This window comes from Massilia niabensis (genome assembly GCF_042655085.1).
In the GTDB taxonomy this organism is placed as follows: Bacteria; Pseudomonadota; Gammaproteobacteria; order Burkholderiales; family Burkholderiaceae_D; genus Telluria; species Telluria niabensis.
In genome coordinates this window covers 1-115,343 of sequence record NZ_JBHSMU010000019.1, presented here as the reverse complement: position 1 = coordinate 115,343, position 115,343 = coordinate 1, and the positions used below count along the sequence as shown (strand labels likewise).

Sequence of the window (115,343 nt, the reverse complement as noted above, 5' to 3'; positions counted from 1 at the left end):
CGGGACGGCGCGGGTAATCGCCTCGGCCAGTTCGCGCGGGTTGAACGACACGCCGGCGACGTTGTACGAGGAACGGATCAGTACCTGCTCGCTCGGCGCGTCCATCAGTTCGATGGTGGCGCGGATCGCGTCGGGCATGTAGATCATCGGCAGCGTGGTTTCCGGGCCCAGGAAGCACTCGTAGGTCTCGCCCTTCAGGGCCGCGTGGAAGATCGCGATCGCGTAATCGGTGGTGCCGCCGCCCGGTGGCGACTTGAAGCTGATGATGCCGGGATAGCGGATGCTGCGCACGTCCACGCCGTACTTGGTGTGGTAGTACTCGCACAGGCGCTCGCCGGCCAGTTTGCTGATGCCGTAGATCGTGGTCGGGTCCATCACCGTGTACTGCGGGGTGTTTTCGCTCGGCGTGTTCGGGCCGAAAGCGGCGATCGACGACGGCCAGAACACCTTCAATGGCTTGCCCGCATCCAGGCGCGCGCGGGCGACTTCCAGGATGTTGAGCAGGCCATCCATGTTCAGGCTCCATGCCTTCAATGGCGCCTTCTCGCCGGTGGCCGACAGCAGCGCGGCCAGCTGGTAGACCTGGGTGATGCCTTCGTCGGCAATGAGCGCGGCCAGGCGGTCCTTGTCGAGCACGTCAAGCTGGGCGTAGCGCGCCGCGCCGTAGACATTGGCCGTGCCGATGTCGGTGGCGAGCACCTTATCGGCGCCATGTTGTTCTGCGAGTGCGGAGACCAGCTCGCTGCCGATTTGGCCGTTGGCGCCGATGATGAGGATGCGTTCCATAAGTATTCCTGAAGCCGGTGATTAATTATTCTTGATGCGCATTTTTAATGATGTTCAGCTCGCGCCCGGCTTGTTCGAAGGCGGCCAGCACCGTGTCGAGCTGCTCGCGGGTATGCGCCGCGGAGAGCTGGACGCGCACGCGCGCCTGCCCCATCGGCACCACCGGGTAAAAGAAGCCCGACAGCAGCACGCCCAGTTCGAACATGCGCGCCGCGAATTGTTGCGCCACGGGGGCGTCGAACAGCATCACCGGCACTACCGGGTGCGTGCCCGGCTTGATGGTGAAGCCGATGCGCTCGATCTCCTTGCGGAAGTAGGCGGTGTTTTCCATCAGGCGGTCACGCAGCTCGGTCGACTTCGAGATCCGCTCGAGCACCGACAGCGAGGCGCCGGCGATCATTGGGGCCAGGGTGTTCGAGAACAGGTAAGGACGCGACTTCTGGCGCAGCGTCTCGATGACTTCGCGGCGGCCCGAGGTAAAACCGCCCATCGCACCGCCCAGGGCCTTGCCCAGGGTGCCGGTGATGATGTCGATCTTGCCGATCACGCCGCAGTGCTCGTGCGTGCCGCGCCCGGTCGCGCCCATGAAGCCGGACGCGTGCGACTCGTCGATCATGGTCAGGGCGCCGTATTGTTCGGCCAGCGCGACGATCTTGTCCAGTTGGGCGATGGTGCCGTCCATCGAGAACACGCCGTCGGTGACGATGACCTTGTGGCGCTTGCCGGCGTCGTTTGCCGCCTGCAGCTGCTTCTCCAGGTCCGCCATGTCGTTGTTGGCATAGCGGTAACGCGCCGCCTTGCACAGGCGCACGCCGTCGATGATCGAAGCATGGTTCAGGGCGTCCGAGATGATGGCGTCGTTCTCGTCGAACAGCGGCTCGAACACGCCGCCGTTGGCGTCAAAGGCCGCGGCGTACAGGATCGTGTCTTCGGTTCCGAGGAAGTTCGACAGCGCCGCTTCCAGTTCCTTGTGCACGGTCTGGGTGCCGCAGATGAAGCGCACCGAGGAAAGACCATACCCATACTTCTTGAGCGCTTCTTCCGCTGCTTTTTGAGTCTCCGGGTCGCCCGACAGGCCAAGGTAGTTGTTCGCGCACATGTTGATCAGGGTGCGGCCGTCCTCGGACTGGACCTGCGCGCCCTGGCGCGACGCGAGCACGCGCTCCGGCTTGAACAGGCCCTGCTCGCGCAGGGTGGAGAGGTTCTGCTGCAGCCCGGTGTAAAACGCGTTCTTCGCTTGTTCGCTCATGGTGGATTCCCTATTAATTAATGCTTGCCCGACCCGGCCGGCTTGACCCTGGGGCGGCCTATACTGTACCGTTGTCCGTCCGTTGCCAAGTTTCGGTGCTTCGCTGCTTTTTCGCTATCTCGAACCGAAATTCAATATAATGGATATTACGCCGCCCTGTTGAACTTGGCAAGGTCCGGCACTCCCCTCACACAATGATGGCCTTCAGATGAAAACCGTGGTTACGACCAACAACGCCCCGCCCGAAGTCGGCGCCACCCTGCAGCGCCTGCGCCTGGCCAGGGGCCTGACCCTGGAAGACCTGTCGCGCATCGCGGGCGTGTCGAAGTCGATGCTGTCGCAGATCGAGCGCGAAAAGGCCAATCCTACCATTGCCATTACCTGGCGTCTGGCCAATGCGCTCGGGGTACAGATCGGCGAATTGTTGTCGTCGGAAACGCGCGAGGTCGAAGCGATCCGCGTGCTCGACGCCCATGAGACGCCGACGCTGCCTGGCACGCACGCCGGCTACACGCTGCGCATCCTGGGCCCGATGGAGCTGGCCGGGCAGTACGAATGGTACGAGCTGACGCTGGCGCCGGGCGGCGCGCTGGCCTCGCAGGCGCACGATCCGGGGACCAGGGAGCACCTGACGGTATTGAACGGCTCGCTGGAGGTGGAAGTCGGGCTGGAAAAGCGCAAGGTCAAGGCCGGCGGCACGGCGAGGTATTCGGCGGACCAGGATCACGTGCTGAGGAATGCCGGGAAGACCGAGGCGAAAGCGCTGCTGGTGGTGGTGCACCGCTGATCGCACGCCCCCATCACATTTATTTTCACTTGGCTGCATCCAAAAGCAAGTTGTCGACGTAGTAAGGATATCAACAGCGCCGTGGCGCCTGGCAGCAGGCGCTGCGTCCTTGATCCACTACCGCACGGCAACGTGCCAACCATTTCAGGATGCCGACCATGAACAACAACCGTTTCCCAAAGCTCATCCTTGCGTCTTCGATCGCCCTGGCACTCGCCGCCTGCGGCGGCAGCGACGACGATGGCATGCCCGCCCCTACCCCCGCGCCGACGCCGGCTCCGCCCATGATGTCGGCGGGCGACGTTTTCGCCATTACGGTAAGCAATAAGCTGGTCTCGTTCAACCGTGATGCGCCGGCCACGGTGCGCACGAGCGTCGACGTCGTCGGCCTGCAGGCCGGCGAAAACCTGGCGGGCATCGATTTCCGTCCCGCCGACGGTGTGCTGTACGGGGTCGGCAGCAGCGGACGCATCTATACGATCAATACCGCCACCGGCCTGGCAACGCTGAAATCGACCCTCGCCGCCGATGCGACCGATACCACGGCACCCTTCACCGCGCTCAGCGGCAGCGACTACGGTGTGGACTTCAATCCCGCCGCGGACCGCCTGCGCGTGGTGAGCAATACCGGGCAGAGCCTGCGCATCAACGTCGACAGCGGCGCCACGACGACCGACGGCGCCATCAATGGCGGCGCCGCGAATGCCGCGGTCACAGCCTCTGCCTACACCAATTCCTTCGCCGGGACCGGCACGACGACCCTGTACGCGCTCGATACCGCGAACGATACGCTGTACGTGCAGAATCCGCCGAACAACGGCACGCTGAGCCTGCCGGTTGCGCTGGGGGTGGATGCCGGTGCAGTCAATGGCCTGGATATCGATGCGCGCACCAATCTTGGGTACGCCGTGCTGACGGTTGGCGGCGCGCGCACCCTGTACACGATCAACCTGGCAGCGACGAGTGCCGCCGCCACCGCCATCGGTGCGCTAGGCATCAACGAGGACATCCGCGGAATTGCCTTGCGCGCAGCGCAGGCGCCGCTTGCCTATGGCCTGACGGACGACGCACGCCTGGTGAGCTTCAAGCCGGGCACGCCGAATGTGATCGACACCTCGAGCGCGGTGACCGGCCTGAATACCGGCGAAACCCTGCTCGGGATCGATTTCCGCCCGCGCGACGCCCTGCTGTACGGGCTCACTTCGGCAGGGCGCATCGTCAGCATCGACCCGGCAACAGGCGCGGCGACCGTCAAGGCCAGCCTGGCAGCCGATCCGGCGGACACCAGCTCACCCTACGCGGGCATCGTCGGCGCCGCCTTCGCGGTCGACTTCAACCCCGTGGCCGACCGCCTGCGCGTGATCAGCGACACCGGGCAGAACCTGCGTATCAATGTCGACACGGGCGCGACGACGACCGACGGCGCCGTCAACCGCGCGGGGGCCACGCCGCTGGTCACCGCAGGGGCCTATACGAACAGCATCGCCGGCGCCACGACGACCACGCTGTACGATATCGACAACGCGAGCGCCAGCCTGGCAATGCAGAACCCGCCGAACGACGGCACGCTGACCCTGGTTGGTCCATTGGGTGTGGCCGTCGCTGGTGACGTGGCGATGGATATTGCGGGCGGCGCCAATGGCCTGGTGCTGGCGGCCCTGCGCACCGCTCCCACCGGCCCGTCGACGTTGTACCGCATTGACCTGGCCACCGGCGCCGCCACGCCGGTCAACGGCGCTGCCAATCCGGCCACCTCTGCGATCGGCAATGGCCAGGTCGGCCTGCGCGATATCGCCATTTCCATCCGGCAGTAAGGCGGACCGCGCTGGGCTGGCCAAAAGCTACAGCATCCGTACGGCGCGGCCGATGAAGAGGATCGGGCCGGTCGGGCGCCCGATCGGCGAGCCGTTCTTCGGCTCGAGCGTAATTTCGAAGAGCTGGTTCGGCTGCAGCGGCGGCAGGCTGGCGAGCGACACCTCGACCGGCTGCCCTGGCTGGACCAGCCCGAGCGACACCGGGCCTTTCCAGGTGTCGGCCTTGGTCCACAACTGCAGCGCCTTGTCCGGCGGTACCTCGGTCGTCCCGAGCGGAACCAGTTTCAGCGCGCCGCCTGCCTGGGCCTGCAGGATCCAGCCGGGCGCCATATTGTTCGGCGCCGCGAGCACGACCATGTAAGGTGGCGTTGCCTCGGGCGGCTGCAGGCGCGGGACGACCGCCAGCATCGCCGCGGCCGCAAAGCCGGCAGCGGCCAGGCCGCGCCACAGCTTCAGGTTTTCCCACCAGGGCGGACCGGGGACAACGCGTGCCGGCCTGCCAGCTGCTGCGAGCGATGCTTCGACCCGCGTCCACAAGCCCGGAGAAGGCTCCACCGGCTCGGCCAGCCGGGTCAAGGGCAGCAAGCGCTCCTCCCACTCCTGCACGGCGGCGCGCAAGGCCGGGTCGTGCGGCAAGGCGAGCTCGACCCGCCTGCGTTCGCCCGCGGACAAGGTGCCGAGCACGTATTCGCCGGCCAGCTCGCGGTCTTCCAGTTCGCGGTCTTCGTTTTCTCCGGGGCTGGTCATCCCATGCACTCCTTCAGGGCGCTCAGTCCGCGCTTGATCCACGCCTTGATGGTGCCCAGCGGCGACTGCATGCGCGCTGCGATCTCGGCGTGCGAGCAGCCGTCGACGTAGGCGTAGAGGATGCTGTCGCGCTTGGACGCGTCCAGCCTGATGAGGCAGTCGTGCAGCCTGCCGAGGTCCTGCTGGCGCTCGAAGGCGTCGACCAGTCCCGCACCGGTGGCGGCCGATTCGGCGTTGGATGCATCGAGCGCGTCGAGCGCATCCTCGCCGGCCTGGACTTCGCGCCCGCTGCTACGGGCCACGCTCAGTGCCTGGTGGCGCACGATGCTGTAGATCCAGCCGCGGCCTTCGCCCCTGGCCGGATCGAAGCTGCGTGCCTTGGTCCAGATATTCAGGAAAGCGTCGTGCAGCACGTCTTCGGCCAGCTGGCGCCGGCGCAGGATGCGCAGTGCGACACCGAGCAGCCCGCGGGCGTCCCTGTCGTAGATGCTGCGCAGGGCCTGCTGGTCGCCGCGTGCGCAGGCGGCCAGTGCCGCATCATAGTCGAAATCGTCCGCCGCATTCATCGGGCACTGCCTTCCTCGTCGACGTCGCGGGCCGCCTTGCGGCGGCCTCGATTTCCGGATACGCCCGCCTGTGCCACAGGGCGCAGGCGGGCGAAGATCACTCTACAAGTGACAATACAACATGACAACACCTGATTACATCTTGAGCGCCTTGCTGAGGAAGCCCCAGCGATCCGCCACTTCCTCGATCTGCTTCGTGGTCGGCTTGCCGGCGCCATGGCCGGCCTTGACGTCGATGCGGATCAGCACCGGGTTGCAGCCGGCCTGGGCCGCCTGGGCGGCGGCCGCGAACTTGAAGCTGTGCGCGGGCACCACGCGGTCGTCGTGGTCGGCGGTGGTGATCATCGTCGCCGGGTAGGACGTGCCGGCTTTCAGGTTATGCAGCGGCGAATACTTGACCAGGGCCTTGAACTCTTCCGGGTTGTCCGCCGAGCCGTAGTCCGAGGTCCAGGCCCAGCCGATGGTGAACTTGTGGAAGCGCAGCATGTCCAGCACGCCGACCATCGGGATCGCCGCGCCGAACAGGTCCGGGCGCTGGGTCATCGCCGCGCCGACCAGCAGGCCGCCGTTGCTGCCGCCGCCAATCGCCAGCTTGGCCGGCGAGGTCACCTTGTTCGCCACCAGCCACTCGGCCGCGCCGATGAAGTCGTCGAACACGTTCTGCTTTTGCAGCTTGGTGCCAGCCTGGTGCCAGGATTCGCCGTACTCGCCGCCGCCGCGCAGGTTGGCCACCACGTACACGCCGCCCATTTCCATCCAGGCCAGGTTGGCCGGCGAGAAGCCCGGGGTCATCGAGATGTTGAAGCCGCCGTAGCCGTACAGGTAGGTCGGGTTGCTGCCGTCGAGCTTGATGCCCTTCTTCGAGACGATGAACATCGGCACCTTGGTGCCGTCGCGGCTCGTGAAGAACTGCTGGCGCGTTTCGTAGTCCGCCGGGTTGAAATCAACCTTTGGCTGGCGGAACACGGTGCTCTGGCCGGTCTTCAGGTTCAGCCGGTAGATCGTGGTCGGCGTGGTGAAGCCCGTGAACGAGTAGAAGGTCTCAGCCTCGCCGCGCTTGCCCGACAGGCCGCCGACGGTACCGATACCCGGCAGCGCGATCTCGCGCACCGCTTTGCCCTTGAGGTCATGCACGCGCACGACGCTGCGCGCATCCTTCAGGTATTCGAGGACCAGCTGGTTGTTGATGATGTCGGCGCCGGCCAGCGTGTCGGCGTTCTCGGCGACGATTTCCTTCCAGTTCGCTTCGCCAGGCTGGCTGACGTCGATCGCGACGATGCGCTTCTTCGGCGCCTTGCGGTCGGTGCTGAAGTAGAACACGCTGCCGACGTTGTCGATGAAGTCGTAGCCGGCGTCGAAGTTGTCGATCAGGTCGACCACTTTCGAATCGGGCCTGGACAAGTCCTTGTAGGACACGCGGTATTTCGGCGCGGTGCCTTTTGTGGTCGTGATGACGAGGTAGCGGCCGTCGTCGGTGGTCTGGCCGCTGAAGCCCCATTCCTTCTGGTCGGCGCGGTCATAGACCAGGGTGTCGGCGCTCTGCGGGGTACCGATGCGGTGGTAGTACAGCTTCTGAAAGTAGTTGACGTCGGCCAGCTTGGTCGCTTCCTTCGGCTCGTCGTAGCGGCTGTAGAAGAAGCCCTTGCCGTCCTTCGTCCAGGCCGTGTTCGAGAACTTGACGAATTTGACGTGGTCGGCCAGGTCCTTGCCGGTCTCGATGTTGCGCACGCGGATCTCGTTCCAGTCCGAACCCGACGCGGCGGTGGCGTAGGCCAGCAGCTTGCCGTCCGGGGACACTTCGGCGCCGGCCAGGGCGACCGTGCCGTCGGCGGCCAGCTTGTTCGGGTCGAGCAGCATGCGCGGTTCGTCGCCCAGGTTCTTCATCGTGTACAGCACCGACTGGTTCTGCAGCCCGTCATTGCGGGTGTAGAAGTAGCGGCCGCCATCCTTCGAAGGCACCGAATAGCGCTCGTAGTTCCACAGCTTGGTCAGGCGCTGGCGGATCGCTTCGCGCTGCGGGATCTGCCCGAGGTAGCCTTGCGTCACCGCGTTCTGGGCGTCGACCCATCCCTTGGTCTGCGCACTGTTGGCGTCTTCCAGCCAGCGGTACGGGTCGGCAATGGTCGTGCCGTGGTAGTTGTCAGTCTGCGCGACTTTCTGGGTAACCGGGTAGGTCACTGCCGAGCCCGTTGCGCAGGCCGCTGGTGCGGCGGCCTGCACTGCGCTGAAAGCGGCCATCAGGGCGACGGCGAGCGTTGCATGTCTCATGTGCATATTGTTCTCTACAGAGTCGTGAAAGGCGAAATGTGCCGACGGGCATCATAGCGCGAAACTCGGCGGGAAGCGATATCGCCGAGAACTCGTCGCGCCGGTGGCGTAGCCCGTAGGGTGGTCGGCTCCACCCGAAAGGGGGCATTCACGCGGCTGACGCGCCGCCCACGCGTTCAACGCACGCCCGAGACGACGCGAGGTATCTGGAGCCGGTTGAACGCGTGGGCGGCGTTCAGGTCGCAGGTTGGTCAAACACCCGGGTGGAGCCGACCGGTGAACCCGTGATCGAGGCCATTGGCCTCGATCACCCCTACGGTTGCCGCTGCGGCAGGACGTCGCGGTGGCTCAGCCGCCACTTGTGCGACAGGTCGAGCGCCCAGCCGATTTCGGAGGGGCTCAGGCGGCGGGCGACGATGGTCTTGTTGACGTTGGCGGTGGCGTCACCGCCTTCGGCCGCGAGCAGCATCCACATGTAGGCGCGTACCGGGTCGCGCGCGACACCGAGGCCGCTGCCGTACATGCCGCCGAGGTTGTACTGGGCGAGCGCGTGGCCCTGCTCGGCGGCCTGCTCGTACCAGTACACGGCGAGGCGGTCGTCATGGGCCACGCCCTGGCCGCTGGCGTACATGACGCCGAGGTTGTTCTGGGCGCTGGCGTCGCCCTGCTCGGCGGCGAGGCGGTACCACTGGGCAGCGCGCACATCGTCTTTATCGACGCCCTGGCCGTTGGCGTAGATGACGCCGAGGCTGAACTGGGCATTCGCCGCGCCCTGCTCGGCCGCCCGCCGGTACCACTCGAAGGCCTGCTTCGGATCGGGCTCGACCCCGCGGCCGCAGGCGTACATGTTGGCCAGGTTGTACTGGGCGCCCATGTGGCCCTGCCCTGCGGCGCGCATGTACCAGTCGAGGGCGCGCGCATCGTCGCGTTCGACGCCACCGCCCTTGGCGAACATGGTCCCGAGGCGAAACTGCGCCTCGCGGTCGCCGTGGCCGGCGGCACGCTGCAGCCAGGCGCAGGCGCGGCGGGGGTCGGCACGCACGCCCTGCCCTTCGGCGTAGGCGATGCCGAGTTCGCGCTGGGCGCCGCGTTCGCCGGCGGCGGCGGCCTTGCGCAGCCAGTACAGGGCCTGGCTGTCGCTCGCCTCGACGCCCTGCCCGCGCTTGTACATCATGCCCAGGTTCAGCTGCGCCGGCGCGTCGTCCTGCAGCGCGGCCTTGCGGAACCAGGCCATCGCCAGGGGATAGTTGATGGCAGCGCCATTGCCGTACAGGTAGCATTCGCCGAGCTGGTTCTGGGCGCCGGCCATGCCCTGCTCGGCCGCCCGGTAGTACCAGGACAGGGCGCGCTCGGGATCGACGGCCACGCCGCGGCCCTGGCGGCACATGTGGCCCAGGTTCTGCTGGGCGGACGCGTCGCCCTGCTCGGCGGCGCGGCGGAACCAGCGCGCCGCCTCGGTGTCGCAGCGCTGCACGCCGCGGCCGTGGTAATACATGGCGCCGAGGTGGTTCTGGGCGAAAGCCAGGCCCTGCAGCGCCGCCATGCGCAGCCAGCGCACGGCCAGGGCGTCGTCGCGCGGTACGCCATTGCCCTTCTTGTACATCAGGCCGAGGTTGAACTGGGCATAGGCATTGCCACGCTCGGCCGCCTCACGGAACCACATATAGGTCTGCTGGCTCTCGTTCTGGAGCTTCTGGCGGTTCATGTCCTTCTCCCAGGTGGGACGTCGGCAATGCAAGCGGGCATAGCGCAGCTCATGACACTATATGGAGCGCCACAAGACTGCATCGGCTGTTGGCCGCGCGGTAAGCGGCCTCATAAGTATTAACAAAATTTTAATGACTAGGATGCGGCCCGGGTTTGACTGCGCGCAATCGTGCAGGCGTGCGCATACATGAAAAAAAACCGGCGGGCCCATCCGGGCCCCGTCGCCGTGGCCGTCCCTTCCGCCCGTCAGGCGGGGTGTGCGGCGTTTTTTTCGGCGGCGTACTTGCCCAGGTAGCCATGCACTTTGGCCGCGGCGAGCCTGTTGACCGACACCAGCAGGTCCGGCGTGACCTGCGCCAGGCCGTAGTTCGAGCCGAGATGGCGGCCGATGTGGATCAGCACTTCGGCCGCCACTTCGGCATCGGCTTCGGCGCGGTGGGCCGCGCTGCGAAAGGCGATGCCGAGCTGGCGCGACAGCTGGCCCAGCTTGTAGCTCGGCATGCCCGGAAAGACGCGGCGCGACAGCTTCAGCGAGCATACCAGTCCCACGTGGCCGCAGGCGCGGCCGAGCCGCTCGCTTTCCGCCACCAGGAATTTCTCGTCGAAGCTGGCATTGTGGGCCGACAGCGTGTCGGCGCCGATGAAGTCGAGCAGTTCCGGCACGACGGTGCGTGCAGGCGGCGCCGCATCGACCATCTCCTGCGTGATCCCGGTCAGGCCGGTGATGAAGGCCGGGATGCGCGCGCCGCAGTTGACCAGCGAGACATAGCGGTCGACCACGCGCCCGCCGACGATGCGCAGCGCCGCCACTTCGGTAATGCGGTCGCCCATCGCGGGAGACAGGCCCGTGGTCTCGAAGTCGAGCATCACGATGGGGCGTTCAAATATGGTCATGGCGATCCTTTTCCTTTGACACTCTTAACCGAATTTGCGCAGGGCGTCCAGTGCGAGTCCGGCCCCGATGCTGCCGAACAGGTCGCCCTCGACCTTGCGCGCGTCGGGCACCAGGGCGCCGATGCGTGCGCGCAGCAGGCCCACGCCGCTCGAGCCGCCGGTGAAGAACACGGTGTCGACCGCGCCCGCGGCCACGCCGGCGTCCGCCAGCAGGCGCAGCACGGTGGCGTCGATGCTGCCCAGCAGCTGGGCGATCGCGTCTTCGAAGGTAGCGCGTTCGACCAGCAGGTTTTCCGGCGGCGCCAGGCGGTCCAGCTCGAGCGTCACCACCTCGCTCGAGGACAGGCCGATCTTCGCGCCTTCGACCTGCATCGCCAGCCAGTGGCCGGCGCGCTCGTCGATCAGGTGCTTCAAGCGGGCAAGCTTGCCTGGCTCGCGCGCATCGCGCGCCAGTTCGTCGAGCTGGCCGATGCTCTTGCGTGTATAGGCCTGGTTGATCGTGTGCCAGGTGGCCAGGTTAAAGTAATAGCTCGACGGAATCTCGGCACCGGAACGCAGGGCGCTGCGAAAGCCCAGCAGCGGCATCACAGACGCCAGGCTCAGGTACTTGTCGAAGTCGGTGCCGCCGATGTGCACGCCGCCGGTGGCGAGGATGTCGTCGCGCCTGTCGAGCTTGCCGGCGCGGCCCGGGCCCAGGCGCACCAGCGAAAAGTCGGAGGTGCCACCGCCGATGTCGGCGATCAGGACCAGTTCCTCGCGGTCGATCTGCGATTCGTAGTCGAAGGCGGCGGCGATCGGCTCGTACTGGAAGGACACTTCGCGGAAACCGACACTCTTCGCCACCTCGGCCAGGGTGTCTTCGGCCAGCTGGTCGGCTTGCCCGTTGTCGTCGATGAAAAAGACCGGGCGGCCGAACACGGCGTGCTCGAAGCCGCGCCCGGCCTGCTCCTCGGCTCGGCGCTTGACCTCGCCGATGAACTGGGCCAGCAGCAGGCGGAACGGCAGCGAACGCCCCGCCACCTCGGTCTGGCCGTCCATCAGGCTGGTGCCGAGCAGGCTTTTAAGCGAGCGCATCAGGCGGCCTTCGTAGCCGGCCAGGTAGTCGGCCAGGGCCGCGCGCCCATAGCGCACCTCTTCGTCGTCCGCATTGAAGAAGACGACCGACGGCAGCGTCGGCTTACCGTCTTCGAGGGCGAGCAGCGAACTCGCGCCCGGCGAACCCGCGGGAGCAAGCTTCCTGCCTGAGCCAATCCAGCCAACCGTGGAATTCGACGTACCGAAGTCGACGCCGCAAGCGTTCGTCATGTGTGCCTTTGCCGGAGCGCGTTTTGAAAGGGCGCGCTTGAAGAATCGCGCTTTGAATGGACGCGCATTGAAGGAGTGCTCTTTTAAGGGGCGCGCTTTTAAGGGGCGATATCTTACCAGAATCTACTTGCCCTTGCGAATGGTCAGGAAGCGGCGTTGCGCGCCCGTCACGCGCGGCGACCACCGGGCGCCTTGGCTATACTGAAAGGCACCCGCCGTCCGGAGCCGTGACCATGGCCAACTACTGGGTCCTGAAACGCAATTGTTCGCTGACGCCGCGCCAGTCGGGCGCCGTCTATGCCCTGCTCTGCGCTGCCTCCTTCAGCATCGCGCTGGTCTTCCTGCTGCAGGGTATCTGGATCGTGCTGGCATTCGCGCTGGTCGAAATGCTGGCCGTCGGGCTCGCGCTGCTGCACTACGCGCGCCACGCGCTGGATGTGGAACGCATTGCGCTGTTCGACAGCTGCCTGGTCGTCGAGCGCATCGACGCCGGCCGCCGCCAGGAAATCCGGCTCGATCCGCTGCGCCTGCGGGTGCATGCGCCCGTGCCGCGCGCCCAGAAGCTGATCCGGCTCGAATCGCGCGACGTGAGCGTCGAGGTCGGCAGCTATGTCTCCGAGCCGATACGTGTCCAGGTAGCCCAGGAAATCCACCGCGCGCTGCGCTCCCATCCCGCCCGCTTGCACCCGTGAAAATGTTGTCTTCGTTGTAAGTTTCCTCTTACATTCACACGGCGACGCAACCGATAGGTGTTTTCTATCCCCGCTCGCATAATTCTCTATTAATTACATAGCGCTGCACTATAGCCCCTCGTCACAAGCGCAGGGGGAAACAGCAGGGCAATACGAGGGGACTACGCAATGAGTACCAAGCTGCATGGCTTTGCCATCGTCACGCACGGGGGCGCCGGCGAACCGCTGGAGTTCACCGACGGCTGTGAACTCGCCGCCCGCCGCGGCCGCGAAAAAATGCTCGAAACCGGGGACGCCCTCGACGCGGCCATTGCCGCGGTCGTCGTACTGGAAGAAGACGAACGCTTTAACGCCGGTACCGGCGCGGTGTTGTGCCTCGACGGGGCCACCATCGAAATGGACGCCTCCATCATGGACACCCGCGGGCATCTAGGCGCGGTCGCCGGCGTGCGCGATGTGCGCAACCCGGTCCGGCTCGCGCGCCTGGTAGCGGACACGCCGCACGTGCTGCTCGCCGGCGAAGGCGCCGACCGCTTCGCGCGCGCCATGGGACTGGAGCGTTCGCAGCCGATCCGCGACAGCCAGCGCGAGAAGCACAACCAGGTGCTGAAGGAACTGGCCGGCTCGGTTCCCATGATGCCCGGTATCGACAATCTCCTGTTCGAGCGCTTCTGGAACTACAAGACGCCGCTGCAGCTGCCGCCGAGCGCGGCGCACGATACCGTCGGCGCCGTCGTGCGCGGCCCCGACGGCCACTTCGCGGTGGCCGGCTCGACCGGCGGCTCGGCACCCTCGCTGCTCGGGCGGGTGGGCGACACCCCGATCATCGGCAGCGGCTTCTATGCCGGGCCGCTGGGCGCGATCGCGGCGACCGGCATCGGCGAGCACATCATGCGCCACCTGCTGGCGCGCACGGTCTACGGCTGGATCGAACAGGGCATGCCGCTGCAGCAGGCGCTGCAACGCGGCATCGACCTGATCGACAAGGACGCCGACACCGGGCTGATCGCCGTCACCAAGACCGAGGCAGCCTCGTGCAGCAACACCCATATGCCAACCGGAACGATCGTCGAATAACATGAAGACAACGCCCCACCAGACCTCATCGCATGGCCACCTGGTCATCATCGGCGGCGGCGAGGACCGCAAGCACGACAAGGCCATCCTGGCCCGCTTCGTGGAACTGGCCGGCGGCCCGGACGCGCGCATCGTCGTCATCACGGCCGCGAGCACGATCGCCGACGACATGTGGGAGATCTACGACCAGGCCTTCGGCGACCTCGGCGTGAAGCAGCGCTTCCACCTGCCGCTGGTGAGCCGCCAGGACGCCAACGACGAAGCCAAGGTGCGCATGGTGGCCGAGGCCGACGGGATCTTCATGACCGGCGGCGACCAGAAACGCCTGCTGGCGATCATCGGCGGCACCTCGCTCGACGCCGAAATGCACACCGCGCTGAAGGTGCGCGGCGCCTGCATCGGCGGCACCAGCGCCGGCGCCTCGGCCATGTCGGGCCACATGCTGGCCCAGGGCAAGACTGACCTGCTGCCGCAAAAAGGGGCGGTCAGCCTTGGCGCGGGCCTGGGCTTCCTGCACCGCGTCGTCATCGACCAGCATTTCTCGGAGCGCCAGCGCCTGGCGCGCCTGCTTTCGGTGGTGGCCCACAACCCTTACCTGCAGGGCATCGGCATCGATGAAGACACGGCCCTCATCATCGAGCGCGGACGCGGCATCGAAGTGGTGGGCGAAGGCTCGGTCACCGTCGTCGACGGCCGCACGATGGACACCAACATCGCCGACATCCGCGACCACGCCACGCCGGAACTGATCGACGTGCGCCTGCACCTGCTGCCGGCGGGCAGCCGCTGGTACCTGCCAACCGACGCCGAACCGGGCAACCGGCCGATGTCGCCGGCGCTGCGCGAATTTTTGGAAACTGTAACAAAACGGAACCCGATCTCATGAGAATCCTCGAAAAACGCTTCCTTCGCGGCCCAAATCTGTTCAGCGCCGCACCGTGCCTGATGGCCGTCATCAGCGGCGCTGCTACCGAACCGGCGCCTGGTTTCGGCGCGCGCCTGCTCGCCCTGTTGCCCGGCCTGCCGGCGCAAAGCTCGGCGCGTCTGGCCGACCTGGCCTGCCTGGCCGATGCCGTTGAACCAGTCGTGATGGAACTGCAGCGCATGGCCGGAGCGCCCGCCGAATTCAGCCAGACGCAGGCCCTGCCGCGCAAGGCCAGCGCCCGCCGCGCCGTGTGCGGATACCGCACCGAGCAGGTCGCGGGACAGGCGCTGGAAGTGGCCATCGCCATGATCGAGGCGCTGGCCAGGGGCGAAGACTACGACGTTGCGCCGGCGCTCGCGGCCCTGCAGGAGACGGCCCAGGACTACGCGATCGGCACCAGCACCGGCGCGGTCGTCAACGCCGCCCTGCGCCGCGGCATCCCGGCCCTGCGCATCACCGACGAGGCGAACCTGTTCCAGCTCGGCTGGGGCAGCCGCCAGAAGCGCCTGCAGGCCACGATCACGGGCGCGACCAACTCGATCGCGGTCGGCATCGCCAGCGACAAGCAGCTGACCAAGACCCTGCTCGAGCAGGCCGGCGTGCCGGTCCCAGGCGGCGCCACCGTCACCAGGCTGGAGGACGCCCAGCGTGTCGCGCGCAAGCTGCGCGGCCCGGCCACGATCAAGCCGCTCGACGCCAACCAGGGCAAGGGCGTGACCACGACCTGCACCACGCCCGAAGAAGTCGAGCGCGCCTTTGAACACGCGCGCAAGTACGGGCGCCATGTGATCGTCGAGGAATTCCTGGCCGGACGCGATTACCGCGTGCTGGTGACGGGGAACAAGATCGCGGCAGCGTCGTGGCGGCGTCCGCCCTGCGTGACGGGCGACGGCAGGTCCACCGTACGCGAGCTGGTCGAGCTGGAGAACCGCAATCCGGCACGCGGCGACGGTCACACCAACATCCTCACCAGGATCCCGATGGACGACCTGGCGGCGGCCACGCTGGCGAAACAGGGCTACGGCTTCGATTCCGTGCTGCCGGCAGGGGTCAGCGCCGACCTGCGCGGCAACGCCAACCTGTCCACCGGCGGCACCGCCGAAGACGTGACCGATTTGCTGCCGGAAGAAACCCGCGAGATCTGCATTCGTGCCGCCCGCACCATCGGGCTGGACGTGGCCGGCATCGACGTCATCTGCCAGGACATCGCACTGCCGCTGCGCGAGCAGGGCGGCGGCATCATCGAGGTCAATGCCGCGCCGGGGATCCGCATGCACCAGTACCCGAGCCGCGGCACGCCGCGCGACGCCGGCGCGGCGATTGTCGACGCGCTGTTCGGCCAGGACGACGGCCGCATTCCCGTGATCGCCATTACCGGCACCAACGGCAAGACCACGACCTCGCTCCTGATCGCGCACGCCGCCCGCCTGGCGGGCCTGCGCACGGGCGTCACCACCACCGAAGGCGTCTACATCGACGGCCAACTGACGATGAAGGGCGACTGCACCGGCTACCGCTCGGCGCGCAGCATCCTGGCCTCGCCGGAGGTCGACTTCGCGGTGCTGGAGACGGCGCGCGGCGGCATCCTGAAGCGCGGCCTGGCTTATGACCGCTGCGACGTGTCGGTGGTGCTGAACGTGTCGAGCGACCACCTCGGGCTGGACGGCATCGAGACCGTCGACGAGCTGGCGCGCGTGAAAGCCGTCGTCGCCCAGCGCGCCTCGCGCGCCGTGGTGCTGAACGCCGAGGACGATTACTGCGTCGCGATGGCCAAGGAGCTGGCGGAACATGTCGAGGTGCTCTACTTCGCGCTCGACGAAGACAACCCCGTGTTGCTGCGCCACCTGGAGCGCGGCGGGCGCGGCGTCTACCTCGAGGACAACACCGTCGTGCTGGCCACCGGCGCACGCCACGAGGCCCTCGTCGACGTGCGCCAGATGCCGGTCTCGCTCGGCGGCTGCGCGCGCTACAACATCGCCAACGCGCTGGCGGCGACCGCCGCCCTGGCCGCGAGCGGCTTCGGTAACGCCGAGATCGTCGACGGCATGCGCAGTTTTGTTTCCGACAGCAAGCACAATCCGCTGCGCTCGAACCTGTTCGACGTCGATGGCGTGACCGTCATCGTCGACTACGCGCACAACTGCGCCGCCTATGCCGCGCTGGCCGAAACGGCGCGCGCGATGACGCCGGGCCGGGTTGTAGGGGTCGTCGCCGCGCCGGGCGACCGCCGCGACGCCGACTTGGTGGACGTCGGCCGCACCTGCGCCGCCGGTTTCGACGACCTGGTCGTCTACGAAACCGAAAAGCGCGGCCGCGGCGAGGGCGAGGTCGCCACGCTGCTGGCGCAGGGCGCCCGTTCGGGCCGCATCGCCGCCGACAAGCTCACGGTCGAACTGAACGTGCACCGGGCGATACGCCGCGGCCTGGCTCTGTGTCAGACGGGCGACGTGCTGGTGTTCGGCTGCGGCTCGTCGATCTCGGAACTGACCGAGGCGCTGCGGCCGACCAGGCCGGAGATCGCGCAGCGGATCGAGGCGGAAGCGGTGTGAGCTTCGTGAAGTAGTGTGTGTGGATTGGCGGCCCGATGGGCCGCCTTTTTTTACCCTACGCCCCCTTGAAATGAAAAACCCCGCACGCGACGGGGTTCTGTCTTGCGATCGCCACCAATCAAATCGTCTGCGCCGCGATCTTGTCCGCACTCTCCGGATCATCCACGCGCAGCGCGTCGATGAAGGTCTGGATCGATGTCCCGCAGGCGAACACCAGCACGTCCCCAGGCCGGCACAGGGACAGTCCGAGCCGGATCGCCTTGTCCACCTCGATCTCACGGTGCAGCGTGTCCGATGGCCCGACGACGTTCTCGGCGCCCTGCATGATCAGGTCGACCGCGCCGCCCACCGGGCGGCCACGGCTCTGCGACTCATAGATCACCAGTTCGTCGAAACGCTCGCCGCAGACTTCGCCGATCTGGACCAGGTCGCTGTCGCGGCGGTCGCCCGGGGCGGTGACGATGCCCACCAGCTGGCCGGGCAGCAGCGCGCGCGCCATTTCGGACAGGGCCGCATAGGCCGCCGGGTTGTGCGCGTAGTCGACGATCACGGTCACGCCGCGCACGTCGAACACGTTGGTGCGCAGCGGATTGGTCTTGGTGTCCGACACAAAAGTAGACAGGCCCGCGGCGATCTGGATGTTCGAGAAGCCCGCGGCCATCAGCGCCGCCGCGGCCGCGAGGGCGTTGGCGATGTTGTAGCGCGCCAGGCCGCCAAAGGAGGCCGGCATCGCTTCGACCCGCATCAGCTCCTGCTGGCGCATGCCGTCGGCGATCACGATCGCGTTGTCCAGCACATAGGTGCCGCGCCCGCCGTCTTCGAGGTGCTTGAGCAGGACCGGGTTTTCCGGTTCCATCGAGAAGAAGATGATCTCGGCGCCCGGCCTGGCGCGGCGCACCATCTGCACGCACAGCGCGTCCTCGGCATTCAGGACCACCGCTTTCGCAGCCGACGAGGCCACCACCGCCTTCACTTGCGCCAGGTCTTCGATGGTGTCGATGCCGTCCAGGCCCAGGTGGTCAGGGGCTACGTTCAACACCACGCCGACATCCGACTGGTCGAAGGCCAGGCCGCGCTTCAGGATGCCGCCGCGCGCCGTTTCCAGCACGGCGAAGTCGACGTCCGGCGCCGACAGGATGGTGCGCGCCGACCAGTAGCCGGTGCAGTCGCCCTTCACCAGGCGCTTGCCGTTCACGAACACGCCTTCGGTAGTGGTCACGCCCGTGCCCAGGCCGGCGACACGCGCGGTGTGGCCGATCATCAGGGTGGTGGTGGTCTTGCCGTTGGTGCCGGTGACGGCCACCACCGGGATGCGGCCGTTCGAGGGGCCCATCAGGCCCTCGATGATCGCCGCGCCGGCGTCGCGCGGCGCACCGGCGCTTGGGTGCTGGTGCATGCGGATGCCCGGCGCGGCGTTGACTTCGATGACGGCGCCGCCCTGCTCGTCCAGCGGCACCGCGATGTCCTGGCAGACGATGTCGATGCCGGCCACGTCCAGGCCGATCTTGCTGGCGGCGCGCACGCACAGCGCGCGCGTGGATTCAGGCAGCCGGTCGGTGCAGTCTTCGGCAGTGCCGCCGGTCGACAGGTTGGCGTTGCTGCGCAATTCCACGCACACGCCGGGCGCCGGGACCGCATCGGGGGCATAGCCCTGGCGGCGCAGCATGTCCTCGGCATGGGCGTCGAGGGCCAGGCGCGTGAGGATGTTGCTGTGGCCAGCGCCGCGCGCCGGGTTCTGGTTCTCGATTTCCACCAGTTCGGTAATGGTGCTGACGCCGTCGCCCACCACATGGGCCGGGCGCCGGAACGAAGCTGCCGCGATGCGCCCGCCGGCGACGAGCACGCGGTAGTCGCGCCCCTCCACGAAGCGCTCGACGATGATCCGGCGACCGTATTCGCGCGCGAACTCGAAGGCGCGCGCCACTTCCTCGGGGGTGGTGCACCTGGTGGTCACGCCCTTGCCCTGATTGCCGTCGAGCGGCTTGAGCGTGACGGGCACGCGCAGGCGGCGCGCGATGCGCTGGGCTTCTTCGACGGTGGTGACGGTGCCGCCTTCGGGCACCGGCACGCCGGCCTCCTGCAGCAGGGCCTTGGTGAGCTGCTTGTCGCTGGCGATTTTCACCGCGACATAGCTGGTGTCGCCGGTGGTCGTGGCCTGCAGGCGCTTCTGCTTCGAGCCCCAGCCGAGCTGGAACAGGTTGGCTTCGTCGGTGATGCGCTGGCTCGGGATGCCACGCTCGTGGGCGGCGGCGAGCACCGCAGCGGTGCTGGTGCCGATCGAATAACGCGAGCCAAGCGCGCGCAGCTCCTGCATGCGCGGCTCGAACTCGAAGGCTTCGCCACGGGCGAGCGCGGTCACCAGGTCGCTCGCCATCTGGAAGGACGGCTCGGCCAGCTTTTCGATAGCGTACTGGACGACGATGCGGAACTGGCCCGGGCGCCCGAGGGCCGGACGGGTGCGGCCATAGCCGACGGCCGGGCCCGCCATCGACTGCAAGCTCAAAGTCACCTGTTCGATGACGCGCGCCAGGTAGGTGCCGGCGCGCAGGCGCTGGGCGAAGCCGCCCGGCTGGCCCGAGGGCACCAGCTGGCCATTCAGGGCGGGCAGCATCGCCAGCAGGGCGTCGTTAAAGCCGGGAATATCTTTGGAGGAAATGCCGTACAGGTCTTCCAGGTCCACCACGCTCAGCAGGCATGGGGTATCGGCGTGGATGTTCGGACCGCGCAGGAATCGTTGTTCGAGGATGTACACAGAAATGTCCCTATAGTTCGAATTATTGTTTTGATTATATTTAAGGCGTTGCCGGCAGCCCAGCCGCCCGCAGCGTGGCCGCAGGTCGCCTGCCCAGGGGGCAGCCGGCCTGCGGCCAGTTTTTTCAGAGTGCGGTCAGATGTCCAGCAGTTGCGCGTACATGCGCGTGGCCATCAGGCCCGCCGCACTGTGGTGATGCGCAGGCGACATCAGTTCGGCAAGGAGCGTCATCGCTTCAGCCTTGCCGGCGGCTGCGGCAACCCGCTGCTCGAGCAGGCCGAGCTCGTTGTCGCCCCCGCTGTCGCGATCCGTGTCGCGCGCCGGGCGGCGGCGGATCAGCCCGCGTTCCGGGAACTGGCTGCTGCGGTCGAGGTGTTCACCAAGGTTGTCGAGGGTGCGCTGGCGCGCGCGGTGGGTCAGCACGCGCGCTTCCTTGACGTTCCTGGCCCCGCCTGGCGGGGTGATGATCCAGTCGCGCAGCACCTGCTGCTCGTAGGCGGAAAAGACGCCGAACATCTCGGCGCGTTCGCCATGCACCAGCTTCCAGAAACGGCTGTGCTCGACATCTTCGCCACGCTTGATCCAGCCCGCGCTCTCCAGGGCGCCGAGGAAGCCAGGGATTTGCGCCGGGTCGCCCAGCCAGTCGTTAACCGAGCGGCCCGCGACGCGGCAATAGTCGGAGTGCATGTTCTTGCCGACGCTGCTCTTGTGCGCCAGGATGCGCACCAGTTCTTCCTGCAGGTCGAACGCGGCGATGACGGAATTCGTGCTGGCGCCCAGTTCGTTCAGGCGGTAGCCGTCGATCACGCGGCGGTAGAAGGCGGCACGGTCGCCGACGCGCGGCATCAGGTCGACCAGGGCCTGCACCGCCTTCTGCGCGTGGCCGCTGGCCGCATTGTCCACCGTGACGTGCAGCGTGAAATAGTACGGATCGATCCCGAATTCGTTCAGCTCGTAGGAGGTGATCATCAGGTGCAGCGGCAACTGCTCGTAACCGAGGTTGTAGCCGATAATTTCCGGCAGCATGCGGTCGGCATTGTGGCCCAGCGCCAGCTGGATCGCGCCCTGCACGAAGTGTTCTTCGTCGAGCTGTTCCCAGGCGTCCACGTCATGGGCGGCGAGCAGCTTGCGGTAGATCGTGACGTGATTCTTGCTTGGCGCGCCCTCGCCCAGCTCCTCGACATAGGTCTTGATCAGCGGGTGGTAGTCCGGATTGTCCCAGTGCTTGAGCAGGCCGTAGAGCCAGGCGCCATCGACCAGCTTGGTCGGCGCAACCGACTTGATGAAGTTCAGGGCGTGGCTGCGGTTGCTGAAATAACGGCGCGGCGCGCCCGCCTTGCGGGCCGCCAGGTAGTCGCGGTACTCCTTGCCGACGGCCTCGGTGCGGGCGGCGATCCAGCCGGGCAGCTGCGCCAGCGTCGGCGGCAGGTCGGCCGGGATGTTCTGCACAGCGGCGATCTGCTCGCGCAGGTAGGCCTCGCCGGCGCGGGCGTTGCCGAGCGGGTCGCCATACAGGGCAAAATACAGATCCTTCGCGCAATGCGCCGCGGATTGCGCGGTGCGTTGGACGTGGGAGACTTCCGGAGCATCAGTAACGAGTTGTGGCGTCATGGACTGGCAGTCATAGTCTTGTTGATTAATTACCGGAATTATCCAGTCTGGACTATGCATTGCGAATCGGCACGCGTGCCCTAAGGATGTAAGACAGAACTTACAAAAGTTACAAATAATATGGATGGGCTACATGAGACCCTTCAGTCGCCCAGGCTGATGCCCAGTTCGCGCGCCGTCGCCACCGTATCGCCATCGACCGGTACTTCCTTGGTGCGCCCGGCAACCTGGTCGAGCGGCACCAGCTCGATCGCCTGCCAGCCGAGCGCCACCATGACGCCGGCATGGCCCGCAGCCAGCGCGCGCACGGCGGCCGCACCGAAGCGCGAGGCGCACACGCGGTCGAAAGCCGACGGGCTGCCGCCGCGCAGCAGGTGGCCGAGCACGACGGTGCGGCACTCCTTGCCGGTCAAGGCCGCCAGCTCGCCCTCCAGGCGCGCGCCGATCCCGCCCAGGCGCTCAGCGCGGCCAGCCACGGCTCCTGCCCGCAGCTGCCGTTCGCCGCCGCGCGCGCAGGCGCCTTCGGCAACCACCACCACCGAGTGGCGGTGGCCGCTGGCGTCGCGCTGCGCGATGGCCTGCGCCACCTTGCCGACCTCGTACGGGATCTCGGGAATGAGGATCGCGTGGGCGCCGCCTGCGATGCCGGCGTGCAGCGCGATCCAGCCGGCATAGCGCCCCATCACCTCGACCACCATCACGCGGTGCTGGCTGTGGGCGGTGGTGTGCAGGCGGTCGATGCATTCGGTGGCGAAACCGACCGCGGTATCGAAGCCGAAGGTGGAAAAAGTGTGGGCAAGGTCGTTGTCGATGGTCTTCGGCACGCCGACGACGCGCAGGCCCCGCGCATGCAGGGCCTGGGCAATGCCCATGGAACCGTCGCCGCCGACGATGACGAGCGCATCGACCCCGCGCGCCCGGCAGCGTTCCACGACCTCGCCGCTGCGGTCAAGCTCGACCAGGGCGCCGTCGGGTCCGGGCGTCGGGTAACGCAGCGGATTGCCGCGGTTGGTGCTGCCGAGGATGGTGCCGCCGAGGTGGCCGATCGCGTGCACGTCGGCGGCGGATAAGCGCCAGACCGGCTCGCCGGCGCATTCGCCGGGCGCCAGCAGGCCGTTGAAACCGTCGCGGATGCCGTGGCACTCCCAGCCCAGCCGCTCGCTGGCAAGGACGACCGAGCGGATGACGGCGTTCAGCCCGGGCGCGTCGCCACCGCCGGTGAGCAGGCCGATGCGGCCGATGCCGCTGTTGCGCCCGTTATGCCGATCGACCATGTCTTTCCTCCATTTGCCCTTGCCGTTTGCATAACATTAGCACGGAGATGCGCGCGCCTGCGCCCGTGTGTTGAACGGACGGGCGTACCGTTTGTCCAACAGATTTGCATATTAGTTTGCACCGGATTGACGATGAACCGCGCGCGCTGGCGCGCCGCCGCCAGCGGCGTAGTATAGGGAGGTCGACAGTGCGGGATGACGTTTCGCTGCCAGGGGAATCGCAATGGCTCAGGGACAGGGGCAGGTATTGATCGTCGGGGCCGGCCCGAGCGGGCTGGTGCTTGCCCTGTGGCTGCAGGCCCTCGGCGTCGAGGTGCGCATCGTCGACGCCGCCAGCGGCCCCGGCACCACTTCGCGCGCGCTCGCGGTGCAGGCGCGCACGCTCGAGCTGTACCGCCAGCTCGACCTCACCGCGCCCGTGCTCGACGGCGGTTACGCGGTCGGCGCCTTCAACATCTGGGCCGAGGGCGAACACCGGGCGCGGATCGAACTGGGCGCCATCGGCGCCGGACTGACGCCCTACCCCTTCCTGACCATTTTTCCGCAGGACCGCCACGAGCGCCTGCTGGAAACGCGGCTGCTGGATGCCGGGGTACGGGTCGAGCGCAACTGCAGCCTGCTGGGTTTCGAAGAAACCAGGGGCGAGGTCCTGGCGCGCCTCGGCCATGCCGACGGCCGCGAGGAAGTCTGCGCGGCGCGCTACATCATCGGCTGCGACGGCGCTCGCTCGAGCGTGCGCAACATTATCGGCGCCGGCTTCCCCGGCGGCACCTACCGCCAGGTCTTCTATGTCGCCGACATCGAGGGCGAGAGCCCGGCGCTCAATGGCGAGCTGCACATCGACCTCGACGAGTCCGACATCCTGGCCGTGTTCGCGATGGCGCCGCGTGGCCGCGCGCGGCTGGTGGGCACCGTGCGCGACGAACGGGCCGAGCATCCCGAAAACCTGAGTTTCGCCGACGTCAGCGCGCGCGCCATCGACAACCTGATGATCAGTGTCAGCCGCGTGAACTGGTTTTCGACCTACCGCGTGCACCACCGCGTCGCCGACCGCTTCCGGCTCGGACGCGCCTTCCTCGTCGGCGACGCCTGCCACATCCACAGCCCGGCCGGCGGCCAGGGCATGAATACGGGCATCGGCGACGCCATCAACCTGGCCTGGAAGCTGGCCGCGGTCCTGCGCGACGGCGCGCCCGACAGCCTGCTCGACAGCTATGAAGCCGAGCGGCGGCCCTTCGCCCGGCGCCTGGTGCACACGACCGACCGCGCGTTCAACTTCATCACGGCCGATGGCGCGGTCGCCGAAGTCGTGCGCACCGGCGTGGTGCCGCGCATCATGCCGATGATGGCCCGCGTGCCTGTCGCGCGCGAGTACTTTTTCCGCACGATTTCGCAGACCGTGCTGCACTACCGGCATGCGCCGCTGAACGACGGCAGCGCCGGGAAAGTCCATGGCGGCGACCGCCTGCCCTGGGTCGCCATCAACGGCGGCGACAATTTCGAACCCCTGGCCAGGCCCGGCTGGCAGGCGCACGTGTATGGCGAAGTGCGGCCAGAGGCGGCAAACTGGTGCGCGGCGCATCGCGTGCACCTGCGCCAGTATCCGTGGCGCGACGGATTCCGCGCGGCCGGGCTGGCACGCGATGCCTTCTACCTGCTGCGCCCGGACACCTATGTCGCGCTCGCGGCCGGCACGCCCGACCCACTGCTCTTCGACGGCTACCTGCGCGCCAACGGGCTCGCGCTCTAGCTAGCGGATGCCAGTGGAGCGAAGAGCTAACTGAAGATTTGAAGCAAAGCAAACCTGCGCCACCTCAACGCATTTGCGGCGATGATTGAAGCACGCCGCGCTCGCTTGCCGCGTTTGCTTACGTACGGGGCGCACACCCGCTCAACCACCTTCGGAGAACCATGGAACTCACCGTCAACAACAGCACCACCTCCGCCTTCCTCGTCACTGTCTTCGCCGAACTCCAGGATGGCAGCTTCGTCGGCAAGGTCATGGCGGAAACCGACGTGCCCTACACGCCCTATTTCGACAACGAAGTCGACCAGGTGGTCGTGTACATCTCGCCGGACGAAGAGCAGTTGCAGGCCATTCTCACGGCGCTCAATGAGCGCCGGCTGGCGTTCGGGGATTTGCAGAACTATGGGTCCGCGGCTGGCGGGAAGTCGATTATTTCGGTCTGACCCGTAGGGTGGATAGGGTAATTTCGGCCAATGGTCGGAATTACGTCCAGGCGTTCAACCAGCGCAAGATCAGCCCAGCAGGCATTTCACACGTAATTTGAACGCGTGGACGGCAGAGCCGTCCACCCTACGTGCTGATCACGCCGGGCGCGTACGCCGGCCCGTGCTCCTGGCCTCGGGCGCGCCGCGAGCGGCCGGTACGGTCCGCGTCACCAGCACCGTCGCGATCCGCCGCTCCACCACTTCGGCCACTTCGAAACGCAGGTTATCGAGTTCCACCGCCTGTCCGTTCGATGGCAGCGCGCCGAAGTGTTCGAGCATGAACCCGGCCAGCGAGCTGTACTCGTCGTTCGGGCTGACCAGGGCGTCGGTGCCGAGCACCTGCTGCAGGTGGTGCAGGTCGGCCGCGCCGTCGACGCGCCAGCGGTCGGGGCCTTCCTGGATCACAGCCGGCTGCTCGTCTTCATCGGGAAAGTCGCCGGCGATCGCCTCGAGCAGGTCGATCGGCGTCACCAGGCCCTGCAGGGTACCGTATTCGTCCGCGATCAGCACCAGCTGGCCATGCGAGCGTTTCAGCGTCTCCATCACTTTCAGCACGTCCCCGGACTCGGGCAGGATGATCGGGGTGCGCAGGTGCGCCGGGTCGATCCTGCCGCCGAGCGCGAGGTCGGCCATCAGGTCGCGCGCACGCACCACGCCCAGGATGTCGTCGAGCTGCCCCTTGCACACCGGGAAAAAGCTGTGCGGCGTTTCCAGGATCTGGGCACGGATGACTTCGGCATCGGCTTCGATGTCGATCCAGCTGATGTCCGAGCGGTTGGTCATGATTGACCGGATCGAGCGTTGCGACAGGCTCAGCACACCGCTGACCATGTTGCGCTCGGCCGGCTCGAAAGCGTCGGGCGTGGGGTTCGCCATCACCGCCTGGCCGTCCTGGGCGGGCGTGCCCTTGCCCCCGAGCATGCGCAGGATGGCGTCAGCGGTGCGCTCGCGCAGCGGCATGCGCGCCTCTTCCTTGGCAACGTTACGGCGCGCCATCTGGTTGAGCGCCTCGATCAGCACCGAGAAGCCGATCGCGACGTACAGGTAGCCCTTCGGAATGCCGAAGCCGAAGCCTTCGGCAACCAGGGACAGGCCGATCATCAGGAGGAAGCTCAGGCACAGCACGACCACGGTCGGGTGGGCGTTCACGAACCGCGTCAGCGAGGTCGAGGCAAACAGCATGACGCCCATCGATACCACCACCGCCGCCATCATGACCCACAGTTCGTTGACCATGCCGACGGCCGTGATGACGGAATCGAGCGAGAACACGGCGTCGAGCGCAATGATTTGGGCCACCACCACGCCGAAGCTGGCGTACTCGGCCAGCCCGCTGCGCCTCAGGACCACGCCCTCGACCCGCTCATGCAGCTCCAGCGTCGCCTTGAACAGCAAAAACAGGCCGCCCAGCAGCAGGATCAGGTCGCGCCCCGAGAACGACAGGGAGCCGGCGGTAAACAGCGGCTCGCTCAGGGTGACGATCCAGGAAATCATGGTCAGCAGGCCGACCCGCATCAGCATGGCGAGCGACAGCCCCAGCAGGCGCGCCCGGTCGCGCTGTTCGGGCGGCAGCTTTTCCGCGAGGATCGCGATGAAGATGAGGTTATCGATGCCGAGAACGATCTCGAGTACAACCAGCGTGAAGAAACCTATCCAGATATTCGGATCGGATAACCATTCCATATGGCGTCCCGGGAAACGTCGAAGTCTTGGCCGTACCATAGCCGGGCGCGGCGATCCGGGGCGCACGCGTGCGCCCGGGCGCACCAGGGTCAGCGCACGGACCTGCCCCGCATCAGCCACACCCGGCTGTTCACCCCCGGCAGCATGCTGCTGTTGACGATGGCAAGGTTCCCCGACCCGTCCACCGCAAGCTTCTTGCCCAGCAAACCCTGGTGGCTGCCGTTGCCCGCGCCAGGCGGGGCAGCGCTGCCCGGCACCGGCGCCGGCCGGCTAAAACCCTGCGCGCCGTCGGGCGAGACGGCGATCTGGAGCGCGCGCGGCCTCGCGCCAGGGGCGTCCAGCACTTCCCAGATCACGACCATCCGGCTTTGCCCATCCGTGCCGATGCCGGGATAGGCGGCGCTGGCCGTCCCCGTGCCGGACACCGGGCTCGAGATCGTGCGCGGCGCGCTGAAGGGACCGCCGCCTGTCGAGCGCGCATGGCGGATTTCGGAGCGGCCGCCCGGGCCCGCCGGCGCCTCCGCATATACCAGGTGCAGGTCGCCCTTGCCGTCGACGGCCAGGCGCGGGGCGTCCGCATGGCCGGGGCCCGCCCCGACGCGCCTGGCAGGGCCGAAGCTGGCCCCGTCGTCGTCCGAGCGCGCCAGGTGGATGTCGGCTGCCGGATCTTCGCCCACGGTCCAGGCCAGGTGGACGGCGCCATCGGGACCGGTGGCCAGCGCGGGGGCGCGCGCCGGCCGGGCCGCGTCGCCCGCCACCTTGCGCGGCGCCGTGAAGCTGGCGCCGCCGTCGCGCGAACGGGCGAACCAGAGCGCACCGTGGTATTCGGTCCAGGTCGCCAGCACGTCGCCGTTGGCGGCGACCGCCAGGTCGTGGCTGCCGTTCGACCAGACCGTGCAACTCAGGCGTCCCTTGCCGTCGCCGCCGCGCGAGCGCGACAGGTTGACCGGCTCGGAGAACTGCAGGCCGCCATCGCTCGAGCGCGCGAACAGGATGTCGCCGCCATGCGAGCCGCCCGAGAAGATGATCTCCTGCCACAACATGTACAGCGTTCCCGGCCGCCCTCGCTCGCCGGGCGCCATGGCGATGCGCGGGTGCCAGGAAAAAGTGGCGGGGCTGCGCGAGACGTTTTGCGGCGTGCCGGCGAGCCTGCCGCCGGCTGGGTTCACCTTCTGGACGAAGACATCCTTGCGCTTCTGGTCGACCCAGGCCACGGCCAGGCCGCCGGCGGCGTCGAAGGCGACCGTCGCGTCGTCCACGTAGTCATAGCGCGAGTCATTCTGCTGCCAGGGTCCGCGCTCGCCGCGGCCGGCGGCAAGCGCGGTGGGCTCCTGCCACACCAGGCCGGGCGGCGGCGGTGCGTCGTCGCCTGCCGCTGCCGGAACCATCAGTGCCGCCAGGGTGATATGAACGGACCAGGCCAGATGCCGCATCGCTGCCTCCCATCGGGTGTGCCGTGTTTGACCTCGTTCGCCGGCGGTGGTGCCCTGCCGCTGCCACGGCATTGCAGCGCCCTTCGCCGGGTGCCGCCGCAGCAGTTCCAGCACCGCGTCCTGCTCGACTGGGCGGCTGAACAGGAAGCCCTGGTATTCGTCGCAGTCCATCCCGCGCAGGATTGCCAGTTGCGCCTCGGTCTCGACGCCCTCGGCCACTACCTTCAGCTTGAGGCCGTGCGCCAGGTTGATGATCGAGCGCGCGATCGCCGCGCTGTCCTCGTCCTTGCCGAGGTCGCGCACGAATGCGCGGTCGACCTTCAGGCTCGCCACCGGGAAGCGCTTCAGGTAGGCCAGGCTGGAGTAGCCGGTGCCGAAGTCGTCGATCGCCAGCTCGACCCCGAGCGCGCGGATGTCGTGCATCAGCCGGTCGACCTCGTCCTCGCGGCTCATCAGGGCGGTCTCGGTGATCTCGATCTCGAGGCAGCCTGGCGGCACCCCGTACTCGTTCAGGCAGCGCCTGATCGTCGCCAGCAGCGACTTCTGGTAGAACTGGCGCGGCGACAGGTTCACCGCCACCTTCACGCACTGCCCGGTCGCGCGCGACCAGTCGCCGACGCGGCGGCAGGCCTCTTCCAGCACCCAGTTCCCGATCGGGATGATCAGGCCGGTGCGCTCTGCGATCGGGATGCACTGCACCGGCGACACGTTGCCCAGCAAGGGGTTCGACCAGCGCAGCAGCGCCTCGAAGCCGACCACCCGGGCGCCCTGCACGGTCGCTTTCGGCTGGAAGACAAGCCGCAGCTTGCCCTGCGCGAGCGCGCGCCGCAACTGGGCTTCGACCGTCAGGCGCTGGTCGAGGTCGAGATGGACGCGCGCCGAGAAGAAGTGGACGGCTTCGCCGAGCTCGACCCCGTGGCCGCTGCGGGCGCCCTGCGCGCAGCGGTACAGCGCGTCGGCGCTGCTGCCATCCTGGGGAAACAGCGCAACGCCGAGCGCGGGCCCGAGGAAGAATTCGCGGCCGTCGAGCAGCAGGGGCGCCGAGCAGCGCTCGTGCAGCTCGAGGGCGAAGCGCTCGACCGCGCCCCGCCCGCTGCCGGCGTCCACCAGCACGCCGAATTCGGCGCCGCGGATGCGGGCAAGGACCACGTTGTCGGCGGCGCGGTCGCCGGCGAGCTGGCGCAGCAGGTCGCCGATCTGCCGCAGCGCGCGGTCGCCCGCGTCATGGCCGAGCAGGTCGACGATCTCGTGCAGGCGCTCGAGGCTCAGGGCCAGCACGGCCTGCGCCCGGCCGCTGACGGCGGCCGCAGCCAGGCGCGCCTCGAGCAGGCGCCAGAACTGCGCCTGGTTGGGCAGGCTGGTCACGCCGTCGAATTCGCCCAGCCAGGCCAGGCGCGCCTCGGCGCGCTCGCGCTCGGTGATGTCGGTCAGCACGCTCACCAGCTGCGTCTCGCCCGATTCGGCGACCAGCCTGGTCGTCAACTGGATCACGGTGCGGGTTTCAAGCTTCCCATCGCCGCCCCTGCCCAGCATCGGGCCGACCGTTTCGACGCTGGCGCCATCCTCGAGCAAGGCCTGGTAGTGGCTTGAGCGGTCCTGGTCCTGGGTCCGGAAGACCGCCTGCTCGTCGACCCCGGCCAACTCGCTGCCCGAGCGCCCGACCAGCCGCGCAAAGGCATGGTTCGCCATCACGATCCGCTGCTCTGCGTCGAGCACCCAGATGGGGGCGCCCACCGCATTGATGATCGAGGCCAGGTAATCGGAGCTTTTTGCCAGGCGCGCTTGGCTGCTCGACAGCAGGTCGATCAGCTGGAACTGGCGCCGGGCGCCGCGCGCAACGCGCCAGGCCACCAGCGACAGCACGGCGGCCAGCAGGACATTGAACGCGAGCGCCATCCACAGCCTGCCATACCAGGGGGCGAGCGCGTCGCTGCGGTCCATGCCGGTAATGATGAACAGCGGAAAGCCGGGCACGGTGTCGTAACCATACAGGCGCGGGGTGCCGTCGAGGGGACTGTCGGTCTCGAACGCTCCCCGCTCGGCGCGCGGCAGGTGTTCGCGAAACAGCGGCGTCTGGAGGTACTTGCGCCCGATCCCCGGGGGATAGCCGGGGCCGCGCACCAGCATCGTGCCGTCGCGCTGGAACAGGGTGACCGAGCCGCCGACGCCGAGCTCGACCAAGCCGTACAGGCGGGCGAAACGCTCGGCATCGACCTGGGCGACGATCCAGCCGCCGGCGACGTCGGTCCCGGCCCCGCCGCTGCCGGCCAGCGGCCGCGCGAAGTTGATGAGTTCCGCCCCGGTGCGCGGGTCAATGTGCGACACGAAGATCCGCGGGCCCTCGCCCCCGCCAGGCGCGCGGGGCAAGGCGTTGAGCATCGGAAGCGGCGGCAGCGGCGGCCCGCCGTCCGCCTCGAGGCTGACGCTGGAGACGACCCTGCCGGCGGCATCGACGATGGCCAGGCGGCGCAGGTATTCGAGGGCCCCGCCGGAGCTTTCGCCGAGCAGCACCTGGCCGACGTCGGCGGCGCCGCGGTCGCGGTAGATGCCGGCGGCGCGGGTCATGGTGCCGTCGACGGCTTTCGCCACGCTCATCGTCTGCGCCGCAAAGGCGATCGCGACGTTGCGCAGCGAGGTCTTCTCGGCATTGAGGGTGTCGTGGTAGCTGGCGAACAGCATGGAGGCGGTCACCAGCACCAGGGCCAGGATCAGGCCGGCCGTCGTGACGACCAGGTTCACCTTCGGATAACGCCAAAGCTCGCGCGACGCGGGAGGTTGCGGCGGTGTCATGGTGGCGGTCTCTTGAGAAAGGGGGCATGCGGCGCGATTGTACAACGGCGGAGCCAGCCGCGAAGTCCGCCTGGCGCCTGCCGGGCATGGCAGGCGAAACCAGGAAATTGGGAGCTTGTTTGATCTGCATCAGTTGTGCGTCTGACGCGGCGCGCTACTCGGCGTAAAGTCCTCAGGCCGGGAGCCGGCAGACGACTATTTCCGCGGAAAGGACCAGCCATGTTCAAGACGATCATCGTCCAGGTCGACGACAGCGCGTCGATGGACGGCCGGCTGCAGGCCGCCGCCGGGCTTGCCCGCGCGCACGACGCCCACCTGGTGGGCAGCGCGGCGACCGGACTGTCCTGGCCCGCCTATGCCATGCTGACCGGTTCGATGGCGGTCATGCCGATCGACGAATTCGAAACCCTGCGCGCCGCAAAACGGAGCGAACTCGAGCGCTTTGCCGAGCGCGCGCGCCAGCTCGGCGTGCAGTCGGTGGAGGAGCGCCTAGTCGAGGACGAGCACCGCGATGCGCTGCTGCTGCAGTCGCGCTATGCCGACCTGGTGGTCACCAGCCTGGACGGCGGCGGCACCTCCACCGTGCGCGGCGTGCCGCAATACCTCGCGCTGCACAGCGCGCGCCCGGTGCTGGCGGTGCCGGCGGCGTATGCCGGCGCGCCGCTCGCGGAGACGGTCGTCGCCGCCTGGGACGGCAGCGTGCCTGCCCTGCGCGCCATCGTCGGCGCCCTGCCGCTGCTCGAGCGCGCCCGCGCGGTGCACCTGGCGATTGTCAATCCGGAACGCGAGGGCGACCTGCACGGCGACGAACCGGGCGCCGACATGGCGCTGTACCTGGCGCGCCACGGCGTGCGGGTCGAGGTCGCGGCGGTCCAGACCGACGCGGCCGCAGGCACGGCCCTGCTCGAGCTCGTCGCCGCCCGCAGTGCCGGCCTGCTGGTGGCGGGCGCCTTCGGCCACAGCCGCTACCGCGAGATCGTGCTCGGCGGCGTTACCCGGGTCCTGCTCGAGCGCGCGCCGGTGCCGGTCCTGTTCGCGCACTGATAACCAGACAGTGGCCTCCTTCCCGGAGCGTGCATGCGCGCGAGTCTTTCGCTTGGGCGTATGCTGTCGCCGAAAAGGCGCGGGGCGGCCCTGTGCCTTGTGCGCGACATGGACGGGATCGGAGAATACGCTTATGTTTTCAAGTCACACCAACAACCGCGGGCGCGCCGTCGGTGCGGCGATGGCCCATGTGCGCAAGCGCCTCTGCCTGCGCCTGCACGAACTCATGACCGGCAGCGAGGAGCACTTCGTGGCCGGCTGGACGCCCTTCCTCGCCGAAGTCGAAGCCGGCTTCCGGCAGGAAGAATCGATCATGGAGACGCTGCGCTACCCCGGCCTGCAGCGGCACCGGGCCGACAACGCCCTCGCCTTGCGCGCCCTGCACCGCATCACCCTGCAGGTCGAAGCCGGCGACACGACCCTCGGCCGCCAGGCGCTGGCGGCGCTTGGCGACATCCTGTCGCTGCACCGGCTGACGGCCGGCGTGGCACTGACCGGCCCGCCGGCGCGGCCGGCAACGATGCCGGGCCGCTTCAAGGCCGGGATCGGGCGGCGCGCGGTGCCTGAGCACGTCGCCGCAGCGGGCCACCAGCGCCATCATCGGCACTGAGCCGCACTGGGCAGGCACTGAGTGCCCCGGCACACCCACGCCAGGCGCCGCCCTCATCGCCGGCGCCTGCGTGGCTGCGTCCGTCCCCCAGGTTCCAGTATAGTGTCGAAATGAACACACCTACCCCTACCGACCAGCATGAAGTGCGCGTCAACGACCGCGAGCAGCTCATCTACCTGTTGACCGAAGCGGCCGAGATCGAGCACGGCCTGATGTGCACCTATCTGTACGCCGGCTGGAGCCTGAAGCAATCCGCGAGCGAGGGCGTGACCCCGGCCCAGCTGGGCGCCCTCGACCGCTGGCGCAAGGAGATCCGCAGCGTTGCCATGGAAGAAATGGCGCACCTGGCCACCGTCAACAACCTCCTGATGAGCATTGGCTCGCCGCCGCATTTCCGGCGCCAGAATTTCCCGGTCCCGGCCGGCTACCATCCCTCGAGCCTGGTGGTCCGGCTGGCGCCGCTCACGCGCGATACGCTGGCCCACTTCGTCTACCTCGAGCGTCCCGAAGGCATGGAGATGGCCCAGGCCCCCGGCTTCGAGTCGCCGAGCCCCTACGAGCGCCGCCCGCGCTCCAGCCGCCTCACGCCCACCAGCGAGGACTTCGACACCGTCGGCCATCTCTACCGCGGCATCGAGCAGGGCTTCGAGTCCCTGGCCGCGCGCCTGGGCGAAAGCGCCCTGTTCGTCGGCAGCGTGGATGCGCAACTGGGGCCGGACATCATGGACATGCCCGGCCTGGTGACGGTCACAGACCTGCGGTCCGCCATCCAGGCCATCGAGGTGATCATCAAACAGGGCGAAGGCGGACGGCGCGATGCCGAAGAATCGCACTTCGCGCGCTTCGTGGCAATGGCGGCGGAATATGACGCCTTCCTGGAAGACGACCCGCATTTCATGCCGCACCGCCCGGTCGCCTTCGACCCGGTGATGTTCGCGCCGCTTCCAGGCGCGCCTGGCTGCCATGTCGACGCCCGCGACAGCGCGCGCGTACTCGACCTGGCGAATGCCACCTACGGGCTGATGCTGCGCCTGCTGGCGAGCGGCACCGGCGTCGCCGCGGGCGGCCCGGCGCGCCGGCGCCTGGAAATCGACGGTGCGATCGGCCTGATGCATGTCGTGCACGAGCTCAGCGTCCTGCTGACGCACTTGCCCGCAAGCACTGAGCCTGAACCGCATGCCGGCATGAATTTCCACCTGCCGCGCAGCGGGCTGGTCCTGCCCCAGGTCGGCGCGGGCGCCGCGCTGCTGGCCGAACGCGCCAACGAAATCGCGCTGGCGCTCGATGTGCTGGCGGCATCGGCTCCTGGCCTCGACGCGAAGCTGGCCGGGCGCCTGCGGGACCTTGCCGCTTCGCTGGCGGAGCCGGCGGCCTGAACGGAGCCGGATAGCGGCCTGGGGGGCTGCCAAGGGAACTAGCGCCGCGCGCGCTTGTCCGACGTGATGTGCGCACACGCGCGGTGCCGTCTGGAGAAGATCTTGTTTCTGCGCAGCCGAGGTTCGCTCTCGTTCGCGGTCACCATCCTCCCGGCGGTGCTGCTGATACTCCTCGCCCTGCTGCCGCGCCCGGCCCTCGGTGCGGCCGGGGTCGGCCTGCTGGTCGTCGACGGCGCGATCGGCCCGGCGAGCGCCGACTACATCGTGCGCGGCATCGCCCGCTCGGCGCAGAACGGCGACCAGCTCGTGATCCTGCAAATGGATACGCCCGGCGGGCTCGATACCTCGATGCGCAGCGTGATCAAGGCGATCCTGACCGCCCCGCTGCCGGTCGCTACTTTTGTGGCACCCGGCGGCGCGCGCGCCGCCAGCGCCGGCACCTACATCCTCTACGCCAGCCACATCGCCGCCATGGCGCCCGGCACCAACCTCGGCGCGGCGACGCCGGTCGAAGTCGGCATCGGACCGCAGCCGCCACAGCAACCGTCAGACCCGGTCCGCCGGCCCGGTCCCGGCGGCGCGGAGGACGCGAAGAAACCCAGGGACGGTGCGGACGGCCCGCTCTCCGGTTCGGCGTTGACCCGAAAGCAGGTCAACGACGCCGCCGCCTACCTGCGCAGCCTGGCCCAGCTGCGGGGGCGCAACGCCGACTGGGCCGAGCGCGCCGTGCGCGAAGCGGTCAGCCTGAGCGCGAACGAGGCCCTGCAGCAGGACGTCATCGAGTACGTCGCGGCCGACGTCCCCGACCTGCTGGCCCAGCTCGACGGCCAGGCGGCCACCGTCCTCGGCCAGGAAAAGCGCCTGGCCACGCGCGGGGCGGCGGTCAATCCCTTTGCAGCCGACTGGCGCACCAATGTGCTGGGAGCGATCACCAATCCCGGCGTCGCCCTGCTCCTGATGACCATCGGGGTCTACGGGCTGCTGTTCGAGTTCATGAACCCGGGTTTTGTCGCGCCGGGCGTGATCGGCGCGATCTGCCTGCTGCTGGGACTGTACGCGCTGCAGCTGCTGCCGGTGAACTATGCGGGCCTGGCCCTGATCGCGCTCGGCCTGCTGTTCATGGTGGGCGAGGCTTTCCTCCCCAGCTTCGGCGTACTCGGCCTGGGCGGCGTGGTCGCCTTCATCGCGGGCGCGCTGATGCTGATCGATACCGAACTGCCGGGCTACGGCGTGCCGCCGGGGCTCGTTGCTGGGCTGGGCCTGGTCAGCTTCCTGCTCGTCACCGGCACCGTGCGCCTGGCCCTCAAGACCCGCAGGCGCCCGGTGACGAGCGGCGCCGCCTCCTTCATCGGGGCCGAGGCGCGGGTCGAGGACGTGGCCCCGGGCGGGATGGAAGCCTGGGTGCGCCTCGACGGCGAACTCTGGAAAGCCATCGGCACGGCGCCCCTGCGGCGCGCGCAGGCGGTGCGGGTCGTCGCCAGGTCCGGCCTGGTACTGAAGGTAGCACCCATCGACACACAACAGGGAGCATCCACATGATCCTCGATATCGGTTTCGGCCTCGGTGCCCTCTTCATCCTGCTCATTCCCCTGCTTGTCTCGGCGATCCGGGTCCTGCGCGAATACGAGCGCGGCGTCATGTTCCAGCTGGGGCGCTTCTGGGGCGTCAAGGGGCCGGGCCTGGTCATCGTGATCCCGCTCCTGCAGCAGATGGTGCGGGTCGACCTGCGCACCATCGTGCTCGACGTGCCGACCCAGGACGTGATCTCGCGCGACAACGTGTCGGTGAAGGTCAATGCCGTGATTTATTTCCGCGTCGTCGATCCGGAACGGGCGATCATCCAGGTGGCCAATTTCATGGAGGCGACCAGTCAGCTGGCGCAGACCACCCTGCGCGCCGTGCTCGGCAAGCACGAGCTCGACGAAATGCTGGCCGAACGCGAGCGCCTGAACGTCGACATCCAGCAGGTGCTCGACGCCCAGACCGATGCCTGGGGCATCAAAGTCGCCAACGTCGAGATCAAGCATGTCGACCTGGACGAGTCGATGATCCGCGCCATCGCCCGCCAGGCTGAAGCCGAGCGCGAGCGGCGGGCCAAGGTGATCCATGCGGAGGGGGAATTGCAGGCCTCGGAAAAGCTGCAGCAGGCGGCGCTGGTGCTGTCGCAGCAGTCGGGCGCCATGCAGCTGCGCTACATGCAGACCCTGAGCGCGATCGCCGGCGACAAATCTTCGACGATTGTGTTCCCGCTGCCGATCGAGCTCCTGACCGGGCCGGGCAAGGCGGGGGCGGACCGTGTCTGAGGACCACTGCCCTGCGCCTGCTCGATACGGCCGGCTTTGACACGCCAATTGCCCGGCCTGTGCGTCCCTTCGGCTTTTTCGAACCGAGTATTCGTAAAATCAGGGTCCACCCATAGCCGGCTGAACTATACTACCGGGAAAATTCCCAGCCCGCGGCCCACTGCCCCCGCAACAGACTCGACAAGTGAAACAAACGATGCCCGTCCCTATCGCGCCCCTGCCACCATTGCCCGGAATCGCGCCATGCAGGCAGCCGCGCAGGCAAACAGGGCCGGGCGCGTGAAAACTGGCATGCGCTATTCCAACCTGATCGTCCCCCTGCTGTTCGCCGGCGTGCTGGCAATCCTGCTGCAGCACTTCCTCGGTTCGCTGGCCTGGGCCGGCCTGCTGGCCGTGATCACCTGGCCGCTGCACACCCGGCTGCAGGCGCGCGGCTGGCCGCGCGCCGCCTCGGCCTGCGTGCTGCTCGGCGCCCTGCTGGTCAGCTTCATCGGCCCCGCCCTGCTCCTGCTCGACACCCTGACCGACGAACTGGCGGGCGTGCATCGCCTGCTCGGCCAGCTCAATGCGACCGGGGTGCCGGTGCCCGCCTGGATTGGCGGCCTGCCCGTCATTGCCGAGTCGGCAAGGGAATGGTGGCAGCAGCACCTGGCCGTCCCGGGCGGCCTGAACAACCTGATCCAGACCACCGTCGGCGACTTCATGCCGCACCTGACGGGCGCGGCGCGGATCTGGGGTTCGACCATCCTGGCCAATGCGCTCTACCTGTTCCTCACGCTGCTGACCCTGTTCGTGCTCTACCTGCACGGCCCGACCGTGGTGCGTTACGTCGACCGCACCGGCATGCGCCTGGCGCCGGCGCACTACGGCATGCTGCGCCACGTGCTGCCGCTGTCGGTGCGCGGCACCGCACTCGGACTGTGCTCGATCGCCGTCCTCGAGGGCATCGTGCTGGGCGTTGCCTATGCGATCGCCGGTGCCCCGGCCCCGGTCCTGCTGGGGGTGATCACCGGCTACCTGGCCCTGATTCCCGGCGGCGCGCCGCTGTCGTTCACGATGGTGTCGCTGCTGTTGCTGGGCCAGGGCCACTCGGCGGCGGCGCTCGGCCTGTTCACCTGGGGCACGGTCGAGCTGTTCCTGGTCGACAAATTCGTGCGCCCGAAGCTCATCGGCCACCGCGTCAACCTGCCCTTCCTCGCCGTGCTGTTCGGCCTGCTGGGCGGGGTCTCGACGCTGGGCGTGATCGGGCTCTTCGTCGGGCCTTTCATCATGGCGGTGCTGTTCGTCTGGCTGCGCGAGGAGCGCATTGCCGCCGCGGCCGCCGAACGCGAGGCTCCCGCCTCGGTCGCCGCGCCGGCCTCCAAGTAAACCGGCCTCGCCGCTGCATGAGTGGTCATTTGCCCGCTGCAATGATTCGATATTCTTTGAATTGTCGTATGGTTCGCGTATAATGTCGGCAACCCTTTCACCGGACCCGGCCATGGATACCAAAGCCACACTCTCAGCACTCGCCGCCCTGGCACAGGAAAGCCGGCTGGCGGTCTTTCGCCTGCTGGTGCAGGCGGGCCCCGCTGGCCTGGCCGCCAGCAGGATCGCGGAACACCTCGACATCCCGGCTTCCTCACTGTCGTTCCACCTGAAAGAGCTGTCCCACGCCGGCCTGCTCGCGTCCAGGCAGGACGGGCGCTTCGTCATCTATTCGGCGAACATCGACACCATGAACGGCCTGATCGGCTTCCTCACGGAGAACTGCTGCGGCGGCCTGCCCTGCCATGCGGCCGCCGCCACCTGCAAGCCCGGGCAGGAGGGGGCGTGACCGCAGCCCTGATCTTCCTCGGCACCCTCATCCTCGTGATCTGGCAGCCGCGCGGGCTGGGCATCGGCTGGAGCGCCTCGGCCGGCGCCGTCGCCGCCCTGGCGGCCGGCGTCATCGAGGTCGCCGACATCCCCGTCGTCTGGCACATCGTCTGGAACGCGACCGGCGCCTTTGTCGCTGTGATCATCATCAGCCTGCTGCTCGACAAGGCGGGCTTCTTCGAGTGGGCGGCGCTGCACGTGGCGCGCTGGGGCCGCGGCCATGGGCGGCGCCTGTTCGTGCTGCTGGTGCTGCTGGGCGCGGCGGTGGCGGCGCTGTTCGCCAACGATGGCGCGGCGCTGATCCTCACGCCGATCGTCATCGCGATGCTCGCCGCCCTGCGCTTTTCGCCGCGCGCCACGCTGGCCTTTGTGATGGCGGCTGGCTTCATCGCCGACACCGCCAGCCTGCCGCTGGTGGTGTCGAACCTGGTCAACATTGTCTCCGCCGACTACTTCGGCATCGGCTTCGCGCGCTACGCGGCAGTGATGGTGCCGGTGAACCTAGTATCGGTGGCTGCCACGCTGGCGGCGCTCGCCTGGTTCTTCCGCAAGGATATCCCGGCGACTTACGACCTCGCGCAACTGAAGCGCCCGCAGGACGCCATCCACGACCGCGCCACCTTTGTCACCGGCTGGTGGGTGTTGGCGCTGCTGCTGGCCGGCTTCTTCTGGCTCGACGAGATCGGCGTGCCGATCAGCGCCGTCGCGGCCGCCTGCGCGGCGCTGTTGCTGGCGGTCGCCGCCCGCGGGCACCGGATCTCCACGCGCGAGGTGCTGCGCGGCGCGCCGTGGCAGGTTGTCGTATTCTCGCTGGGGATGTACCTGGTGGTGTATGGCCTGCGCAATGCCGGGCTGACCGGCTACCTGACCGGCCTGTTCGAGCTCTGCGCGGGGTATGGCGTGTGGGGCGCGGCGCTCGGCACCGGCTTCATCACGGCGATCCTGTCCTCGCTCATGAACAACATGCCGACCGTGCTGGTGGGCGCGCTGGCGATCGACGCCACCGCCACCATTGGCGCGGTGCGCGAGGCCATGGTCTACGCGAACGTCATCGGCGCCGACCTCGGCCCGAAAATCACGCCGATCGGCAGCCTCGCCACCCTGCTCTGGCTGCACGTACTGCAAGCGAAGAATATCCAGATCACCTGGGGCTACTACTTCCGGGTCGGTATCGTGCTGACGCTGCCGATCCTCTTCATCACCCTGTGCGCACTGGCGCTGCGTCTGAGTTAAGCAACTGAGTTAAGAAAGGTCACAAACATGGACGTCACCATCTACCATAATCCCGCCTGCGGCACCTCGCGCAACACGCTCGGCCTGATTCGCAACGCCGGCATCGAACCGGTCGTCATCGAGTACCTGCAGAACCCACCCGACCGGGCGACGCTGGTCGGCATGATCGAACGCGCCGGTTTGTCGGTGCGCGAGGCGGTGCGCGAAAAAGGCACGCCCTTCGCCGAACTCGGCCTCGACAATCCCGCCACCACCGACGAGCAGCTGGTCGACGCCATGCTCGCCCATCCGATCCTCATCAACCGCCCGTTCGTGGTGACCCCGCTCGGCGCGCGCCTGTGCCGTCCGTCGGAAGCCGTGCTCGAGATCCTGCCCGCCGCGCAGCGCGGTGCGTTCAGCAAGGAAGATGGCGAGCGTGTCGTCGACGCCGAAGGGAAGCCCGTCAAATGAACAAGATCGACGACCTGCCCAACATCCGCCCCGAGCTGCTCGAGCTGCCGACCGAAGCGAAACTGGCACCAGTCGGCGACATGAACCATCCGCCGCGCATCCTGATGCTGTACGGCTCGCTGCGCGAACGCTCGTTTTCCCGCTTCCTGACCTTCGAGGCGGCGCGCATCCTCGAGCATTTCGGCGCCGAAGTGAAAATCTTTGACCCGATGGAGCTGCCGATGGTCGGCAGCGTGCCCGAGACCCATCCGAAAGTGGTCGAACTGCGCGAACTGTGCCTGTGGTCCGAAGGCCAGGTGTGGTGCAGTCCCGAACGCCACGGCGCGATCACCGGGGTGATGAAGAACCAGATCGACTGGATCCCGCTCGAGCAGGGCGCGCTGCGCCCGAGCCAGGGCCGCACGCTGGCCGTGATGCAGGTCTGCGGCGGCTCGCAGTCCTTCAACGTCGTCAACACGCTGCGCCTGCTGGGGCGCTGGATGCGCATGTTCACGATCCCGAACCAATCCTCGGTGCCGATGGCCTACAAGGAATTCGACGACGAAGGGCGCATGCGACCGTCTGCCTACTACGACCGCGTGGTCGACGTGATGGAAGAACTGGTGAAGTTTACCCTGCTCACGCGCGGGCGCACCGACTACCTGACCGACCGCTACAGCGAGCGCAACGAGCGCGCGCTCAAAGCGATCGACCGCCAGATCGAGCGGATCTAGACGCTCCGGCAAGATGTTCGACGTGCCGGCGACAGATAATCATCCCTGGCCAGACGACCGCTCCTGGCCGTTTGCTGCCAGCCGCGGCCGGCTGCTCTCGATCCAGATCGGAGCTAGGATGGTCCCACACCAGGGGTGTCGATCCCATAGAAAACGAACAATCGGGAACTGCCTTCGCTCATCCTCACACCGTTCACTACCCGCCATTGGCCTTCATGGCCGAGCGGGTAAAACTCTTGCTGTCCGCTCGTTCCATGCACGGCCTCCTGTAGAAGCGACACAGCAAAGTTATACATGGCACGACGGGTCGAAAAATCGAGAACGATGTCTCCGTTGCTGGAGTCGCTTTGAGCACGCAGACAGTGATGCTTCCCTTCCTGTACCTCGTGGGAACCGACTTCGTCACCTCCAGCGGTAACAACGATTGTCGTCGACAGTTCTACGTTCATTTTTTTACTCCCTGGGTATTCACTGGCCGGCGCTTAGGCCTCGACACCGCAGATCCGGTCACACCCCACGGACTTTGCCTGATACAGCCGGCAGTCAATCCGATAGTGGGGAAGCGAAGCAGTCATGGGAAAAGGTGCTTTAGAGAAACAGCATTGTGTGCTGAAAGCACCGCCTGGCGTCAAGGCAAAACAGTATCAGTGTGCCATCGATCATTTGCAGGCCACATCGAGCGCACCCTCCGCGGCCAGCCGGGACACCTGTTCGATCAGCGCGCGCATCTTGGGCTGATGCTGGGTGCGCATGGGGAAATACAGGAAGAGCCCGGAGGTCTCGGGGACGCACCCCGTCAGTACCCGCATCAGGCGTCCGCTCTGCACATCATCCGCGATTTCCAGGTCCGGCAGGTAAGCGATCCCCATGCCCTGGCGTGCCCACTCGGCAATCATCCGGGTATCGTTGGCGGTGAGGAGCGCCTCCGTGTCGAGGAGCAGCTCGCCTTCGGCGCCTGTCAGCCGCCACGGTGGCAAGCGCCCGGAGGTCGGGAAACGATAACGGAGCGTTTCATGGCGCAACAGGTCGTGCGGCCGCTCGGGGACACCTGCATGCTCGAAATAGCCCGGCGCCGCCACGATCGACCACGATAAGGGGCTGCTGAGGCGGATTGCCACCATGTCCTGGGCAAGCGCCTGCCCCAGCCGGATGCCGGCGTCGTAGCCCGAGGCTACCAGGTCGACCAGGCCATCGTCGAGCGACAGCTCGAACGTGAGGTCGGGGCAGGCAGCGCGCATGCGCGGCACCAGGACCCGTGCAACGAGAAATCCGAGGGCGCGCGGCGCGGCGAGGCGCAAATGACCGGACGGGCGGCTCTGGAAGCGGCCAAGCTCGTTGAACGCATCCTCGATCTGGCTGACGGCCGGCTTGAGGGCGGCCAGCAGGCTCGCCCCGGCCTCGGTCAGCGCAACGCTGCGGGTCGTCCTGGCGAACAAGGGAACGCCGTGTTTCTTCTCGAGCGCGCGGATTCCTTTACTCACCGCCGTCGGCGTAATGTCCAGCCGCCTCGCGGCCTGCGTGAAGCTGCGCTCGTCGGCAACGGCCAGGAAAAGTCGAATCAGATCGAAGGAGCCCATATCACCTCATTGTGAACCAGTGGTTCATAACGCATGTCCACTTGCATGCTTTTTCTCCATGATGCCCGAATCTACACTAGGTGCACATTCTTGGGAGATGACATGAACACACTACCGCAAGCCATTGCAGGCTATATCGATGCCGCCAACGCGCAGGCGCCGGACCGCCTGGCAACCTGCTTTCACGCCGACGCCACGGTCTTCGACGAAGGAAGCGTACGGCGCGGCCGCGACGAGATCGCCGCATGGGCGCGTGAAACCGGCATGCGCTACCAGTCCACCATCGAGCCGGTCGGCCTGGAAGAAGCCGGCGGGCTGCACAGGCTGCGCGCGACCGTCCGCGGACACTTCCCCGGCAGCCCGATTGCCCTGCACTTCAACTTCCTGCTCGAATCCGGAAGCATTCAATCGCTGGAGATCAAGCCATGAACGCTTATCCATTCAAGGGCAGGCACGCGCTCGTCACCGGCGGCACGAAGGGGATGGGCGAGGCCATCGTCCGCCGGCTGGCGCAGGACGGTGCCACCGTGATCACGACGGCACGCCGCTTGCCGCAGGAGCCGCTGCCCGGGGTCCGCTATCTCGAGGCGGACGTTGGTAGCGCCGACGGGGTGGACCGTGTCGCCGAGGCCGTGAAGCGCGAATTCGGCTACCTGGACTTCCTGGTCAACAACGTCGGCGGTTCTTCCGCGCCCGGCGGAGGAGCACTTGCACTGACCGATGCGATGTGGGATGCGGCGATCCAGGTCAACCTGATATCGGCCGTGCGGCTCGACCGCGCCTTCCTGCCGGCGATGTTGGAACGCGGTGCCGGCGCCCTCATTCATATCACCTCGATCCAGCGGCGCCTGCCCTTGTTTGACGCGACAGTGGCCTATGCCGCGGCCAAGGCGGCCCTCGCCAATTACAGCAAATCGCTGGCCAACGAATTCGGCCCCCGCGGCATCCGGGTGAACAGCGTCGCACCCGGGTTTATCGAAACCTCTGCCGCGCAGGCCCTGATCGGGCGCATGGCGGAGCACCAGGGAGGCAGCGAAGAACAGGCGAGGCAGCGGCTCATGGCGTCCCTCGGCGGCATTCCCATCGGCCGCCCGGGCAAGCCCGGGGAAGTCGCCGAACTGGTGGCGTTCTTGTTGTCGCCGCTGGCGGCGTCGGTTCATGGCGCCGAGTTCGTGATCGATGGCGGCACGCTGCCGACAGTCTAGGCAGTGTGACCTGGATAGCGCATCATTCGATTCACTCGCGCACCAGGCTGACGTCGTCCAGCGCGAGCCAGTCGCCGTCCTTGCCTTCCGAGTACACGCCGACCTGCACGGCGCCGCTGTCGACCCGGATGCCCGGGAGCGTGAGTTCGGTCCATTTGCCGATCGGCCCGGCGAGCGCCTGCGCAATCTCGGCGCCGCCGTGTCCGCTCGCGTAGAGCCGGGCCACCCGCTGCCCGCCGCTGCTCTTTACCCAGGCCTTGAGCGTGTAGACGCCGTTCGGCAGGACAATGTCCTGGATCGCGCTGCCCATGGTCTCGCCGCCGTGCCTGAGCGTCAGGGCCCAGCGGCCGCTGCGGGCGTCCTGGGTGTTCATGAACGGTGCGTCGCCCTTCAGGCTGGTCCAGCTGCTGACCCAGCCCGCCACGCCAGTCTGGCGTACGCGGTCCGCCTCAAAGCCCGGATTGAGAACATAGTTGTTGCCTTTGCCGACGCTCCAGCTGCCGTTGGCGGCGTCGAGCGTGAATTCGCTGAGCGAATGGAAGCGCGGCTCGGCGCCCTTGAACGACAGCGGCACCCAGATGTTATAGCCGTGTCCATTGCCGGCAAAATTGCTCCAGCGGTCACCGGCGTACAGGATCGTGGTCCCGGATTTTCCATGCACCGGGATGAAGAAGCCATTCTGGGACACGTGCGAAAAGTCGGCGTCGGTCCCGGCAATGAGCTTTTCGGGCGTGTAGGGGCCGGTCACCCGCGAGGATGTCATGCAATAGCTGCGCGAGGCGTTCCATCCGTGCAGGTCGGACGAGCAGAAGTAGTACAGGCCCTGGTACTTGAACATGGCATTGCCCTCGCGCCCGCCGGCCGGCGCGTGGTAGACCTGCGTGGCCGGCTCGACCTCCAGGTAGTCGGCCGTGCGCAGGGGCGCGACGTACAGGCGCCGCCGGTCACCGTTGTTGCTGAAGATGAGGTAGGGCTGGCCGTCGTCGTCGATGAACACCGTCTGGTCGCCCGAGGTCGGCGAGGCGACATTCCCGATGCGCGCCTGCAGCCGCTCGACGACGAAGGGGCCGGTCGGCGTGTCGCTCGTCGCAAACAGGACGCCGGCGCCGCCGCTCTTGCTGCCGTATTGGGTCAGCAGCACGTACTTGCGCGTGCGCGCGTTGTACACGACGCCCATGCGTCCGACCCAGGCGTTCGCGTCGGCCAGCTTGCCGGGCTGGCCCGCCTTCATGACCTCGCCTTCGAAGGTCCAGTTGACCAGGTCCATGGACGAGTAGGCCGTCACGGCCGCGAAATGGGGCGACGCCCTTGCCGCTGTTGCCGGATTCGGCGCATTGGCGTAACTGACTGCCTCGGCATACTTCACCCCGTACCAGTAGTGCTTGTCCCCGACCTTGAGCATCCCCCCGCCCTGCGAAAAGATAGGCGTACCGGCCGTGTCCTTCCAGAAGATCCCGTTGCGGATGGTCTGGCCGCCGGCCGCCGCCTGAGGGACCAGGCAGCTGCCGCCAATGGCGAGGGACAGGCAGGCAAGGCGAAGGAAATCGGTCATCGAAGGGCTCCGGGTTGTTGGTCGTGACCCAGGCGCCTGCGCGACCGGGTCTGCTTGCGAGTTTACCTGTACGGCAGGCTCGCAAGGCCCCCCAACGAGTCAAGCTGATGACAGAATGACGCGGCGGCGCTCAGAAATACTTCACCCATCCCCCCGCGCTTTGCCGCTTGTAGAGGCCGAAGCGCCTGGTCGACCAATACAGTGCCGCCGCCAGCAGCACCGCGATCATCCACACCTGCCACACAGAGCCCACGTCCGCACGCTGCAGACCCAGGGCCGCGGCCGCGACCCGCTGCAGTGCCAGCAGCGCGTACAGGTGCAGCAGGTAGTAGAACAGCGGCGCGCCGCCGAACACGGCGGCTACCCGGGTCAGCGCGTTGTCCGCCCCTTCCAGCCACGCCAGCACCAGCAGGCCGCCGCCCAGCGTCAGCAGCAGGAAGTCGAGCGAGGGCGGATACTTGGTGAAGTTCAGGAAGGACATCAGGCTCTGCACGGGTTCCGGATGCAGCGCCCAGGCGACCGGCTCGCCATACAGGTTCGGGACCCGCAGCAGGAGCAGCAAGCCGAGGCAGGCCAGGCCGGCGATCGCCAGCCAGCGCCGGCGCGGCGCGGCGCGGCGCCAAGCGTACGCGCGAACAGCGGCCCGCAGGCATAGCCGAGCAGGATCACGCCGATCCAGGCCAGCACCGGGTTGCTGATCTTCACCCGCACCGGTTCGTCCGCCAGGTAGCCGCGCTGCTCCAGCACCGTCCAGGCATGTGCAGCGAAGCTGCCCGGCTCGAAGGACAGGCCGGCCAGCGCATTGTGGCCGCCCACGATGAGGAGGCCGGCCGCCGCAAGCACGGCCAGCGGCAGGCGGTGCAGCAGCGCGAGCGCGAGCATCGCCAGGCCGATCGCCCACATCACCTGCAGGTACAGCACCGCCGGCGCGAACGTGCCCGTCCACGCAAAGTTGATGACCACGATTTCGAGAGCAATCAGCAGCAGGCCGCGCTTGACGAGGAAGCCCGTGGCGTCGCGCCGGCCGCCGGGCGGGTTCGCGTACAGCCAGGCCGACAGGCCGGTCAGGAACACGAACATCGGTGCGCAGAAGTGCGCCGACAGGCGGGTGAAGAACAGCGCCGGGCTGGTGCTGGCCACATCCATCGGGTCGCTCACCTGGTACTGCAGGAAGAAGGTTTCGCGCACGTGGTCGTGTTGCGCGGCCGCAAACGCTTGCAGGACAAGGAACATGGCGACCAGCCATGCCGCCTGCCGGCCACGCAACCGCGCCATTGGCTGCCAGGCGAGCAGCAAAATGGACAGCAAGAAGTGGATCGCGGAGCGGGGCATGCAGGCTAATCAGGTAGGCAACCCTGCCATTTTACCCGCAAGGGCGCGAACCACACCCGCCCTCAGTAATCGACCGGGTAGTCCTTTGGGAAGCTGCGCCCGCCAAAGGCTTTCTGCTGCGTCCACTCCTGCGCGGGGCTGGTCCAGTAGCTGTCGGTCTCGGGCAGGCCGAGCGCCAGGAAACTCGACGCCGCGATGTACATGCTGCCGTTGTTCGAGTACCAGTCGCCAAGGGCGCCCTGCTGGCCGACAAAACCAATGGTCAGGAAGCCGTCCTGCGTGAAGTTGCCGGGCGCGCTCCAGACGGCCTTGTGGACCGCATGCAGCGCGGGTCGCACCTGTCCCTCCGCCAGGCTTCTCGGCAGCTGCTTGCGCCAGGCCAGCAGCGCCAGCGGCTGGAAGGCGGCGGTGCGGTAGGTAAGCGAGCGGCCGATCGGCGGGAAGGTTCCCTGGGGCGAGATGAAGCGTTCCAGGTGTTCGCAGTAGCGCCCCGTGCGCTTGACTGCCTGGGCCAGCAGGTCGGCCGGCTTGCCTTGCCAGAACGGCCCCTTGTGCCTGGTCAGCACCTCGAGGACCTCGACCAGCATCGGGTACATCACGAAGGAGTTGTAGTAATCGAAGTGGAAAGACTCCCCATCCTTGATCCAGCCGTCGCCGATATACCACTCGTTGATCTTGCGGATGGCAACGTTCAGGCGCATCGGATCGTACTCTTCGCCGACCGACATCAGCCAGGCTTCGTTCATGGCCGCAAACAGCAGCCAGTTCGTATAGGGCGGATTGACGCGCCGCAGACCCTTGATCTCATTGACGATGCGCTGGCGGGTGGTGGCGTCGAGCGGCTCCCACAGCGCTTTCGGCGCGCGCATCAGGGCGTTCGTGAAATAAGCCGAGTCGACCAGGGCCTGGCCCTGGCCCTTCCATAGCAGGTAGTCGGGATTGGCCGGGTCGACCGCGTTGGTGAAGCTTTGCAGGGCCTGCTGCTGCAGGCGCTTGCGCACCCTGCCCTCCGCCGTGCTGTCCTCGGGCAGCGCCAGCCAGGGCGCGATGCCGGCGGCCAGGCGGCCGAAGCACTCCAGGTAGGCCACGCGCTTGTCGCGCCCGTCCCAGGTCGGGCTGACTTCCAGCGCGAAGCGCTTGTGCAGTTCTCCCTTTGCCATGTTCGACAGCACCGGTTCGGCCATCTTCTGCAGCAGTCCCGCCATCCAGGCGCGCTCGCTCCCAGGCGCGGCCATGCTGGCCGCCGCAGCCGTTTGCGTGCTTCCCGCCAGCCCGCTCGCGGCTGATCCCAGCACTACACGCTGCACAAAGTCGCGTCGTTTCATTCCTGTCTCACTCCTCCACTGCCAGGGCGTCGCCGACGTACGCCCGGTATTGTCTGATCCGCCCGGTCACGCCCTCTGCCCCCTGGCGGCCCGTGTAGCGCATGCCGGCCACCTCGGTCCGCGCGCCGAGGTCGATGACCAGGCGGTGCGGATGGACGGCGCCGGCGCTCCGGCTACCGCTGCGGCCGCTGTAGGCGGTGTGCCAGTGGTCGCTGTTCTGGCCGTTGATCGCGTTGAGCGCACTGCCGTCTTCCTTGCCGGCTTCCTCGCTGCTGACCCAGGCAATCGTCCAGGCCGACTGGTCGATCACCTTGCCGTCCTTGCCCAGCAGGGCAATCTCGGCGGCCGCGGCATGCTCCTTGCCGTCGAAGGCGCTGAGCGACTCGAGGCAGAACTGGCGGCCGGCAGCGGGCGCGGCGAAGCGGACCTCCTGGGTCGCGGCGCCCGGCGCAAATTCGCCCTCATGCACGGGCCTGATGCCATCGAGCTGCAGCCTGGCCGTGCTGGACGGTCGCGCCAGGTCGAGTTCCGGGTGCAGCACGTCGAGGATGGGCTGCTCGAGGCCCGCGATGCGCGCGGCGCGCGGGCCGGTCAGGTCGAGCACCACGATCTCGTTGCGGCCGCGCCGGACCCACGGCCCCGGCAGGTACATGGTCTGGGTCGGGCCGATGCTCCAGTAGCGGCCCAGGCAGCGGCCATTGATCCAGACGATGCCCTGCCCCCAGCTCGACATGTCGAGGAAGGTGTCCGCCTGGCGGCCGGCCTCGAAGCTGCCGCGCCAGAACGCCGGACCCTTCGCGCGGCCGCGCCGGAACGCCAGCGGCGGCAGCGCTGCATCGGCATCGAAATCGATGGCGCGGATCTGCCAGTTTTCCACCGGCTGCGCCGCGCCGTCTTTCGGGGTGAAGGTGACCGGGCCGTGCAGCCCCTTGCGGTCGTGCACCTCGCGCCCGAAATTCACGCGCGCGATGGTGTACAGCAGGATCTCGACCGTGACCGGCCTGCTGCGCGCCACCAGCGCCACCTTGAAACGGCGGCGCCGCGTATCCATCGTGCCCACCAGCTTGCCGTCGACATACACCCAGGCCAGGTCGCGCACCTTGGCCGCGGCCAGCACGCCCGCCGGGCCCGCAGGCAAGGTGACGCGGTAGGCCACCAGCCCGCGGCTGATGTCGTACGCCTCGATCGCGCGCGGCGAGACATCGCGAATGGTGCGCTTGGGCAGGTTGGCCAGCACCGGCGCCGACTCGGACAGCGCAAACGGCGCGATGCTCATGGTCGGGTTGCGCGGCGGCGCCTCCGGCAGGCTCTCGCCTGGTGCCAGGTGCGGCAACATCGCCGCGCGGTAGGCCATGAATTTTTCGCCGATCCAGCCCGCTTCGCTGATCGGCGCGTCGTAGTCGTAGCTGGTGGTGTCCGGGCGGAAGGGCCGGTCGCAGCCGCCCCACAGCCCGAAGGTGGTGCCGCCGTGCGCCATGTAGAGGCTGAACGAGCCGTTCGCCTTCAGCATCCATGCAATATCCGCAACCGCCTTGTCGGCACTGCCGCGGCGATGCGGCGCGCCCCAGGTGTCGAACCAGCCCGAGTAGTATTCGCCGCACATCAGCGGGCCCTTCTGCACCGCGGCGAGCGCCCTGAAGCCGGCCGCCGGATCGCTGCCGAAGTTCGCCACCGACAGCAGCTCGGGAATATGGGTCTTCGCCACCGCATTCGTCGGGTTGCACTGGAACAGGGGCACATCGAAGCGCGCATCGAGCACCGCCTGGCGCATCACGCGCATGTACTCGAGGTCGCTGGCAAAGAAGCCGTATTCGTTCTCGACCTGCACCATCAGGATCGGGCCGCCCTGGGTCACCTGCAGCGGGCCGAGCACGCGGCCAACCTCACGCAGCCAGCGCCGCGCCGGCAGCACGAAGGCGTCGCTGCGGGTGCGCAGGAATTCGCCCGGGTGCTTCAGCAGCCACCACGGCAGGCCGCCCATCTCCCATTCGGCGCAGGCATACGGGCCCGGGCGCAGGATGACCCACAGCCCCTCCTGCTGCGCCAGGCGGCAGAATTCGACGGCGTCGCGCTGGCCGGCCCAGTCGTATTTGCCCTCGCGCCACTCGTGGTAGTTCCAGAACAGGTAGGCGCACACGGTGTTCAGGCCCATCGCCTTGATGGCTTTCAGGCGATGGGTCCAGTACTCGCGCGGCACGCGGGCGAAGTGCATTTCGCCGCAGCGGATCTGCAGCGGTTTGCCGTCGAGCAGGAAGTCGTTCGCGCCGATGGCGAAACGTGCCGCGCCGGGAGCCGCTGCGCGGGCGCCGATTGCCAGGGGCAGCATGGTGCCGCCGAGTGCGCCGGCTGTGCCGCGGATGATGCGGCGGCGCGCAGTGTTGGTTGTCATAATTTATTGATCGAGAAAATGGGCCATCTCAACGGCCGCGAGCAGGAAGGCGCCGACGCCGAACGGCGCCGTCGACTGCTGGTTGACGACTTGCCCCGGCACGGCACGCTCGCCGATCGGCTGCACGTAACCGAGCCTGCCGTCGGGCTGGAGCGCGGTCTTGGCGAGAAAATTCCAGCCGCGCAGGGCGACCGACGTGTACGCCGCCTTGTCGAGGTAGCCATTGTTGATGCCCCACAGGTAGCCGAAGGTGAAGAAGGCGGTGCCGCTGGACTCGGGTCCCGGCGCGTGCTGGGGGTCGAGCAGGCTGCGCGTCCAGGAGCCGTCCGGCTGCTGCGCCGCTGCCAGTGCGGCCGCCATGCGTTGGTAGCGCCCGGCGATCAGGACGTGGCTGGGGTGGTCTTTCGGCAGGTCGGCCAGCACTTTCGCAAACGCCGCAAACACCCAGCCGTCGCCGCGTGCCCAGAAGTCCTTGCCGCCATTCTTGCTCGCGTGTTTCGGGAACACGTATTTCGCATCGCGGTAGTAGAGCCCTGCCTGGGCGTCGTACATCAGCCCGTCCGCCCAGAGGAAGTATTCGTGCATCTTGTCCAGGTACCGTATGTCACCGGTGACTTTATGGAGTTTTGTCATGACCGGCATCACCATGTACAGGCCGTCTGCCCACCACCAGTAATCCCTGTTCGGCGTGCTCATCTGGTATTCCATCACCTCGCGCGCACGCGCAATCTTGCGCGGATCCTTCACAGGATCGAGCCGGTACAGGTCGATATAGGTCTGGAAGCAGATTTGCCAGTCCCCGAACAGGACGTAGTCGGCCTTTTCGCCGTAGCTGTACTTCCAGTTCGCCTTGACGTCGGACGTAGCGCCGCGCCATGCGTTGTGCTCGGCCCAGGCGGTCGAGTAGTTGCGCCAGGCCGGGTTCTGGGTGAGCTGCCAGGCCGCCATATTACCGGTGTGGTAGGCGGCGACGTCCCAGAAGGCCCACTGCTGCGGCGGGTTGTTGGCTTGCCAGTAATCGTTGGCGCGCCTCAAAGCTGCCAGCACCTCGGGGCGGGTAATGCCGGCGGCGGCCGCGGCGCCTGCATTCCTCGACGTGGCGCAGCCGGTGGCGATGGCGGCGACGCCGGCGGCGGCAATCTTCAGATAAAGTCGTCTGGTCATAAGATAAAAGGTAAATGCGCGCTTCAGAAGCGCGGCTTCCAGCGCAGCACTTGCACGGGTGTGGGCGCTACCTGCGCCATGCCTTCGCCGTCGACCTGTTGCACGGCCTGCACGAACAGGTCGAGCACGCCGTCGCGGCGCCAGGCTTCAGTGTCGAAACTCGGTTCCCAGGCCCCGACTGGGTGTTGGGTCAGGTCGTGCACCGACCAGCGCCGCGCGTCGAAGTCATCGATGCGCACGGCCGAGACGCGGTCGCCCCGTTCGCGGTCGCGAAACACCAGCAGGCCGGCGGGTCGGCCCGCCCCGCCAGGGGTGATCAGGATCTGCGGACGGGCGATGGGAATGGCCTTGGTGCCGCCGCCGCTGAGCGAAAACGGCGTGGTCCGAAAGTCCAGGTCGAGCCGGCGCCAGCTGCCATCCTTGTGGTACAGCACCCGGTACTGCGGCACGCTGCTGCCCGGCTCGCGCCAGTACGAGGCGATGTACGGGCGCCCCTGGGCATCGGCCGCCATCGAGGTCTGGTTGATCAGCTCGCTCTTTTGCGGAATGCGCGCCGCGTATTCCGCGCTGGCGGCCGTCATCGGCAAGGCATATGGCTGGCCGGCGCTGTTTTCCCAGGTGGTGCCGCCGTCACGCGAACGCGCATACGCCATGTCGTGGTTGCTGGCCACATCCGGGGAGCCGCGCCACACCCACGACAGGTGGAGCGTGCCCTGGGCATCCACAACGGCCTGCCAGTAGGCGTTGCGCTGCTTCTCCCCATCGATCAGGTTGGTATGCAGGCGCTGCCACGTTCCGGTGCCGGGCTCGTAGCGGTTGACGACCAGGTTACCGCGGCCGGAGCCACCATCGCGGTAGAGGAAGAGGAGCCGGCCGTCCGGCAACCGGAAGAATTCGGGATAGGACACGCGCTTCTCGTCGCGGCCGGTCATGGATGCGGTTTCCATGTCGAGGCTGCCCGGCGCACGGCTGCGTGCGTATTGCAGGATGCTGTTGTGGTGGTCCCAGGACAGGTGCAGGTAACCGGCGCCATCGAGCATGATGCTGATCGCGTTGTGGGCATCGGCCGCGTTGCCGCGATACGCCGTGCGCCTGGTCTCCCAACGATCGCTGCCGAGCCTGCGCTTGCCCAGCACGACGTGGGCGTCGCGGTCATAGAAGGCGATGTACTGGGTCGTCGCATCGCTTACCAGCGCGTTCTTGCGGAAGACCACGGCATTGACCGAATTGCCGGCCCAGCCGTCCGCCACGGTGCTGATCGCCACCTGCGGCGCCGGGGCGGACACGCTTGCGCAGCCGGCAGCAGCCAGCAGCAGGCAGGTCGACACGAACAGGTAAGCAAGGGGCGTCCTGCGGGGGAAATGCATGACATTGTCTCTAGTATTGTTGTTTGACAATGCTAAGCCAGGCATCGCTCCCGCTTCGCTCAAGTTGCTGACCGATATGATTGACGCAAGGTTTCCAAACCGCGCCCCCAACAAAAAGCCCCGCTCGGCGGCGGGGCTTGATGGGGGTGCTGCTGTACGGGTCAGCGGGCGGCGTTCGCTGCCAGGCGGCGGATGACGGCCGGGCGTACCGAGTCGGAGCCGCGCGACAGGCGGTACAGCTCCATGAGGTCGCTGCCGGCGCCGGCTGGTGCCACGATGCGGGCAACGAAAACCTGCATGCGCGCGAAGGCGGTGGCGAACAGGCTGGAACGAACTGCTTTGGTGGTGGTGGACATGATTTCCTCTCGCTGACTTGTCTGGGGTATGTAAGCAGTATGGCCCCTTTCAGATAGAAAGCAAATTGTGGTTTCTGATGATCGACATTCACAAACCGCATGTCTTTCGCCGTGATCAGCGCCGCCCGGCCGCGTGCTCCAGCAGCCAGCGTTCCTGGGTATCCCGATGCCCCTGCGAGGTGAAATGCGCCTGCTGCGGCTCGACCACCAGGCTGCGCGCGGACGGGATGACGTTGTAGACGGCAAACGTCGAGGTCGGTGGCGTGACCATGTCGTTGTAGCCGGCGTAGTACAGCACCGGCGCGCGTAGCCGCCTGGCGAAATTCGCGGTGTCGTAGTAGGCGGAGGTGGCCACCTTGGATTCCACCGGCTGGTCTTGCCTGACACCGGCTTCGTCCGTACGGAACAGGCCCGGCCAGCCGCCGGCGCGCCCGTGCAGGTAGCCGGTGACGTCGCTGTACGCTGGATAGGAGGCGATCGTCAGCGACACGCGCGGGTCGAGCGCGCTGGCCATGATGGCAAGCTGTCCGCCCTGGCTGCCGCCCTGGGCCACCAGGTGCCTGCCGTTCCATTTCGGGTGCTGGGCGAGATAGTCGAGGGCGCGCAGGGCCCCGAGATACACCCGGCGGTAGTAATAGGTGGCCGGATTGTCCAGGTTGAAGCGGTTATAGCCGTCGAGGGCGCCGTAGTTGAGCTGCTCGTACAGCTCGTCGGGCAGGTCGACCGGGATGCCGTGGATCCCGAGCTGCAGCGTGATGAAGCCTTTGGCCGCGAGCTCGGGCGTGCCCTTGTAGCCGCGCACGCCCGCACCCGGCACCTGCAGCACGGCCGGGAACGGCCCGGCGCCGCGCGGCACCGACAGCACGCCATAGATGCGCGTGGTGCGGCTGCCCGGCCCCACGTTCTGGAAGCTGAGGTAGGACACCTCGACTTCGCCCGTCGACAGCGCCGGGGCCGGCGTAAGCCGGAAGGCCGGGGCAATCGCCGCCAGGTCGCGCCTTTGCGCCGCCCAGAAGCGGTCGAAGTCGGCCGGCTCGCTCTGGACCGGGCGCAGTTCGAGCGGACTGAAGGCCGCGGTAGCGATCCCCTGATACGGCTTGCCGTCCAGGTCCGCCTTGACCAGGCAGCGCACGAATCCAGGCTGCGTCTGCGCGGGCACCGGCAACACCAGGCCGTCGCGCGGGACGATGGCCGTGCGTTCGGCGCCCTCGAGCATGTCCGGCCCCAGGCGGTAGCGGATGCGCACGCCCTCGGCCGGATACGGATTCCGGTCCACTTTCACGAGGAAGGCGGCGGGCTCGCCGACGCGGTAGGTCCAGTCGGGGCGCGTGAGCGTGACCTTCAGCGGCGTATCGGGCAGTGCCGCGTCGAGCACGCGCACTTCGGAAGGCGCGGCGGCGGAGGCGGTGGCCGGACTGGCGCACGCGAACTGCATCGCCGCCAGGAAGATGGCTGCGGCGGACAAGGAAATCGAAACAGGTTTCATGATCGGGTTACAGGATAAGCAAGGGGCGCATGCGCGGGATGAAAGTTCAAGCTGAGCGGGCCGGACCGATGCAACGCCGGGCCCGGCCCTTCGGACTTACGCCCGGCGCTTGCGCGAACGGCGCATCGTGAGCAGGCCTGCGAAGCCCGACAACAGCAGCATGGCCGTCGCCGGTTCCGGCACTTCATTCGCCTGCTCGATGCGGAAGGACAGCAGCGGCGAATCGTCGAGCTGGCCCGGATTGTAGAACGCCTCGCGGCTCCAGTCGAACAGGCCGTTGACGCCCGAGAGATCCAGCGTCAGCGAGGCGCCGAGGTCCACCAGCGTCAGGTAGAAGCCGGCGTCATGGCCGGCGAGTTCGGCCGGATTAGCGTTCGCCAGGAACACCCAGCGCTCGAGCTGGGCGTCTTCCGGGTTCACCACCTTGTTGATGGCCGTGGTCTGGGCCAGGTCGACCAGCGTGCCGTCGACCGCCGTGACGCGGAACGGCGACCCCTCGTCGTAATAGAACTGGCCAGTAAAACTCCCGTCGCGCCAGGTGGCGTCGAACTCGTACCAGCCGACTGGCGCGGCCCACACCGCCTGGGAGAACAGGCAAAGCGCTGCCGCGAACAGCATCTGAAGCTTTTTCATCTTGATATCCTTTTCGTGATCGTAAAAACAGCTGGTCCCTTCAGGTCCCTCTTACGGGACAATCAGCTCGTCGATGTTGCCCAGTCCCTGGCCTGTCGATTCGAAGCGCAGCGTGTTGCTCCGGCCCGGTGCCAGGTTGACGCTGGCGCTCATCGTGGTCCAGTTGGTCCAGCTGCCCGTCGGTTTGAAGGTGACGGCCTGGGCGACGCCATTGACCCGCAAGACGCCGGTGCGCGGCGTCGGATTGCCGTTGGCGTAGCGGACCGTGATGGTCTTCGTTCCGCCGAGGTTGCCGTTGATGCGCCCGAATTGCGCGCTGCCGCCGCTGGTCGGGAAGTTCAGGAAGCCCGTGTGCCGGTAGCCCGCGCGGTCGGTCCTGATCGCCGCGCCGCCGTCCAGGACGGCAGTCTCGGCCTGGATGGTGCCGGCGCCGTTGTCCGCAACGTGGACCGGCGCCTGCGGGAAGGAGGTAGCGCCGTCGCCCAGGTAGAAGCTCGGGTGCGGGGGCTGGTTGTAGCCGGCGTTCTGTCCCGCCACCTGGGTGCGGTATTGCGGATCGTGCATCAGGGTGGTGACGCGGGTGCCCGTCGGGATGGTGGTACTGAAGACCATCAGGTGGGTGTTGCTGGCATTGCGCCAGACGATCTCTTCGCGCCAGTCGCCGAACAGGTCGGCCGTGAGTACCGGGGTGGCCTTGGTCCCATTGTTGGAGGCGGCGCCGAGCGCCCCGGCGTCGACGATGGCCGGATTGGTGTTGTTGGCCGGGTTGTACTTGTTGACCGAGGTGTTGCCCATCACCTCGCGCAACAGGTCGCCATCCCACCAGGCCGCGAAGTTCATCGAGCTCGGTGCGGTGGAGCTGATCAGGGCTCCGGTGGCGCTGCGGAAGCCGCCGCGGCTGGCCCAGCATTCGGCACCCAGGTAACCCGGATGGACGTCGAAGCACACGCCGCGTCCCACGTCCGCGTTGGAACCGCTCGCGCCCCAGATCAGCGCGCCGGTGGCGGCATCGTGCATGCCCGAGCCGGTGGCGCCATAGGTTGCCGGACTTTCGTGGATCATGTACACCTGCTGGCCCGGGCGGTTCGGATCGAATTTACCGAAGTGCAGCGCGTCGCCGTGCCCCAGGCGGGTGGTGTACAGCAGCTGGCCATAGCTGTCGATGGTGGCCGCGCCGTAGACGATGTCGTCCTTGCCGTCGCCATTCGCGTCGCCGGTGGCGAACCAGTGGGCGCCCTGCCCCCGTGCCGCCGCGCCAGACACATCGGTATCGAACACCCAGCGGCTGGTCAGCGCGCCGTCGCGCCAGTCCCAGGCCGCGATCACGGCCCGCGTGTAATAACCACGCGAGAAGATGGCGCTCGGGCGGTTGCCGTCGACATTCGCCACGCCTCCGAGGAAGCGGTCGACGCGGTTGCCGTAATTGTCGCCCCAGGAGCTCACCGTGCCGCGCGCTGACAGGTAGTTGACGGTCTTCATGGCCGCGCCGGTCAGGCCGTTGAACACGGTCAGGTATTCCGGGCCGGTGAGGATGTAGCCGGCGCTGTTGCGGTGGTCGGCGGTCGGCGAGCCGATCACCACGCCCTGCCCGTCCACGGTGGCATCGGCCGTTTTCGCCATCACTTCCGCCAGGCCGTCGCCATCGAAGTCGTAGGCCAGGAAGGTGGTGTAATGGGCGCCGGCGCGGATGTTCCTGCCGAGGTCGATGCGCCACATCCGGGTGCCGTCGAGCTTGTAGGCGTCGAGGTAGGTGTTGCCGGTGTAGCCGGACTGCGAGTTGTCCTTGGCGTTGGTCGGCTGCCACTTGACGATGATTTCATAGCTGCCGTCGCCGTCCAGGTCGGCGGTGGAGCCATCGTTCATTTCATAGGTGTAGGCCTCGCCTGCCTTGGTGACGCCTGCCGGCGGAATTTGCACGGGAATGGACTTGTACAGGTTGGCCCAGGTCGCGCCCGCAGCAAAACCGGGCTGCTCCACGCCACCGACGACGGCGCGTACGGAATAGCTGTCGGCCGCGGTGCCGGTCGCATCCGTATAGTTCAGCGCATTGACGGGCGTCGCAGTCAGCCTGGTCGCGCCGCGGTAGACGTTGAAGGTGGTGCCGGCGGCGTCCGTGGCGAGCTGGCGCCAGCTGATGAAGACGCCGGAAGCGGATTTGATCGCGACCGCCCCACGGCTCAGGTTTTCGACCTGCATCCCCGGGCCGGCAGTGACTGCGCTCGCGCTGCCGGCCATGGCCAGCAGTGCGAGCAGGAGGTACGGCGCTGCAGCTTTCTTGTTGAACATTTTGTCCCCATTGCCTTATTGTTGGTTATTGTCAATAACGCCTTCGTGTCGCCTGATGTGCGGAGCATTTCAGGAAAGCTTCGGCCGCACCCAGCCGTCCCGCTATCTTATTGACAAGTTTGGACCATGGATTCCCCGCTGCCGAATAATCATTCGCATGAGAGATGTCGTGGAAAAAACGCGGCATACTGAACGGTGAGATAGCTCGTGCGCCGGCACGGGCTGTCGCCGCACAGAGAAAGGAAGCTATGCTGAACCACATCGGCGCCGGTGTTGCGCTCGCAGTCATCCTGCCCATGGCCGCCGTGCAGGCACAGGCCGGGCCCGCAAAGTCGACCGAGGCAGCTGCGGTCAAGGTGCTTATCGTGAGCGGAGGCTGCTGCCACAACTATGCCCAGCAGCGCGAGCTGCTCGAGAGAGGCCTGAAGGCGCGCATGCCGGCCGAGGTCAGCCATGTTTACTACGACCCGAAGCCGGGCGAGCAGGCGACGCGTCCGGCCCTGCCCATCTACGCCAATCCGCGCTACGCGGACGGGTATGACGTGGTGATCCATAACGAATGCGCGGCCGACGAGGACAGCCCTGCGGCACTCGACGCGGTGCTGGCGCCGCACCGCAAGGGCACCTCCGCCGTCAACCTGCACTGCGCCATGCATTCCTACCGCTCCGGCGCCTGGCGCCAGCCCGTCAAGGCCGGGGACGCGAACGCCCGCTGGTTCGAATTTACCGGCATCCAGTCCACCGGCCACGGTCCGCAGTCGCCGATCCGCCTCGCCGTTGCGGAAGGCGGGCACCCGATCGCTGCCGGCTTCGTTCCCTATACGACCGGCAGTGACGAGCTGTACAACAACCTGACCGCCTTCGGCGTGACGCCGGTGCTGACCGGCGTACAGCCGGAATCGAAGGTCGAAGCGGACCGCGGCAAGGTTTATGCCGTGGCGTGGACCCACGAATACGGCCCGAAGCGCGCCCGGGTGTTCAGCACCACGCTGGCCCACAACGGCGCCGTGATGGCCGATCCGCGCTACCTCGACCTGGTCGCGCGGGGCGTCCTGTGGGCGGCCGGGCGATTGTAAGCGGCCAAAAAAATGCCCCGCTCATGGCGGGGCTTTGTGGCGCGACACACACGGGTCAGCGCTCGGCGCTTGAGGCCCGTTCACGGCCGGCCGCCGGAAGACCCGTATCGGAAGCTGGGGTCAAGCGGTACAGTTTCCAGACGTCGCTCATCTCTTCGGTCGAGCTCACGGGCACGACGAGACGCCCGGCAATGTTCTGCACGAGCGTGACGGCCTTGCTCCACAGGCGGGAGGCCGGGCGTGACGCGGAGGACTGAAGGCTGGACATGGGGTTTCTCGCTGTTGTCTGATGCGGTCAGTATGATACTTTCGAGAAAGAAATCTAATTGCATTTCAGAATGATCGATATTCAGCAGACGCATCTCTCCTATGAGAACCGCCTGAATGGGGCGATCCGGCCCGCCTTCCAGCACCGTGCACGCTCGCAACACTTCCCATCTGCCGGGCAAAAAAAACGCCGCCACGCATCTGCGTAGCGGCGCTCTTCTTTCTTGCACTTCCCAGCTTAACGCACTGCGGCCACCGCCAGCGCCGTCATGTTGACAATGCGGCGCACCGTCGCGCTCGGGCTCAGGATATGCACTGGCTTCGCGCTGCCGAGCAGGATCGGCCCGACGGTGACGCCCTTGCCCGCCGCGACCTTCAGCACATTGAACAGGATGTTGGCCGCGTCCAGCGACGGCATCACCAGCAGGTTGGCGCTGCCGGTGAAGCCGCTGTCGATGTTGTACATGGCGCGGATCTCTTCCGAGAGCGCGGCGTCGCCATGGACTTCGCCGATGGCCAGCAGTTCCGGCTCGCTTTGCTGCAGCAGTGCGCCTGCTTCGCGCATGCGCACCGCCGAGGGGCGGTTCGAGGAGCCCTGCGAGGAATGCGACAGCAGGGCCGCCTTCGGCTCGAGGCCGAACTCGCGCAGGGTGGCCGCGGCCAGGCGCGCGATGCCCGCCAGTTCCTGCGCCGTCGGCTGGTCATTGACATAGGTGTCGGTGATGAACAGCGTGTATTTGTCGAGCACCAGTGCGTTCATCGCGGCGAGCACCTCGACGCCGGGCGCGGTGCCGATCTCGTTTTTCACGTGTTCCAGGTGGCTGTCGTAGCTGCCCTTCATGCCGCAAATGAGCGCGTCGACTTCACCCGACTGCAAGAGGCGCGTGCCCTGTAGCGTGGTGTCGACTCCTGCGTCGGCCTCGGCCAGCGTGTAGTCGACACCCGCCTGCAGGCGCAGCCCGGCGTCCTTGATCGCGCGCGCGATGGCCGTCTTCTCGCCGATCAGGACCGGCTTGGCGATCCCTTCGTCGACCACGGTCTGGATCGCGCGAAGCACGCGTTTGTCGTCCGCTTCGGCAAAGGCGACGCGGCGCGGGTTGGCCCTGGCCTTGGCGAACACCGGCTTCATGAAGAACCCGGTGTGGTAGATCATCTGCGCCAGCTTTTCGCGGTAGGCCGCCATGTCCGTGATCGGCCGCGCCGCCACGCCCGAGTCGGCAGCGGCCTGCGCCACGCGCGGCGCAATCGCGGCCAGCAGGCGCGGATCGAAGGGTTTCGGGATGATGTATTCGGGGCCGAAGGCCAGGTCCTGGCCCTCGTAGGCCGAGGCCACCACGTCGCTCGCCTCCGCTTCGGCCAGCTCGGCGATCGCCGTCACGCAGGCCAGCTTCATCTCGTCGGTGATGCGCGTTGCGCCGCAGTCGAGCGCCCCGCGGAAGATGTAGGGGAAGCACAGCACGTTGTTGACCTGGTTCGGGTAGTCCGAGCGGCCGGTGGCGATGATGCAGTCGGGCCGCGCCGCGCGCGCCACTTCCGGGCGGATTTCCGGTTCCGGATTGGCCAGCGCCAGGATCACCGGCTGGTCCGCCATGGTCTTGACCATCTCGCCGGTGAGCACGCCCGCGGTCGAGCAGCCGAGGAAGACGTCGGCGCCATCGACGATGTCACCCAGGGTGCGTGCTCCCGTCTCCTGGGCGTAGCGCGCCTTGTTCGCTTCCATGTTGGCGTCGCGCCCGACATAGATGACGCCCTTCGAATCGGTCACATAAATGTTCTCGCGCTTCACCCCGAGCAGCACCATCATGTCGAGGCAGGCAATCGCCGCCGCGCCGGCGCCGGAGGCCACCAGCTTGATCCGGCCGATGTCCTTGCCCACCACCTTCAAAGCGTTCAGCAGCGCCGCAGTCGAGATGATCGCCGTGCCGTGCTGGTCGTCGTGGAAGACCGGAATGTTCATCCGCTCGCGCAGCTTCTTCTCGATGTAGAAGCATTCCGGCGCCTTGATGTCTTCCAGGTTGATGCCGCCGACGGTCGGTTCCAGCATCGCGATCGCGTCGACCAGCTTGTCCGGGTCGAGTTCATCGAGCTCCAGGTCGAACACGTCGACCCCGGCGAACTTCTTGAACAGGCAGCCCTTGCCTTCCATGACCGGTTTCGAAGCCAGGGGGCCGATGTTGCCCAGGCCAAGCACCGCGGTGCCGTTGGTGATCACCGCCACCAGGTTGCCGCGCGAGGTGTACTCGGCGGCCATGGCCGGGTTGGCGGCGATTTCCTCGCAGGCGTAGGCGACGCCGGGCGAGTAGGCCAGCGACAGGTCGCGCTGGTTCGACAGGGGCTTGGTGGCGATGACCTCGATCTTGCCGCGCGTCGGGCTGCGGTGGTATTCGAGCGCGTCGGCGCGCAACTGGGTGTCTTTGGCTTCGCTGAGGTTGGATTCGGTGCTCATGTTTTCCGATGCTTGATGAAGTAATGTTCGGGGTCCGGCGGGCCAGGCAAGCGCGGCCCACCCAGAGAATATACCAATGCACGAACTTGCGTAGTCAATCGACAAGCCTTCGGGAGCGCGGCCATTCCCACGGCATACCGCCTGGCAATAGGACCCATTTGATCCGGATCAAGAACGTAAGGGCTGACGCGCCCATTCTGTTGTCCGTCTATCGCAAGCCGAGACGGGTCCGGGTAAGGCAATCATGTTTCAGCGCATACTTGTTCCGAGCGACGGTTCCGACCTGTCTGCCGTTGCCGAGAATGCGGCCATTGCATTCGCGCAGGTGTGCGGCAGCGAGCTGGTTGCCCTCTCGGTCGTGCCGCCGGAGCCGGTCGTGCTGTCGGCCGAAGGCGCGCTCGTCACTGGCGGCACCGGCACGGACGTCCTGCTTGCCCAGGCCGAAGCGCATGTCGGCCGCGTCGCCGCTGCCGCCGCCAAAGCCGGGGTCGCATGCGAAACATTGACCAGCTACGGCGATTCGCCGGCCGAGAAAATAGTCGAGGCCGCCCAACGCGCCGGCTGCGACCTGGTCTTCATGGCGTCCCACGGCCGACGCGGCCTGAGCCGGCTGATCGCGGGCAGCGTCACCCAGCATGTGCTGGCCTATTCCACCGTTCCGGTCATGGTGTACCGCCCGCAGGACCAGGCGCAGGGACGGCGTCGGGACTAGGCAGGCGTTGCCATTTCGCATGTTAAACTGGACAACCATATGAAAAAGGAATGTCAATGAGCGAGTTGGTGAAGACCGGCATCATCGGTCTCGACGAGGTACTGCACGGTGGCATTCCCCGGAATAACAACCTGCTTGTCGAAGGCCCGCCGGGCTCCGGCAAGACGACCTTCGGCCTGGGCTTCATCTACCACGGGGCACGCGACTACGACGAACCGGGCGCCATTGTCTCGTTCGAACTCGATTCCGCCAAGCTGCTGCGCGATGCGGCAGGCTTCGACTGGGACCTGCAAGGCATGATTGACCAGGGCAAGATCAGGATCATCCAGACCAGCCCGGCCGTGCTGCTCAGCGAGTTCCGGAGCAGCGACGGCGCGTTTGCCGCCTCGCTCCTGGCGATGGGCGCCAAGCGCCTGCTGATCGACGGCCTGACGCCATTGCGCCTGTACGCCGAAATCAACGACCTGCCCTTCCGCGAGGACGTGCACCTGCTCATCGAGGGCCTGACCCGCCTGGGCGTGACCACGATGGTCACGGCCGAGAAGGACGAGTCGCTGGGCGGCGTGTCGGCCCATGAGCGTTTTGTCTTCGACACCATCATCTCGCTCACGCGCGAGGAGAACCGGCGGCGCGCGCACCGCCGCCTGACGGTGATGAAGTCGCGCGGCCAGGATTTCATCAACGGCAGCCATACCATGCGCATCGAGCCGCAGGTCGGCGTGCATGTCTACCGCCGCGCGCAGTCGCGCCCGGTGGCCTCGCCCGACCAGCCCACCTCGGAAGAGCGCCTGTCGACCGGCTCGCCCGCCATCGACAAGATGATGGACGGCGGCATCTACAAGGGCTCGGTCACGCTGGTGAGCGGCATTTCCGGCACCGGCAAGACGGTGTTCAGCGTCCAGTTCCTGACGCACGCCATCAAGAACGGCCACAAGGCGCTGCTGGTGAGCCTGGACGAACACCCGCGCCAGCTGGTGCGCAACGCCAAAACGCTCGGTTTCGACCTGCAGGCCCTGGTCGACTCGGGCGACCTGTTCATCCATTACGAGTCGCCGCTCGAACTCGAGCTCGACGTGCACTTCGACCGCATCGTCAAGCTGGTCGAAAAGGAAGGCATCGACTGCGTGGTCTTCGACTCGATCGCTGTCTACGAAATGACCAGCCGCGCCGAGGTGGCCGACTACCTGTACGCGCTGGCCAGCTTCTTCAAGAACCGGCTCGCCACCACCCTGTTCAATTACGAGAGCCCGGAACTGCTGGGCGTGTCGCAGATCAGCGAGGAACTCAAGGGTTCGCACCTGGTCGATAACATCATCCTGCTCAACTACGTGGAGATCTCGACGGTCCTGCGGCGGGCGCTCGCCATACCCAAGGTGCGCGGCAGCCGCAACGTGCAAGTCACGCGCGAATACGCCATCGGCGTGGGCGGCCTGCTGCTGGTGGACGAGAGCGGCAGCGACACCCAGGCTGTGCCGCAATTGCCGTTCTCGTCCTACTATGGTTTGCTGTCGCGTTCGCCATCGCGCCAGAGCCCGGCAGTCGAGGAGGCCGTCGCCAGTGGCGCCCCCCTGCCCGATTCGGCCCACCTGCCTACCGAAAAGACGCAGTGATCACAGTCGAGCTGCCGGACAAGGCGCCGGTCGACTGGGAGGACTGGCATACGCCGCTGCGGCAATTCACCGACGCGACGGGCCTGGTCACGTCCGCCTACGATATCGAAGGCGTGCGCCGTATCGGTCCCCTGACCGGTTCGCGCATGGCCACGCTGCTGGCGGAGCGCTCGACGCTGTGGGCCGAAGACGGCCCCGGCACCGCGCTCGAACGCTCGCTGGTGGCCACTGTGCGTGCGCAACGCAGCTCGGCGTCGGCGCAATTCGGCGAAGGTTTCCGGGTATGCGCACAGCCGCTGCTGCTGCGCGGCGAGGTCTACGGCGTGCTGCTGTTCGGCTGGCGCTTTGCCGACTTCAGTTCGCCGCTGGCCTGCGAGCGCATCGCCCGGCAGATCGGCCTGCCCGGCCACCTGCTGTGGACCGAAGTGCGCCTCGACGCGCCCGTTTCCGACCAGCGGATGGGCACGTACGCCGCCCTGCTGGGCACGCTGTCGAGCACGCTCGACAGCCAGCGCGAAACCATCGATGACCTGACGCGCGTGAACCGCACGCGTGAACTGTTCCTGGCCACCGTCTCGCACGAGATGCGCACGCCCCTCTCGGCCCTGTCGATGCGCATCGAGCTGATGCTGCGTACGATCCCCGACCTGCCGCCCAACGCGGTCAGCGGCCTCGAATCGATGCGCGTGCACGTGCGCCAGGAAGCGGGCATGGTCGAGGACCTGATCGACGCGGCCCGTACCCTGACCGGACAGATGTCGATCGACCGTGCGCCCGTCCTGCTGGGCCAAGTCCTGCGCGACGCGATCTCCACGGTGGAACCGCATGCCCACCCGAAGAAGATCCTGATGCAGGTGACGCCGAGCGACTATGGCGACCATATCCGCTTCGAGGCCGATGGGCGGCGCCTGCAGCAGGTATTCTGGAACCTGCTGTTCAATGCGGTCAAATTCACGCCAGTGGGCGGCGTCATCCGCATCACGATCCGGCGCCGCGATGGCATGGTCGAGATCGATATTGCCGACTCCGGCCAGGGGATCGAACCGGAAGACCTGGCGCACGTGTTCGGCGCGTTCAAGCTGCAGCAGCACGACAATGCCACCGGGCTCGGGCTGGGCCTGTATATCGCGCGCCGCATCGTCGAGCTGCACGAGGGCAGCCTCAGCGTCAGCAGCGCGGGCCGCGGCCTGGGCGCTACCTTTGCCATCCGCCTGCCGCTGGGGCCGCAGGCAGGCAGCCCCGGACGGCCCTAATCGGCCCTAGCCGGCCCGCTGGCGGCTGATTGCGCTGACGATCTCGCGTGGGCCGACCGGTTTCACGAGGTGGTCGTCGAAGCCTGCGTCCAGCGTCGCGCGGCGGTCCTGCTGTTGCCCCCATCCGGTCACGGCGATGAGTGTCGTGGCCCCACCCCAGCCTTGTGCCCGCACCCAGCGCGCGACCTCGAGCCCGTTCGCGTGGGGCATGCCGATGTCGAGCACCAGCACATCGGGCTGCCATTGGCGCGCCATGTCGATCGCTTGCCGGCCGTCGTGGGCGACCCGCACCGCATAGCCTTCGATACGCAGGAGCTCGCCCAGCACATTGGCTGCATCGACGTTGTCGTCGGCGACCAGCAGGCGCCCATGCGAGGCAGCGTCGCCCCCGCTATCGGCATCGAGCGGCTCCTCGGCGGCTCCCGTCGTCAGGCATGGCAGCTCGACCCGTAGCGTCGTCCCGCGCCCAGGGCCTTCGCTGGCCGCCAGCACCGTGCCCCCATGCAATTCGACGAGCTTGCGCACCACGGCCAGGCCGATGCCGAGCCCTTCGGGCCCGCCGCTGACCTTGGCCTGCACTTGGAAAAACATGTCGAACACCGCTTCCAGCTCATGCGGGGCGATGCCGATCCCGTTGTCCGCAACCGTCACGACTGCCTGCTGGGCACCGGCGGACGCGCTGACGCTGATCACCCCGTGCGCGGGGGTGAAGGTCGCGGCATTGTTCAGGAGATTGGCGAAGACCTGGGTCAGCCGGACCTCGTCGCCCGCCACCATGATCGGCACGGGCGGCAGGTCGAGACGGATCTGGTGCCCGCGCGCGGCAATCAGCGCACGCGTGCTTTCGTACGCGCCTTCGATGGCGCGGCGCAGGTCGACCGGGCGCACCTCGAGCTCGACACGGTCGAGGGTGATGCGGCTCAGGTCGAGCAGGTCGTCGAGCAGGCGGCCCATATGCGCGGTCTGGCGCCCGATGACGTCGCGCGCCTTGCCGATGGCGTCGGGGGACGCCACGTGGCGCAGCATCTCGACCGAATATCCGATCGCCGCCATGGGATTGCGCAACTCGTGCGCCAGCACCGACAGGAACCGGCTTTTCTGGCGGTTGGCTTTCTCCAGTTCGCGCTGGACCGCCTTCAGGGGGCTGACGTCGACAATGGCGGCGACCGCCCCGCGCACCTGCGCCTGCGCGTCGAGCAGGGGCGCGGCATTGACCAGCAGGGTGAGCTCCCGCCCATCGGCAAAGCGCACCGCCAGCTCTTCGCCGCGCACTGGCTGGCCGGTGCGCGCGGCGACCCGCATGGGCCAGGCCTCCGGGTCGAGCGGCCTTCCATCCTGCAGGTAGGCATACCCTTCGCCGTCCGTGTGCGCCTGGCCGCCGGCCCCGATGTCCGCGCCGGGCGCGATGCCGAGCAGGCCCGCAAAATACGGGGTGGTGACGACATGCCGCGCATCCGGGTCGTGGCTGATGGCCACCCCCACCGGCAGCACGTCGAGAATGGTTTGCAGCTCTTCCTGCTGCTTGCGCTGGCGTTCCTTGGCCGCTACCTCGCCCGTCACATCGCGCAGCGTGCCGATCACAAGGCGCGCCCCTGCTCCATTGTCCGGCAATACCTTCCCGCTGCCGGCGATCCAGCGCAGCGCGCCGTCGGCGCCCAGCACCCGGAACTCGCTGGCAAAGCGGCCATCGTCCGCCAGGGCGGTTTTCCAGGCGGTAGCCAGCAGCGCCCGATCCTCGGGATGCACCTGGTCCAGCGCCCCCTCCGGGCTCGCATGCACGAAACCGCGCCGCTGGCCGAACATGGGGCCCGCATCGTCGGAGGCGGACAGCCGCCCCGTCGACAGGTCGAACTGCCAGCTTGCCATGCCGGCCGATTGCAGGGCGATCTCGAGCCGGGCGGTGCCGAGCGACTCGCGCGCCAGCGCCGCCTGCAGGCGAGAACGGTTACTGGCGCGCTCGAAGCAGGCCAGCACCGCGAACGGCACGCGCGGATAGTGCTTGAGCGTTTTTGTGATGTAGTCGTCCAGCCCCTCCTTCATCGCGTCGACCGCCACTTCCTCGTTGCCGCTGCCGGTAAACATGATGACGGGCACTTGCGGATGGAGGCGCTTGATGTCGCGCAGGACGTCGGTGCCGACCGTCCAGCGCAAGCGGTAATCGGTGATCGCGACATCGAACCCGCCGGCCTCGATCGCCTCGGCCAGGGCGGCGGCATCGCTGATGTGGGCGACCGCAACCTGCTCGATGCGCAGCCGGAGTTCGCGCTCGACCAGGGCGCGGTCGTCGGGATTGTCGTCGATGAGCAGGACCCTGATGGCTCCGGTGTGGGCCGCTCCGGGGTTGGTCGCGGGGTTGGTCGCGGGGTTGGTCGAATGATCAGGCACTGGGCAACTCGATCCAGAAAGTCGATCCGATGTCGGGCGCCGCCTCGACACCCACGGTGCCATGCATGCGCTCGACGCCTTTCTTGACGATCGCCAGGCCGATCCCGGTGCCCGGGTACTCTTCCTCGCCGTGCAGGCGTTCGAACACATTGAATACGCGCTGGCGCGCCTCGTCGGCCATGCCGATGCCGTTGTCCTGCACCTCGATGCGCACCAGGCGGCCGCGCGGGCGCGCCACGATGTTGACGGCCGCGTGCGTGTGCGGACGCACGAACTTGACGGCGTTGGCGAGCAAATTGGTGAGGGCCTGCACCAGTACCGGCCGGTGCGCCCGGACGACCAGGTCGTCAGGGATGTCGACCTGGATATCGGCCGCCTGGTAGGCCGCTTCGCCCTGCAAGGCGGCCTGGGCGTCGCCCACCGCCCAGGACAGGGGCAGGATCTCGGCATTGATCTCGGCGCGCGACAGGCGCGCGAACTCGAGCAGGTCCGATACCATCAGGTCGATGCGCTTTGCGATAGCGTTGATGCGGTCCACGTACTGTTCGAAATTGCTGAAGTCCTGCGCCTGCAGGTCCTGGTGCAGCGCGACTGCATAGCCCTGGATGGTGCGCAGCGGCTCGCGCAGGTCATGCGACACCGAGAAGCCGAAGGTCTCGAGCGCCTCGTTGGCTTCTTCGAGCTGCCGGGTGCGCTCGATGATGCGCTGCTCGAGCTCGGCATTGAGACGGTGGATCTCGGCGCCGGCGCGGCGCAGCGAGGTGGCGTCTTCGACGATGCCGTCGATGGCCTCGTCGCCGTTGAGCTTGACCCGCACCAGCTTGACCACATAAAAGCGGCCGGCCTCGTCGACCGCGCCCAGCTCCGCCTGCAGCTCGGCCGTATCGAAAACAGCCTGCATCTGGGGCAGGCGGGCGACCACCTGGTCGAGCAGGGGATGGCGCACGGACTCGGGCGCGCCCGGGTCCGCACCGAGCATCGTCCAGAATGCCCGGTTCGCCTCTTCCAGTTTGCCCTCGAGCGACATACGAAACACGCCGAGCTGGATGTTTTCCAGCAGCGCCGCAAGGCGGGTTTCCGAGCGGATGGCGCGCGCGCGGATCTTGGTGCGGTCCAGGCAGGTGCGCGCCGCCAGCGGCAGGCGCGCATAGTGGCGCGGGCTCTTGATGATGTAGTCGTCGAGCCCGAGCTTCATCGCCTCGACCGCGATTTCCTGGGTGCCGGTGGCGGTGAACATGATGACCGGCAGCTGGGCGTCGAATGCCTTGACCTGCTTCAGGATGTCCAGCCCGGTAATCCAGCGCATCTGGAAGTCGGTGATGACGAGGTCGATTTCCAGTCCCGCCTGCAGCTCGCGCTCCCAGCCGGCCCGGTCGCTCACATCCCGGATGACGCACCCGGGCAGGTGGCGTTCGAGCTCGCGCCGCGCGAGCGCACGGTCGTCGGGGTTGTCGTCGAGGACGAGGATCTGGATCGTCATGGGCGGTTTTTCATGCAGGCATGCCTTGTCAAAGCCGCGCCGCGGCCGGCGCGTGCGCCGGCGGCGCCGTCAGGTTGTTCTTGAACCAGTACAGGCCGAGCACGCCAAGCAGCTCGACCAGGCCGTTGAATGCGACCGGCTTTTGCAGGTAGGAGTTGGCGCCCAGCGCGTACGCGTTCTGGATATCTTCGTCCTCGCCGGACGAGGTCAGCACGACCACGGGCGTGGTCGCCAGCGCCGGCCGGCTGCGAATCCAGCGCAGCACTTCCAGGCCGGATCGCCTGGGAAGTTTGAGGTCCAGCAGGATCAGCGCCGGCAGCGGATGGCGCGCGCGGTCGGCGAACCCGCCGCTGCCTTCCAGGTAGGCCACGGCTTCGTCGCCGTCGCGGACTTCCTGCATCGACACCGCCAGGGCCGCCTTTCTGAGCGCGCGCCGCACCAGCAGGACGTCATCGGGATTGTCCTCGACCAGTAACAGCACGGCGTCAGTGCCCCTGCCCTCATCCACCCTGCACTCATCCACCATCGTGCTCTCCATCGGATTCCCTGTGCTGTTAGTCGGCTGCCGGCATGGTCAGCTCGAATACGGTGCCGCCCTGCTCGCGGTCGGCGATCTGCACCGATCCATCCATGCGCTCGAGCCCCTTTTTCACGATCGCCAGCCCGATTCCGGTGCCGGGATAGCGCTCGTGGCCGTGCAGGCGTTCGAACACGCCGAACACGTGCTCGCGGTGTTCCGGCGCGATACCGATGCCATTATCGGCGATCGAGAGCCTTGCCGCCAAGCCCGCGCGCGTGCCGGAGATCTCGATGCGCGGCACGACGCCGGGCGCGACGAACTTGATCGCGTTCGAGACCAGGTTGACGAGGACCTGGACCAGGATGGCGCCGTTGCCACGTACCGCCGGCAGCCCGGGCGCAATGAGCAGCTGCGCGCCGCTGTCGCGGACCTGCGATTCGAGGTCGCGCAGGACGCTCTTCATGACCTGGCCGAGATCCACGCGTTCCAGCCGCATTTCCGTGCGCGACAGGCGGCTGTAGGCGAGCAGGTCGGTAATGAGCTGGTCCATGCGCACGACGGCCGCGACGATGCGTCCGGCGAACATCTGGCCGTCCGCCGACATGCGCTCGGCCTCGTCTTCGAGCAGGGCAGTCGCGAAGCCTTCGACATTGCGCAGCGGCGCACGCAGGTCGTGGGCGACCGTGTGCGCAAAGGCGCGCAGCTCGGCGTTGGCGTCGGCAATCTGCGCGGTCCGTTCCTCGACCCGCTGCTCGAGCAGCCGGTTCGCCTCGATCAAGGCGCGCTGCGCCGCCTTGATCTGCGTGACTTCCAGCAGCGCGACGACGACCCCCTGCACCTGGGCCTCGTCCATGACCGGATAGAAGCTGGCCAGCCAGTCGCGCTGCTGGCCCGGCATGCATGCCGTGCCGCTGGAAAATTCCAGGCCGCTTAGCTGTTGCCGCTCGCGCAGCACCTGCGCCAGCAGGGCGTCGGCCCGCTCCCCGAGCGGCGCCGGCAGCACCTGCGACGGCGCCATGCCGACGCAGGCCTGCTTGGCCCGGCCAGCCGCTTCCGCCAGTGCGTCGTTCAGTTCGACCAGGCGCAGCTGTGCATCGACAAACCCGAGTCCGACCGGGACCGCATGATAGATCGCCTCGATCTGGGCCAGCTTGCCGTTCAATTCGGCCTCGCGGCGCACCAGGGCCAGCTCGGACTCCTTGCGCGCGTGGATGTCTTCCGTGAACCCATACCAGGCGACGATCGCCCCGCCCTCGCCCCGCCGCGGCATGGCACGCGAGCGCATCCAGCGCATCTCTCCGCCGGCGGTCCGGATGCGGTGCTCAAAGTCGTAGGGTTCGCCGGTCGCCACGGAATGCGTCCACGCGGCGCTCATCGCCGGCAGGTCGCCGGGGTGCACCACCTCGGACCAGCCGTCGCCGAGGACGCCGTCGTGGCCCTGGCCGGTCAGCGCGATCCAGCGGTCCGAGATATCGTTGATGCGGCCGTCGACCGTCGCCTTCCACGGAATTTGTGGATTGAGCTCGATCGTGTAACGGTTGTTCGCCTCCGATTCGGCCAGCGCCCGCTCGCGGGCACGCCGCTCGGTCACGTCCCTGAACATGAGCACGGTGCCGGTTGCCTTGCCGCCTGGCGGACGGATCGGCGCCGCACTCATCTCGACGACATGCTCGCGCCCTTCTTCCGACGACAGGAGGACGGCGGCGGCCGTGCCGGCGCGTTCCGCCGGCACGCCGATCGCCGCCCCGCTTTCCTGGTCGCGCATGCGCAGGACGCCGTCGAGCGGCATCCCGATGGCGCGTCCCTCGGGCGTGCCGGTCAGGGCCTGTGCCACCGGATTGATCAACTCCACCCGGCCCTGCAGGTCGGTCGCAATCACGCCATCGCTCATGCTGCGCAGTGTCGCGTCGAGCCGTGCCCGCTCGGACAGCAGGCGCGCCGCGTCGCGCGACGACACGATCCACAACACCACGATCAGGACCACCGCGATTGCCGACGTCGTGGCAGCCGCGAGGATCAGGTTGCGGCGGCCGGCCTCGGCGCGCGCCTGCCGTTCGCGCAGCAGTCGCTGTTCTTCCGTGCCGATGCGCTGCGCATGGGCCAGGATCCGCTGCTTGAGCAGGCGGCCCGATTCGAGCATCTGGGTATCGGCGAGCTTGCCGGCGCGCCTTTCCTGCATGACCCGCTCGAGCATCTCCATCCGCATCCGGACCGCATCTTCGAATGGCGGCAAGGCGGCCTGCTGGCGCGGATTATCCCGGGTCAGCTCCTGCAATGCGCGGATCTGGGGCAGGACCGCCCCGCGCGCCTGCCGGTAGGTCGCCACGAAGGCGTCGTTCTCGGTCAGGAGGAAGCCCCGCTGCGCCGCCTCCGCTTCGCTGGTCAGGGTCAGGATCGACTGCACCTGTTCCAGCACTTTGTGGGTATGCACCACCCTTTCCCACGACTCCGACTGGTCCTTCACGCCGCGCGCAAGGAATACCAGTGCGACGCCGAGCACCAGCAGGCTGGCGATGGTGGCGATAGTCACCGGCGTGCGCAGTTTGAATCTGTTCATGCAATCCCCGTCGCCGCCCGAGGCGGCCCCGGCGTAAGGATACACGAGCCCGTCGGCAGCCGAAGGCGGCAACTGTGCGCCCCAGGCGTCAGGCGTGACCGACCCCGACCGCGCTGTACATGCGCTCGAAGTCCTCGATGGGGATCGGCTCGCCCAGCAGGTAGCCCTGCAGCGCGCCGCAGCCGCCGCGGCTGAGGAAGCTGCGCTGCGCCTCGTGCTCGACGCCCTCCGCGACGATCTCGAGCTTGAGCTGGCGCCCGAGCGCGATGATGGCGTTGACGATCGGGCCGGCGCCAGGATCGAGATGCACGTCGTGCACGAAGGAGCGGTCGATCTTCAGGGCGCTCAGGGGCAGGCGCCGCAGGTAGGACAGCGACGAGTACCCGGTCCCGAAATCGTCGAGCGAGAAACAGAGTCCCTGCGCGCACAGCTGGTGCATCCGGTCGGTCAGCTCGTGCACATCCTCGGCGAAAACGCTCTCGGTCAGTTCCAGGCACAGCCTGGCGGCGGGCGCGCCCGACCTGGCCAGGGTGGCCGCGACATCGGCCGGAAAATCCGGATTGCGCATTTGCTGCACGCTGACGTTGACCCCGAGCTTGAGCCTCCCCAGCGTGCGGTCGCCCGTCCAGCGCGCGAGCGCCCGGCAGCTCTCCTCGAGCACATACTGCCCCAGGGGCAGGATCAGGCCCGAGGACTCGGCCAGGGCGATGAAGTCGCCGGGGCAGACCAGCGCGCCGTCGTCGCGGCGCCAGCGCACCAGCACCTCGGCGCCCACGAGGCGGCCCCGGACGCTGAATTGCGGCTGGCAGTACAGGACGAACTGGTGCAGCGCGAGGCCGTCGCGCAGGCCCCTTTCAAGAGCAGCCTGGCGATCGGCGGCCGCCTGCATGCCGGGATCGAAGAAGCGCGCAATATGGCGCCCTTCTGACTTGGCCCGGTACATGGCCAGGTCGGCTTGCTTGAGCAACGTCTCGACATCCGTTTCCATGCCATCGAAAAGGGCCACGCCGATGCTGGTGGTGCTGACGAACAGGCGCCCGGCAAGCTCATACGGCGGGTCCAGCACGGCCAGGATCTTGCTCACGACGTGGTTGGCCTCGGCCACTGCGTCTTCCAGGGTGTCGCCCAGTTCCTCGAACACGACCACGAACTCGTCGCCGCCGAGGCGCGCCAGCTGGTCACTGTGGCGCAGGGCCATTTTCAGGCGTTGCGCCACCTGGCGCAGCAGCATGTCGCCGATATCATGGCCCATGGTGTCGTTGAGCAGCTTGAAGTTGTCCAGGTCGAGGAAGAGCACGGCCCCGAAGCGGCCGGAACGATGGCTACGGGCAAGGACCTTGTCCAGTTCTTCGGCAAGGAAGCGCCGGTTGGGCAAGCCCGTCAGGTGGTCGAAATAGGCCAGCTCGTAAATGCGCTGTTCCGCACGTTTGCGTTCCGTCAGGTCGGTATTCGTCCCGGAAATGCGCCGGGCACGGCCGGCTGCGTCGCGCGACACAAACCCGCGCGAAAGGATGGGCACCTCGTGCCCGTCGCGGTGCCGCATCCGGAATTCGACGCAGTAGCCCTCCCTCGAATCGGCCAGCAGATTGCACAGGAAGGCGCTGACCCGCGCTTCGTCTTCCGCCACCAGCATCCTGGACCAGGTGGTGGCGTCGCTCGGCAGCTCGCCGGGCTGGTATCCCAGCATGTTCCACCAGCGGTCGGAATAATAGACTTCGCCGGTCACGAGGTCCCAGTCCCAGGGTGCGTCGGTCGAGCCCTTCAGGACCAGGCGCAGGCGCTCCTCGGATTTCTGCGCCTCCCGCTTTGCCTGCTTGAGCCTGGTGCAGTCGGTGAAGCAGACGACCACCCGCTCGACCTGCCCGCCGGGGCCACGCTCCGGATAGGCATTGCAGATCAGCCAGCGCACCGTGGCGGGCGGCTCGGCAGGTATGCCCAGGACGAAATCCGAGACAGGTTCGCCGGTGGTAAGCACCTGGTGTACCGGATACTCAGCCGGAGGCATGACGGTATTGTCCGGCCGGACAAGGGTCCATGCCGCCGCGTTCGATTCCGTCCCGATCAGTTGCTCTTCGGGCCTCCCAAGCAGCTCCCAGGCCCGCCGGTTGGCGGAGAGGATGCGGCCATCGGGCCCAAGCACCACCACGCCGGCCGGCAGGTGGTCGAGCAGGTCGTCGAGCTGGCGTTGCAGGGTATCGGAGTGGTCGGAACTCATGGCGTGCGACCGGCTTGCCTTTAAAGCACCGATTGTGCCACTTTCCGTGCGCGCGTGGGATGAATCAAATCGGAGGCCGGGCTGCCTCGCCCGCTGCGTTGTGTGGGCAAAAACAACGCGCCAGGCCGTCGCGAAAAATAGCCTTTTCACAGGAAGAACTGAACGATATATGCATTTTTTGTGACATAACAATACAATATTTTTAACAACTTTTGACGGTTCCGGTTGTGCCCGACGCTATAGTTCGCTCCGAGCCGGCTCGACAAGCGGACACGAAACCATGCACCGATCGACGTACATTTTTCCGAGAGACAGAGACCACATGCACACTCCCGTATTCACGCTGCGCGGCGTCATCGCCATCGCGGCGCTGGCGCTCACCGGTTCGGCCTTCGCCGCCGGCCAGGCCGACCAGACCGTCGCCAAAGACCCGCGCACCGGCAAGATTCGCAACGCGACCGCTGCCGAAGCAAAACAGTTGAACGACCTGCGCGCCGCCGATCGCGCCGCCCAGAAAGCCGCGCGCGTCGCTTCCGGCGCCCCGGCCGCCGGCGTCGTGCGCCTGCAGCAGAACGGCATCGTCGCTGCCCACGTCGATGAAGAGTCGGTGATGTACTCGGTGATGCACCGCACCGCGGACGGCAAGCTCGAGGTTAACTGCATCCACGGCAAATCTGCCGCTGAATCCGCCCTGAACACCGCAGTGACCACGCATTCGAAGGAGCACCAGCATGAAGTTCAATAAGAGCCCACGCCTGACACTGGTGGCCGGGGCCCTGGCCCTCGCCTGCGCTGCCTCGGGCTCCGCCCAGGCAGCAGCAAAGATCGTCATCAACAACCTGAACGTGCCTGGCGTCGGCTTCAATGACCAGACCCCGGCCACCCCTGTCGGCGGCAATCCCGGTACCACGATCGGCCAGCAGCGCCTGATCGCCTTCACGCACGCAGCCAACATCTGGGGCGCGACCCTGACCAGCAACGCGCCGATCGTCATCAATGCGAGTTTCGTGCCGCTGTCCTGCACCGCCACCAGCGCCGTCCTCGGCAGCGCCGGCGCCACCCAGGTGTTCGCCGACTTCCCCGGCGCGCCGAAGGCAGGCACGCTGTACTCGTACGCACTGGCCAACAAGCTGTACGGTGGCGAGATTTCGGACGCCCCGGGCCCGCAGATCACTTCCCGTTTCAATTCGAACCTCGGCCAACCGAACTGCCTCGCCGGCAGCTCGTTCTACATGGGCCTGGACGCCAACGAAGGCACCAACATCGACTTCGTCGCCACCCTGCTCCACGAAATGGGCCACGGCTTGGGCTTCCAGACCTTCACCAACGGTGCAAGCGGCGCGCAGTTCGCCAACTACCCGTCGGCCTGGGACCACTTCCTGCTCGACAACACGACCAACAAGCTGTGGGTAAACATGACCAACGCCGAGCGCGCTGCGTCGGCCCTGAAGCCGTCGGGCCTGTCCTGGACCGGCCCGCGCGTGACCGCGGCCGTGCCGTCGGTCCTCTCCGCCACGCCGCAACTGCGCGTCATCGGCGTGGGCGCCAGCTCGCCGGCCGGCGACCTGTACGCGGTCGGCGAAGCCGATTTCGGCCCGAAGCTGGACAACTCGCCGCTCACCGGCCAGATCGCCCAGGTCGCCCTGCAGGCCGACAGCCCCGGCTCGGCATGCACGCCGTTCAACGCAGCGAACGCCGCCGCCGTGCGCCGCAACATCGCCCTGGTCAGCCGTGGCACCTGCGGCTTCGCGGTCAAGGTCAAGAACGCACAGAACGCAGGCGCCATCGGCGTGATCGTGGCCGACAATGCACCGGGTGCGGTGACCGGCATCGGCGGATCCGATCCGTCGATCATGATCCCGGCAGTGCGCGTGACGCAGGCCGACGGCGCCCGCATCGCCGCCAGCCTGGTCCAGCCGAATGGCAGCGTGGCCGGTACCGTCGGCAAGTTCGAGCGCTCGAAGACCGCGATCTCGGGCGCCGATTCCCAGCGTCGCATCACGATGTTCACGCCTAACCCGTATCAGCCAGGTTCGTCGGTCTCGCACTACAACACGAGCGCCACGCGCAACCAGTTGATGGAGCCATCGATCAGCGCCGACCTGTCGCACGCGGTGACGGCGCCGACGGATTTGACGATGGAATTGTTCAAGGATATTGGCTGGTAATCTTTACTGCTGATGTTGCATGCAAAGCCGCCTGTTCGAAGGCGGCTTTTTTATGTGGCGTTGCAACTTGCTTTTGGATCAATGCTGACTGGGGATATTCGCGCGAGGAGGTCCGCCCCCGGCTTTCCTGACAAATCCGACCTTGATCTTGGCTGTGGCGGTATGCCGAGTCTATTCAGGCACAACCGCCGTGACTTCGATCTCGACCCTTGCCCGGTCCTCCACTAACCCCGCCACCTGCACCGCGCTCATCGTCGGAAAGTGGCGCCCGATCAGCTCGCGATACGCCACGCCGATCTCCGGATAGGCAGCAACGTATTCTTTTTTGTCGAGCACATACCAGGTCATACGCACGATGTGCTCCGGCATGGCGCCCCCTTCGGCCAGCACCGCGACGATATTCTCCAGCGCCTGGCGTACCTGGCCGGCAAAATCGTCGGTGTGGAAGACGCCGTCGCGGTCCCAGCCGACCATGCCGCTTACAAACACCATCCGCCCCGATGCGGCGATGCCGTTGGAGTAGCCGCGCGGCCTCGGCCAGCCTTCCGGTTGCAGGAATTCCATCGATTTATACCTTTACTTGATTAGGGTGCCCCACCGCCGCCTCGGCCAGCAATTCGCGCGCGATGATCAGCTGCTGCACCTCGGTCGCGCCTTCGTAGATGCGCAGCGAGCGGATCTCGCGGTACAGGCGCTCCACCGGCTGCTCGCTCACCACGCCCAGGCCGCCGAACATCTGCACGGCAGCGTCGATGACCTGCTGCGCCGTTTCGGTGGCGGTCAGCTTCGCCATCGCGGCCTCCTTGGTGACGCGCCGGCCCTGGTCGCGCTGCCACGCGGCGCGGTAGGTCAGGAGTGCTGCGGCGTCGATGCCGGTGGCCATCTGTGCCAGCTTGGCCTGGGTCAGCTGGAAGTCGGCCAGGGTCTTGCCGAACATCTTGCGCGACGTCGCGCGGGCCAGTGCTTCGTCGAGGGCGCGGCGGGCGAAGCCAAGGGCGGCGGCGGCGACCGAGGTGCGGAAGATGTCGAGGGTCGCCATGGCGACCTTGAAGCCTTGCCCAGCGTCGCCGAGGCGCTTGGACACCGGTACCCGGCAGTCGGTAAAACACAGGCGCGCCAGCGGGTGCGGGGCAATCACGTCGATCCGTTCGGCGATCTCGAAGCCCGGCAAGTCGGCGTCGACGATGAAGGCCGAGATGCCGCGCGAGCCGGGTGCTTCGCCGGTGCGCGCAAACACCACGTACATGTCGGCGATGCCGCCGTTGGAGATCCAGGTCTTCTCGCCATTCAGGACGTAGTGGTCGCCGTCGAGCGTCGCCGCGCAGGACATCGCCGCCACGTCGGAACCGGCGTCCGGCTCGGACAGCGCGAATGCGGCAATCGCCTCGCCGCGGCCGACCCGGGTCAGGTACTCACGCTTGTTCGCTTCGCTGCCGAACAGCGTGATGGCGCCGCTCCCCAGGCCCTGCATGGCGAACGCGAAGTCGGCCAGGCCCGAATGGCGCGCCAGGGTTTCGCGGATCAGGCAGACGGCGCGCGTGTCGATGGCATCGACCGCCCCGCCGTAGGCCGTGCCGCCGATCGCATGTTTCAGCCAGCCCGCCTCCCCAAGCTGCTTCACCAGCGCCCGGCAGGCGGCGTCGACCTCATGTCCGTGCTGCTGCGGGATATTCTGCGCGGCCCAGACATCGAGCTGCTGCGCCAGTTCGCGGTGCTGAGGCTCGAGGAAGGGCCAGTCCAGGTAGTCGGTATCCGCCATGTGTCTTCAATCTCCTTCAAATTGCGGTTTTTCCTTCGCCACGAACGCGTGGTAGGCGCGATGGAAGTCGTTGGTGGCCATGCAGATCGCCTGGGCCTGGGCTTCGGCCTCGATGGCTTCGTCGACGCCCATGTTCCACTCCTGCTGCAGCATCTTCTTGGTCATGCCGTGCGCGAAAGTGGGGCCGGCGGCCAGCGCGGCGGCGAAAGCCTGGGCGTCCTGCAGCACGGTTTCGGGCGGGCACAGGCGGTTGAAGAAGCCCCAGCGCTCGGCTTCCTCGCCACCCAGGCTGCGCCCGGTATAAAGCAGCTCGGCCGCGCGGCCCTGGCCGATCACGCGCGGCAGCAGCGCGCAGGCGCCCATGTCGCAGCCGGCCAGGCCCACTCGCGTGAACAGGAAGGCGGTCTTGCTGCGTGCGGTGCCGTAGCGGATGTCCGAGGCCAGCGCGAGGATGGCGCCGGCGCCGGCGCAGATGCCGTCGATGGCCGCGACCACCGGTTGCGGGCAGGCGCGCATGGCTTTCACCAGGTCGCCCGTCATGCGGGTAAAGGCCAGCAGGCCCGGCATGTCGAGTCTGGTGAGCGGGCCGATGATGTCGTGCACGTCGCCGCCCGAGCAAAAGTTTTCGCCGGCGCCGGTAACGACGATTGCCTTGACCTCGGTGGCGTAGGCCAGCGCGCGGAACAGGTCGCGCAGCTCGGCGTACGAATCGAAGGTCAGCGGGTTCTTGCGCTCGGGGCGGTTCAGGGTGAGCGTGGCCACGCCTGCCTCCACGTTGAAGAGGAAGTGCTGCGGCTGGTAGTCGGCGAGGCTGGCGCGGTTGCCCGGCAGCTGGTGCGGTTCGCCTGTGAGGTAACGCATGGGTTCTCCTAGTGTTCCGGTTGGTCCGGGGCGCCGAGGCCCCGCTTCATGGTCGACAGCAGGTTCAACAGTGCCGTCCGTTCCCCCTCCGTCAAGCCGGCCATCAGTTCCCTGATCCAGCCTTCGTGGGTTGACGCCATGCGCCTGAAGGCACGGCGCCCGGATGGGGTCAGCCTGACGCTGAAGGCGCGGCGGTCGTCCGGCACGCTCTCGCGCACGACCAGGCCTTCCTGCTCGAGCAGGTCGGTGATGCCGGTGACGTTGCCGCCGGTGACCATCATCCGCTTAGACAGTTCGCCCATGCGCAGGCCCTCGGGATGACGGTCGAGCTGCGCCATCAGGTCGAAGCGCGGCAGGGTGATGCCGAATGCGAGCCGCAGGCGGCTGCGGATCTCGGCTTCGATCAGGGTGGTGCAGGACAGCATGCGCAGCCAGAGTTTCAGCGACTGGTGGTTGTCGCCGGTCAGCCGGCTCTCGAGGTCAGGATTGAGCGGGTCCTCATCGGCGGCCTGCTCGGCCATAATGTGTTTGCGCGCCATCTCAGCCCTCGAGCAGTTTCGCCGCGACCTGTTGCGGGGTGAGGCCGCTGCTGGCAGCGGCCACCTGGCGTTCGCGCTCCAGGTTGCGCTCGAGCTGCAGCTTGCCGGCGTGATACTGCTTCGGCCAAGGCATGGCGGTGTAGCCAAGCTTCGCGGTTTCGTGCAGGGTCCAGGCCGGGTCGGCCAGGTGCGGCCGCGCGATCGCGCACAAGTCGGCGCGGCCGGAGGCGATGATGCTGTTGACGTGATCGGCCTCGAAAATTGCACCCACCGCGATGGTGGGGATGCCGACCTCGTTGCGGATGCGGTCCGCAAACGGGGTCTGGAACATGCGGCCATACACGGGCTTTTCCTTCTTGCTGACCTGGCCGGAGGAGACGTCGATCATGTCGGCGCCGGCGTCCTTGAACAGGCGCGCGACCTCGACCGCATCGTCCGGGGTCAGCCCGCCGGGGGTCCAGTCGTGGGCCGACAGGCGCACGCTGATCGGCTTGTCCTCGGGCCAGGCGGCGCGGATCGCGGCGAACACCTCGAGCGGGTAACGGCAGCGGTTCCCGAGACTGCCGCCGTATTCATCGCTTCTTTGGTTCGTCAGGGGCGAGATGAAGCTCGACAGGAAGTAGCCGTGGGCACAGTGCAGTTCCAGCCAGTCGAAGCCGACCTTTGCCGCCCCAAAGGTGGCACGCACGAAGTCACGCTTGATGCGCTCCAGGTCGTCGCGCGTGGCTTCGCGCGCCAGTTGCGAGACCCCTTCCAGGTACTGCTGGCTTGACGCCGACACCAGCGGCCAGTTGCCGTCGTCGAGCGGCTGGTCGCTGCCATCCCAGGCGCGCCGGGTCGAGCCCTTGGCGCCGGCGTGGCCGAGCTGGATGGCGATCTTCGCGTCGCTGCTGGCGTGGACGAAATCGACGATCCGCTTCCACGCCGCCGTGTGTTCCGGGGCGTAAAGGCCGGGACAGCCGGGCGTGATGCGGGCATCGGCCGACACGCAGGTCATTTCGGCGAACACCAGCCCGGCTCCGCCGAGCGCGCGGCTGCCCAAGTGCACCAGGTGGAAGTCGCCGGCCACGCCATCCACCGCAGAATACTGCGCCATCGGCGAGACCACGATCCGGTTCTTCAGCACCGTGCCGCGCATTCGGTACGGCGTGAGCATCGGGGGCATGCCGCTTTCCATCTGCGGGACCGGCAGGCCGGCCTGGGCGAAGGCCCGGCCGGCGATCCAGTCCTCGAAGCGGCGCACGTAAGCGGGGTCGCGCACCCGCAGGTTCTCGTGCGACAGGCGCTGGCTGCGCGTGAGCATCGAGTAGGCGAACTGCTCGGCCTCCATCACGGTGTAGCGTTCGACGTTCTCGAACCACTCCATCGAATTGCGCGCCGCGCTCTGGATTTTGAGGACCTCGATGGCGCGCAGTTCCTGGTAGGTGTCGAGCACCTTATCAATACCGTCAGCGATGCCGCGGGCACCGTGCTGCCCGAAGCAGCGCGCCAGCTCGATTGCATCTTCCAGCGCCAGCTTGGTGCCGGAGCCGATCGAGAAGTGCGCGGTATGGGCGGCGTCGCCCATCAGCACGACCGGCACGCGCCGCCCTTCTATGCTGTTCCAGTGCACCCACTCGCGGCAGACAATGCGCGGGAAGGTGATCCACATGGCCGAGCCGCGCAGGTGCGAGGCATTGCTGAGCAAGGCGTGGCCGTCGAGGTAGCGGGCGAACAGCTTTTCGCAGTAGGCGACGCCCTCTTCCTGGCTCATGTCGGCGAGACCCGCCTTGCGCCAGACTTCTTCCGGCGTCTCGACGATGAAGGTCGAGGTATCGCCATCGTACTGGTAGCAGTGGGCCTGGAACCAGCCATGCTCGGTCTGTTCGAAGGCGAAGGTAAAGGCGTCGAACTTCTTTTTGGTGCCGAGCCAGACGAAGCGGCAGCGGCGGCTGTCGATCTCGGGCTGGAAGGTCGCCGCGTAACGGCTGCGCACGCGGCTGTTCAGGCCATCGCAGGCGATCACGAGGTCGGCGCCGTAGTGGGCGGCGATGGCCTGATCGTCCGCAACGTCGGTTTCGAACACGAGCCGAACGCCGAGCTCCTCGCAGCGCGCCTGCAGGATATTCAGAAGCCGCTTGCGGCCGATGCCGCAGAACCCGTGCCCGCCGGAGGTGACGGTGCGCCCCTTGAAATGGACATCGATGTCGTCCCAGTGGTTGAACGACTGCAGGATGGTGCGCGCCGTGTCTTCGTCGGCCGCCACCAGGTTGCCCAGGGTCTGGTCCGAGAACACCACGCCCCAGCCGAAGGTGTCGTAGGGGCGGTTGCGCTCGATGACGGTGACCTCGTGCGTGGGGTCCTGCTTCTTCATCAGGAGGGCAAAATACAGGCCGGCCGGGCCGCCGCCGATGCAGACGATGTTCATGGCGCTTCCACACCTTGACTTGCTGCGTGCTGCGCTTCCTGGCGCAGCTTGAAGCGTTGCAGCTTGCCGGTTTCGGTGCGCGGCAAGGTGGTCCGAAATTCGATCCGGCGCGGGTATTTATAGGGCGCGATCGCCGCCTTGACGTGGTCCTGCAGGGCCTTTGACATCTGGAGGTCCGCCTGCTCGCCGGGCCGCAGCACGACATAGGCCATCACCACCTGCCCGCGCTCCGGATCGGGGGCGCCCACCACGGCGCATTCGGCCACGGCCGGGTGCTGCAGCAGCACGTCCTCGACTTCGGGGCCGGCGATGTTATAGCCGGCCGAGATGATCATGTCGTCGGTGCGCGCCTGGTACCAGTAATAGCCGTCCTCGTCCATTTTGTAGGCGTCGCCGGTCAGGTTCCAGCCATTGCAGACGTAATCGCGCTGGCGCGGATCGTCCAGGTAGCGGCAGCCGGTCGGGCCCTTGACGGCGAGGCGCCCGATCACGCCGGGGCCGGCAGGGTTGCCGTCGCCGTCCAGGATGCAAGCGCGGTAGCCGGGTATCGGGCGGCCGGTGGCGCCGGGGCGGATGTCCGCGCCGGCGGCCGAGATAAAGATGTGCAGCATTTCGGTCGCGCCGATGCCATCGATCATCGCCAGGCCGGTGGCGCGTTGCCAGACCTGGCGCGTCTCCAGCGGCAGGGCTTCGCCGGCCGACACGCTGCGCGTGAGGCTGGCCAGGTCGTACCCGCCGGCCAGCGGCGCCATCTGCCTGTAAAAGGTGGGCGCGGTGAAGCAGACGGTGGCGCGGTAGCGGGCAATCGCCGCCAGCAGCAGGTCGGGCGTGAGCTTTTCCAGCAGCACGGTCGAGGCCCCGTAACGCAGCGGGAACAGCAGCAGCCCGCCCAGGCCGAAGGTAAAGGCCAGCGGCGGCGAGCCGATGAAGACATCGTCCGGCCGTGTGGCCAGGATCGAGCGCGGGAAGCAGTCGCAGATCGCCAGCACGTCGCGGTGGAAGTGCATCGTACCCTTCGGGCGGCCGGTGGTGCCCGAGGTAAAGCTCAGCAGGCAGACGTCCTGGGCCCAGGTATCGACCGCCTCGAACTGCGGCGGCATGGCCGCCATCAGGCCCTTGAGGGAACCGTCGCTGGAGTCGTTAAAGGACAGAACGCGCGGTGCGGCATCCAGCCCCTGGCAGGCCAGGTCCAGCTCCGCGCGCAGGTCAGCGGCGCACAGCACGGCGTCCACCCGGGCGAGCGTCATGATCGTGGCGAGCTCCCTGGCGCGCAGCAGCGGCATGGTCGGCACCGCGACGCAGCCGGCCTTCCAGACCGCCAGCACGCAGGCCGCCATCATCGGGTTGTTGGCGCCGCGCAGCAGCACCCGGTTGCCCGGGACCAGGGCCAGGCGGGCGCGCAGCACGCCGGCGATGCGGTTGACGGTTTCCAGCAGTTCGGCATAAGTCCAGCCCAGGGTGGCGCCGCGGATCGCGGTCGAGGCGCCATGGCCGCGCGCCACCATCTGGTCGACCAATTCCACGGCGCAGTTGATGCGTTCCGGGTAGCGCAGTTCGTCGAGTTCGAACAGGAGCTCCGGCCACTCTTCGCGTGGCGGCAAATTATCGTTCGCAAACGTGTCCAGGTACGCGGTTCCGCTCATGGTGTCTCCGGCCAGTCGGGGGGAAACATGGCCGCGCCAGCAAGGGGCCATGTCGCATTCGGCGTTCTCCACATACTTTAAGCCTAAAGTATCTGGATGAGCAAGACATTCCCGGGCCTCCAGCACGCCGTTATCAGGCGGTCTTTCATCAATACAAGCTTCTGCGCCTGTCAATACGACTCGGCGTCAACTCCTACGAAATACCCCGCCAGAACCTGACATGGTGCGCCGCACCATTTGAATATACTCAACCAAAACATAAAGGAGCCTTCTGACTCTCCCTTGAAGAGGTAAATATGATCGACATGGCAACCGCAAGCTGGCCTTTTTTTGGCTTCAACCCTTGGGCCGGCGTGCCCGGGAATACCAACGTGTCGCGCAGCGAGCCTGCAGGCGGAGGCGAATTTTTGTCGGGAACCTTCGACAGCGATGCGCGCTCGATCCAGTACAAGCTGTATATACCGAGCGCTTACCGCAATACGCCCTCGCCAGCGGCCCTTCCCCTGGTGGTGATGCTACACGGCTGCGGACAGAGCGCCGCCGATTTCGCCCTCGGCACGGGCATGAACGAACTGGCCGAGGAAGCCCAATGCCTGGTGCTGTATCCCGAACAGTCGGCGCAGGCGAACTGGAACCGCTGCTGGAACTGGTATGAGGCGGCGCACCATGAGCGCGATGAAGGCGAACCCGCGCTCATCGCTGCCCTGACGCGCAGCCTGATTGGCCAATACGCCGTCGACGAGTCGCGCGTATCCGTGGCGGGCCTGTCCGCGGGCGGCGCCATGGCGGTCATTCTCGGAAGGACCTACCCCGACCTGTTCAAGGCGGTAGGCTGCCACTCGGGCCTGGCCCACCGCAGCGCCACCGACGGCCTCTCGGCCATGTCGGCCATGCGCGACGGCGCCGACCTGGCCGCGTGCAAGCAGTCAACGCCGCTGGCGAGCATTCCGGTGATCGTCTTCCATGGCGACGAGGACCGCACGGTGCACCAGAAGAACAGTGCGGATGTGGTCCAGCAAACCATCGAAAGCCACCTCGCCCAGGTCCCCGGGGAAGCAAGGGAAATGGCCGTGCACGAGGAAACGGGTGAGACGAGCGGACGCAGTTTCACCCGGCATACGCATTGCGACGAGACGGGTGAAGTCGTGGCCGAGCAATGGACCATCCATGGAAGTGGCCACGCCTGGTCCGGCGGCAACCTGCACGGCAGCTATGCCGATGCACGCGGACCCGATGCGAGCAAGGAGATGCTGCGCTTTTTCATCGAGCAATGAGCCTGTGTCACTGAGCGCTCAATGGACGGTCAATGGAACGTTACCGAACGCGAGTGCGTGCGCGTGCCGTGCGCGACACGCCGGTAAATCCGGCCAGTGCGGCGCCGAACAGGGCCAGCGAACCCGGCTCCGGCACCTCGGCCGCGGCTTCGGCCACGACGCCGAGGCCGAAGCGGTTGATGCTGCCGTTGTCGCCCGCTTCGTGGTCGGTCACGACCAGCGTCCACAGCCCGAACACATCGCGGTCGAGGAAGGCCACCAGCGCCTCCTGCGGCCTGAACGACCCGGTATAGGGTGCGTAGGCCCAGCCGGCGTCGATCGACACGCCGGCCTGGTCGTCGAACACGGTGTTGGTGTAATTCGCGCCGCCCGAGCCGCCCTGGCGGTTCGACAGCAGGACCGAGGTGCCGCCGTGGCTGAGCGAAATGGTCAGGTCGTTGTTGTAGCTGTGGGTGATGTCGATCAGGGCGTCGATGTCGAGGACGCGGCCGTGGGTGCTCACGTTCAGCACGGACGTCACGGTGCACAGGTCGCAGATGGCGACCGGCGTGGTGTTGCTGTAGGAAGTGCTGACGACGGCAGCCTGGGCGGATGCGGCGGCCAGGGTGCAGAGGGCGGCCGCGGCCAGGCAGATGGTCAGGAGGCGGGATTGGATGTTCACGTCGGGTCTCGTTTCTGTATGTTTTAGTTGATACGTCGCCCGCTTCCGGAGCCGGGAGCGGGCATGGTCTCGTGCAGTATTACTGCGTCTTGATCAGGTCCATCGCATCGAAGGCGTAGCCGGGGGTGAGCCACGACGAGGTCGAGCACGAGCCGCTGACGACATAGATTTTCAGGGTATTCGCACCCGCCACCAGCGCTGACGCAGGAATCGTGTAGTCGTAGGTGATGTTGCGGGCGCGGTAGGTACCGACCGTCATGGTGCGTGTCGATGGCTGCCCTGGCGGGAACACGTCGCCCGACTGCGAGCCGACGAAAGGCGATGACCAGTTGTTGACGTTGATCTGCGGCCGCCCGCCCGCCTGCGCGGTCGTGATGCCGATCCGGAATTTATACGTCGACGCGGCCGAGATCTGGCTGGCCTTCAGGTTGAACTGCACGGTAACCGGCGGATTCTGCGCATTCGGATTGGCCGCGCAGACACCGGCGCCGGTGGCCAGGCCCTTCCACTGGTAGGCCGGCATGGTCGTCGCCGCAGTCGAACTGCCGACCAGGTAGGGGCTGGTGGGCACCGCGGTGCTGAACCATGGGCTCATGCGCACGTCCTGCGGATGCATGACCGTGATCTTGTCGCCGTTCTTCATTTCAGCGGGCGTGCCATCCCATTCGCCGATCCGGAACAGCGCCGGCGTCATGCTCGGGTCGCCCTTGGCAAGGTGCCATTTGCCGCGCGGGTCATCCCTGTGCACCAGCGGGTCAGCGCCGATCGTGATGGCCGGGACGATATTCGTCGTGCCAGCGGTGACGGTCACCGGGGCGCTCGCCACGGCCAGTTCGTTCTTGTACACCGTCATGGTGTAGTCGCCCGGGATCATGCCCTCGCTGCTGACGCGGCCATCGTTGCTGGCGGCGTCGGCCCAGTACTGCGCGGTGGCGTTCGCAAAGCCGACCGTGTAGCCGAAATTGCCCGTGCGGCCCGAGATGGACGGCACGAATACGCCGCCGCGCGCGTTCGGCGCCACATAGCCGAGCAGGTTCATGCCGCTGAACCACGAGGTATCGACCGGGGCCGGCGCGCTGCCGTCGGTGAAGGTGAGCGTGTAGTGGTTCAGGCGGTTCATCCGGAAGCCTTCGGTCTGGCCTTCGCCGTAGTTCACGATATACGTGATCTCGTTGGTGGTGCTGGTGATCTGGTTGAGCAGGCTGCGGTAGAACGGACCACCCGAGCCGCCTTCCTGGTTATCGCGCACGATCCACAGGCCCACGCCGGGACCGGTGCCGCCGATGTACTGCCAGTCCTTCAGGCGCATGTTCGAGTAGTGCTTGGAACGGGTCTGGCCGACGAACGCGCCGCTGGTGAAGCCGAAGATGTCGCCCGACTCGATGGTGCTGTTCGTGCCGCGCAGGTCGTCCGGCCAGACGCCGCCGACCAGGCCGCCCGGCGTGCCTGCCGGGGTGCCGTTTGGGAGCACGCCGATCGGCACGCGCACGATGAAGCGCGCCAAATTGAGCGTGCTCGGCTCGGTCGTGAAATAGGTGCCCATGTAGATCTTCGGGTCGCCGCGCTTTGCCATGTAGTAGTGGGTCAGGTTGCCCGCCACCACGGTGATCTTGACGTAGTCGGTGCCGATCGTTTCGGCGCTGACGTTGACCGCGGAGACGCCTGTGTACAGGAAGTCGAAGCCCGAGTTGACATGGGTGCCACGCGCCTGGTCCTGGTACTGCACTCCGTTGTAGACCATCGACGCAATGTCGCCCGCTGAGCGGGTGCTGGCGCCATCGTCAAAGCGGCGGATTTTGAAGACCAGCCCGGCGCCGGTATCGACGGTGAAGAACGTCGAGTCGGTGGTGAGCCCGAAGGGCGAGGTGGCCGTCGCCGCCGGGATCGCCGTCACCGACGAGAGGGTGGCGATTTTCGGTGCGTCCGATGGCGCGGGGGCGTCGCCGCCGCAGCCTGCGACGAGTGCGGACAGCGTTGCCAGCGCCGTGACCGCGCGCAATGAGTGCTTGTTCATCCTGTCTCCGTGTTTATCGACGACAGGGCCCGATTGCCGCTGCCGCACATCTCCAACAGCTTCTCGCTTCAAGCCGGGAGACCTGTGCGGGCTGTTGTAATTTTGAAATGTGGGCGTCAGTATCTCGGGGTATTTACGGCACGGTCAATCGCGGCCAGACACGGTTCCGCAAAGAATCACGCGCGTGATTAATTGCGCACAGGTGCGATTCCAGATTGGCGCGAATATGTGCGAATCTGGCGTTTTTTGGTATCGGTTCGCATTGTTTCGCCCGATCCGGCCGGCCACGATATGGCAACGTGTTAATTTTGCAGGAATTGCCGATTCCTCATTCATTACCACTTCATGCACCGATTTTTTCCAGCTGTACCGCGGAATTCGTGGCAACACCTGTTCGCAGTACTGGCGCTGACCGTGCTGCTGCCGGCGCCGGCCCTGGCCGCGGAAAGCAATCTGCAGCAAAGTCCGCGCGCCACTGTGTCGCTGGTGAGCGAACATGCTGCCGTCATCGGCAAAACCTACGACGCGCGCACCACGCCGCACATGTTCGTGATCGACGCCAAGGGGATATTGCGCTATGCGGGCGGCATCGACAGTATCGCGTCGAACAAGCCGGCAGATATCGAAAAGGCCGATCCGCTCTTCAAGACCGCGCTGGAATCGGTCCTGAAGGGCGAAAACGTGGCGCAAGCGGTCACGCGGCCTTATGGCTGCAGCGTGAAGTACAAGTCCTGACGCCGCAGTCCTTCATCGGCTGACGACCTGGCCGGGCGGCGCAGCAGCTCATTGTTGCAGCCTGGTCCCGGCCTGGCCCGCCAGCGCCTGCATCGGCGCCAGCACCTCCCCAGCCTGCATCCCGGCCGGCAGGCGCACGCGCATCGGCTGGCTGTGCATGTTCGACGCCGACACGACCTGCCCGGCGGGGCCCGGTGCGGCATCCCAGACTGGCGCCTCGATGCCTTCGAATACCGTTTTCAGTTGCTGGCTCCAGCTGGTGCGCAGCAGCTGGAAGTACTGGTTTTGCTCGTCGATCGTGACGAAGCGGGTGACGGCCAGGCTGTCATCCTCGTAGACCAGCATGTCGAGCGGCAAGCCGACCGAGACGTTCGAGCGCAGCGTGGAATCCATCGAGATGAGCGCGCATTTGGCGGCGTCGTCGAGCGAGGTCTGGGGCGTGACGACGCGGTCCAGGATCGGCTTGCCGTACTTGGCTTCGCCGATCTGGAAATAGGTGTTTTCGTCGTGCGACTCGATGAAATTGCCCGCGGAGTAGATATAGAACAGGCGGCAGCGCTCGCCCTTGATCTGGCCGCCCAACACGATGCTGATGTTGAAATCGACACCGAACTCGCCCAGCGTGGCTGCTTCCTGCTTGTGCACCGTGCGCACGGCCTCGCCGACGATGCGCGCCGCCACGTGCATGTTGGGCGCGGTCCAGATGTTCAGGCCGTCCGCGCCCACCTGCTCGCCCACGATTTGCAGCACCGACTGCGAGATCGACAGGTTCCCGGCCGTCATCAGCACCAGCATGCGCTCGCCCGGGTTTTCGAAAACGCTGAGCTTGCGGCAGGAGCTGACCTGGTCGACCCCGGCGTTGGTGCGGGTATCGGCCAGGAAAACCAGTCCGGCATTGAGGCGGATGCCTACACAATATGTCATCGCGGTGCCTTGTCGGTTGAAACTGCCATTCTACATGGGCACCATGGGCACAATCAGCGCGTCGACGCTCATGGTTTCCTGTCCGCCGCCGCGGCGCACGCCGCGCACCGGCGCCGCCGATTCGTAGTCGCGTCCGATGGCGAGGCGGCAATAGGCGTCCGTCATCAGCCGGTTGTGCGTGACGTCGATGCTGACCCAGCCGGAGAAATCCCCGTCTTCGGCCCAGACGTCGACCCAGGCGTGGCTGGCCGCATGCCCGGTCGTGCCCGGATCGATGTACCCGGACACATAGCGTGCGGGTATGCCGTGTGCATGGCAGCAGGCCAGGAAGATGTGCGCGTGGTCCTGGCACACGCCGGCGCCGAGCGCCATGGCGTCGTTCGCGGTGCTGAAGACATTGGTCGCTCCATTTTGATACTCGACTGCACCGAAGATGTGCGCCGCCAGGTTCATCAGGTCGGCGGTGCAGGCTTTGCCGGCGGGTTTGCCAGCATCCGCGCCAGGCAGGCAGCGCGCGGCGATCGCGGCCAGCAGCGGCGTCGGTTCGGTCAGGCGCGTCGGGACGGTGAAGATCAGGGGCGACAGGCTGTCCTGGCCGAGCAGGCGGCCGCCAGCCAGCGCGGACGTGGCGACGACGCCTTCGACCACGATGCGCACGGTGTCGTGCGGCTCGTTGAAGGTCAGCATGTGCGACAAATTACCGTAGGCGTCTCCGTAGGACACGCAATGCCCCGGCGTGTGGAGTTTCCACGACAGCACCCGTTGCTGCGGCTCGGAGCGTGGCGTCAGGTGCAGTTGCTCGATGCTGTAGGCCTGCGCCTGGGAATAGCGGTACAGCGTTTCATGGCGGATCGAGAGTTGCATGTCAGGCTCCCAGGGGGACGAGGAAATCGCGGCTGATGCGGTTACCGAGGTCGTAGATGTCGTCCATGAACTTGCGCAGTGTATTGTCCAGGCCGGCTTCGAGGACGTCGTCGATGCGCGCGAACTGGAGTTGCGCATGCATCCTGCCGGCCAGCCGTTCGGTGTCGACAGAGACGTCGTTGCGCACCAGCTTCAGGTTCGACACCACCTGTTCCATGCAGGCCAGCAGGGAACGCGGCATGTCCGCGCGCAGCATCAGCAACTCGGCCACGCGCGCCGGGGTGATCGAGTCGCGGTAGACCTTGCGGTAGATCTCGAACCCGGCAACCGAGCGCAGCAAGGCGGCCCAGTAATAGAACTCGCGCTGGGTCAGCAGGTCGTGGCCGGCGCTGGCTTTGACAGCGTGGTATTTCACGTCGAGGATGCGGGCGGTGCTGTCGGCGCGCTCGAGGAAGGTGCCGAGGCGGATGAAGACCATCGCTTCGTCGGCCAGCATGGTGCCGAGCGTGACGCCGTGCGCGAGATGGCAGCGGTGCTTGACCCATTCGAAGAAGGCGACCGGGTCGCTCCCCTGCCTGACCCGCTCATGCAGTTCGAGCCAGGTACCGTTTTGCGTTTCCCAGACCTCAGTGGTGAGCACGCCGCGCACAGCGCGGGCGTTTTCGCGCGCGGCCGTCAGGCAGGACACGATCGAGGACGGATTGGCGGGGTCGCCGGTCATGAAGGCCAGCACGTTGGCCTCATCCAGTTCCTCGTGCGCGGCATCGAAGGCCTCCTGCAGCTCGGAGATGCCGAGCATGGCGCGCCACAGCTGTTCGGTGTCGCGCTGCGACTGCGGCAGCATCGAGGTCTGCACCGCGACGTCGAGCATGCGCGCGATGTTTTCGGCGCGCTCGGTATAGCGCGCCATCCAGTACAAGTGGTCTGCGGTTCGGCTCAGCATTTATTCCTCCAGTATCCAGGTGTCTTTCGTGCCGCCGCCCTGCGACGAGTTGACAACGAGCGAGCCTTCCTCGAGGGCCACCCGCGTCAGTCCGCCGGGCACCATCGAGATGGTCTTGCCGGACAAGACGAAGGGGCGCAGGTCGATGTGGCGTGGCGCAATCCCGTTCTCGACATAGGTCGGGCAGGCCGACAGAGCCAGGGTGGGCTGGGCGATATAGCCGTCGGGTTTCGCGACCAGGCGGCGCCGGAAGTCCTCTATCTGCTGGCGGCTTGCAGCCGGGCCGATCAGCATGCCGTAGCCGCCCGCGCCGTGCACTTCCTTGACCACGAGTTCGTGCAGGTGCGCGAGCGTGTAGGCCAGGTCCTCGGGCTTCCGGCATTGCCAGGTCGGCACGTTGTTCAGCAGCGGCTCCTCGGACAGATAGAACCGGATCATGTCCGGGACGAACGGATAGATCGACTTGTCGTCGGCCACGCCGGTGCCGATGGCGTTGGCCAGGGTCACCCGGCCGGCGCGGTAGACCGAGAGCAGCCCGGGCACGCCCAGGGTGGAGTCGGAGCGGAAGGCGAGCGGGTCGAGGAAATCGTCGTCCAGGCGGCGGTAGATCACGTCCACCCGTTTCGGCCCGCGGATGGTGCGCATGTAGACCGCGTTGGCATTGACGAACAGGTCCTTGCCTTCCACCAGTTCCACGCCCATCTGCTGGGCCAGGAAAGCGTGTTCGAAATAGGCCGAGTTGTGCATGCCGGGGGTCATGACGACGACCGTCGGATCGTTGACGCCGCTTGGCGCCACCGAGCGCAGGTTTTCCAGCAGCATGTCCGGGTAGTGCTCGACCGGGGCGATGCGGTGGCGCGCGAACAGCTCGGGGAACAGGCGCATCATCATCTTGCGGTCTTCCAGCATGTACGAGACGCCGGAAGGAACCCGCAGGTTGTCCTCCAGCACGTAGAACTCGCCCTGGCCGGCGCGCACGATATCGACGCCGGCAATGTGCGCGTAGATGTCCGAGGGAACCTTAATCCCTTGCATTTCAGGGCGGTACTGGGCGTTCTGGTAAATCTGCCGGGCCGGGATGATGCCGGCTTTGATGATGTTCTGTTCGTGGTAGATGTCGTGCACAAACATGTTCAGCGCTTTTACGCGCTGAACCAGTCCGGCCTGCAGCGCCGTCCACTCGAAGGCCGGGATGATGCGAGGAATGGTATCGAAGGGAATCAGGCGCTCGGTGCCGGCCCCGTCACCATAGACGGCAAAGGTGATGCCGACGCGGCGAAAGGCCAGGTCGGCCTCGGCGCGCTTGCGTTCAATGCGTTCGGCCGACTGGCGTTGCAGCCAAGTGCCGAATTCGCGATAGTGTTCGCGCACTGAGGCGGCGTCGCCGGTGCCCAGGGCGGTCATCTCATTAAAAAAATTCGCCATTGCACGATTCTAGAGTTTCGATATTTTCTATCTATCAAGAATCGTGCCAGCGTTTTCGGCATTTTTCGGCCAGAAATGCACCTGCATGGTGCATATTGCCCTGCTACCGTCAGTTACCCGGCATGCTTATTTCAGTCCCTTCCACCAGTGCGCGAACGTTTGCCGTGGATCGTCCAGTTTGATCGGCTCGCCGATGCGTGGCGTCAGCAGCCTGTAGCGCTTGCCTTGGCTGGCCGCGACGGCCCGTTCGAAAGGCTCGTCCCAGGCATGGCGCGCGAGGCTGAAGCGGCCGGCATGGCCGCTCAGGAGCGTCCCTGTGTTCAGGATTTCGGCGGCGCGCGATGCTTCTTCCGGCGTCATGTGGATGTCGGCCCATTTGACGTTGTACTGCCCGGCGTCGAGCGCAACGAAATCGAAGCGCTCGAAGCGCTTGCCGATGTCTGCGAAATGGGGGCCGAATCCGGTATCGCCGGAAAAATACAGGCGCCGCCCCGGCGTCTCGAGCGCATAGCTCGCCCACAGGCTCTGGTTGCGCTGCATGAAACGGCCCGAGTAATGCTGCGCCGGCAGCACATGCACCCGCAGGCCAGGCGCAAGCTCGACGCTGCTGTGCCAGTTCATCTCGCGGATCTTGGCCGGCGCATAGCCCCAGTGCCGCAGGTGGGCGCCGTTGCCCAGGCCGGCAATGACCAGGCCGGTCCTGGGCTCGAGGGCTTTCATGGTAGCGTGGTCGAGATGGTCGTAGTGATCGTGCGTGATCAGGACGGCGTCGATCCCGGGCAGGTCTTCTACCGTGTACGGGCTGGTGCCCTCGAAGGCACGGACCATCCACGGTAGCGGCGCGGCGTTCTTGCTGAAAACCGGGTCGATCAGCACGCGCTTGCCGCCAATCTGCACGAAGTAGGACGAGTGGCCGAGCCAGACCACGATGTCCTGCTCGCGCGGCAGCGCCGCCAGGTTCGTCTTGACCGAGGGGAGCGCCGCCAATGGCGCCGGCCGGTCCCTGGGCTCGAAACGGCCGCGAATCATCCTGTAAGCCATGCCAAACCCGCCCGGGCGCGGCGGCGACGCGACCTCGTTGCGGAAGGCGCCGTCGCGGTATTGCGGCGCTCCCTGCAACTGCTGGTTGTCGGGAAGTTGCCCGAGCGCGGGAACCACCCAGGCGCAGGCGCTGATGCCGAGGGCGCAGACCAGCGCCAGGCTCGCTACTAGAAATCGTTTCAAGCTTGCTCCATGAAATAAGTCGGTGGCCGCATCCTACGCCTGTCGCGTTAAACGTGCATGGCCGGGTCCGGAACCTCAACGCGCCGCTTGCAAACCGGCGGACAGCGGCGCACGATGGGGCCGTATACCTGAGCCAACCACGACGAGGAGAAAACCATGATCAAGGTGAGCGTGATGTATCCAAACGGTCCGGACGCGCATTTCGACGAAGTCTATTACCGCGACCGGCACATGCCCATGGTAAAAAAACTGATGGGTGACTATTGCAAGCACTACACGGTCGACCGGGCGATTGCCGGTTCGCCCGACGCCAACGCGCCCTACATCGCCATGGGCCACCTGTTCTGCGACTCGGTCGATGCCTTCCAGGCGGGCTTCGGGCCGCATACGAAGGAAATCATGGACGACATTCCGAATTACACCAACCAGAAGCCGATCATCCAGATCAGCGAAGTGCTGGTCGGCTAAGAGGCCGGGCCCGGCCGCGCTGTGCCGGGACCGTGACATGCATATCCGGGGAACCCGCATGGCGCGCGCTTGTCCGATGTAGTGTGCTCACAGCTTGTGTGCCCGCACATCCGCGGTGCGTGGCACGGCGGACCTGGGAGGGAACATGAAGAAACTGCTTGTACCTTGCGATGGCTCGGAAAGCGCATCGCGCGCCGTGCGTCATGCCGCCACCGAGGCGATCGCGGGAACGGCAACCGAGATCCATCTGGTGCACGTCATCGAGCCGATGACGCCGATAAAACTGTCCGAAGCCTTCGCCGCCCAGCGGCTCGACGACCGCTTTCCGCCACAGGCCGCACAGGCGCTGGAGCCGGCGGTCGCACTCCTGGCGCAGGCCGGCGCCAAGTATTCGCTGCATTGCCTGTTCGGGGAGCCGGCGACGGAGATCGCGGAGTACGCGCGCACCGCCGGCTGCGACGCCATCATCATGGGCACCCATGGCCGGGGCCCGTTTGCGAGCCTCGTGATCGGATCGGTTGCCACCCAGGTGGTGAAGCTGGCCGACATTCCGGTCACACTGGTCAAGTAGCCTACCCTGGGCGTTCCGCATCGCCTAAGGAGCGTCCCCGTCCCTGAACTCGGGGGTCGACGCCTCCCTCGGGTCGCGGTAGACCAGCACCGGTATCGACGACCAGGCAAGCAGGTGCTGGGCCGTGCTTCCCGTACCTTGCCTGTGCCTGTGCCTGTCATGCGGGCTGTGCACCCCGACAATGATCAGGTCACAGCCATGGTCTTCCGCGGCGCGCACGATCTCGGGACCGGCCGCGCCGGCCAGTGCGGTCGCCACTTCGCAGGACACCCCGCCGGCGCGGGCGATGCGGGCGATGGTCGCGACACGTGCTTCGGCCGCCTTCAGCGCACCGCCGGTTTCGGAATCGGCGCCGGCGCCCGGTTCGCCATCGGTGGCCGCCGAAGTACGTGGCTGCGCAACGGAGAAGGCCAGGATCCGCCCTCCTCCGCTTTTCGCCAACAGCACGGCCATTTGCGCGGCACGCGACGCCAGGTCCGAGCCATCGGTTGCTACGCATATTTTCTCAATGAACATGATCGAGTCACCTGTCCGTGGAGAAGTTCAACAAGGTCGTATCACGACACGCGTACCTGAGACGCCATAGTGCCATGCGCGCCGCGAGGTTTGCCGCCCAAATGTCTCCCAGGTGTCGAGGAACCGTGCGTCCGCGCTACAACAGGGCTTGACAGGCGAGCAAACCGGCCGTAGAGTCAGGTACATGTCTTTCCCACTGCATCTGTCGACTTCCCTACCGCTTGCTGGCGCGCTGACGCTAGCGGGCCTACTACTACGCGCTTAAACGCCGCCGTACGTGCCCGGCTCCTGCCGGTCTACAAGTAGTTTGAGGAAAGTTGCACCGATGTCTGCTTCCCCGTTTTTCACCTTCTCGTTCTCCCTCTCCAGCGTCCGCCTGGCGCTCGCTGCGCGCGCTTTTGTCCGCCTGCTGCTAAAACTACCGATCGGTTGCCGGGCCTAGCGTTTCGTGGCCCGCCCGGCAGCCCGCCGCCACCCCCGCGCCGTCCCCGTCACCCAAGCACCTAGTTGCACCCATGCAGGAGTACCGATCATGTTGAAGAACCCAGCCGCCAAATACCGTCCTTTCCCCGCCGTCCAATTGGCCAACCGCCAGTGGCCGGATGCCACCATCACCCGCCCGCCGATCTGGATGAGCACCGACCTGCGCGACGGCAACCAGGCGCTGATCGAGCCGATGAGTCCCGAGAAGAAGCTGCGCTTCTTCGAGATGCTGGTGAAGATCGGCATCAAGGAAATCGAGGTAGGCTTCCCGTCGGCCTCGCAAACCGACTTCGACTTCGTGCGCATGCTGATCGACGAAGACCGCATCCCGCACGACGTCACCATCATCGTGCTGACCCAGGCCCGCGACGAGCTGATCCGCCGCACCGTGGAAGCGGCAGCCGGAGCGAAGCGCGCCATCGTCCACATCTACAATTCGGTGGCCCCGGTATTCCGGCGCGTCGTCTTCAACATGTCGCGCGAGGAAATCGTGCAGATCGCAGTCAACGGCACGCGCCTCATCAAGGAGCTGGTGGCCGAACACCCGCAGACGCAATGGGGCCTCGAATACTCGCCGGAGTCGTTCTCGACCACCGAGCTCGATTTCTCGAAGCAGATCGTCGATGCGGTCAGCGCCGTTTGGGAGCCGACCCCCGAAGCGCCGATGATCGTCAACCTGCCCTCGACCGTGGAAGCGAGCACGCCGAACGTGTACGCCGACCAGATCGAGTGGATGTGCCGCCACCTCGACCGGCGCGAGTCGCTCGTCATCAGCGTGCACCCGCACAATGACCGCGGCACCGCGGTAGCGGCGGCGGAACTGGCCGTCATGGCCGGCGCCGACCGCGTCGAGGGCTGCCTGTTCGGTAACGGCGAGCGCACGGGCAATGTCGACCTGGTGACGCTGGCCATGAACCTGTACACCCAGGGCGTGCATCCTGGCCTGGATTTCTCGGACATCGACGCGGTGCGCCAGCTGGTCGAGGAATGCAACGAGCTGCCGGTGCACCCGCGCCATCCGTATGCCGGCGACCTGGTATTCACCGCCTTCTCCGGCTCGCACCAGGACGCCATCAAGAAGGGCTTCGCCCGCCAGCAGGCGGACGGCTTCTGGGAAGTGCCCTACCTGCCGATCGACCCGGCCGACCTCGGACGCAACTACGACGCCGTGATCCGCGTGAACAGCCAGTCCGGCAAGGGTGGCATGGCCTACCTGCTCGAGCAGGAATACGGCCTGGAATTGCCGCGCCGTTTGCAGATCGAGTTTGCGCGCGTCGTCCAGCAGGTGGCCGACACGAGCGGGGGCGAGCTCACCGCCGGCAACATCCACGCCGTCTTCGCGCGCGAGTACCTGGAGCCGCAGGCGCCCTACCGCTACGTTTCGCACCGCATGAACGAGAACAGCACCCGGGGCGAGCCGGTGCAGGTAGAGGTGACGGCCATCGAAGGCGCGACGACGCGCATCCTCGCCGGCAGCGGCAACGGCCCGATCGACGCTTTTGTGGCCGCGCTCGGCCTGGACGTGCGCCTGATGGACTACCACGAGCATGCGATCGGCGCCGGGGCCGACGCGCGCGCCGCCTGCTACGTCGAGCTGCGCGTGGCGAACGGGCCGACGCTGTTCGGCGCAGGCATCGACAGCAACATCGTCACCGCCTCGTTCAAGGCCGTGCTGTCGGCGGTGAACCGGCAGCTGGCGGCGCAGGGACAGGCGGAGCCACTGGCAGCCTGAGGCCCGCCACTGCCGGGCCCGCCGCGCTCATCTTGGCGGACGCCCGGGTCTGGTCTATACTGCGAGCTCTTCCGTTTCCTGGCTGACAAGTGCGCCGACCGATAAGCTTCCTGCTGATGTTCTTCCTGCTGCTCACGCAGCAGGTGGCAATGTCGCACGCGGTCACGCATTGGACTCCCGCCGCGCTCGCCTCGGCCGCCGGCGAGGAACGCATCGGCGCCAAGGCCGACTTCACGGCGCATGCCTGCGAACTCTGCGCAGCCGCCCAGTACGCCTCACCCGTCCCCGTCGACGGCTATCGCCTGCAGCCGCCCGACCCCGTCGGGCTGGTCCATGTCACTACCCGCGAGCGCGCCGCCCAGGCAGCCACCAGGCTCGCTTTCCGCTCGCGCGCCCCGCCTTCCCTCTAAGCCAACGCTGTTGACGCCTGCCCGGCCATGCCGGCGCGGTGTCGCGTCCTGACCGGTTTCTAGCGGCGGCGCCCCCGCGCCCGCCAGTCGGCCACCTGTCACGCCTTGCATGTGCCAGCCCAGCGGCGACCGGCGCTTCCTCCCCCTTGGGACACCCCCTCGGGGCGCGTGGATGCGCCTGTATGCGCCCGGCTGTCCGTGCGGCACCCACATTGCCATACAAACAAGGTTTAGAAAATGAAACGAAAGCTGATACCGGCGCTGCTCGCGCTCGCCCTGCCCCTGGCCAACCTGCCGGCGTATGCGGATGACCCCGCCATCGTCATGGGCGAAGTGCGCGTCAGCGCCCAGCGCCAGGGCGGGCCCCTGCTGACCAATCGCGTCCTGACCTCGGTCGACGTGCTGGGCGCCGACAAGGTCGAGGACAAGAACGTCATGAACAGCTGGGAGCTGATCGGCCAGTTGCCGGGCGTGCAGCTCACCGAAACCCGGATGGGCGCCGAGTCGGGCAAGGCAACCTTCCGCGCCTTTAACGGCGAGGGCTACATCAACGGCATCAAGGTGCTGATCGACGGCATCCCGAGCAACGTCAACAGCGGCAACCAGCGCTTCATCGACATGATTTTCCCGCTCGAGATCGACTATATCGAAGTGGTCCGCGGCACCAACGATCCCAGGTACGGCCTGCACAACATCGGTGGCAACATCAATTTCGGGACGCGCCAGGGCGGCACCTACACCGATGCCCGCCTTACCTACGGCAGCTACAACACCCGCGAGGCGCAGCTTGCCATCGGCCGCGAGGCGGGCGCACTGGCCCAGAACTATTTCTTTGCGAAGCAGGTATCCGACGAATACCGGGGCACCGGTTCGGACAAATATTCCGCCGGCGCCAAATGGTTCCTCACCTCGGCGGACAAGGCAGTCAAGGCCGGCCTGGTGCTGCGCAGCTACCGGCACGAAGCCGGGGAGCCGGGCTTTCTGACGGCCCAGGAACTGCGCGCCAACCGCCGCCAGTCGCCGGCCAAGAATGCCAACGATGCCACCGAGCGCGAGATGCGCCACGCCAGTCTGCACCTGGACTGGCAGCTCACGCCGGACGCCCACCTCAGTAGCAAGCTCTACTTCAACAGCTATGCCGACGACCGGCGCGTCACCTTCACCGGCAATCCGGCCGGCACCGCCCCGCGCCAGCGCCGCCTCTGGGACGAGGACCAGCTCGGCTTCATCGGCAACCTGACCTGGAGCGTCGACAAGGCGCTGGTCCTCGACGGCGGCATCAACGTCGAGCAGCAGGACAACCGCTACCGCCGCCACCGCTTCACCTTCGCCAGCCCGACCAATTTCGGCACCCCGGCCCAGACCCAGAACGACGACAGCTACAGCTTCGACAACGTCGGCGCCTACGTGCAGGCCATCATCAGGCCGAGCGCCTCGCTGAAGATCATCCCCGCGATCCGCGCCGACAAGTTCAGCGGAACCGATCGTGGCAACCTGGCCGGGACCAGCGCACCCTTGCAGGACTACGGCTGGATCCAGCAGCCCAAGCTGAGCATGGTGTACAACCCGTCGCAGGACGTGAGCGTGTATGCCAACTGGGGCCGGACCTTTCAGGTGCTGACGGGCTCGAACATGCCGGCCTACCTGCGCCCGGGCCAGGCTGCCTTCGATGCGTCGATCAACACCGGCAAGGAAATCGGCATCAAGTTCAAGCCGGTTGCCGGCGCAAACCTTCGCCTGGCCGCCTGGCAGCAGGATGCCACCGGTGAAGTGGCCAACATGCCGGCCACCGGCACCACCGTTGGCCTGGGCGAAACGCGCAGGGAGGGTGTCGACTTCCAGCTTTCCGGTCGCGCGACGGACAAGGTCGACCTCTGGCTCTCGCACTCCCTGCAGAAGGCGCACGTGGTCAGCGCCTTTGCCGCGAATGGCGTCTCGCTGGCCGGCAAGGAGGTGTTCTCGACGCCGCGCCATATTTCCAACGCGGGCATCGAATACCGGGCATCGGACCGGCTGCGCTTCGGCCTGCAGGGCCGCGCGCAGGGCGACTACTTCATCGACAGCCCGAACGAACAGGGCAAGTTCGGCGGCTTCGTCCTGTTCGACGCGAACCTGCGCTACCAGCTCTCCGCACGCACCAGCATCGACTTCCAGCTCAAGAATATCGGCAACAGGAAAGTCGACTACGTCTGGTACGACAACTTCTTCTGGCCTGCCGGCGAGGCGCAGCCGATGTTTTCGAGCGGGCCGGGCCGCGCGGCTTACCTGTCACTCAACGTGAAGCTGTGAGCGCCTTCCATCGCCCGCTCCGCATCCACCTGAAAGGAACACCATGACCCATTCCACCCTCGCCCTCGAAGCCGTCGGCGTCACCGTCGCCTACGGCGGCAACCCGGTTCTGCGCGACCTGAACGTGCAGGTCAGGCGCGGCGAAATCTACGCCCTGCTCGGCGGCAACGGCGCCGGCAAATCGACCACCCTGAACGCCTTCCTCGGTTTCGCCCGCCCCGACGCCGGCAAGGTTGCCGTCTGCGGGATCGACGTCGGCGCCGACGTGCTTGGCGCGCGTGCGCAGCTGGCCTATGTGCCGGAGAACGTGGCCCTCTACGAGCACCTCGATGCGCGCGAGAACCTCGAATACTTCCTGCGGCTGGCCAATACCGCCTGGACGGACGAGTCAATCGGCGAAGCCCTGCGCGCCGTGCGCCTCGACGAATCGGCCTGGAAGCGCCGCCTGGGCGGCTACTCGAAGGGCATGCGCCAGAAGGTGGCGATTGCGCTGGCCGTGGCGCGCGCGGTGCCGGTGCTGCTGCTGGACGAGCCGACCAGCGGCCTCGACCCAAAAGCCACCAGCGAGTTCAATGCGCTCCTTCACAAGCTGCGCGGGGATGGCGCGGCGATTTTCATGGTGACCCACGACCTGCTCGGCGCGGCCGACGTGGCCGACCGCATCGGCTTTCTCGACCGCGGCCATATCGGCCATGAAGTTGCCGCGGGCGGCGGCGAGCGGTTCGACGTGCGCGACCTGTACCGGCGCTACGCCGGCACGCGGGAGGCCGCATGAGCACGCGCTTTCGCCATGCGATCGCGGCCATTGTCCGCACCGAATGGCGGGCCATGTTGCGCAACCAGGTCGCTGTGGCCGGCGCAGCGCTGATGCTGGCGTTGACGCTGGCCGCCATCCTGGTCAGCCATGAGCGCGTGCGCGCCGTGAATGCCGAACGTGCGCGCCTGCAGGCCAGCGCCGACGCACAGTGGCACGGCCAGCCCGACCGCCACCCGCACCGCGTGGTCCACTACGGCCACTACGTGTTCCGGCCGCTCAGCCCCCTCGCCTTTTTCGACTTCGGAGTCGATCCATTCACCGGGCACACACTGTTCCTGGAGGGGCATCGCCAGAACAGCGCGAACTTCAGCGAAGCCGGTCAGTCCTCGGTGCTGCTGCGCTTCGGCCAGCTGACCCCGGCGTTCGTGCTGCAGGTGCTGACGCCGCTCCTGATCGTGTTCCTGGCCTTCGGCAGCCTTGCGCGCGAGCGCGAGCGCGGGCAGTTGCGCCTGCAGCTGACTCAGGGCGTCGGCGCCCGCACGCTGTTGTCGGGCAAGCTGGCGGCGCACGCGGGCATCGCGATGCTGCTTGCCGCCCCGGCGTTTATCGCACTGGGCGCGATCGCCGCCACCGACACGGCGGTGGCGCCAGAGGCGCTGGCCATGCTCGCCGCTTACGCCCTGTACCTGCTGTTGTGGGCGGCCGGCGCGGTACTGGTGTCGGCGCTGCTGCCGCGCGCCCGCGACGCGCTGTTGACGCTGGTAGGCATCTGGATCGTGACGACCATCCTGCTGCCGCGCGTGATGCCGGACCTGGCCATGCTCGGCATCGAACGCGCCACCCGCATCGAGTCCGAGGTAGCGATCCACCAGCGCATGAAGGCGCTGGGCGACAGCCACAACCCGGATGACCCCTACTTCAACCGCTTCAGGCAGGCGGTGCTGGCGAAGTACCAGGTCAGCCGCATCGAGGACCTGCCGGTGAATTACGGCGGCCTGCTGATGCTGGAAGGCGAGCGGCTGACCAGCGCGCTGTACGACGAGTTCATGCGCGCCGATTACGAACGACAGGTAGCGCAAAGCGGCATCGTGTATCGCGCCGCGCTGGCCAGCCCGGTTATCGCGCTGCGCCGCTTGTCGACGGCGCTCGCGGGAACCAACCTCGACAGTCACACCCGCTTCCTGTTCGAGGGAGAAAAGTACCGCTATGGCTTCGTGCAGGCGCTGAACAACGTGCATGCCACCGCGATCCGCTACCAGAACGACCGTGACCAGCGCGTCGGCAAACACCACTGGGAGGCAACCCCGCGCTTCGGGTACGCGGCGGCGCCCTTTGCGTCGGTCGCGGCGCGCCATGCCTGGCCGGCGTTTGCCGTGCTGGCCGGCTGGCTGCTGGCGCTGGCCTTCGGCGGCCGCGTCGTCGCCCAACGATTGGAAAGGACTGGCAAGTAATGAAAGCACTGATCTTCGAACTGCGGCTCGTGCTGCATTCCCGCCTCGCGCTCGGCGCCGTTGCCCTGCTGCTGGTACTGTCCGCACTGTCGGTGTGGAGCGGCCTGCAGGCGAGCAGCGCCCAGCGCGACGCACTCGCGCGCGTGGCGGCCAGCCACCAGGCCGAGGTCCGGGCGCTGGCCGGCAAGCATGCGAACGCTGCCGACGCGGGCCAGGTCGCCTACGACACGCCGCACCTGACCACCAATCCGCCGTCGCCGCTGGCGTTCGCGGCGTTCGGCCAGCGCGACGTGCAGCCGTTCGCCCTGCGCGTGCGCCTGCTGGGCCTGCACTCCCAGCTCTACGAATCGGAGGCCATCAATCCCGAGCTGGCCATGGCCGGGCGCTTCGACTTCGCCTTCCTGCTGGTCTACCTGGCGCCCTTGTTCGTCATCGCGCTGATGCATGACCTGGTGACGGGCGAGCGCGAGTCGGGGCGCCTGCGCCTGCTGGCCTCGCTCCCCGCACAGGCCGCCGTCCTCTGGCGCCGCCGCTTCGCCCTGCGCTACGCTCTGCTGTGGCTGGCGCTGCTGTTACCCCTCGCCGCGGGCGTGGCGGTCGCCGGCGCCGGGGTTGCCGCGCTCGGCCAGCTCGGGCTGGTCGTGTCGCTCTACCTGCTGTTCTGGTTCGGGCTGGCGGCCTGGGTGGCGGGCCGGGCCGGAACCTCCGCCGGCAGCGCCGCGATCCTGCTGGCCTGCCTGGTGGGCCTGAGCATGGTCGCGCCGACTGCCCTCGACGCGGCGATCGCGCGCGGCGTCCCGGTGTCAAAAGGCGTGGAGCTCGCGCTGGCCCAGCGCCAGGAAGTGCACCAGGGCTGGGACTTGCCGAAACCCGTCACGTTCGAGAAGTTCTTCCGCACGCATCCCGAATGGCAGGACACGCCGCCAGTGACGGGACGCTTCCACTGGAAGTGGTACTACGCGATGCACCAGGCCGGCGACCAGGCGGTGGCGCCCCAGGTGGCGCAGTATCGCGCCAGCCTGCTGGCGCGCGAAGACTGGACCGCACGTGCCGGCCTGCTGCTGGCGCCGGTGAATGTGCAGGTGTTGATGCACCGCCTGGCCGCCACCGACCTGCGCGCGCAGCTGGCTTACCAGGAGCGGATTGCCGGCTTCCACACGCAGTTGCGGCGGTTCTTCTATCCCTATTTCTTCCATGAGCGTAGCTTCGGGAAGGCGGACTTTGCGCGCATGCCGACTTATGCGGCAGCCGGGGCGCAGGGCGATTTGCCGGCGGCGCCGCTTGGCGCACTGGCGCTGCTGGCCCTGGCCGCCGCGCTGCTCGGCCTGCGCCAGCTGAAAAAGCTGGGATAGGCGGCCACTGCTAGCGGCGCAGCTCCGACATGATTTTCTCGGCGAGAAAATCGCAGGGCGGGCGCCGCGATTTGCTGCTGCGCGCGAGGATGACCTCGAGCGCGTCGATTTCCGGCAAGCCCTGGACCTGGCCGAGCAGGCTCAGGTGGGCGGGCACCGCGCAGCGCGCCAGGGGCGCGACCGCCAGGCCGGCCTCGACCATGCTGAGCAGCCCCATCAGGCTCGGGCTCTCGTACGAGGTCCGGTAGGGAATCTTCGCGCGCTCCAGGCTACGGATCGCGTTTTCGCGCGCCACGCTGCCCGGCAGGAAGACGGCGATCGGCAGCGGCCGCTCGCGCCAGATGTCCTGGGCGCCGGGCGACGCGGCCCAGACCATCGGCTCGAAGCGGACGAACTCGCCCGACAGGCCCTTGACGCGCGTCGCGCAGACCAGGTCGACCGAGCCGTCCTTCACCATGGGCGCGAGGGCGACGCTCGGCAGCCCGACCACCTGGATCTCGACCTTCGGGTAGGTGGCGGAAAATTTCTTCAGGATGGATGGCAGCAGCGAGGACGCGTAGTCGTCGGGCACGCCGATGACGACGCGGCCGGTGACGTCCGGGCGCACCACCGCCGCCCAGGCTTCGTCGCGCAGGGCGAGCATGCGCCGCGCATACATCAGCAGCACCTCGCCATCCTGGGTCGGCGTGACGCTCCGTGGTTTGCGCACGAAGAGCGGCTTGCCGAGCGCCACCTCCAGCGTCTTGATCTGCATGCTCACGGCCGACTGCGAGCGGTGCACGACTTCCGCCGCACGGCTGATGTTGCCCGTATCGGCCACCGCCACGATCATTGCCAGCACGTCCAGGTCGAGCGTTTTCATTGGTATCAGATAATCACATAGATACGATCAATATTATGCGATTTTCTAAATCGTCGCCACCGTGCATAGTGTTGGAAAGGAGGTCACTCATGAACGCACCAACCCACCCCCGCATGTTCGCCGCACCCGAACTGCGCTTTGCCACCATCGATTCCGGCACGCGCGTCCCCTACCTGGCGTCCGGCGCCGGGGAGCCGCTGCTGTTCGTCCACGGCTCGCTGTGCGACTACCGCTACTGGGACAGCCAGGCGGCGGTGCTGTCGCAGGACTTCCTCTGCCTCTCGGTCAGCCTCAGCCACTACTGGCCGGCGGACGAGGCGTGCGAGCGCAGCGTGTTCAGCGTCGAGACGCACGTCGCGGAAATGGCCGGGTTCATCGCTGCCATGCAGCTCGGGCCGGTGCACCTGGTGGGCCACTCGCGCGGCGCCTGCGTAGCCTTCCAGCTGGCGCGCGCGTATCCGCAGCTCGTGAAAACGCTGACGCTTGCCGATCCGGGTGGCCCGTTGCAGATCGACGGGGCAGCACCAGCGGCGCTGCCGCCGGCGACCACCGCCCTGCGCGCGCAGGTCGCCGCCCTCATCGAAGGCGGCGAGATCGACGCCGGCCTGGAACTGTTCGTCGACTCGGTCAGCATGCCCGGCATCTGGCGCCGCAGCCGCGCCAGTTTCCGCACCATGGCGGTCGACAACGCGGCCACGCTGCCGAAGCAGTTCCGCGATCCCCTGCCGGCCTATACGCGCGCCGCGGCGCGCGAGCTGACCTGCAGGACCCTGCTCATCGAAGGGGAAAAGAGCCCGTGCATGTATCGCGACAACGTGGCAGCGCTGGCGGGCTGGATCGGGCACGTGGACAAGCGTACCATTGCGGGCGCATCGCACGGGATGAACATCACCCACCCGGCGGTCTTCAACCGGCTGATCCAGGCCTTCGTGGTGGGTGGGACCGGGCCGGCGGAATAAAAAAAAAAGCGGCCCGGATGGGCCGCGTCGGTATTACCGTTTGCTTAGAACTTGTATTCCACCGAGAGGCGGTACACACGGCCCATCATGTCGGCCATGCTGGTCAGGTAGCCACCGCTGTAGATGCTGTTGGCGGTCAGTGGCGGCCATTCTTCCGTGATGTTGTTCACACCCAGGCTGATGGTCGCGTTCTTGATGCCTTTATAGCGCACGTTCACGTTGTACTGGCTATAGGAATCCACCTCGGTCAGCGACGATCCGGCGCGCGGCGTCAGGTCCGTCAGGCCCGTCTGGTAGCGCTGCGACAGGGTCGCGCCCCATGGCCCGTTGGTGTAGCTGACCGACGCCGTGTGCTTCCAGCGCGGGTTCACCTGCGGCATGCCGGCCAGGCCCGAGTTCGGACCTGCGGCGCCGAAGCGGCCATCGTTGGTGATGATGCCGACGTTCTGGAACCACACACCGTCCTTCTCGCCCTGGAACTCGTACTTGTCGTACCAGGTACCGTCGATCTTGGCGTTGAAGACGCCGATGCTCGTGGTCGGGAAGCGGTAGCCCACCGCCACGTCCGCGCCGCGGATGCGGGTCTGGCCGCGGTTCGCCTGGCTGGCCACGATGTGGTCGATCACGCCGTTCGGCGCGCGGATGATGTACTCGGCGTACTTGGCCGGGTTCTGCTGGACTTCGGCGATCGTCAGCGCACCCAGCACGTCCTTCAGTTTCAGTCCCCAGTAGTCGACCGTGACCGTCAGGTTCTTGACCGGCTCGTAGGCGAAACCGTAGGAGAAGCCGCGCGACTTCTCGGGCTTGAGGAAGTCGTTGTTCGGCGTCTTGGTCCAGTAGGTGGTCGATACGTTGCAGACCTGGTCAGCCGTGAAACCTGGCCGCGGCTGGCCGGTGCCCGACACCGTCGGCTGCGTGCTCGGGCACAGGACCGGATCGTCCATGTCGATGGTGCGCACTTCCGGCGTCGGGTTCTGGATGTCCATGATCGACGGCGCGCGGAAGCCCGTGGAGACCGAAGAGCGCAGCACCAGTTCCGACATCGGCTGCCAGCGCGCGGCCAGCTTCGGGTTGATCGTGGTCGTCTTCAGGTCGTCGTAACGGTCGGCACGCACCGAGCCGTTGAGCAGGAAACTCTGGGTGAGCGGAACGTCCGCTTCCATGACCAGCGAGGCAATGTCGCGTTTCAGCTTCTTGGCGACGCCCTGCGGCGTTTCGCCGACCAGGTCGCTCCGCGTGACGTTGCCGGCCGCATCGATGCTGTAGTTGCCGGCTGCATCGCGCAGCACGTAATCGAGCGGCGCATTCGAGGTGCGCGCCGAGTCGCGCCGCAGTTCGCCCGAGACGGCGAACGTCACGTCGCCGCCCGCCAGGGTCATCACGGAACGCGACAGGGTCAGGTCGACGCTCTGGTTGTAGGCCTTGTTCAGGCGGTAGGTATAGTCGCGCGCCTCGATGCTGCGCAGGTACTCGACGCCGGCGGCGTCCTGCAGGCCGAACGGGTTGAGAGTACCGTTGTTGAAGCCTTCCTGGGCCTTCGAGTACAGGATGTAGCCGCCGCCAACGCGCGTGTCGCGCTTGGAAACGCCGTAGTTGGCGCCCGCGCGGTAATCCCAGCCCATCACGTCGCCTTCGACCGACAGCACCAGGCGATCATTGCTTTGCTCGTCGTTGCGGTAGGCAGGTCCCAGTTCGGCGGGACCCCACTGGAAGTAGATCGGCCGGTTGTTCATGTTCAGCGTGCTGACCGCGCCTGGCGTTTTGGCCGGATCGATGAACATGGCCGGGGTATTGGCGCCGGTGTTGCTGCCCACGACCTGCACGCCCGGGGTGATGCCCTTGCCCGGGTAGAAGCGGCTGCTCGATGGCAGCGCGTAGGTCGTGAACGGCTGCACCGCGCCCGGCGCCTGCATGCCGCGGAACTTCTGGACCGTGAATTCGCTATGCAGGACGTCCAGGTCGATCTTGTGGCCGCCGGACAGGTTCCAGCTGGCGCGCGCGGCCACCGTGGTGATCTCGCTGCCGTCGGTCACCGCGTTCCAGTACAGCGGATTGCGGAAGCAGCCGGGCGCATACACCGCGGGCGTGTTGGCGCTCTGGTTGCCCAGCACCGGAATCGAATACGGCGCGCCGCAGCCGGTGGCGAAGGTCGGGTTGTAGTTCGAGTTGGCTGCGCGGGTGAAACCGAAGTTCGCGAACGGGTTGGGGTTGCGCGAGTCCGGCGTGATACCCAGGCCGAGGGTGCGCAGGATGGCCGGATCGTGCTGGTCGGGGCGGTCCTGCTGGAACAGCGCCGACTTTTTCTGGTGGTCGATCGCGATGTAGGCATTGAAACCGTCCGTGCCCAGCTTGCCGTAGCCGAAGATGGCGCCCACGCTCTTGGTGTCGCCGCCGCCGCTCATCTCGGGAGTGGCGTATTCGGCCTTGATCTGCGCGCCTTCGAAGCCGCGCTTGGTCCAGTAGTTCTGGACGCCGCCGATGGCATCCGCGCCGTAGATCGATGCCGCGCCGCTGCTCAGGGTCTCGACCCGGTCGAGCGCGATGCGCGGAATCACGTTCACGGACACGTACTGGTCCTGCAGCGGCTCGTTGGCCAGACGGCGGCCGTTGAGCAGGGTCAGGGTGCGCATCGGGCCCAGGCCGCGCAGGTTGGTCACGGGGCCGGCGGCGCCCGAATTGGTACCGAGCGACAGCGATTGCGGCTGCTCCAGCACCAGGTCCTTCAATTCGGTGTGGCCGCGCGATTCGAGCTCGGTTGCCTTGATCACGGTCAGCGCCGTCGCACCTTCGTCGGCCGCGCGGCGGATCAGCGAGCCGGTGACCTGCACCGACTGTATCTGCGGCTCGGGCTGTGCGGCAGCCTGGGCATGGGCATGGCCGGTCATCTGCAGCAGGGCGAGGCTGACGGCGGTTGCCATCAAAGCGCGTTGCGGGCCTGGGCGGTTTTCGAGCTTCATGAGGGTCTCCAACGTTATAGTTATGGGTTACCGGCGCATTTATAATTATGCGGCCAGACCATAATGTAGATTGGTTGGACCAGTATTACCAGAAAAAAATGCTTTAATTATTCGGCAAGCATGTGCCGGTACCGTTTTACGAGGGAAAGCGACCCTTCGAGTCTCAAAAGCGTTGGCAATTCCCATCACATTTCGCGCATGCGCATCCCGGGCCGCGCCTTCCCATTTACCTTCTCCGGCCTTTGCTCTTCCCGGGGACTCTCGAGCGTCGCCAGGATGGGGCAATCCGACCGCTCGTCGCCGGCGCAGCCCTTGACCAGCTCCTGCAGGGTGTCTGCCATTTCCCGTAGGTTGCGGATCCTGTCTTCGAGTGCCACGATATGGGCCCGGGCCAGGCGCTTTACGTCGGCGCTCTGGCGCGCGCGGTCGTTCCACAAGCCGAGCAGTTCGCCGATTTCCGCCACCGGGAATCCGAGGTCGCGCGCGCGCCGGATGAAGCGCAGCCGGTGCACGTCGTTTTCGGCATAGGCACGGTAGCCCGATGCGCTGCGCGAAGCAGGCGGGATGAGGCCGATGTCCTCGTAATAGCGGATCATCTTCGCCGACACGCCCGACGCTTTCGATGCTTCACCAATGTTCATGTCGCACTCCTGGTTCATGGGTTGTTCGATGGAGGCACAAAACCGCGCAGGCGCAGTGCGTTGCCAAGCACGAAGACGCTGGACAAGGCCATCGCGCCGGCCGCGAACACGGGCGACAGCAGCAGGCCCCAGGCCGGATACAGCGCGCCCGCGGCGACCGGAATCAGGGCCGTGTTGTAGGCGAAGGCCCAGAACAGGTTCTGGCGGATGTTCCCGATGGTGGCTTTCGACAGCGCGATCGCATTCGGGACACCTTGCAGGCTGCCGGACATCAGCACCACGTCCGCCGCTTCCATCGCGACATCGGTACCGGTGCCGATCGCCAGGCCAACGTCGGCCTCGGCCAGCGCCGGCGCGTCGTTGATGCCGTCGCCGACAAACGCGACAGGGCCATGTTCCGCCCGCAGCCGCGCGATCGCCTGCACTTTCCCCTCGGGCAGCACTTCGGCGATGACTTCGTCGATACCGAGGCTGGCCGCGATGGCCCTGGCGGTGCGCTCGTTATCGCCGGTGATCATCGCCACCTTCAGGCCCAGACTGTGGAGGGCCGCGATGGCGGCCGGCGTCGCCGACTTGACCGGATCGGCGACGGCAAGGATGGCGGCGAGGCGGCCGTCGATGGCGGCGTACAGCGGCGACCTGGCTGCGCGCCCCAGCCCCTCGGCCGTCTGCCCGAACATCTCCACGTCCAGGCCCAGCGAGCGCATGTAGCGGTCGGCGCCCACTTCCACGCGCGCGCCGTCCACCGTGGCGCGCACCCCCATGCCGGTCACGGAATCGAATCCGGTCACCGCAGGGAGCGCGCTGCCCTCCTGCTCGGCCGCCTCGACGATGGCGCGGGCGATCGGATGCTCGGAGCGCGATTCCGCCGCTGCCACCATCGCCAGTACCTGCCTGCGTTCGAAGCCGGCCGCCACCTCGAGGTCGGTCAGCGCCGGCCGCCCCTCGGTCAGGGTGCCGGTCTTGTCGACTGCCACGACGTTGGCGTCCTTCAGGCGCTGCAGTGCTTCGCCCTTACGGAACAGCACGCCCAGCTCCGCACCGCGCCCGGTCCCGACCATGATCGAAGTGGGCGTTGCCAGCCCCATCGCGCAGGGGCAGGCGATGATCAGCACCGCCACCGCGTTGACCAGCGCAAAGCTCAGCGCCGGCGACGGCCCGAACGCCAGCCAGACGAGGAAGGTAATGAGCGCGGCGGCCATCACCGCCGGCACGAACCACATCGTGACCTTGTCGACCACGGCCTGGATCGGCAGCTTCGAGCCCTGGGCCTGCTCGACCAGGCGGATGATCTGCGCCAGCACGGTCTGGCCGCCGACGGCCGTGGCGCGCAGGCTCAAGGCGCCCTTCTGGTTGACGGTCCCGCCCACCAGCGCGCTGCCCGGGGTTTTCCTGACCGGGACCGGTTCGCCGCTGATCATCGATTCGTCGACATAGCTGTCGCCGTCCAGCACCTCGCCGTCGACGGGAACCCGCTCGCCCGGCCGCACCTCGACCAGGTCGCCAACGGCGACTTCGCCAATCGGGATATCGCGCGTGCGTCCGTCGCGCACCACGTGGACCACCTTCGCCTGCAGGCCGACCAGCCGGCTGATGGCCTGCGAGGTACGGCCTTTGGCCTGGGCTTCCAGGAAGCGCCCGAGCAGGATCAGCGCCACGATCACCGCGGCCGCCTCGTAATAGACGTTGACCGTGCCAAGCGGCAGCAGGCCTGGGGCGAAGGTGGCGACGACCGAGTACCCGTAGGCGGCCAGCGTGCCGACCGCAACGAGCGAGTTCATGTCCGGCGCGAGGCGCAGCAGCGCCGGGAAGCCCTTGGTGTAGAAACGGCGGCCGGGAACCAGCAGCACCAGCGTGGTCAGGACGAACTGGAGGGTCCAGCTCGGCCCCCTGCCGATCGTCTCCATCACCCAGTGATGCATCGCCGGAACCAGGTGCGAGCCCATCTCGAGGATGAAGACCGGCAGCGCCAGCGCGCTCGCCAGCAGGAGATCGCGCCTGAGCGCCAGCCGTTCGGCATCCTTCCTGTCCACGGCCTCGTCCTCGTGAGCGGCGGCCATCGCAGCGGGCAGCCGGGCTTCATACCCAGCCTTGGCAATTGCCGCCAGCAGCGCATCAGGTGCCGCCACGCCGCGCACCGTCGCCCGCTCGGTGGCCAGGTTGACCGTGGCCTCGGCCACGCCAGGCACGGCCTGGAGCGCGCGCTCGACCCGCCCGACGCAGGACGCGCAGGTCATGCCCTCGACCGACAGTTCGACCGTCTGCGCGGGAACCTCGTATCCCGCTTTCTCGATTGCCTGGACCAGGGCGGCGCGGTCGACCGCGCCATCGCCGCTCGGCCGCACTTCTGCCCGCTCGGTGGCGAGGTTGACCGTGACGCTCCCCACGCCCTCGACCTTGCGCAGCGCCGCTTCGACCCGCCCGACGCAGGACGCGCAGCTCATGCCCTCGATCGGCAGGCTCAGGGCCGGCGCGCCGGCCGCTGCCAGCTGTTTATTTGCGTTGCTCATGCTTTTACCCTCGTACCTTGTGCTTAACATGCACTCACGGTACACCTTACCATCATGGGAAGGTCAAGCAGAACTTGTGGCAGGGGTCCGGCGGCAACCTAATCTACAGCGGCCGTCTCCTGCCCGAATGTCCGGCGCCAGTCCCTCGGGCTAACCTGGAAGCGCTTCTTGAAATGCTGCCTGAACGACACCGGCGTCTGGAACCCGGCAAGCTCGGCAATTTTTTCGACCGGCAGCGTCGTGGTTTCAAGCAGGTCGCGGGTCCGACGCAGGCGCTCGTTGACCAGCCAGTCGACCAGGGTCATGCCGGTAGCCTTGCCGAAGTGGCGCGTGAAGGTGCGCCGGCTCATCGCCGCGCGCGCTGCCAGGCCGTCGATCGTATGCTGGCTGCCGATGTTTTCGCGCAGGTAGTCGAGCAGCCGGTTGATCTGGGCATCGTGGGTGGACACGGCCACCGGCTGCTCGATGAACTGCGCCTGCCCGCCCTCGCGGTGCGGCGGTATGACCATCGTCCGCGCGACCTTGTTGGCGGTCGCGGAGCCGTAATACTCGCGCACGATATACAGGCAGCAGTCGAGTCCCGCCCCGGTGCCTGCGGAGGTAATGAGCCAGTCCTCGTCGACATACAGGGCGTTCATGTCGAGCTTCACGCGCGGAAAACGGCGGCTGAAATCCTGCTCCGCCATCCAGTGCGTCGATGCCCGCTTCCCGTCCAGCAGCCCTGCATAAGCCAGGGCATAGGCCCCATAGCACAGCCCGACCACATGCGCACCCCGTGCATGGGCGCGTGCCAGCGCTTCAGCCAGCTCTGGCTCCGGCGGCGTCGCCAGGTCGTGCCAGCCCGGCACCACGACAATGTCGGCCGTCTCCACCAGTTCCAGGCCGCCATCCGGATGCACCGTCAAGGCCCGCTCGGCCGCCAGCGGCCCGCCACAGGGCGAGACGATCTTCAGGTCAAACAGGCGACCTTCCGGCAGCTCCGAATTGAAGACCAGGTAGGGCACGGCGAAATGGAAGGGGCTGAAGCTCGGATAGGCAATCATCGCAACGACAGGCAGGGGCTTTGACATGGCGAAGGGACTGTCGGGCCGTGGCCCAAAAGTGTCGATAATTGGCTTGTGGGTCAATTTTAAACGGGGCGCGCCTCGGCCACAATGCTGCTTCCAATCTTTCATTCCCAGGGAAACAGCACCATGCAGACAATGACCACCCTCCGCGCCATCGCGTTCTCGCTCACCATTGGCGCCCTCGCCGCCCCGGCCCACGCCGCCGGCCAAGCCGCTTCCGCCGCCGGCAAGCAGGCCGTGCAGGTTCAGCAGATACGCAACGCCACGGCGAAGATCCACTACGCGGGCAAGACATTCCTGCTCGACCCTTTCCTGGCAAAGAAAGGAAAGTATCCGGGCTTCGAAGGCACCTTCAACAGCAAGCTGCGCAATCCGCTCGTCGAACTTCCGATGCCGGTGGAGGAGGTGCTGAAAGGCGTGGATGCGGTCATCGTCAGCCATACCCACCTCGACCATTGGGATGGCGGCGACCACCAGCACATCCCGAAAGGTATTCCCGTGTTCGTGCAGGACGAAGCGGACGCGAAGATCATCCGCGGCCAGGGTTTTACCAATGTGCGCATCCTCGGCGACAAGACCGACTTCGAAGGCGTGCAGCTGACCAAAACCGGCGGCCAGCACGGTACGGATGCCATGTACGCAATGAAGCCGGTGGCCGAGGCGCTGGGCAAGGCGATGGGCATTGTATTCCAGGCTCCGGGTGCGAAAACCCTTTATGTGGTGGGCGATACCGTCTGGCGTAGCGACGTCGACCAGGCCCTGGCGAAGTTCAAGCCCGACGTCATCATCCTGAACGCCGGCGATGCGCGCATGATTGGCTTCACCGGTTCGATCATCATGGGCAAGGACGACGTGCTGCATGCGGCGCAGGCTGCACCCAAGGCGACGATCATCGCTTCCCATATGGATGCGATCAATCACATGACACTGAGCCGCAAGGAGCTGCGCGACCACGTCCGGCAGCATGGCATCGGGGATCGGGTCCGCATTCCAGCCGACGGCGAAACCCTGAAGTTTTAATGGCGCCTGACAAAAGCTCTCGATGTACTTCTAACAGAAGAGAGCGCAGGCTAGCGAAAGAAAGGATTGGTGAATGCCGACCCGGCGCTCGTGGGGGATGCGTAGTTGCCGAAATCGGTAGAGCGAGCCGAGGGTTCGCTGTACGGCCCATCGCCATCGGCCAAGCCTTTCACGTGACGCCGTGCGGTCACGCGCGATCCTTGCTGCGATCGGTAAGGTTTCAGCCAGTATGCTCGCACACGGCAGATATTCCCAAAGTATCCCACTCTTGAGGACGAACAGGATTCCCGCCAGGGCCGCGCGATCATTGATGCGCGGCCTTCCGCCTTTTGGCGATTGCCTGGACAGGTAGATGAGCGGCTATAAGCGGACATAGATCTTCTGGGAGAAGTGCTTGGGCCATGGCATCAGTCCGGCTGAGAACATGGCCACCATCTTGATGCTCGGGCTATACTGCGTACGTGCGCTTCTGGCCGGTAGCAGACCTATCTGAACGTCTGCCACCGACCCTGAGCGGATCTAAGCGCTTCTGCTACTCCATTCTCACCGCACAGTCTTATCTGGCGTCCTTTTGCATAAAAACCGACAACGGGTGATCTGGGTAGTTGCCAAACGAACCACGGCGCTGGTAACCCATCCGTTCGTACAAAGCCAGAGCTCCCGGCATCGTAGGCCCCGTCTCCAGCATAAAAGTTCGGCAACCGCTCTGCACGGCCTTCGCTTCCAACGCTTCTATCAGCCGACGTGCTATGCCTTGGCCGCGTGCCTGCGGACGTACGTATATCCGCTTGACTTCGCCGTATTCCGGTTTAATTACGATGGCGCCACAGCCAATCGGAGCCCCGGCGGCGTCACGAACCACGGCAAACAAGACGCTCGAGTGGCACAGCGAAGATATGTCGAGTGCGTACACATTCTCGGCCGGGTAAAGCGAATACAGGTAAGCATCGAGCTCTCCGATGAGCTCGTGAACAGCGGGTTGATCTGGGGTCTCAAATTCGATCTGCATGCGTGCTTTCTTTCAGTTGATAACGGATGCATCTACCAGCTCCGAGTCAATCCTCATGAGAATCGGCGCCTCGGCGCCTAGGCTATGACCGCTTTCGGCTGTGGATTCAACCGGTGAACGCAACACTCTAAGACTTATGGAGGAGTGTTCACATGGAGCGGAAATCTCGGATTATCTACACGGACAATCAGAAGGCACTAATGTGGGAGCGATGGCGCCAGGGCGATCCGCTCCAAAAGATTGCCCAGTTGTTCGACCGAAACCACTCTTCAGTCATTCGGATTCTGGGCGAAACAGGTGGAATATGTCCAGCACAACGATGTCGCTCGCGCCTGGCGCTAACTCTTGCTGAGCGCGAAGAAATATCCCGCGCAGTCGTAGCAGGCTGTTCGATTCGCTCCATTGCCCTTTCCCTCGGCCGATCACCCTCAACAGTGTCTCGGGAGATGAAGCGAAATGGTGGTTTGGAAGGATATCGAGCAAACCAGGCCGACCAACGTGCCCGGGATCGAGCACGACGTCCCAAGCCGTGTAAGCTCGTGGTGAATCGAGCGCTGGCTGATATCGTCGCCAGCAAACGCCAGCTGCAATGCTCGCCCGAGCAAATCGCTGGCTGGCTCAAGCAGGCATACGCGAGTGACGAGGACTATCACGTCTCACACGAAACGATCTATCGTAGCCTCTACATTCAGGCCCATGGTGCCCTGAAAAAGGAGTTGCCGGAGCACTTGCGGCGTAGCCGGAACATGCGCCGATCCCGCCATCACACGCAAAAAAACAGACAACCACGGCAGGATCGTCGACACGGTTTCGATCAGCGAGCGTCCTGCTGCTGTCGAAGATCGTGCGGTACCTGGCCACCGGGAAGGCGACCTGCTTTTCGGCAGCCACAACAGCCAGATCGCTACACTTGTCGAGCGTCAGACAC

General features: G+C 66.8%; 91 protein-coding genes and 2 pseudogenes (1 of these 93 running past the window's edge). 39 read left to right on the top strand and 54 right to left on the bottom strand.

What is annotated here, in order from left to right; genetic code table 11:
- Positions 1 to 786: the 5' portion of an NAD-dependent epimerase/dehydratase family protein gene (locus ACFPN5_RS23815; protein ID WP_379786337.1), read on the bottom strand. Its footprint begins 171 nt before the window's first position; 786 of the gene's 957 nt are visible here — the first part of the coding sequence; its start codon is at positions 784 to 786; its stop codon lies off the left edge, out of view.
- A gap of 25 nt (positions 787 to 811) precedes the next feature.
- Positions 812 to 2,035 (bottom strand): glycine C-acetyltransferase, encoded by a 1,224-nt coding sequence (gene kbl, locus ACFPN5_RS23810; protein WP_379786336.1) that lies wholly within the window; start codon positions 2,033 to 2,035, stop codon positions 812 to 814.
- Positions 2,036 to 2,243: 208 nt separating this feature from the next.
- Between kbl and ACFPN5_RS23805 the strand changes: the two genes are divergently transcribed.
- The gene (locus ACFPN5_RS23805) at positions 2,244 to 2,822 is read left to right on the top strand and encodes a helix-turn-helix domain-containing protein (protein WP_379786335.1); all 579 of its coding nucleotides are present in this window, start codon (positions 2,244 to 2,246) and stop codon (positions 2,820 to 2,822) included.
- 158 nt (positions 2,823 to 2,980) lie between these two features.
- Positions 2,981 to 4,636: a DUF4394 domain-containing protein gene (locus ACFPN5_RS23800; RefSeq protein WP_379786334.1), complete on the top strand. Its 1,656-nt coding sequence runs from the start codon at positions 2,981 to 2,983 to the stop codon at positions 4,634 to 4,636.
- Positions 4,637 to 4,663: 27 nt separating this feature from the next.
- Here ACFPN5_RS23800 and ACFPN5_RS23795 read toward each other — a convergent pair whose 3' ends face one another.
- The 6 genes from ACFPN5_RS23795 to ACFPN5_RS23770 all read right to left on the bottom strand — a co-directional run bounded on the left by ACFPN5_RS23795 (position 4,664) and on the right by ACFPN5_RS23770 (position 12,123).
- On the bottom strand, positions 4,664 to 5,383 hold the full coding sequence (locus ACFPN5_RS23795) for an anti-sigma factor (RefSeq protein ID WP_379786333.1): 720 nt from the start codon (positions 5,381 to 5,383) through the stop codon (positions 4,664 to 4,666).
- Positions 5,380 to 5,949 carry a sigma-70 family RNA polymerase sigma factor gene (locus tag ACFPN5_RS23790; RefSeq protein ID WP_379786332.1) on the bottom strand — a complete coding sequence of 190 codons (570 nt, stop codon included), beginning with the start codon at positions 5,947 to 5,949 and terminating at the stop codon, positions 5,380 to 5,382. Before ACFPN5_RS23790 ends, ACFPN5_RS23795 begins: the two co-directional genes overlap by 4 nt.
- A gap of 135 nt (positions 5,950 to 6,084) precedes the next feature.
- Entirely contained in the window at positions 6,085 to 8,223 is a 2,139-nt protein-coding gene (locus ACFPN5_RS23785) for a prolyl oligopeptidase family serine peptidase (RefSeq protein ID WP_379786331.1), read from the bottom strand.
- Between the two features lie 307 nt (positions 8,224 to 8,530).
- On the bottom strand, positions 8,531 to 9,922 hold the full coding sequence (locus ACFPN5_RS23780; RefSeq protein WP_379786330.1) for a tetratricopeptide repeat protein: 1,392 nt from the start codon (positions 9,920 to 9,922) through the stop codon (positions 8,531 to 8,533).
- A gap of 248 nt (positions 9,923 to 10,170) precedes the next feature.
- Positions 10,171 to 10,818, bottom strand: coding sequence for a 3'-5' exonuclease (locus ACFPN5_RS23775; RefSeq protein ID WP_379786329.1), 648 nt, complete (start codon positions 10,816 to 10,818; stop codon positions 10,171 to 10,173).
- Between the two features lie 24 nt (positions 10,819 to 10,842).
- Positions 10,843 to 12,123 (bottom strand): Hsp70 family protein, encoded by a 1,281-nt coding sequence (locus ACFPN5_RS23770; RefSeq protein WP_379786328.1) that lies wholly within the window; start codon positions 12,121 to 12,123, stop codon positions 10,843 to 10,845.
- A 233-nt stretch (positions 12,124 to 12,356) separates the two neighbouring features.
- Here ACFPN5_RS23770 and ACFPN5_RS23765 point away from each other — a divergent pair, with 233 nt between their 5' ends.
- The 4 genes from ACFPN5_RS23765 to cphA (ACFPN5_RS23750) all read left to right on the top strand — a co-directional run bounded on the left by ACFPN5_RS23765 (position 12,357) and on the right by cphA (ACFPN5_RS23750) (position 17,366).
- Positions 12,357 to 12,815: a DUF2244 domain-containing protein gene (locus ACFPN5_RS23765; RefSeq protein WP_379786327.1), complete on the top strand. Its 459-nt coding sequence runs from the start codon at positions 12,357 to 12,359 to the stop codon at positions 12,813 to 12,815.
- 168 nt (positions 12,816 to 12,983) lie between these two features.
- Positions 12,984 to 13,892 (top strand): isoaspartyl peptidase/L-asparaginase, encoded by a 909-nt coding sequence (locus tag ACFPN5_RS23760; RefSeq protein WP_379786326.1) that lies wholly within the window; start codon positions 12,984 to 12,986, stop codon positions 13,890 to 13,892.
- Position 13,893: 1 nt separating this feature from the next.
- Positions 13,894 to 14,778 (top strand): cyanophycinase, encoded by an 885-nt coding sequence (locus ACFPN5_RS23755; protein ID WP_379786325.1) that lies wholly within the window; start codon positions 13,894 to 13,896, stop codon positions 14,776 to 14,778.
- Positions 14,775 to 17,366, top strand: a complete 2,592-nt coding sequence (gene cphA / locus ACFPN5_RS23750) for a cyanophycin synthetase (protein ID WP_379786324.1) — start codon at positions 14,775 to 14,777, stop codon at positions 17,364 to 17,366. Before ACFPN5_RS23755 ends, cphA (ACFPN5_RS23750) begins: the two co-directional genes overlap by 4 nt.
- 118 nt (positions 17,367 to 17,484) lie before the next feature.
- Here cphA (ACFPN5_RS23750) and cphA (ACFPN5_RS23745) read toward each other — a convergent pair whose 3' ends face one another.
- From cphA (ACFPN5_RS23745) to ACFPN5_RS23735, 3 genes are all read right to left on the bottom strand, one after another.
- A complete protein-coding gene (gene cphA, locus ACFPN5_RS23745; protein ID WP_379786323.1) occupies positions 17,485 to 20,118 on the bottom strand; it encodes a cyanophycin synthetase in 2,634 nt (877 codons plus the stop codon).
- A 135-nt stretch (positions 20,119 to 20,253) separates the two neighbouring features.
- Entirely contained in the window at positions 20,254 to 21,729 is a 1,476-nt protein-coding gene (locus ACFPN5_RS23740) for an iron-containing redox enzyme family protein (protein WP_379786322.1), read from the bottom strand.
- Between the two features lie 143 nt (positions 21,730 to 21,872).
- Positions 21,873 to 23,003 (bottom strand): 6-phosphofructokinase, encoded by a 1,131-nt coding sequence (locus tag ACFPN5_RS23735; protein WP_379786321.1) that lies wholly within the window; start codon positions 23,001 to 23,003, stop codon positions 21,873 to 21,875.
- Positions 23,004 to 23,226: 223 nt separating this feature from the next.
- Here ACFPN5_RS23735 and ACFPN5_RS23730 point away from each other — a divergent pair, with 223 nt between their 5' ends.
- A complete protein-coding gene (locus ACFPN5_RS23730; RefSeq protein WP_379786320.1) occupies positions 23,227 to 24,753 on the top strand; it encodes an FAD-dependent monooxygenase in 1,527 nt (508 codons plus the stop codon).
- 161 nt (positions 24,754 to 24,914) lie between these two features.
- Positions 24,915 to 25,193 carry a hypothetical protein gene (locus ACFPN5_RS23725; protein WP_379786319.1) on the top strand — a complete coding sequence of 93 codons (279 nt, stop codon included), beginning with the start codon at positions 24,915 to 24,917 and terminating at the stop codon, positions 25,191 to 25,193.
- A 138-nt stretch (positions 25,194 to 25,331) separates the two neighbouring features.
- Here the strand turns inward: ACFPN5_RS23725 and ACFPN5_RS23720 are convergent, their stop codons facing one another.
- Positions 25,332 to 26,918: a TerC family protein gene (locus ACFPN5_RS23720; RefSeq protein ID WP_379786318.1), complete on the bottom strand. Its 1,587-nt coding sequence runs from the start codon at positions 26,916 to 26,918 to the stop codon at positions 25,332 to 25,334.
- Between the two features lie 89 nt (positions 26,919 to 27,007).
- Positions 27,008 to 31,141 carry an EAL domain-containing protein gene (locus ACFPN5_RS23715; RefSeq protein WP_379786317.1) on the bottom strand — a complete coding sequence of 1,378 codons (4,134 nt, stop codon included), beginning with the start codon at positions 31,139 to 31,141 and terminating at the stop codon, positions 27,008 to 27,010.
- A 219-nt stretch (positions 31,142 to 31,360) separates the two neighbouring features.
- On the opposite strand from ACFPN5_RS23715, the gene ACFPN5_RS23710 reads away from it, so the two are divergent.
- From ACFPN5_RS23710 to arsH, 10 genes are all read left to right on the top strand, one after another.
- Complete coding sequence (locus ACFPN5_RS23710; protein ID WP_379786316.1) at positions 31,361 to 32,185, top strand: universal stress protein; 825 nt, start codon at positions 31,361 to 31,363, stop codon at positions 32,183 to 32,185.
- Positions 32,186 to 32,318: 133 nt separating this feature from the next.
- Complete coding sequence (locus ACFPN5_RS23705; protein ID WP_379786315.1) at positions 32,319 to 32,795, top strand: hypothetical protein; 477 nt, start codon at positions 32,319 to 32,321, stop codon at positions 32,793 to 32,795.
- Between the two features lie 110 nt (positions 32,796 to 32,905).
- Positions 32,906 to 34,171 (top strand): ferritin-like domain-containing protein, encoded by a 1,266-nt coding sequence (locus tag ACFPN5_RS23700; RefSeq protein WP_379786314.1) that lies wholly within the window; start codon positions 32,906 to 32,908, stop codon positions 34,169 to 34,171.
- A gap of 102 nt (positions 34,172 to 34,273) precedes the next feature.
- Complete coding sequence (locus ACFPN5_RS23695; protein WP_379786313.1) at positions 34,274 to 35,710, top strand: NfeD family protein; 1,437 nt, start codon at positions 34,274 to 34,276, stop codon at positions 35,708 to 35,710.
- Positions 35,707 to 36,474: a slipin family protein gene (locus ACFPN5_RS23690; RefSeq protein ID WP_379786312.1), complete on the top strand. Its 768-nt coding sequence runs from the start codon at positions 35,707 to 35,709 to the stop codon at positions 36,472 to 36,474. Before ACFPN5_RS23695 ends, ACFPN5_RS23690 begins: the two co-directional genes overlap by 4 nt.
- Before the next feature lie 291 nt (positions 36,475 to 36,765).
- Positions 36,766 to 37,842: an AI-2E family transporter gene (locus ACFPN5_RS23685; RefSeq protein ID WP_379786311.1), complete on the top strand. Its 1,077-nt coding sequence runs from the start codon at positions 36,766 to 36,768 to the stop codon at positions 37,840 to 37,842.
- A 112-nt stretch (positions 37,843 to 37,954) separates the two neighbouring features.
- The gene (locus tag ACFPN5_RS23680) at positions 37,955 to 38,290 is read left to right on the top strand and encodes an ArsR/SmtB family transcription factor (RefSeq protein WP_379786310.1); all 336 of its coding nucleotides are present in this window, start codon (positions 37,955 to 37,957) and stop codon (positions 38,288 to 38,290) included.
- On the top strand, positions 38,287 to 39,564 hold the full coding sequence (locus ACFPN5_RS23675; RefSeq protein WP_379786309.1) for an arsenic transporter: 1,278 nt from the start codon (positions 38,287 to 38,289) through the stop codon (positions 39,562 to 39,564). Before ACFPN5_RS23680 ends, ACFPN5_RS23675 begins: the two co-directional genes overlap by 4 nt.
- 27 nt (positions 39,565 to 39,591) lie before the next feature.
- Positions 39,592 to 40,014 carry an arsenate reductase (glutaredoxin) gene (gene arsC, locus ACFPN5_RS23670; RefSeq protein ID WP_379786308.1) on the top strand — a complete coding sequence of 141 codons (423 nt, stop codon included), beginning with the start codon at positions 39,592 to 39,594 and terminating at the stop codon, positions 40,012 to 40,014.
- Positions 40,011 to 40,727, top strand: a complete 717-nt coding sequence (gene arsH, locus ACFPN5_RS23665) for an arsenical resistance protein ArsH (RefSeq protein ID WP_379786307.1) — start codon at positions 40,011 to 40,013, stop codon at positions 40,725 to 40,727. The genes arsC and arsH overlap by 4 nt, the downstream gene beginning before the upstream one ends.
- Positions 40,728 to 40,840: 113 nt before the next feature.
- On the opposite strand, the gene ACFPN5_RS23660 is transcribed toward arsH, so the two are convergent.
- Positions 40,841 to 41,176: a hypothetical protein gene (locus ACFPN5_RS23660; RefSeq protein WP_379786306.1), complete on the bottom strand. Its 336-nt coding sequence runs from the start codon at positions 41,174 to 41,176 to the stop codon at positions 40,841 to 40,843.
- Between the two features lie 210 nt (positions 41,177 to 41,386).
- Positions 41,387 to 42,304 carry a LysR family transcriptional regulator gene (locus tag ACFPN5_RS23655; protein WP_379786305.1) on the bottom strand — a complete coding sequence of 306 codons (918 nt, stop codon included), beginning with the start codon at positions 42,302 to 42,304 and terminating at the stop codon, positions 41,387 to 41,389.
- 102 nt (positions 42,305 to 42,406) lie between these two features.
- Between ACFPN5_RS23655 and ACFPN5_RS23650 the strand changes: the two genes are divergently transcribed.
- Positions 42,407 to 42,733, top strand: a complete 327-nt coding sequence (locus ACFPN5_RS23650; protein ID WP_379786304.1) for a nuclear transport factor 2 family protein — start codon at positions 42,407 to 42,409, stop codon at positions 42,731 to 42,733.
- Positions 42,730 to 43,509, top strand: coding sequence for an SDR family oxidoreductase (locus ACFPN5_RS23645; protein WP_379786303.1), 780 nt, complete (start codon positions 42,730 to 42,732; stop codon positions 43,507 to 43,509). Before ACFPN5_RS23650 ends, ACFPN5_RS23645 begins: the two co-directional genes overlap by 4 nt.
- Positions 43,510 to 43,540: 31 nt before the next feature.
- Here ACFPN5_RS23645 and ACFPN5_RS23640 read toward each other — a convergent pair whose 3' ends face one another.
- The 11 genes from ACFPN5_RS23640 to ACFPN5_RS23590 form a co-directional block, all read right to left on the bottom strand.
- On the bottom strand, positions 43,541 to 45,061 hold the full coding sequence (locus ACFPN5_RS23640; RefSeq protein ID WP_379786302.1) for a family 43 glycosylhydrolase: 1,521 nt from the start codon (positions 45,059 to 45,061) through the stop codon (positions 43,541 to 43,543).
- Positions 45,062 to 45,191: 130 nt separating this feature from the next.
- Positions 45,192 to 45,542, bottom strand: a complete 351-nt coding sequence (locus tag ACFPN5_RS23635; protein ID WP_379786301.1) for a hypothetical protein — start codon at positions 45,540 to 45,542, stop codon at positions 45,192 to 45,194.
- A complete protein-coding gene (locus tag ACFPN5_RS23630; RefSeq protein ID WP_379786300.1) occupies positions 45,542 to 46,393 on the bottom strand; it encodes an acetyltransferase domain-containing protein in 852 nt (283 codons plus the stop codon). Before ACFPN5_RS23630 ends, ACFPN5_RS23635 begins: the two co-directional genes overlap by 1 nt.
- Positions 46,394 to 46,455: 62 nt before the next feature.
- Positions 46,456 to 47,718: a DUF2264 domain-containing protein gene (locus tag ACFPN5_RS23625; protein ID WP_379786299.1), complete on the bottom strand. Its 1,263-nt coding sequence runs from the start codon at positions 47,716 to 47,718 to the stop codon at positions 46,456 to 46,458.
- 7 nt (positions 47,719 to 47,725) lie between these two features.
- A complete protein-coding gene (locus tag ACFPN5_RS23620) occupies positions 47,726 to 50,107 on the bottom strand; it encodes a beta-galactosidase (protein WP_379786298.1) in 2,382 nt (793 codons plus the stop codon).
- Between the two features lie 3 nt (positions 50,108 to 50,110).
- Positions 50,111 to 51,271, bottom strand: coding sequence for a glycoside hydrolase family 88/105 protein (locus ACFPN5_RS23615; RefSeq protein WP_379786297.1), 1,161 nt, complete (start codon positions 51,269 to 51,271; stop codon positions 50,111 to 50,113).
- 23 nt (positions 51,272 to 51,294) lie between these two features.
- Positions 51,295 to 52,638 (bottom strand): BNR repeat-containing protein, encoded by a 1,344-nt coding sequence (locus ACFPN5_RS23610; protein ID WP_379786296.1) that lies wholly within the window; start codon positions 52,636 to 52,638, stop codon positions 51,295 to 51,297.
- Between the two features lie 161 nt (positions 52,639 to 52,799).
- A complete protein-coding gene (locus ACFPN5_RS23605) occupies positions 52,800 to 52,994 on the bottom strand; it encodes a hypothetical protein (protein ID WP_379786295.1) in 195 nt (64 codons plus the stop codon).
- A 115-nt stretch (positions 52,995 to 53,109) separates the two neighbouring features.
- Positions 53,110 to 54,480 carry an acetylxylan esterase gene (locus ACFPN5_RS23600; protein WP_379786294.1) on the bottom strand — a complete coding sequence of 457 codons (1,371 nt, stop codon included), beginning with the start codon at positions 54,478 to 54,480 and terminating at the stop codon, positions 53,110 to 53,112.
- Positions 54,481 to 54,576: 96 nt separating this feature from the next.
- Positions 54,577 to 55,113: a PEP-CTERM sorting domain-containing protein gene (locus ACFPN5_RS23595; protein WP_379786293.1), complete on the bottom strand. Its 537-nt coding sequence runs from the start codon at positions 55,111 to 55,113 to the stop codon at positions 54,577 to 54,579.
- 51 nt (positions 55,114 to 55,164) lie between these two features.
- The gene (locus tag ACFPN5_RS23590) at positions 55,165 to 57,399 is read right to left on the bottom strand and encodes a rhamnogalacturonan lyase family protein (protein ID WP_379786292.1); all 2,235 of its coding nucleotides are present in this window, start codon (positions 57,397 to 57,399) and stop codon (positions 55,165 to 55,167) included.
- Positions 57,400 to 57,647: 248 nt separating this feature from the next.
- Between ACFPN5_RS23590 and ACFPN5_RS23585 the strand changes: the two genes are divergently transcribed.
- Positions 57,648 to 58,475: a ThuA domain-containing protein gene (locus ACFPN5_RS23585; protein ID WP_379786291.1), complete on the top strand. Its 828-nt coding sequence runs from the start codon at positions 57,648 to 57,650 to the stop codon at positions 58,473 to 58,475.
- Positions 58,476 to 58,530: 55 nt separating this feature from the next.
- Here ACFPN5_RS23585 and ACFPN5_RS23580 read toward each other — a convergent pair whose 3' ends face one another.
- Both ACFPN5_RS23580 and ACFPN5_RS23575 read right to left on the bottom strand, forming a co-directional pair.
- Positions 58,531 to 58,743 carry a hypothetical protein gene (locus ACFPN5_RS23580; RefSeq protein ID WP_379786290.1) on the bottom strand — a complete coding sequence of 71 codons (213 nt, stop codon included), beginning with the start codon at positions 58,741 to 58,743 and terminating at the stop codon, positions 58,531 to 58,533.
- 237 nt (positions 58,744 to 58,980) lie between these two features.
- A complete protein-coding gene (locus tag ACFPN5_RS23575) occupies positions 58,981 to 61,188 on the bottom strand; it encodes an NADP-dependent malic enzyme (RefSeq protein ID WP_379786289.1) in 2,208 nt (735 codons plus the stop codon).
- 244 nt (positions 61,189 to 61,432) lie between these two features.
- On the opposite strand from ACFPN5_RS23575, the gene ACFPN5_RS23570 reads away from it, so the two are divergent.
- The 3 genes from ACFPN5_RS23570 to ACFPN5_RS23560 are packed head-to-tail and all read left to right on the top strand — an operon-like array spanning position 61,433 to position 64,763.
- On the top strand, positions 61,433 to 61,900 hold the full coding sequence (locus ACFPN5_RS23570; RefSeq protein ID WP_379786288.1) for a universal stress protein: 468 nt from the start codon (positions 61,433 to 61,435) through the stop codon (positions 61,898 to 61,900).
- 56 nt (positions 61,901 to 61,956) lie between these two features.
- Positions 61,957 to 63,510, top strand: coding sequence for an ATPase domain-containing protein (locus tag ACFPN5_RS23565; RefSeq protein ID WP_379786287.1), 1,554 nt, complete (start codon positions 61,957 to 61,959; stop codon positions 63,508 to 63,510).
- Positions 63,507 to 64,763 carry a sensor histidine kinase gene (locus tag ACFPN5_RS23560; protein ID WP_379786286.1) on the top strand — a complete coding sequence of 419 codons (1,257 nt, stop codon included), beginning with the start codon at positions 63,507 to 63,509 and terminating at the stop codon, positions 64,761 to 64,763. Before ACFPN5_RS23565 ends, ACFPN5_RS23560 begins: the two co-directional genes overlap by 4 nt.
- Before the next feature lie 6 nt (positions 64,764 to 64,769).
- Here ACFPN5_RS23560 and ACFPN5_RS23555 read toward each other — a convergent pair whose 3' ends face one another.
- The 5 genes from ACFPN5_RS23555 to ACFPN5_RS23535 all read right to left on the bottom strand — a co-directional run bounded on the left by ACFPN5_RS23555 (position 64,770) and on the right by ACFPN5_RS23535 (position 73,920).
- Positions 64,770 to 67,148, bottom strand: coding sequence for a hybrid sensor histidine kinase/response regulator (locus ACFPN5_RS23555; RefSeq protein WP_379786285.1), 2,379 nt, complete (start codon positions 67,146 to 67,148; stop codon positions 64,770 to 64,772).
- Positions 67,141 to 68,628: a sensor histidine kinase gene (locus ACFPN5_RS23550; protein ID WP_379786284.1), complete on the bottom strand. Its 1,488-nt coding sequence runs from the start codon at positions 68,626 to 68,628 to the stop codon at positions 67,141 to 67,143. Before ACFPN5_RS23550 ends, ACFPN5_RS23555 begins: the two co-directional genes overlap by 8 nt.
- Before the next feature lie 28 nt (positions 68,629 to 68,656).
- Complete coding sequence (locus ACFPN5_RS23545) at positions 68,657 to 69,166, bottom strand: response regulator (RefSeq protein ID WP_379786283.1); 510 nt, start codon at positions 69,164 to 69,166, stop codon at positions 68,657 to 68,659.
- 16 nt (positions 69,167 to 69,182) lie between these two features.
- Positions 69,183 to 71,705, bottom strand: a complete 2,523-nt coding sequence (locus ACFPN5_RS23540) for a PAS domain-containing protein (protein WP_379786282.1) — start codon at positions 71,703 to 71,705, stop codon at positions 69,183 to 69,185.
- Between the two features lie 88 nt (positions 71,706 to 71,793).
- Entirely contained in the window at positions 71,794 to 73,920 is a 2,127-nt protein-coding gene (locus ACFPN5_RS23535) for an EAL domain-containing protein (protein WP_379786281.1), read from the bottom strand.
- Positions 73,921 to 74,242: 322 nt separating this feature from the next.
- Here ACFPN5_RS23535 and ACFPN5_RS23530 point away from each other — a divergent pair, with 322 nt between their 5' ends.
- Both ACFPN5_RS23530 and ACFPN5_RS23525 read left to right on the top strand, forming a co-directional pair.
- Positions 74,243 to 74,665 carry a post-PEP-CTERM-1 domain-containing protein gene (locus ACFPN5_RS23530; protein ID WP_379786280.1) on the top strand — a complete coding sequence of 141 codons (423 nt, stop codon included), beginning with the start codon at positions 74,243 to 74,245 and terminating at the stop codon, positions 74,663 to 74,665.
- Positions 74,652 to 76,088 (top strand): PA domain-containing protein, encoded by a 1,437-nt coding sequence (locus tag ACFPN5_RS23525; RefSeq protein ID WP_379786279.1) that lies wholly within the window; start codon positions 74,652 to 74,654, stop codon positions 76,086 to 76,088. The genes ACFPN5_RS23530 and ACFPN5_RS23525 overlap by 14 nt, the downstream gene beginning before the upstream one ends.
- 171 nt (positions 76,089 to 76,259) lie before the next feature.
- Here the strand turns inward: ACFPN5_RS23525 and ACFPN5_RS23520 are convergent, their stop codons facing one another.
- Genes ACFPN5_RS23520 through ACFPN5_RS23495 form a run of 6 tightly spaced genes read right to left on the bottom strand, consistent with a single transcriptional unit; the run spans position 76,260 to position 83,297 of the window.
- On the bottom strand, positions 76,260 to 76,652 hold the full coding sequence (locus ACFPN5_RS23520) for a RidA family protein (protein WP_379786278.1): 393 nt from the start codon (positions 76,650 to 76,652) through the stop codon (positions 76,260 to 76,262).
- A 4-nt stretch (positions 76,653 to 76,656) separates the two neighbouring features.
- Positions 76,657 to 77,847, bottom strand: coding sequence for an acyl-CoA dehydrogenase family protein (locus ACFPN5_RS23515; protein WP_379786277.1), 1,191 nt, complete (start codon positions 77,845 to 77,847; stop codon positions 76,657 to 76,659).
- A 6-nt stretch (positions 77,848 to 77,853) separates the two neighbouring features.
- The gene (locus tag ACFPN5_RS23510) at positions 77,854 to 78,708 is read right to left on the bottom strand and encodes an enoyl-CoA hydratase family protein (protein WP_379786276.1); all 855 of its coding nucleotides are present in this window, start codon (positions 78,706 to 78,708) and stop codon (positions 77,854 to 77,856) included.
- Between the two features lie 8 nt (positions 78,709 to 78,716).
- Positions 78,717 to 79,247 (bottom strand): MarR family winged helix-turn-helix transcriptional regulator, encoded by a 531-nt coding sequence (locus ACFPN5_RS23505; protein ID WP_379786275.1) that lies wholly within the window; start codon positions 79,245 to 79,247, stop codon positions 78,717 to 78,719.
- Position 79,248: 1 nt separating this feature from the next.
- Positions 79,249 to 81,654, bottom strand: coding sequence for a bifunctional salicylyl-CoA 5-hydroxylase/oxidoreductase (locus ACFPN5_RS23500; RefSeq protein ID WP_379786274.1), 2,406 nt, complete (start codon positions 81,652 to 81,654; stop codon positions 79,249 to 79,251).
- Positions 81,651 to 83,297, bottom strand: a complete 1,647-nt coding sequence (locus tag ACFPN5_RS23495) for an AMP-binding protein (protein ID WP_379786273.1) — start codon at positions 83,295 to 83,297, stop codon at positions 81,651 to 81,653. Before ACFPN5_RS23495 ends, ACFPN5_RS23500 begins: the two co-directional genes overlap by 4 nt.
- A 296-nt stretch (positions 83,298 to 83,593) precedes the next feature.
- Here ACFPN5_RS23495 and ACFPN5_RS23490 point away from each other — a divergent pair, with 296 nt between their 5' ends.
- A complete protein-coding gene (locus tag ACFPN5_RS23490) occupies positions 83,594 to 84,571 on the top strand; it encodes an extracellular catalytic domain type 1 short-chain-length polyhydroxyalkanoate depolymerase (RefSeq protein ID WP_379786272.1) in 978 nt (325 codons plus the stop codon).
- 40 nt (positions 84,572 to 84,611) lie between these two features.
- Here the strand turns inward: ACFPN5_RS23490 and ACFPN5_RS23485 are convergent, their stop codons facing one another.
- Together ACFPN5_RS23485 and ACFPN5_RS23480 are read right to left on the bottom strand one after the other, a co-directional pair.
- Positions 84,612 to 85,232, bottom strand: coding sequence for a proprotein convertase P-domain-containing protein (locus tag ACFPN5_RS23485; protein WP_379786271.1), 621 nt, complete (start codon positions 85,230 to 85,232; stop codon positions 84,612 to 84,614).
- A gap of 79 nt (positions 85,233 to 85,311) precedes the next feature.
- Positions 85,312 to 87,246, bottom strand: a complete 1,935-nt coding sequence (locus tag ACFPN5_RS23480) for a rhamnogalacturonan lyase B N-terminal domain-containing protein (RefSeq protein ID WP_379786270.1) — start codon at positions 87,244 to 87,246, stop codon at positions 85,312 to 85,314.
- Between the two features lie 345 nt (positions 87,247 to 87,591).
- Here ACFPN5_RS23480 and ACFPN5_RS23475 point away from each other — a divergent pair, with 345 nt between their 5' ends.
- Positions 87,592 to 87,981 (top strand): thioredoxin domain-containing protein, encoded by a 390-nt coding sequence (locus ACFPN5_RS23475; protein WP_379786269.1) that lies wholly within the window; start codon positions 87,592 to 87,594, stop codon positions 87,979 to 87,981.
- 48 nt (positions 87,982 to 88,029) lie between these two features.
- Here the strand turns inward: ACFPN5_RS23475 and ACFPN5_RS23470 are convergent, their stop codons facing one another.
- From ACFPN5_RS23470 to ACFPN5_RS23450, 5 genes are all read right to left on the bottom strand, one after another.
- A complete protein-coding gene (locus ACFPN5_RS23470; protein WP_379786268.1) occupies positions 88,030 to 88,905 on the bottom strand; it encodes a proteasome-type protease in 876 nt (291 codons plus the stop codon).
- A 30-nt stretch (positions 88,906 to 88,935) separates the two neighbouring features.
- On the bottom strand, positions 88,936 to 89,769 hold the full coding sequence (locus tag ACFPN5_RS23465) for a transglutaminase family protein (protein WP_379786267.1): 834 nt from the start codon (positions 89,767 to 89,769) through the stop codon (positions 88,936 to 88,938).
- Between the two features lies 1 nt (position 89,770).
- Positions 89,771 to 90,712: an alpha-E domain-containing protein gene (locus ACFPN5_RS23460; protein ID WP_379786266.1), complete on the bottom strand. Its 942-nt coding sequence runs from the start codon at positions 90,710 to 90,712 to the stop codon at positions 89,771 to 89,773.
- Positions 90,713 to 92,137: a circularly permuted type 2 ATP-grasp protein gene (locus ACFPN5_RS23455; RefSeq protein ID WP_379786265.1), complete on the bottom strand. Its 1,425-nt coding sequence runs from the start codon at positions 92,135 to 92,137 to the stop codon at positions 90,713 to 90,715. It abuts the gene before it with no gap.
- Between the two features lie 126 nt (positions 92,138 to 92,263).
- Positions 92,264 to 93,361, bottom strand: coding sequence for an MBL fold metallo-hydrolase (locus tag ACFPN5_RS23450; protein ID WP_379786264.1), 1,098 nt, complete (start codon positions 93,359 to 93,361; stop codon positions 92,264 to 92,266).
- A gap of 156 nt (positions 93,362 to 93,517) precedes the next feature.
- On the opposite strand from ACFPN5_RS23450, the gene ACFPN5_RS23445 reads away from it, so the two are divergent.
- Together ACFPN5_RS23445 and ACFPN5_RS23440 are read left to right on the top strand one after the other, a co-directional pair.
- Positions 93,518 to 93,829 (top strand): EthD family reductase, encoded by a 312-nt coding sequence (locus ACFPN5_RS23445; RefSeq protein WP_379786263.1) that lies wholly within the window; start codon positions 93,518 to 93,520, stop codon positions 93,827 to 93,829.
- A 145-nt stretch (positions 93,830 to 93,974) separates the two neighbouring features.
- Positions 93,975 to 94,400, top strand: a complete 426-nt coding sequence (locus tag ACFPN5_RS23440; RefSeq protein ID WP_379786262.1) for a universal stress protein — start codon at positions 93,975 to 93,977, stop codon at positions 94,398 to 94,400.
- A 24-nt stretch (positions 94,401 to 94,424) separates the two neighbouring features.
- Here ACFPN5_RS23440 and ACFPN5_RS23435 read toward each other — a convergent pair whose 3' ends face one another.
- On the bottom strand, positions 94,425 to 94,916 hold the full coding sequence (locus tag ACFPN5_RS23435; RefSeq protein ID WP_379786261.1) for a universal stress protein: 492 nt from the start codon (positions 94,914 to 94,916) through the stop codon (positions 94,425 to 94,427).
- 529 nt (positions 94,917 to 95,445) lie between these two features.
- Here ACFPN5_RS23435 and leuA point away from each other — a divergent pair.
- From leuA to ACFPN5_RS23405, 6 genes are all read left to right on the top strand, one after another.
- Positions 95,446 to 97,131: a 2-isopropylmalate synthase gene (gene leuA, locus ACFPN5_RS23430; protein WP_379786600.1), complete on the top strand. Its 1,686-nt coding sequence runs from the start codon at positions 95,446 to 95,448 to the stop codon at positions 97,129 to 97,131.
- Positions 97,132 to 97,220: 89 nt separating this feature from the next.
- Positions 97,221 to 97,541 (top strand): hypothetical protein, encoded by a 321-nt coding sequence (locus tag ACFPN5_RS23425; protein WP_379786260.1) that lies wholly within the window; start codon positions 97,221 to 97,223, stop codon positions 97,539 to 97,541.
- Positions 97,542 to 97,778: 237 nt separating this feature from the next.
- Positions 97,779 to 99,830, top strand: coding sequence for a TonB-dependent receptor (locus ACFPN5_RS23420; RefSeq protein WP_379786259.1), 2,052 nt, complete (start codon positions 97,779 to 97,781; stop codon positions 99,828 to 99,830).
- Between the two features lie 43 nt (positions 99,831 to 99,873).
- Positions 99,874 to 100,605 (top strand): ABC transporter ATP-binding protein, encoded by a 732-nt coding sequence (locus ACFPN5_RS23415; RefSeq protein ID WP_379786258.1) that lies wholly within the window; start codon positions 99,874 to 99,876, stop codon positions 100,603 to 100,605.
- Positions 100,602 to 102,038 carry a DUF3526 domain-containing protein gene (locus ACFPN5_RS23410; RefSeq protein WP_379786257.1) on the top strand — a complete coding sequence of 479 codons (1,437 nt, stop codon included), beginning with the start codon at positions 100,602 to 100,604 and terminating at the stop codon, positions 102,036 to 102,038. Before ACFPN5_RS23415 ends, ACFPN5_RS23410 begins: the two co-directional genes overlap by 4 nt.
- Complete coding sequence (locus ACFPN5_RS23405; protein ID WP_379786256.1) at positions 102,038 to 103,390, top strand: DUF3526 domain-containing protein; 1,353 nt, start codon at positions 102,038 to 102,040, stop codon at positions 103,388 to 103,390. Before ACFPN5_RS23410 ends, ACFPN5_RS23405 begins: the two co-directional genes overlap by 1 nt.
- A gap of 10 nt (positions 103,391 to 103,400) precedes the next feature.
- On the opposite strand, the gene ACFPN5_RS23400 is transcribed toward ACFPN5_RS23405, so the two are convergent.
- Complete coding sequence (locus tag ACFPN5_RS23400) at positions 103,401 to 104,252, bottom strand: LysR substrate-binding domain-containing protein (RefSeq protein ID WP_379786255.1); 852 nt, start codon at positions 104,250 to 104,252, stop codon at positions 103,401 to 103,403.
- 89 nt (positions 104,253 to 104,341) lie between these two features.
- On the opposite strand from ACFPN5_RS23400, the gene ACFPN5_RS23395 reads away from it, so the two are divergent.
- On the top strand, positions 104,342 to 105,211 hold the full coding sequence (locus ACFPN5_RS23395; RefSeq protein WP_379786254.1) for an alpha/beta fold hydrolase: 870 nt from the start codon (positions 104,342 to 104,344) through the stop codon (positions 105,209 to 105,211).
- 44 nt (positions 105,212 to 105,255) lie between these two features.
- Here ACFPN5_RS23395 and ACFPN5_RS23390 read toward each other — a convergent pair whose 3' ends face one another.
- The 4 genes from ACFPN5_RS23390 to ACFPN5_RS23375 form a co-directional block, all read right to left on the bottom strand.
- Positions 105,256 to 108,168, bottom strand: coding sequence for a TonB-dependent receptor domain-containing protein (locus ACFPN5_RS23390; protein WP_379786253.1), 2,913 nt, complete (start codon positions 108,166 to 108,168; stop codon positions 105,256 to 105,258).
- A 185-nt stretch (positions 108,169 to 108,353) separates the two neighbouring features.
- Positions 108,354 to 108,809 carry a Cu(I)-responsive transcriptional regulator gene (gene cueR / locus ACFPN5_RS23385; RefSeq protein WP_379786252.1) on the bottom strand — a complete coding sequence of 152 codons (456 nt, stop codon included), beginning with the start codon at positions 108,807 to 108,809 and terminating at the stop codon, positions 108,354 to 108,356.
- Between the two features lie 14 nt (positions 108,810 to 108,823).
- Positions 108,824 to 111,319, bottom strand: a complete 2,496-nt coding sequence (locus tag ACFPN5_RS23380; RefSeq protein WP_379786251.1) for a heavy metal translocating P-type ATPase — start codon at positions 111,317 to 111,319, stop codon at positions 108,824 to 108,826.
- A gap of 98 nt (positions 111,320 to 111,417) precedes the next feature.
- Entirely contained in the window at positions 111,418 to 112,389 is a 972-nt protein-coding gene (locus ACFPN5_RS23375; RefSeq protein ID WP_379786250.1) for a GlxA family transcriptional regulator, read from the bottom strand.
- 132 nt (positions 112,390 to 112,521) lie between these two features.
- Here ACFPN5_RS23375 and ACFPN5_RS23370 point away from each other — a divergent pair, with 132 nt between their 5' ends.
- Positions 112,522 to 113,406: an MBL fold metallo-hydrolase gene (locus tag ACFPN5_RS23370; RefSeq protein WP_379786249.1), complete on the top strand. Its 885-nt coding sequence runs from the start codon at positions 112,522 to 112,524 to the stop codon at positions 113,404 to 113,406.
- Between the two features lie 240 nt (positions 113,407 to 113,646).
- Here ACFPN5_RS23370 and ACFPN5_RS23365 read toward each other — a convergent pair.
- Both ACFPN5_RS23365 and ACFPN5_RS23360 read right to left on the bottom strand, forming a co-directional pair.
- A pseudogene (locus tag ACFPN5_RS23365) lies at positions 113,647 to 113,809 on the bottom strand (transposase); the annotation flags it as partial.
- 153 nt (positions 113,810 to 113,962) lie between these two features.
- Positions 113,963 to 114,415, bottom strand: a complete 453-nt coding sequence (locus tag ACFPN5_RS23360; protein ID WP_379786248.1) for a GNAT family N-acetyltransferase — start codon at positions 114,413 to 114,415, stop codon at positions 113,963 to 113,965.
- A gap of 152 nt (positions 114,416 to 114,567) precedes the next feature.
- On the opposite strand from ACFPN5_RS23360, the pseudogene ACFPN5_RS23355 reads away from it, so the two are divergent.
- A pseudogene (locus ACFPN5_RS23355) lies at positions 114,568 to 115,343 on the top strand (IS30 family transposase); the annotation flags it as partial.

Bases quoted from the DNA above. Each gene is read 5' to 3' on its own strand.
- ACFPN5_RS23525 (WP_379786279.1), top strand. From the start codon at position 74,652: ATGAAGTTCAATAAGAGCCCACGCCTGACACTGGTGGCCGGGGCCCTG.
- ACFPN5_RS23805 (WP_379786335.1), top strand. From the start codon at position 2,244: ATGAAAACCGTGGTTACGACCAACAACGCCCCGCCCGAAGTCGGCGCC.
- ACFPN5_RS23470 (WP_379786268.1), bottom strand. From the start codon at position 88,905: ATGACATATTGTGTAGGCATCCGCCTCAATGCCGGACTGGTTTTCCTG.
- ACFPN5_RS23715 (WP_379786317.1), bottom strand. From the start codon at position 31,141: ATGACACCGCCGCAACCTCCCGCGTCGCGCGAGCTTTGGCGTTATCCG.
- ACFPN5_RS23710 (WP_379786316.1), top strand. From the start codon at position 31,361: ATGTTCAAGACGATCATCGTCCAGGTCGACGACAGCGCGTCGATGGAC.
- ACFPN5_RS23725 (WP_379786319.1), top strand. From the start codon at position 24,915: ATGGAACTCACCGTCAACAACAGCACCACCTCCGCCTTCCTCGTCACT.
- ACFPN5_RS23720 (WP_379786318.1), bottom strand. From the start codon at position 26,918: ATGGAATGGTTATCCGATCCGAATATCTGGATAGGTTTCTTCACGCTG.
- ACFPN5_RS23370 (WP_379786249.1), top strand. From the start codon at position 112,522: ATGACCACCCTCCGCGCCATCGCGTTCTCGCTCACCATTGGCGCCCTC.
- ACFPN5_RS23605 (WP_379786295.1), bottom strand. From the start codon at position 52,994: ATGTCCACCACCACCAAAGCAGTTCGTTCCAGCCTGTTCGCCACCGCC.
- ACFPN5_RS23410 (WP_379786257.1), top strand. From the start codon at position 100,602: ATGAGCACGCGCTTTCGCCATGCGATCGCGGCCATTGTCCGCACCGAA.
- ACFPN5_RS23420 (WP_379786259.1), top strand. From the start codon at position 97,779: ATGAAACGAAAGCTGATACCGGCGCTGCTCGCGCTCGCCCTGCCCCTG.
- ACFPN5_RS23570 (WP_379786288.1), top strand. From the start codon at position 61,433: ATGTTTCAGCGCATACTTGTTCCGAGCGACGGTTCCGACCTGTCTGCC.
- ACFPN5_RS23445 (WP_379786263.1), top strand. From the start codon at position 93,518: ATGATCAAGGTGAGCGTGATGTATCCAAACGGTCCGGACGCGCATTTC.
- ACFPN5_RS23625 (WP_379786299.1), bottom strand. From the start codon at position 47,718: ATGAAACGACGCGACTTTGTGCAGCGTGTAGTGCTGGGATCAGCCGCG.
- ACFPN5_RS23595 (WP_379786293.1), bottom strand. From the start codon at position 55,113: ATGAAAAAGCTTCAGATGCTGTTCGCGGCAGCGCTTTGCCTGTTCTCC.
- ACFPN5_RS23795 (WP_379786333.1), bottom strand. From the start codon at position 5,383: ATGACCAGCCCCGGAGAAAACGAAGACCGCGAACTGGAAGACCGCGAG.
- ACFPN5_RS23480 (WP_379786270.1), bottom strand. From the start codon at position 87,246: ATGAACAAGCACTCATTGCGCGCGGTCACGGCGCTGGCAACGCTGTCC.
- ACFPN5_RS23530 (WP_379786280.1), top strand. From the start codon at position 74,243: ATGCACACTCCCGTATTCACGCTGCGCGGCGTCATCGCCATCGCGGCG.
- ACFPN5_RS23690 (WP_379786312.1), top strand. From the start codon at position 35,707: ATGATCCTCGATATCGGTTTCGGCCTCGGTGCCCTCTTCATCCTGCTC.
- ACFPN5_RS23660 (WP_379786306.1), bottom strand. From the start codon at position 41,176: ATGAACGTAGAACTGTCGACGACAATCGTTGTTACCGCTGGAGGTGAC.
- ACFPN5_RS23575 (WP_379786289.1), bottom strand. From the start codon at position 61,188: ATGAGCACCGAATCCAACCTCAGCGAAGCCAAAGACACCCAGTTGCGC.
- ACFPN5_RS23580 (WP_379786290.1), bottom strand. From the start codon at position 58,743: ATGTCCAGCCTTCAGTCCTCCGCGTCACGCCCGGCCTCCCGCCTGTGG.
- arsC (WP_379786308.1), top strand. From the start codon at position 39,592: ATGGACGTCACCATCTACCATAATCCCGCCTGCGGCACCTCGCGCAAC.
- ACFPN5_RS23600 (WP_379786294.1), bottom strand. From the start codon at position 54,480: ATGAAACCTGTTTCGATTTCCTTGTCCGCCGCAGCCATCTTCCTGGCG.
- ACFPN5_RS23770 (WP_379786328.1), bottom strand. From the start codon at position 12,123: ATGACGAACGCTTGCGGCGTCGACTTCGGTACGTCGAATTCCACGGTT.
- ACFPN5_RS23650 (WP_379786304.1), top strand. From the start codon at position 42,407: ATGAACACACTACCGCAAGCCATTGCAGGCTATATCGATGCCGCCAAC.
- ACFPN5_RS23435 (WP_379786261.1), bottom strand. From the start codon at position 94,916: ATGTTCATTGAGAAAATATGCGTAGCAACCGATGGCTCGGACCTGGCG.
- ACFPN5_RS23610 (WP_379786296.1), bottom strand. From the start codon at position 52,638: ATGCATTTCCCCCGCAGGACGCCCCTTGCTTACCTGTTCGTGTCGACC.
- ACFPN5_RS23440 (WP_379786262.1), top strand. From the start codon at position 93,975: ATGAAGAAACTGCTTGTACCTTGCGATGGCTCGGAAAGCGCATCGCGC.
- ACFPN5_RS23505 (WP_379786275.1), bottom strand. From the start codon at position 79,247: ATGGCGCGCAAACACATTATGGCCGAGCAGGCCGCCGATGAGGACCCG.
- ACFPN5_RS23740 (WP_379786322.1), bottom strand. From the start codon at position 21,729: ATGACGCCACAACTCGTTACTGATGCTCCGGAAGTCTCCCACGTCCAA.
- ACFPN5_RS23465 (WP_379786267.1), bottom strand. From the start codon at position 89,769: ATGCAACTCTCGATCCGCCATGAAACGCTGTACCGCTATTCCCAGGCG.
- ACFPN5_RS23400 (WP_379786255.1), bottom strand. From the start codon at position 104,252: ATGAAAACGCTCGACCTGGACGTGCTGGCAATGATCGTGGCGGTGGCC.
- ACFPN5_RS23585 (WP_379786291.1), top strand. From the start codon at position 57,648: ATGCTGAACCACATCGGCGCCGGTGTTGCGCTCGCAGTCATCCTGCCC.
- cueR (WP_379786252.1), bottom strand. From the start codon at position 108,809: ATGAACATTGGTGAAGCATCGAAAGCGTCGGGCGTGTCGGCGAAGATG.
- ACFPN5_RS23495 (WP_379786273.1), bottom strand. From the start codon at position 83,297: ATGAGCGGAACCGCGTACCTGGACACGTTTGCGAACGATAATTTGCCG.
- ACFPN5_RS23680 (WP_379786310.1), top strand. From the start codon at position 37,955: ATGGATACCAAAGCCACACTCTCAGCACTCGCCGCCCTGGCACAGGAA.
- ACFPN5_RS23375 (WP_379786250.1), bottom strand. From the start codon at position 112,389: ATGTCAAAGCCCCTGCCTGTCGTTGCGATGATTGCCTATCCGAGCTTC.
- ACFPN5_RS23785 (WP_379786331.1), bottom strand. From the start codon at position 8,223: ATGCACATGAGACATGCAACGCTCGCCGTCGCCCTGATGGCCGCTTTC.
- ACFPN5_RS23510 (WP_379786276.1), bottom strand. From the start codon at position 78,708: ATGCGTTACCTCACAGGCGAACCGCACCAGCTGCCGGGCAACCGCGCC.
- ACFPN5_RS23700 (WP_379786314.1), top strand. From the start codon at position 32,906: ATGAACACACCTACCCCTACCGACCAGCATGAAGTGCGCGTCAACGAC.
- ACFPN5_RS23685 (WP_379786311.1), top strand. From the start codon at position 36,766: ATGCGCTATTCCAACCTGATCGTCCCCCTGCTGTTCGCCGGCGTGCTG.
- ACFPN5_RS23395 (WP_379786254.1), top strand. From the start codon at position 104,342: ATGAACGCACCAACCCACCCCCGCATGTTCGCCGCACCCGAACTGCGC.
- ACFPN5_RS23540 (WP_379786282.1), bottom strand. From the start codon at position 71,705: ATGAACAGATTCAAACTGCGCACGCCGGTGACTATCGCCACCATCGCC.
- ACFPN5_RS23735 (WP_379786321.1), bottom strand. From the start codon at position 23,003: ATGGTCGATCGGCATAACGGGCGCAACAGCGGCATCGGCCGCATCGGC.
- ACFPN5_RS23760 (WP_379786326.1), top strand. From the start codon at position 12,984: ATGAGTACCAAGCTGCATGGCTTTGCCATCGTCACGCACGGGGGCGCC.
- ACFPN5_RS23655 (WP_379786305.1), bottom strand. From the start codon at position 42,304: ATGGGCTCCTTCGATCTGATTCGACTTTTCCTGGCCGTTGCCGACGAG.
- ACFPN5_RS23545 (WP_379786283.1), bottom strand. From the start codon at position 69,166: ATGGAGAGCACGATGGTGGATGAGTGCAGGGTGGATGAGGGCAGGGGC.
- ACFPN5_RS23415 (WP_379786258.1), top strand. From the start codon at position 99,874: ATGACCCATTCCACCCTCGCCCTCGAAGCCGTCGGCGTCACCGTCGCC.
- ACFPN5_RS23615 (WP_379786297.1), bottom strand. From the start codon at position 51,271: ATGACCAGACGACTTTATCTGAAGATTGCCGCCGCCGGCGTCGCCGCC.
- ACFPN5_RS23640 (WP_379786302.1), bottom strand. From the start codon at position 45,061: ATGACCGATTTCCTTCGCCTTGCCTGCCTGTCCCTCGCCATTGGCGGC.
- ACFPN5_RS23535 (WP_379786281.1), bottom strand. From the start codon at position 73,920: ATGAGTTCCGACCACTCCGATACCCTGCAACGCCAGCTCGACGACCTG.
- ACFPN5_RS23460 (WP_379786266.1), bottom strand. From the start codon at position 90,712: ATGCTGAGCCGAACCGCAGACCACTTGTACTGGATGGCGCGCTATACC.
- ACFPN5_RS23800 (WP_379786334.1), top strand. From the start codon at position 2,981: ATGAACAACAACCGTTTCCCAAAGCTCATCCTTGCGTCTTCGATCGCC.
- ACFPN5_RS23780 (WP_379786330.1), bottom strand. From the start codon at position 9,922: ATGAACCGCCAGAAGCTCCAGAACGAGAGCCAGCAGACCTATATGTGG.
- ACFPN5_RS23405 (WP_379786256.1), top strand. From the start codon at position 102,038: ATGAAAGCACTGATCTTCGAACTGCGGCTCGTGCTGCATTCCCGCCTC.
- ACFPN5_RS23475 (WP_379786269.1), top strand. From the start codon at position 87,592: ATGCACCGATTTTTTCCAGCTGTACCGCGGAATTCGTGGCAACACCTG.
- ACFPN5_RS23380 (WP_379786251.1), bottom strand. From the start codon at position 111,319: ATGAGCAACGCAAATAAACAGCTGGCAGCGGCCGGCGCGCCGGCCCTG.
- ACFPN5_RS23790 (WP_379786332.1), bottom strand. From the start codon at position 5,949: ATGAATGCGGCGGACGATTTCGACTATGATGCGGCACTGGCCGCCTGC.
- ACFPN5_RS23645 (WP_379786303.1), top strand. From the start codon at position 42,730: ATGAACGCTTATCCATTCAAGGGCAGGCACGCGCTCGTCACCGGCGGC.
- ACFPN5_RS23635 (WP_379786301.1), bottom strand. From the start codon at position 45,542: ATGTCCTTCCTGAACTTCACCAAGTATCCGCCCTCGCTCGACTTCCTG.
- ACFPN5_RS23775 (WP_379786329.1), bottom strand. From the start codon at position 10,818: ATGACCATATTTGAACGCCCCATCGTGATGCTCGACTTCGAGACCACG.
- ACFPN5_RS23755 (WP_379786325.1), top strand. From the start codon at position 13,894: ATGAAGACAACGCCCCACCAGACCTCATCGCATGGCCACCTGGTCATC.
- ACFPN5_RS23590 (WP_379786292.1), bottom strand. From the start codon at position 57,399: ATGTTCAACAAGAAAGCTGCAGCGCCGTACCTCCTGCTCGCACTGCTG.
- ACFPN5_RS23490 (WP_379786272.1), top strand. From the start codon at position 83,594: ATGATCGACATGGCAACCGCAAGCTGGCCTTTTTTTGGCTTCAACCCT.
- ACFPN5_RS23360 (WP_379786248.1), bottom strand. From the start codon at position 114,415: ATGCAGATCGAATTTGAGACCCCAGATCAACCCGCTGTTCACGAGCTC.
- kbl (WP_379786336.1), bottom strand. From the start codon at position 2,035: ATGAGCGAACAAGCGAAGAACGCGTTTTACACCGGGCTGCAGCAGAAC.
- ACFPN5_RS23515 (WP_379786277.1), bottom strand. From the start codon at position 77,847: ATGGCGGATACCGACTACCTGGACTGGCCCTTCCTCGAGCCTCAGCAC.
- ACFPN5_RS23520 (WP_379786278.1), bottom strand. From the start codon at position 76,652: ATGGAATTCCTGCAACCGGAAGGCTGGCCGAGGCCGCGCGGCTACTCC.
- cphA (WP_379786324.1), top strand. From the start codon at position 14,775: ATGAGAATCCTCGAAAAACGCTTCCTTCGCGGCCCAAATCTGTTCAGC.
- ACFPN5_RS23500 (WP_379786274.1), bottom strand. From the start codon at position 81,654: ATGAACATCGTCTGCATCGGCGGCGGCCCGGCCGGCCTGTATTTTGCC.
- ACFPN5_RS23455 (WP_379786265.1), bottom strand. From the start codon at position 92,137: ATGGCGAATTTTTTTAATGAGATGACCGCCCTGGGCACCGGCGACGCC.
- ACFPN5_RS23630 (WP_379786300.1), bottom strand. From the start codon at position 46,393: ATGCCCCGCTCCGCGATCCACTTCTTGCTGTCCATTTTGCTGCTCGCC.
- ACFPN5_RS23765 (WP_379786327.1), top strand. From the start codon at position 12,357: ATGGCCAACTACTGGGTCCTGAAACGCAATTGTTCGCTGACGCCGCGC.
- ACFPN5_RS23565 (WP_379786287.1), top strand. From the start codon at position 61,957: ATGAGCGAGTTGGTGAAGACCGGCATCATCGGTCTCGACGAGGTACTG.
- ACFPN5_RS23390 (WP_379786253.1), bottom strand. From the start codon at position 108,168: ATGAAGCTCGAAAACCGCCCAGGCCCGCAACGCGCTTTGATGGCAACC.
- arsH (WP_379786307.1), top strand. From the start codon at position 40,011: ATGAACAAGATCGACGACCTGCCCAACATCCGCCCCGAGCTGCTCGAG.
- ACFPN5_RS23705 (WP_379786315.1), top strand. From the start codon at position 32,319: ATGTTTTCAAGTCACACCAACAACCGCGGGCGCGCCGTCGGTGCGGCG.
- ACFPN5_RS23550 (WP_379786284.1), bottom strand. From the start codon at position 68,628: ATGACGATCCAGATCCTCGTCCTCGACGACAACCCCGACGACCGTGCG.
- ACFPN5_RS23730 (WP_379786320.1), top strand. From the start codon at position 23,227: ATGGCTCAGGGACAGGGGCAGGTATTGATCGTCGGGGCCGGCCCGAGC.
- ACFPN5_RS23620 (WP_379786298.1), bottom strand. From the start codon at position 50,107: ATGACAACCAACACTGCGCGCCGCCGCATCATCCGCGGCACAGCCGGC.